The sequence below is a fragment of the Sphingosinicella sp. SM1-17 genome, assembly GCF_056821765.1.
The window spans coordinates 1,909,011-2,014,717 of the sequence record NZ_JBPDIO010000001.1; the positions used below are offsets into that span (position 1 = coordinate 1,909,011).

The window sequence follows — 105,707 nt, forward strand, 5'->3', positions numbered from 1 at the left end:
GGCCCTGATGCAGTCATGTTGCGCCTTGATCCCGCCCATCATGCCCTGCCTCCACCAGTTGCGGATGACACCTTCGCTGACCGTCGCTCCGGGCCGGTTGAAGCCGTAGAAGGGGCCGGTCGGGATATCGAGATAGAATTGGGCGCGGTTGGCGGCGAGCGCCGCCCGGAAGCCGTCAAAGACCTCGATCGGCAGTCCGTCCGGGTTGGAGTCCTTGCGGACCATGACCGGCGGAACCGCTCCGATCAGAACGGCCCTGGCGACCCGGCCGGGTTCGGCCCGGGCGACATAATGGGCGACTTCGCCGCCGCCCGTCGAATGGCCGACATGGACCACGGCCCGGAGATCCAAGGCGGCGACGAGCTCGGCGACGTCGGCGGCATAAGTGTCCATCTCATTGCCCGAGTCGGTCTGGCTCGACCGGCCGTGCCCGCGCCGGTCATGGGCGATGACCCGATAGCCCTGGCCCAGGAAGAACAGCATCTGATTGTCCCAGTCGTCGGCGCTGAGCGGCCAGCCATGATGGAACATGACCGGCTGAGCGTCCTTCGGACCCCAGTCCTTGAAGAAGATCTGGGTGCCGTCGGTGGTGGTGATCGCGGGCATTGAGCTCTCCCGTGCAAGAGGCGTCCGGCCGGCAGGACCGGTGCTGGTCTCGTGAAGGGGCCGAAAGGCGGGCACGGACGCCGCCCGTCGAACTCGATCGACTCGCTCGCGCGACGATCCGAAGCCTAGCAGGGATGATGTTGCCTGGCGATGACAGCGCGAGCGCGAGGTCATCCGGAGCGACCGCCGCCTTGCCAGGGACGGGTCGGCCAAACGAGCTTTTCCACCATCCGGTGGCACAAGGCGCATCGAGGAGGGTTTCGAAGAGGACGGCTCCGAGCGGCACTTTTGCCGAAGGCGCAAGGAGGAACGGCGATGGCGGGCGAGTTGCACGTTGGATCGAACGTCCAATGGAATTGGGGCCCCGGCGTGGGCGAAGGCAGGATCGAGGAGCGGTTCGAACGGCGGGTACAGAGAACGATCAAGGGCACGCGGGTCGTCAAGAACGGATCGGCCGACAATCCCGCCTTCCTGATCCGTCAGTCCGACGGCGACCAGGTCCTGAAGCTGGCGAGTGAGCTCGAGCCGGCCAAATAGGAACCCGGGATGGGCGACCGCCAGCAGGACTATCTTCTCGACCAGCCGCCGGCGAGCCGGGCAGGGGCCTTCCAGCTTCTGAACGTCGGCCGGATCTATCTGGAGCCGGCGGTCGAGGATTTTCCGCGCGGCCGCGAAATACTTGCCCGCTTCCCCGATGCGGAGCGGATCGAGGTCGCCTCGCACTGGAAGATACCGGAGCTTCACGGCAATGCCGGCCTTGCCGAGGACTGGCTCCGGATCAAGCGGGACACGCTCGTGCTGGGGGTCAAGAAGGGGCTGGGAATGCGGCCCAACGGGCGATCCGCGGATTTCATCGCGCCTTCCACTTCCAACGGCTGCGCCATGGCCTGCGCCTATTGCTACGTTCCGCGGCGGAAGGGCTATGCCAATCCGATCAGCGTGTTCGTCAACATCGAGGAGATCGGCCGGGCGATTGCCCGCCATGCCGGTCGGCAGCCGCCGAAAGCGCCCAACCAGGTCGATCCCGAGCGCTGGGTCTATGATCTCGGCGAGAATGGCGACCTTTCGGCCGATGCCCTGATCTCCGACAATGTCCGCGATCTCGTCGCCCTATTCAGGAGCCTTCCCAACGCCAAGGGCAGCTTCGCCACCAAGTTCGTCAATCCGGACCTGCTTTCCTACCGTCCGGAGGGCGCCACCCGGATCCGGATGTCGCTGATGCCGGCGCGGGTGGCGAAGATCGTCGACGTCAGGACCTCACCGATCGCGGACCGGATCGCCTTCATCGATGAACTGGTCGGCGCAGGCTACGAGGTCCATGTCAATTTTTCCCCGGTCATCGTTCATGACGGCTGGGAAGAGGAGTGGGGGCAACTGTTCGAGCAGCTGGCCCGAAGCCTCTCGGCCGCGGCCAGGCGGCAGCTGAAGGCGGAGGTGATCTTCCTCACCCACAATGCGCAGCTGCACGAAGTCAATCTGAGCTGGCATCCCAGGGCCGAGGAACTGCTCTGGCGGCCGGACCTGCAGGAGCGGAAATGGTCGCAGAGCGGACAGCGGAACGTCCGCTACCGATCGGCGAGCAAGCGGGCCTATCTGGAACGGTTCAAGGAAGCGCTCCGGAATCACCTGCCCGAATGCGAGATCCGCTACGCCTTCTAGGCGCCGCGGCCGATCATTAGGAACAGGACCGCGACGAGGATGGCCGCGGTCTGAAGCATGACGCGCTGGCGCATCAGCGACTGCGAACGGCTGCCGTCGAAAGCCTTGCCCTGGGCCATTCCGATCACGCCTTTCACGAGCACGTAAAGGGTGGCGATCGCGAGAAGAAGAATGAGGATGAGGAGGAAGCTTTGCATGATCCGAAGATAGGCATCTGTATCCTGATTTTCATCTGGGAGAGGCCGTAAAAAGCGAGCGAAGACAGATATTTATTGATCCGATGAAGTCACCGCCCGGATCAGCTTTTCAAGGGTGGCGGAGGAGGATTCGCCATCGGTCCGGACGATCAGGTCGCTGAAGGCGCGGCGGTCGTAGCCCTGGGCCAGCATCTCGCGGATCCTCCGCTTTTCCCAAGGCGTGAACGCGCGGCCGCGCGCGGAATCGACCGTTGCCTCATAGCTCGCGGCGAGGGTGACGAAAGTCGTCGCTACCCCTCGATCCGAAAGGTGGCGGCGATAATAGATCCATTCGAAACAGCGCAGCGGATAGGAGACGACGACCAGATCCCGCCGCTCCAGCTTCGCAAGCGTTTCGGCCAGAGTCCCTCGGCAGGTGGAAAGCGCCGTCGCATACCAGGGCCGGGGCGGCCGCTGATGATCGTCGCCTTCGACATGAAGGCCGCCGAGCGCGCCGGCCAGCGCCCTTCCGATCGTGCTCTTGCCGGCGCCGATCGCTCCGGAAAGGAAGATGACGCGCTTGGGGGAGCGGATCGCGCTGTTGCCGGCTTCGGTCTGCAACGAAAAGGTGGATCCTCAGCTGCGGATCAGCCCTTCTAACACGGGCCTGCGGCAGGCGCGAGCGGATGGCGGGAGAGCGTACGTCGAGGAGTCGGCGCCGGCGGTGCCGGCGCCGACTCCGATCGCTCAGAAGCGCAGGCCGAGGCCGGCCACCACCTGGTTGGTGGTCGCATCGCCATAGGAGCCGTCGCCGACGTCCTTGTAGCGGGAGCGGCGATATTCGACTCGTCCTTCGAGCGGCCCGGGGAGCTGAACTTGAAGGCCGCCGCCGAAGCGGATGCCGCCGGCATTCTCCTCGAGCTCGTCGAGCGAGCCGGAGGACGTGAAGGCGGTGGTGCTCAGCGACGTGTAGCCGATCTTGCCATAAGCGGCGATTCCAGGGGTCAGGGCCACGCCGGCCCGGGCACCGACATAATATTGGCCATCGGCCTCGAGGCTTTCGCGCGCTCCGGAGAAGCTGTCGGGAAAGCGGGTCGAGCCGCCGCTGGTCGACAGCTCGCCCTCGACTCCGACAAAGGCATTGCCGAGGCTGAGATCGTAGCCGGCATTGACGCCGTAGACCGCCGAACTGGCGTCGGCCCGGACCGAACCGTCCGAGGATTCGACCTTGATGCCTTCGTAGCCGGCGATCGCTCCGACATGGAAACCGCTTTGCGCCAGGGCCGGGGTCGCGGCGGTGCCGGCGAAAAGGCCGGCAAGGATGATCAACTTCTTCATTGGAAAGCCTTCCTCTGGTGGATGCGCCCGCAAGTCCCCGCTCCCGGCTTGCCGCAACATGAACCGGGAGGCGAAGCGAGGGGCGGACGCGACGACTGGCCGGGTCGCCGCGATGGTCTGCCGCTGCACTCGAACCGACAATTGGTTGGCAAGCTCCGGCACCAGCCGGAGCGCAAGGCCAGCTCGCCTGATGAGACTATCGAACAAGCGGCACTCGGGAGCGGGCGCACGCCTTCGCGCCCGCTCCCTTCGTGGCAACCTCCGGTCAGCCGCGGCGGCGGTTGCCGTCCCGGCGCTCGAAACGGAGCTGATGGCGAACCGCATTCACCTGCCTCTCGAGCTGCGCGACCTCGGCGCGATCGAGCCCATTGCGGCTGTAACGGTTCAGCGACCGCTGCAGGTTGAGCGTGCTCCGGCGAAGCTTCGAAGCCTCCCGCTGCGAGATCGCCCGCCGCTGGGCGGAGCGCTGGATCTGATTTTCGAGCTGGCTGATATCGTTCTGGATCTGGCGCTGGACGGAAGCGGAACCGCGCCAGTTCTGGGCCGTGGCCGGGGCTGCAACCAGGGTGACGGCGGCCAGCGAAACGATGAGGGTCTTGATACGCATGTTACGCTCCTTCTCTGTGGGCAAGAGTAGACCTATCGCAGCCGTGATTTTACGGGGCTGAATGCCGCAGTCAGCCGATCGACAAGGTTGTATCGACTTGTCGCGCGGTTCCGGAGGGGAGGAGGGGGAAAGGAAGCGAAGCCCGAAGGCTCGGGCTGACGGGTCAGCGGGTTGGATCTGCGGTCGGGCCGGACCGCAGTCCGCCGCGCAAAACGTCAGCGTTTCAACCGCTTGAACTCCGCTTCCCGGTTGTTCGTCCTATATTGGGACTCGTGAGGGAACATTTTGCCGAGCCGACAGTCTTGGCTTCGCCAACCGGGAGACGACGATGGAATTGAGGCTTGTCGTTGCTTATGGTCTGATCGTTCTGCTGGCGATCTTGGCAGGCGTCTTCACCGCCGTGGTCGTTCGCAGGCGCCGTATCCACCGGCTTCGGATGAGTGGACGCGGGCGCTACAAGCGGCCGCCGATCGCCGGAATGCCGCCGGCTTGAGATCGGATCGGCTGATCGGCCCGAGTGTCGAGCTCGTCCTTCTTCGCTAACATTGGCGGGCGAGCCCGCTGACGCCCTCGGATGGCAGCCGGTCGCGGCCTGATCCCATGGACCGGCTGAGCGAGGCGCGGAGCAGATCAACCACTAGCAGATGGATCGATGGCGGCTGGCGTGGCCTCGCCGCGGCGCCTGAACCAGGGCTCGCCGGTGCGTTCCATCACCGTCAGTTCATCCGGAAAGCATCGGCCCTGGAACGCCACGACGTCGTCGAGCGTGCCTCGGAGCCACAGCTCATATTCCTCTTCGTGGAGAAGGACAGGCATCCGGTCGTGGACCGGCCGGATCACTTCGTTGCAGTCGGTCATCAGCCCGGAATAGACCGGCCCCCATTCATCCGAAGCCTTCCACATTCCCGCCCAGGCGAAGATCGGCCGGTCGCGGACGCTGAACCAGGTCCGGGTCTTGGATCCCTTCTCGCCTTCCGCCTCGCAGAAGCCGGTGAGCGGAATGATGCAGCGATGCTCCGGCTTTCCCGCGATGAACCGCCACATGAAGCTGGAAAGATCGGCGATATTGTTGACCGGCTTGGGCTTGGTTCCCGGCTTCATCGACTTGAGCCTGAGCGGAAATCCCCAGGTCATCGACTGGAGGATCCGCTCGCCGCCCTCCTCGCGAACGACCATGCCCTGGCCGCCGGGATAGACCTCGCCCGGGCCGGCATTGAAGTTGAGCGGCATCTGGGCCCGGAAATGGGCCGCAATCTCGGCAGCGCTCTTCCGCGTCGTGTAGAGGTTGCACATGCCGTCAGGATAGCAGGTGCATCAGGCCGGCCAAGTCGGTGTCGGCAGCGCCGCCTTCCCGCGATGCTGACGGCAGCGGCAGTTCGGGGGTCGGCGCGGGCCTTTTCGAGCGCTTTCCCGCCGAGGTCTTGAATGTCGCCGCCAAAGCAGGGAGAGTGAGGCTGTGCCACGACTGCGCGCCCGGCGTTTCCGAAGGCTGCCGATCGCTATCCTGTTTTGCGGAATGGCGGCGGGCACGTTGCTGGCCGTTCCGATCGCCCGGACCATCGACCAGTCGATCGCGCGGAAGGGGCTCTCGCCTCGCCCCTATCAGCCGCAAGCGCCCGGATCGGAGGACGAGAGAGCGATCGGCTTTGCCGTTTCCGCCGCCATGGGCGTGCGTGATCGCGGTGATTGCCAGTCCCTCTCGCCTCGTCACCGACAGGCTTGCTGGTCCTATGTCGAATGGCGGCACCGGGACGAGGCTCTGGCGAAGTAGGAGATCTACGGCAATCGGCGGTGTTCATGCCGCAGGTGGATCGGGATGGCGTCGAGGCAGAGATTCGGGATGGCGTCGGAGCAGAGATCAGGCGCCCCATATCTCGCGGGCGACCCGGACGAAGTTGAGCCCCATGACCTTCTCAATCCGAGATTGAGCGTAGCCGCGCGCCTCCAGCAGGCGGATGAGCATCCGGAACTGGTCCGGTCCGGTGAGGCCCTGAACGAAAGGCAAAGTCCCGGGATTCTCGCCCGCTGCGCCGATGCCGGCTGCTCGGCGACGTTCGATTTCCTGGGCGATCCGGGCGCGGTAGGCGGGCAGGTCGTCGATCTCGGTGGTTCCGCCGTCGGTTCCGATCCCGACATGATCTTCGCCGCAAATCCTGACGGCATGGTCGACATGCGCGACGACGTCCTCAGGCTCGGCGACGCTGTCCGGACTGAGGAAGGGCATGAAATAGATTCCGACGAAGCCGCCGCGCTCCGCCACCAGACGAAGCTCCCTGTCACTCTTGTTCCTTGGAAGGTCGGCGAGCGCCCGGCAGCCGGTATGGGTGATGGCTACCGGCTGGCTCGAGTGGGTCGTGGCCTCCAGGCAGGTGCGCTCGCCGCTATGGGACAGGTCGATCATCACTCGGTTGCGATTGAGCGCTTCGACGACTTCGCGTCCGAAGGCGCTGAGGCCCTGGTTTCGTGGCGACATCGCGCCGTCGCCGATCTGGTTCGGCCCGTTATAGGTGAGCTGGATGATCCGGACGCCGAGGTCCGCGAAGATATCCGCCCGGGTCGGATCGTCACCCATCATCGCGCCATTCTGGAAGCCGTAGATCACGCCGATCCGGCGCTCGTCCCGAGCGCGGAGAATGTCTCCGGCAGTGAGCACCTTCAACAGGTCGGACGAATGGTGGCGGAGCCGAGAGTCCCATCGGGCAATGTCGCGCACGCTGTGCTCGAACGGGTCGCTGTCGCCGGCGACATAGCCGAGTGTGACGTTGACCGCGTCCATCCCGGAGGCCCTGGCGTCCGCAATCAAGCGGGCTTCGAGAGTCCGGCTGGCGGCGCCCGCTCCCCGCGGGGCGTTGGGGTCGAGGAATCCACCCAGCGCGTTGACGATCAGCATGTCGCGCCCAGCCCGCTGCGACGGGGCCAGTGTCGCCGCGCCCGTTATCGCGGCACCGGCCAGGGACAGGAAATCGCGCCGGCCGACGCGGAAACGGTCACTCATGGGGCGAAGCCTCTTCACTGGCGGAGGGGCGGTAATCGGATCGATCGAAGCGGCGGCCGCGCTTGACGGTGAACAGGACACTTCGAACGTTGGCGATATCGGCAGCCGGATCGCGTTCCAGCACCAGCAGATTGGCGGCGAAACCAGGCGCCACCACGCCCATCGTTTCGCCTTGCCCAAGGCTCATCGCGCCGACCTGGGTAGCCGACCGGATCGCCTCGATCGGAGACAGGCCGGCGCGGGTGACGAGCAGCTCAAGTTCGTCGAACAGGGCGGGAAAGTCGGAATCCACCGGAGTCTCGCCATCCGAACCTGCCGCAACGAGGACGCCCTCGCGAAAGGCCTGGCCGGTCAGCCGTGCGGCGAGATCGAACGTACAATCCGCGCTCCGGCTCGCCGCGACGGCATTGCGCTCGGCAGCCCTGGCAACGAACAGGGTTGCATCCAGGACGATCCCCCGGCGCCGCATCTCCCGAAACAGCTCGGCAAGGATCGGATGGTCGCCGCCGAGGAAGAAGGAGGGATCGATGGGGACGCGTTCGCCGTGCCGCTGCGGCCGTCTCTCCAGCGCCTGATAGGCGAGGTAGCAGCTGTGCGAAATCGAGTTCGGATCGGCCGAGACCACGTCCGCGGGCGGGGTCGGGAAGACCATGCCGTGGGCCCAGACTCCCAGTCCCTGGCGCCTCGCCTCCGAGGAGAGCTGCCGTACCAGGTGCGGCGGAAGGTCCGAATAGATTTTGAGAGCGGTTGCGCCCGTGCTTCGGGCCCTGGCGATCGCCGCCGGAATGTCGGTCGATTCGTCGATCGCCTGTGCCCAGGGCGCCTCGCCGGGTCTCCAGCCCGCGCTGGCCGCCCGCACACGCGGGTCGTCGAAGAAGCTCGGTCCGGCGACGACAGCCGCGAAATGGAGGTCGGGCCCGGCAATCTCCCCCGCCCGAGCGGCTCGGTCCAGTTCCGCGACAATTCGGGCATCGCCCGCCATGATTCGTGTCGCGACGATTCCGCTATACAGCTGACGACGGAGCAATTGCTCCGCTCGGCTTCGATCCGCTGGCGGCTGGAAGTGCTGGTGGCTGTCGATCAGGCCGGGAAGCAGGAAACGTCCAGAAAGGTCGACGACCTGCGCACCTTCCAGGCTTGCTGGAGCCAGTTGCGAGTCCGGCAGCACGGCTTCGATCCGCTCGCCCCGGGTGATGACGGCCATGTCCGGCTGCGGCGCTGTGCCGGATCCGTCGATAAGCGTGGCCCCACGATAGACGATCCGGTCGGCTTGGAGTTCGGAAGAAGCCATCGCCCCGACATCAACGGTCAGAGCGAGCCAGCAGATCAGAAGCACTCGGCCCAGCTGCAGCATCAGCCCAGATTATCACAGGCGGCCGCGGTCACAAAGGCTGCGCGGTGGAGGATCACAGCCGTGTCGCCGGCGACAGCTGCGGCGATCGGCGGCCAGCTGGCCCGATCAGGCAGCGGCGCTTCGACTGCGCAGGGCGAGGTGGATGCGTTCGTCGAGGCTCAGCGCTTCAGGATCGTGAGAAGGCCGCCGGCCGCGGAGCCGAGCGCGAGCCCGATTCCGATGCCAAGCGCGAGATTGTCGATCGCCACGCCGATCGCAGTTCCAACCCCCACGCCAATCGGAAGACCAAGAGCTACGTAGTTCGCGGACGGCGCCCCGTCGCTGTCCGGTCTGGATGATCGATCCGTCACTGATCTTCTCCTGGTCCTGTGAAAGTCGCGGCCCGCTCCGGTTGCGGACAGGGCAAGTCCGGCCATTCAGTGCACAGGAGTTTGGAACGAATGTTTGCCGGTTGCCAGCCCAGGCCGGCGGTGAGATACAAAAAAGGGGCGGAGTCCGCCTGGCCTGGACATGGGGGTCCGGGACCATCCCGGGGGGAGGGGTGCCAATGCGAGCCGGGACGCGTTCGTTGCCGATCGTAGGGGGAGCAGCGCGATGAGCCGCCTGCGCCAGACGACCTTGTGCGTTCCGCTCGAGGTCAAGCCCGAAAGCTGCAGCCGGCTTTCCGCGCTCATCACCGAACTCCGGCTCGAGGTGGAGGAAAGCGGCGAAGGCTATCGAATGATCTCCACCCAGGTGCCGACGCTTCACTTCATGTCGATGAGCGTCTTCCCGCACCAGGAATATGACCCGATCTTCATCCTGGAGGCCAATTTCGACGGGGCCCCGGGCGTATTCTGGGGGCAGATGGAGGCTGCGTTCGGCGAGTCGCTCCGGGCGATGCTGCGCTGCTGCAAGCGGCCGCTCGACGGGGACGGGCCGCTTTACGACTCCGTCACCGAACCCGACAGCCGATCACCGGTGGCGCCTTATCTGGAGGCGCGAACCCAGCGGCCGAGCGTGTTCCATCACGGCAATCGCGGGCTGGACCGCGACCGGATCCTCGCCGACTGGCAATTGTTCAAGTCGATCCGGGACGAGCTCGATCCGGCGCAAGGGCCGAGCCCCTATCGCGGCATTCCCGCCGAGCAGGCCAGGCGCAAGCTGCGCGACCACCTGATCGGCGCCTATCCCTGGCTGGCGGAAAAGAAGCCGCGCCGCATCGGGCTCGGCGAAGGGCTTGCCGACATCGCCAAGCTGCTGCTGTTTATCGCCGTTGCCGTGCTTGCGCTTTCGCTGCCCGGCCTGCTGCTTTCCGCCTTGCTTCCGGACCGGAGCTATTTCCTGCTGATGGCAGGATTGACACTGCTCTCGCTGCTGCTCGTCTGGCGGGTGAGGCGCGGCCTTCCGGGAACCGAAGTGGAAGGCAGCAAGCTGCCCCGAATCCGGCTGGCCTATATCCTGATCCTGCTGGCCGGGATCGCAGTCTACGGCCTGCTCGCCACCGCGCTGCTGCTGCCGATCGCGGTCGGCGGGAGCCTCGTCCTCGACTGGATCGGCGCCGGCGAGTCGACCAGCTTCGCCGAGGCGTGGCGACCGGTCGCCCGAACGGTCATGTTCGGGCTTGCCGGCCTGCTCGTCACCGTTCCGTTGCTGCTGCTCTGGATCCGTTATCTCGAGCGGCGCGATTCTTCCAGCGAGGCCCCGCATGTCGACGAACGGGTGCTTCGCGAAATGGTCCGGCGCGAGGACTGGATCGCGCAGAATCACATGGGCTCGATCGTCCTGATCAAGCCGGGCGTGCTTCGCTCCATCGTCATTCGTGCCGGCCATCTCGGGCTCGGCCTGCTGCTCCGGGTGAAGGCGCGCGACGGCTATCTCGGGAGCATGCGCACCGTCCATTTCGCCCATTGGGCGTTTCTCAACAATGGCAGCCGGCTGCTCTTCTTCAGCAATTTCGACCATAGCTGGGATTCCTATCTCGACGACTTCATCGAAAAGGCCGCCAAGGGGCTGACGATCGCCTGGGGCTGCGGAGTCGGCTTCCCGCCGGCGCGATTCCTGCTGCTCGACGGCGCCGCCCATGGCCGCCAGTTCAAGAATTGGGCGCTGGCGTCCCGAACGGTCACGCGGTTCTGGTACAGCGCCTATCGCGAGCTCACCGTCGACCAGATCGAGCGCAACCACCGGATCGCCAACGGGCTGCGCCCGCAGCGGCTCAGTGAAAGCCAGGCGCGCGCCTGGATGAGGGATCTTTGACCATGGCGGAAGGCAAGGGAAGCTGGAAGCTGGCGCCGGCAATCGCCGAGCAGACCCAGGGGATCGTCGTCACCGGCTTCGGCACCCTTCCCACCGGGCGGGCCCTGTTCATCGAACTGGGCGGCCCGGGCGGCGACTGGCTGAAGAGCCTGAGCGAAGTCGCGCCGATCACCCATGCCGTGCCGCCGCGGCAGGGCGAACGCCAGGACCGGGCGGCGGCGATCGCCTTCACCTGGACGGGGCTCGAGCGGATGGGCCTCAGCGAGACGGCGCTCGCCTCCTTCGCCCGCCCGTTCCGGGAAGGGATGATGCAGGAGGATCGCCTTCGCCGGCTCGGCGACCGGCGCAAGGGCGAGTGGCTGCAAACGGTGATCGCAGGTGGGCCGCGCTGGAGCGCCAACACGCCGCCGGCCGAGGAGCGCTCGGCGCCGGGTCGGATCGGCGCCTTTGACGTTCCGGTCGGCGATCCGGGCCTTCCGCCCGAACCCACGCCGATCACGGTCCACGCCTTGCTGCTCCTCTACGCCCGGGACGAAGCGGATGCGGAGATTTGGTGCAAAGAGGTGGATACCGTGCTCGGCCGGCACGGCGCCGGGGTGGTTCACCGACTGCCGCTGGTGCTCGATCCCAATCATCTCGGAATCAGCAACGAGCATTTCGGCTTTGCCGACGGGCTTTCGCAGCCCGAACCCCATGACCCGCAAGCCGTCACCCTGGGAGGTGCGCCGGCGCCCCGGGATCCGGTCCAGGGGGTGCCGCTTGGCGAGTTCCTGTTCGGCTATGTCAACGGGCACCGTGAACCCGCGCCCGGACCGGTCGTTCCCGGCGAGGATCCGCGGTCGATTGCCGCCGGGCTTACGCCCCACCGCTCCGCCGAGGGCTTCTTCGACCTCGGGCTCAACGGCAGCTATCTGGTAGTGCGGGAGCTCAAGCAGGACGTCGCCGCCTTCTGGAATTCGATGGACGCCAATGCGGCAAGGATTCGCGAGCAGGACCCCGATCATTCGGCGCATGTGACGGCCGAATGGCTCGCCGAGCGCGTCGTCGGGCGAAGCCGCGAGGGGCACCTGCTCTGTCCGGGCGGCTATAGGGCGGCGGCGGCCGATGGCCTTCCCGACAATCGGTTCCTGTTCAGCGCGGACGATCCGCACGGCGTCGGCTGCCCGGCGGGGTCGCACGTCCGTCGTGCCAATCCGCGCGATGCGCTCGCGCCAATTCCCGACGGGCGCGACGGATTCCCGGACCCTTCCAGGGTGACACAGGACGCTCGACAGACCCTCCTCGACTCCGCGAACAATCACCGGATCCTGCGGCGCGGGCGCAAATATGGGGAGAAGATCGCCGACGAACGGAGGGACGATGGCGAAGATCGCGGCCTCCTGTTCATGTGCCTCAACACCGACATTGCCCGCCAGTTCGAGTTCGTCCAGCAGACTTGGCTGTTCAATTCCAACTTCGCGACCCTGTTGGACGAGACCGACCCGCTGATCGGCCCGGCTGGGCGGATGACGATCCGCGAGGAGCCGCTTCGCCGAACCGTCCACGTCGAAACCTTCGTCCGACTGGTCGGGGGCGATTATTTCTTCGTCCCGAGCCTTCCGGCCCTGAATTATCTGGGGATGCTGTGAGCGAGCCCGAACGCCCGCCGGTGCTTCGCGAAACGCCGGCGGCGAAGAAGTGGATCAGGCAGCGGATCATGGCGCTGATGCCGGCCGGATTCCGACTGCTGCGCCGATTCAGGCCGATCCTTCGGATCGGATCCACCTATGTGGTCACCCTTCATGACGACGTGCGCGAAGTCTTCCGCAACGACTCCGCCTTCGCCGTGCCCTATTGGGGCAAGCTCCAGGTCATCACCGCCGGCGAGCCCTTCTTCCTGGGCATGGGCGACACGCCGGACTATCGCGCCGGGCTCGACGCCATGCTTCGGGTGTTCCGGCCGGACGACCTGCTTGCTCTGGCCGAACGCTCGGAAAGCCTCGCCGAGGAACAGGTTCGAAGGGCAGGGGGCAGAATCGAGGTCGTCCAGATGGTGCGCGACGTCACCTTCCGGATGATCGGCGACTATCTCGGAATCCCCGAGCCGGCCGATGGCGATCTCCAGATCTGGGCGACCCGGCTGTTCGAATTCCAGTTCGCCGATCCCAAGGACGATCCGGCGCTTCGGGCGGAGGTGGACGCGATCGTCCCGTCGCTCCATGCCCATGTCGATTCCGAGATTGCCCGTCGCAAGTCGGCGGGCGAGGCGAAGGACGACGTGCTGGGCCGCTGCCTCGAACTGCAGTCGGCCGGAGTGCCGGGCTATGGCGATGTCGAGATCCGGACCGCTTTGGTCTGCATGATCGTGGGCGGGCCGCCGCAGCCGCCGATGGTGGTTCCGCAGGCGCTCGAGCAGCTGTTGAGGCGGCCGGAAGCGCTGGCGATCGCCCGATCGGCGGCCCGAACGGGAGATGACGGGCGGCTCCATGACGTCGTGATGGAGGCGATGCGCTTCGATCCGCTTGCCCCCGGCCTGCCGCGGATCGCGCTGAGGGACGCGGTCATCGCCAGGGGAACCAAGCGCGAAACCGCGGTTGCGAAGGGCAGCATTGTGATTGCCGCCTTCGCCTCGGCGATGATGGACAAGCGCCGTCTGCGCGACCCCGAACGGTTCGATTCGAGCCGGCGACCACACGAATATGTCCATTTCGGCCATGGCCTGCACCAATGTTTCGGCCGGCACATCAACCATGCCACTCTTCACCGAATGCTGAAGCCGCTTCTCCGACAGGATGGCCTGAGGCGAGCGTCCGGACGCGCCGGGCGACTGACCAAGAACGGCCCATTTGCGGAGCGGCTCTGGGTGTGTGTCGGGCCGACCGCTTGAGCGTCGGGACGCTGAGCACAGCTGCCGCGACGCGCGAGAATCCTGCGCGTCTCGCCGGAGCCTCACGTGCGGATGAAGGTCGCTACTGAAACGGCGAGACGAGGGCGCGGCGCCGATCGGGAGCCAGGCGTCGCTGGCCGCGAAGGTTTCCGCGTTCAGCCTGAGGAGATGAAGGATCAGGCCGGCGGCCATAACCCGGTAGATCCGCGACAGACGAACAGGTCATAGGCGAGCGCGACGATGAGCCGGGCAAGGATCAGCGGCTGCCAGATCAGGGCGTTGTCGAACGAGAAGCGCGACCAGGCGACCGACGCCGACCACGGCGATCGAGTAGGTTGCGATCAGCATCGCTCGCTTGTGCAGGTCAGGCCGCTTTCGACGGATTAGTGCCAGCAAGAGAAACGCGGCGAAGAACAGCATGTCGACGAGCGGGAACAGGACAAAGGCCGCGCCGGCGTCGGGATCATCCATTCGCTCCCCGAAGCGTTGGGCGAGGAAGCCTGCGGCATAGACACCGAAAGCGGCGGTCGCAAAGCCGAACCGGCAAGCCAGGGACCCATCCTGAAGTGCAGGGCTGCGTGACCGGTCATGACCAGGCCTGCTTGAGCGATGTAGAAGAGGAGCCAAAGCATGAACAAGGCGGCGTGGAGGTGAATCAGCCAGAAGCGGGTTGACGGATCAGGCGCTGCGCCGGTCACTGCCACGAAATATTGCGGCCAGAAGCCCGCAACGGCGAGCGCGAGTAGAGCCAGACCGAGGAGAGTATAAAACGGCGATCGACGAAGTCGGCGGCGAAGTCCTGAAGGCTTAACGGAACGCACTGCAATCGTGCTCATCAGCCCTCCATGTCCGACATAGCAGGGTTCGACCCGAGAACCCAGCACAGCATCGGCCAGTCGAGTCAATCTTTTCGTAATCTCCTGATCTTAATGCTCGATGCGGGGAATAAGGGAGGGGGCATGCTGAGGCGGATTTCGCGCCACGAGCTGAAGCTCGGAATGTTCATCCACAGCTTCGATTCCTCATGGCTCGACCATCCCTTCTGGCGCGGCAAGTTCCTGCTCACCGACCCCGCCGATCTTCAGGCGCTTCGAGAGAGCCGGGTTCAGATCGTCCTAATCGACGATGAAAAGGGGATCGGACCCGACGAGACAAGCGAGGTGACTGTAGCTCCCGCTGAACCACAACCCGAGGCACATCTTGTCCAGCCGCTTCGAGCGGTTCCGGGGGATCGGCCGGTTCGTCCAGAGCCTCCATCCCGGCTCGCCCCGAACTCGCGCGAGAAGCAGCCGTTCGAGCGTTCGGCGCAGACCTTGAAGGCGCTGCGACGGCCGATGCTGCAGTTGCTTGACGACGTTCGCCTGGGTCGTGCGATCGACATGAACGGCGTGGTCCCGATGGTGGAGGAAGTCTCGAGCGCCCTCGACCAAAGCTCGGACGCGCTGATCAGCCTCAGTAGAATTCGAAGCAAGGACCAATATACCTATATTCATTCGGTCGCCGTCTGCGCGCTGCTGATCAACCTCGGCCGACAGATGAACCTCGATGAGCGGGAGGTGCGCGACCTCGGTACGGCGGGCCTGCTTCACGATGTCGGCAAGGTGTTCATGCCGGACCAGGTGCTGAAAAAGCCGAGCCGGCTCAGCGAAGTCGAGATTGCCCTGATGCGAACGCACACAAGGCGTGGCCATGAGGCGCTGAAGGCCACTCCAGGAATACCGGACATCGCGCTCGATGTCTGCCTCCACCATCATGAGAAGATGGACGGCACCGGCTATCCTTATGGTTTGAAAGGCGGCGAAATCAGCCTTCACGCACGGATGGGTGCCGTATGCGACGTCTACGACGCGATCACCTCCAATCGCCCGTACAAGTCTGCGGCGGGACCGGCGGAAACGATCGCGGACATGTATCGCTGGCAGGGGCATTTCGACGAGGCGGTGATCGGCGCATTCGTCAAGAGCGTCGGCATCTTTCCGGTGGGAAGCCTCGTCAGGCTCGCCTCCGACCGGCTCGGATTGGTCATCGGTCAGAACCACGCGGACCTTACCCGGCCGATCGTGCGGATCTTCTACTCGATCCTCGACCGGCGCAGGCTCACAGCCGTCGATCTGGACCTGTTGAAGGCGGCAGGCGACCAGATCCTGTCACGCGAAGACCCGCGCAAATGGGGCTTCACGGACTGGGACGAACATTGGGTCAAGCTGATCAGGCAACCCTCACGAACCGCAGAGCGCGACGAGATGGCGGCCTGAGTCACGGCCCACGAAAGGGGTTTCGCCCGGCGCCCCGCCTGTTCGCTCTCGACCTTCAATAAACGGCGGCCGTCTCGCTGACGACGAGCTGGGCGTGCTCGGATCGGCACCAAGCGTCCAGTTCTTCGCGAAGCACCGGCCACAGCTCGGTGCTCAGTGAGGCGCCTTGCGCCGCCACGCTTCCTCAGTCGGAAGTAAGGCGGTGAGCACCCCCATCGCCAGCTCGAGCTTGAACGAGCCGCCGGGGCCGGTCACCACAAACTCTTCCTTCCACTGCGGTCGAAAACTGAACATCGCCCTCGCTTTCTTGCGGGCTCCCCAAGCTGGAGCAAGCCGGCCGCTGGCAGGCCGGCGGCCAATCTACACCAACTAGTGAATTGAGGCACGATCGAGGCTGAGGAAAGCTGGTCCGGACAAGCCCTCGTTCCGGAGCTGCCCATGCGCGCAATCCTTATTTTCCTCGCCTTCCTCCCGCTCCCGGCGGCTGCCCAGCCGGAGGCATCCGACCGAGCCACCGTGGTGGTCGAATGGGGACACCGTTCACGCGATCATGTCATTGCCAACCGGTCGATCTGGCCGTGCCGGGACAATGTCTGTTCCGGACGTTTGGCTGACCGGCCCCAGGCGCGCCAGCGCGCTTGCCGCGAAATCCGGCGCTTTGCTCATCGGGTGGTGAGCCTGGAAACCGCCTCGGGCCGGATGGAGGCGGAAGAGCTGGCGCGCTGCAACCGCTGAACGGCGGAGATCAGGCCGCCCGGCGAGGCCGCTCCGCGGTGGCCAGCATTGGCCTGGGCGCCGAAAGCAGCGATCGCGCTGCCGCTGCCGCCGCCTCGGCATAAGCGGGATTCCGGTGAACGAGGATCTGGGCGATGGCGCCGTCGAGCAGCACCATCAGCGCCTGTGCCAGGACCGTGCTGTCGGGGCGCTGTTCGGCGTCGAGCAGATCCCTGAACCAGCGTTCGAAGGCGGCCTTGTGCCGGCGGGCGGCGACGGCGGCGGGATGGCCGGGCAGGGCGGCGAGTTCGCAGGCCGCCCGAAGAAAGCCGCAACCGCGCCAGGCGCGGTCGAGCGCGGATTCGCCGAGGCGCAGCATCATTCGCTCGATCCGGTCGGCAACCGTGCCGCTTTCCCCGGCCCAGGTTCGGTAGCGTTCCATTACCGGGCCGTGGCGGGCGTCGAGATAGGCGCCCATCAGGTCGTCCTTCGACCGGAAATGGTAGTAGAGCGTCTTCTTGGTCACGCCGGCGGCTTCGGCGATCCGCTCCATGCTGACCGCGCTGAAGCTTTCGGCGTAGAAGAGTTGGTCGGCTGCGGCGATGATCCTTTCGCGGGTGGCGGCGGCGCTTCGAGTCACGGTTTCGGCTCCTCCAGCGGATGGATCCGAACAGTGCGGCCTGGAATCCGGCGTGTAAACTCACCGTTCAGTGTAGTTTCGGCGATATCGGCGTCGTCGCCCTGGCAAGCCAATCGACTGGCAATCGGAAGGGGAGCGGCTCGCCGCCGGCGCAACCGCTCTCCGACCTGTGGCAGTCAGCGCGTGCCGGCCCGGCTGCGCTCCAGGCATTCGTGGACCCGTTCGGCGACCCGTTCGCTGCTGCCGCCGCGGCTTTGCGCCTGCGTTCGACAGACCGCTTCGGGCGAGCTGGCCTGCGCCGTGCGCCAGGTGTCGAGCAGAGCGCCGAAGCGGGAAGAAAGGCGAGTGCGTCCGTCCGCGGTCTGGAACGGTACGGCGAGCGAGGTGCGCGCCGCCAGTTCCCGTCCTGCCGGGATCCGGGCTCGGCTGCCGGTGATGAACCCGGCGAAGACTCCGACCGCGATGATCCCGCCGACGGTCGCGAGCGTATTGCCTTCGCCTTCCTGATAATATTCGCCCTCGATCGGGATCCGGGTTCCGTCGAGATCGAGATAGCGAAGCGCGATCCGCATCTTGCCGGACTTGCCGAAGGCGCCCCGGCCGGTGCGCCAGGTCACTTCGCCGACCGCCCGAGTTCCCCGGGGGATGACGACATGGTCGCCAATCCGCGTATCCGTCGCGGTCGACAAAGTGAAAGTGTCGCCCGCCCGCTGCGTGGTACTGGTGATCTCCGTATTCATCGAAAGCAGGATTTCGGTGTTCGCCGGAAGTTCGGTCTCCAGCACTGCCGGCAAGGCTGGTGGCGCGATCTCGGCCTGTAGCGATGCCGGCGACATATTTTCCTGGGCCGCGCCGGGCTCCTGAGCGAAGACAGGCGAAGTAACGAGCACGGCGATAATCGCCGCACCGACGGTCCTTGTCATGTTTTGATCCCCCCCTTTTGTACGGGGGCAAGGCTATCCTACTTCAATCCCTAGTCAAGCGATTGAATAATCAGGTGCATCGAATTGAAACGAAGATGCGCTTGTTCTGCTGCTTTCCGGACTCCGGCCGGCTTAGTCGAGCGCCTTCTGGATCCGCTCGCGAACGGCGGCGATACGCTCGGCGGCCTCGGTGAAGGTCTGGACCTCGGAGCGCCGGTTATTGCCCCGGGCCTCCTTCGCAGCCTCGACATAGCCTTCATGATCGGCGTCGAGGGCGTCGACGATGATCTCCGCTTCGTCTTCGGTGAGGTCGATCTTGATTGTTCTAGCCATCTTTGCGCCCTGGAGTTGTTGGTCTCGAATGAAGTCTAACGCCATTTCGGGGCTGACGATCAATCCCGCGGCGCGACGAGCGGCTCCAACTTCCCGTTCGCCGGCGCGGGTTACCCCTTCTGCGCCAGCCCGCCCCGGAACGGAACCGGGTCGAGGTCCCTTGCCGATGGAAGGGTAGGTGAACGGACCTCCGGGCTCCCGGCCCGTACCGCCGGGAGAGCCGGAGGCCCGGCGTTCCTCAGACGGCCTGAAGCGCGACTGCGCTGGTCTTGCCGCGGCGATCCTGCTCCAGCTCGTAGGAGATTCGCTGATCCTGGTTGAGCGTCGCCATGCCCGCCCGCTCGACCGCACTGATGTGGACGAAGGCGTCGTTGCCGCCATCTTCCGGCTGGATAAAGCCATAGCCCTTCTGGGCGTTGAAGAATTTCACTTTGCCGATGGGCATTTCACTTTTTCCTTTCTGGGGGCCGGAACGTCCATTCGCGCCGGCGGTGCTAGGAGTAGCGGAGAAGGAAAAAGGAGCCGCAAAGCGCCCAGAACCGTCAGTTTGCGACTAGTAGCGAAGCGTTTCTAATCGGCGGCGGGGCGGAATGCAAACCGCCAAGGCCCAGCCGGTGCGCGTCGATGCTCGGCCGCGGGCAAGTCCAGCCGGTCCGAGCCAAGCAGGGCCGGGCAGGAGACGACGCGTGACGAGCTCGATCACGCCCGAAACGGATGTGCCGATCCTTTCAGGCTCCTTCATCCACGACCGGCCGGCCGCGCCTGACGCGTTCCGCCCGAGCCTGCCTGGCCTCTCGTCGGCGAAACGCCGCGACCGCCAGAAGTGCGACCAGCCCACCCGCAAAAAGGAGACCGATGAGGCCGATCAGAACCAGTTGGCCAAACATTGCGGAATGCCCCCAGCGTTGCCGCTATAGCCGAGGCTGGTGAAGCTCGGACTTGAGGCCAATGGCTGCCAAACGCCGGCGACGCTGGACATCGATGATCGCCCGATAATGTTCGGCAAGCCCGAGATGGGCCGCGCGGGCGCGATCGCAATCCGCCTGGTCGGCGCGCATCCGTTCGATCTGCTCGCGCTGGAGGAGATAGTTGAGGTCCATGAATGTTCCCTTTCGAAGCCCATGCAAGCGGGAGCACTCGGCGACGGCGGAGCCGTCATTCGGCGGGGGCAAGCTCCCGCTCGTCTCTCAGGCGCCGGCAGGCTCGCTGCGCGACAGCCGACGATGATCAGACCCTAACACGACATCGTCGCGGCACCTAATCGCGTTCGATGTTTCGGGGCGATGCCGCGACCGGTGGAGGCTCGCTCCGGGAAACACCGATACAGGTTCCCGAAACCGTCTCTCCAGCAGGTGCCGGGCGTGGACGGGACGGACTCGGTCGATGTTCAAAAGCGACTCGCCGCATTCCGACCGGATTAACTCCAGCCCGAGAGAGAATCTTAACCCTTTGCGCGCAGGGCCGAACAACGCATCGTGTGCAAGGTCAGTTATGATGAGCTTTCTAGCGAAGCCGCGAGTGCTTGCGGCGGATGAGCGTGGCAACATGCTCATGCTGGGAGCCGCCTCGCTCCCACTGATCATCGGAGCGGCGGCGCTTGCCGTCGACGCCATTCAGCTGACTCTCGCCCGTCGTCAGCTCCAGAGAGCGGCCGATTCGGCGGCCATTGCCGGGGCTCATGCCCGGGTGCAGAATGCTTCGGCCAATGCCGCCGCCACGGCGGACCTGCAACTCAACAACCCCGTCGCCTTGAGCGGTCCGGCCGTGGTCGAGAACGCCCCCACGAGCGGACCCTATGCCGGCAATCCGCGCGCCGTTCGAGTGACACTCACGGCGGCGCGGACGACTCCGTTCATGGCCTTCTTCACCAGCGCGACTCCGACGATCGAGGTACAGGCGACGGCAGCGGCCGTCTTTACCGGACAATATTGCATGGTCGCGCTTGAGAACGGGACGACCACCGGAATCACCTTTACCGGCAGCACAAGCGTCAATCTCGGCTGCGGAATTGCGACCAACTCGCGCTCCGGTTCCGCCGTCGTCGCTGCCGGCAACGCATCCGTCGTGGCCTCGCCGGTGGCCGCCGTCGGGGGCGTTCCCGAGAGTCGCGGCTATGTCCAGCCCACGACGCTCCTGCCTTATTCCCCGACTCAGTCGGATCCTTATTCGCGATTGCCGGATCCCGCCCCGACCGGATGCCAGGGACCGGTGAACGTGCAGCCCAACCGAACCGAGACGATCCGCCCGGGCTGCTATCGAGGCATGGATTTGAAGGGCAATGTGACTTTCGAGCCCGGAACCTATTTTATCGACGGTTCCGAACTGCATTTCGCAGCGACCGCAGAAGTCACCGGCAACGGCGTGACCTTCGTCCTCACCAGCCGAACCGCGGCCACCGATCCTTCCTCGATCGCGACGCTTCGGATGAACGGCAATGCCGTGCTCGATCTCACTTCGCCAAGCAGCGGCCCCTATGCCGGGATTCTCTTCTATCAGGACCGTCGAGCCGAGGCGGGGACCGAAACCATCATCAACGGCAATTCCGCGTCGAGCTTCCAAGGCGGCTTCTACTTTCCCACCGGCGACATGACCTTCAACGGCAATACCGGGCTTCGAACCGAGTGCCTCCAGCTCGTCGCCCGGCGGATCACCTTCTCCGGCAACAGCCGGGTCCAGAACAGCTGCCCCGCCCATGGCGGCGCCCGGGCCTTCGACGCCATCTTCGTTCGGCTGGTGGAGTGACGATGCGGAGGAGGCTCATCCTCCGACGTCTTCGGCCGGACGAGCGGGGCGTGAGCGTGGTCGAACTCGCGCTGATCGCGCCGTTCATCACCTTGATGATCGTCGGCGTCATCGACCTGGCAATGGCCTTTGCGACCAAGCTCAATCTCGAGCAGGGCGCCCAGCGAGCGCTCGAGAAGGTCGCCGTCGGAAGCGTTCAGACGGACTACAGCTTCCTTCGCCCCGAAGCGGCGAGCGGCGCCAATGTTCCGGAAAGCGCCGTCACCATCACGACCTGGCTGGAGTGCAATGGCGTTCGCCAGCCGGCGTTCGACGGAACCTGTCCGAACGGTCAGATCATCACGCGCTATGTGCAGGTTGCGATCAGTTCCAGCTACCAACCCATCTTTCCGCTCGGAATTTTCCGAACCGGCTCGACCGATCGTTCCGATGGATCGGTGCCCCTTTCGGTGAGCCGCGCACTGAGGATCCAGTGATGAGGCTACGCCGGACCCTTGGACGCAATGAAAAAGGCGCAAGCGCGATTGAATTCGCTCTGGCCGCACCCGTCATCATTCTCGCTCTGGTCGGGCTGTCGCAGCTCGGGCTGCTCTTCTATGCCAATGCCGGCCTCAGAAACGCGCTTGGAGAGGGCGCTCGCCTGGCCACCATCCATCCTCGACCGACGACGGCGGAAATCCAGCAGCGAATGGCCGATCGTCGTTTCGGTCTGGATCCGGCACGCCTGTCCACCCCGACCATCGTCTCCGGCCAGTCCGGCGGCGCCAATTATCTCGATATCGAGATCCGCTACTCGATTCCCTTGAACTTCCTGGTCTTCCAGGAAACGATCACCCTTCGTCAGTCGCGAAGGGTATTCGTTCATCCCCAAGCCTAGACCGCTCCCACTGCAGCTGGGGCGACTTCGGAACTGCCCGGGCTGCCGGCTCAGCGCCGCTGGGAAACAGGTTGGTCGAGCACCTGCCTGACCTTGGCGGCCAATTGATTGTAGGTGAACGGCTTCGGCAGGAGCGCGACGCCCGGATCGAGGCGGCCGTTGTGAACGATGGCGTTGCGCGTATAGCCGGTCGTGAACAGGACCTTCACGTCCGGAGCGAGACTTTGCACCCGCTCGGCGACTTCGCGCCCGTTCATTCCGTCCGGAAGCACGACGTCGGTGAAGAGGAGGTGCGGTCGGGTTCCCGACCGGACGAGGTCGATCGCGGCAGGTCCGCTGGCGGCTTCGTAGACGACATAGCCAAGCTCCCGAAGCACGCCGGTGGCGAAGGCTCTCAGATCGTCATGATCCTCGATCACCAGGATGATCTCGTTGCCGCCCTCCGGCTTCGTCGTGCCCGCGCCCGCAGCGAGATTGGTCGGTGAGGCTCGACCGGCGGCCCTCGGCAGATAGAGCTTGACGGTCGTGCCTTCACCGAGCTCGGAATAGATGCGCACATGGCCGCCCGACTGGCGGACGAAACCGTAAACCTGGCTGAGTCCAAGCCCGGTGCCCTTGCCCGCTTCCTTGGTCGTGAAGAAGGGCTCGAACACCCGGTCGACCGTCTGCGGATCCATACCGGTTCCGGTGTCGGTGACGGCGATCATCACATATTGTCCCGGTGGAACCGGCTCGGGGAGTTGCTCGACATAATCTTCGTCGAACGAGACATTGCCGGTTTCGATGGTGAGTCGGCCACCGCCAGGCATGGCATCGCGGGAATTCACGGCGAGATTGACGATCGCCCGTTCGAGCTCGACGGGATCGGCCTGGGCCGGCCAGAGACCCGCGGCGGCGACGATTTCGAGTGCGATCGACTCCTCAAGGGTGCGATGGAGCATATCGGACAGTCCGGCGATCAGCTGGTTGACGTCGATCGGCCTGGGATCGAGCGGCTGCCGGCGGGAGAAGGCCAGCAATCTGGCGGTGAGCGTCGCTGCTCGCTCCGCGCCCTGCTGCGCCATGTTGCACAGGCGGCGGATCCGCCGAGTGTCGCGATTGTCCTCGGCCGAGTCGAGGTGGCGAACGAGATTGTCGAGGCTTCCGATGATCACGGTCAGGAGGTTGTTGAAGTCGTGCGCCACTCCGCCGGTAAGCTGGCCGATCGCTTCCATCTTCTGTGCCTGGCGGAGCGCATCCTCGGCGCGCAGCCGCTCCGCAACCTCTGCGGCGACTCGCGCTTCCAGTTCGCGGTTGAGCTTCTCCAGTTCCGCGGCCGTCGCTTCGGCCGTTCGGCGCGCCTCGAGCAGCTCCTGCTCGTAACGCCGGCGGTCGCTTGCGTTGAAGAGAGTAATCAGATTGGCGACGGGATCACCCTTCTCGTCCCGTCGCTGAACCGTGTTGACGATGGCCGGCAGCCTTTCGCCTCCGTCGCAGACGATATCGAAGGCGATCTCGCGCACTTCGCCCTGCATCCGGAGCAGCGGGGCGAAGTGGGTCTCATGGTAGATCTGGCCGGGGATCGTCAGCAGCGTCTGGAAGCGGCGGCCACGAAGCTGCTCCGCCGAATAGCCGGTCCACTTCAGGAAGGTGCGGTTTGCACGGACGATGGTGCCGTCGGGCAAGGCGGTGAGATAGGCGCAGGGTGCGTCTTCCCAAAGAGCCACGGCTTCCTGTTCGAGCGTCAGCACGAGTCCAGGTACGGGGGCCTTCAGAGCCAGGCCCTGATCGCCGCGATCGTCTCGTCGGGCGCGCTCAGATTGGGGCAGTGCCCGGTCGCCTGCATCTGGACGAAGCGGCTGCCCGGGATGCGCGAATGGACAAAGCGGCCGACGGCATCCGGAGCGATGACATCATCGGAACATTGAAGGACCAGGACATCGGCCTGCACCCCTTCGAGGTCCGACCTGTTGTCGGAAAGAAAGGTCACCCGGGCGAAATGCTTAGCGATCGCGGGATCGGTCTGGCAGAAGCTGTTGGTCAGCTCCTCCGCCAGCTCGGGCCGGTCGGCATTGCCCATGATCTGCGGCGCGAGCGCGCTCGACCAGCCGAGATAATTGGCGTCCATGAAGTCGAGAAGTTCCTCGATCGAAGTCCGGTCGAACCCTCCGGTATAGGTTTCATCGTTGAGATAGCAGGGCGAGGGGCCGACCAGGACGAGCCGGGTGAACATTCCCGGCGAACGCTTCGCCGCCATGATCCCGATCATCGAGCTGACCGAATGGCCGACGAAGATGGCGTCGCGCAGGCCCAGAGCCTCGCCGATTTCGACCACGTCGTCCGCATAGCCTTCGAGCGAGGCATATCTTTCGGGATCCCAGGCCGACAGGTCCGATCCTCCGGAGCCGACATGGTCGAACAATATGACCCGATGAGTCTCTTCAAACGCCGGAGCGACATAGCGCCACATATTCTGGTCGCAGCCATAGCCGTGGGCGAACAGCATGGCCGGACCGTCAATGCCCGAAACATGGACGTTGTTGCGTTTCAGCGGATCCAATTGAAGCTCCCTTGGAGGTGGAGTTCTGCGGCTCTATCGATTCCGACGCTAAGTGTCACCGAACATTCGGGTATCGGATGATCGACCGGCCGGTTCCCTCCAGTCGGGGCGAACCAAGGCAGGCTTGCTGCGATCCTACAGAGTCGGACACCCGTCTTCGGCGGTGCCGGAACGAAGCGCTGCCAGGCTCGCGGCAAGCTCGTGCTGGCGGAACGGCTTGGACAGCCGCGCCAGATCGGGCGAAATGCCGTCAATGTCGGCATAGCCGGAGATGATCAGCGTTCGAACCTCCGGGTGCCGCTCCCCTATCATGTGAGCGAGTTCGGTTCCGGTGATTCCCGGCATCAGATGATCGGTAACGACGAAGTCGGGCTGGCTAACTTCCAGCCGTTGAAGGGCGGCCGCTGCATCTCCGGCTTCCTCCACCTCGAAGCCGAGTTCGCGAAGCATCTCGGCGGTGCTGGCCCTGACCGGGGCCTCGTCCTCGACCAGCAGGACCCGGCCGGCGCCGACCGCCAGGACCCGCTGCTCAGCGGCTCGTTGCGAGCGAACCGGAGAGCGCGGCTCGGCCAGCGGAAGATGAAGGTCGATCGTCGTGCCAAGGCCAAGCTGGGACCTGATGGTGAGGCCACCGCCGAGCTGAAGCGCAAGTCCGTGCACCATCGAAAGGCCGAGCCCGGTCCCGCGCCCGATGCCCTTGGTCGAGAAGAAGGGCTCGATCGCCCGAGCCGCGGTTTCCTCGCTCATTCCGGTCCCCGTGTCGGAGACGGAAAGCTTGAGATAGGCCCCGGGTTGCACGCCCGATACATGATCCGGCCCGACATCTTCGGGCTCCGCCCGGATCGAAAGCGTGCCTCCGTCCGGCATGGCGTCGCGAGCGTTCACGCACAGATTCAGAATGGCCATTTCCAGCTGATTCCGGTCGGCAAGCGCCAGCGGCAGACCTTCGCCAAGATCCGTCACCACCTTGACCCGCGGACCCGAAGTGCTTGCGACCAGGTCGGCCATTCCGGTCACCACCTCCGACACATTGACCGGGCCCGGTTGGAGCGGCTGGCGACGAGCGAAGGCCAGCAGCCGCTGAACGAGCGTCTTGGCGCGTTCGGCGCTGTCGAGGGCGGCGCCGATCAGCCTCTGATCCCGTTCGCCGGCCTGTGGTCTTCGGCTCAGCAGGTCGAGGCTGCCGATGATCGGAGTCAGCAGATTGTTGAAATCATGGGCGACGCCGCCGGTGAGCTGGCCCATGGCTTCGAGTTTCTGCGACTGGCGAAGCTGCTCGTGCACGCGCTCGAGCTCCGCCGTGCGCTGCCGGACTCGCTCCTCAAGGCCCTCGTTGAGCCGCTTCATCTCGTCTTCGAGCTGCTTGCGATCGGTGATGTCGATCTTGATCCCGTCCCAGATGACGGTTCCGTCGGGCTGCGGCCTGGGCGCGGAGATGATTCGGGCCCAGCGTATCTCGCCGTCCGACCGGCGAAAGCGCGCCTCCGCGTCGAAAGCTTTCACCGTTCGAATCGCCTCCTGCTCGGCCGAGGCAAGGGCCGGCAGGTCCTCGGGAAGGATCGTCCGGTACGGAAGCAGCGGATCTTCCTTCACCTTCTCCGCCGAATAGCCGGTCAGCTTCTCGAAGCTCTGCGAAACGTAGAGGAATCGACGATCGCTGCCGTCGCTGCCAGTGCAGATCTGGTAGACCATCCCACCGGGCAGGTTGTCGGTGATCGCCCGCAATCGCGCCTCATTCTCGCGGACCGCTTCTTCCGCGGCGCGACGATCGGTCACGTCGATGCTGACGGCGAGCACGCCATAAGGATCGCCGCCCGGTTTTCTGATGACCGACACGGAATTGTTCACCCAGACGTTCGATCCGTCCGGGCGGACATATCTCTTCTCGTGAACATAGGGCGTTCCGTCGGCCACGGCCCGTTCGAACAGCGGGACATTGCGCAACAGGTCTTCGGGATGGGTGATGTCCTGCATCCTGAGCGCCAGCAGCTCTTCGCGCGAGCGGCCCGCAATTTCGCAGAACCGGTCGTTGACGAGGGTGAAGCGGCCGGTGAGGTCAACCTGGGCGAAGCCGGCGGTCGACTGGGCAATGAAGGCGGAAAGTTGTTCCTGCCGCTCGCGCAATTCCGCCTGGGCGCGAAGCTCATCGGTGACGTCGTTGCCCTGGACGAAGATTCCGGTGACCTTACCTTCGGAGTCCTTGATCGGCTGGTAGACGAAGTCCAGGAAGCGCAGTTGAGCCGCACCCTCGACTTCGATTTCGACGGGAGTCGCCTTGCCGACGAAGGCTTCGCCCGATTCGAAGACCTGGTCGAGAAGGGCGATAAGGCCCTGCAGTGTCGCTTCGGGGAAAACCTCGTTCACCGTCCTGCCGAGAATCTCCCGACGGCCGATCAGCCGGTAATATGCCTCGTTCGCCAGCCGGAAACGATGCTCGGGCCCGCTCAGCATCGCAACGAAGCCGGGCGCCTGTTCGAACATCTGGCGGAGGCGTTCATGCTCCTGGCTGAGCTGCCGCTCGGCCCGAACCTTTTCGCTCGTCTCGACGACGATGGCGATCACACCGATCGGCTTTCCCCGTTCATCGAAGATCGGCGAATAGTCCAGGTTCATCCAGACCTGTTCAAGCTTGCCCGAGCGGCGGAGGGTGAGCTCCTGATCGCGGTAGGAGAGCGTCCCACCGGAAAGGCCGACCCGCATGACATGGTCGTTGAAGTCCGCGACTTCGGGCCAGCCTTCGCGAACCTTGCAGCCGAGCAGGGCAGGGTGGCGCTCGGCCGCGAAGACGGAATAGACGTCATTGTAGATCATGACGCCTTCCTCACCCCACAGGGTGACGATCGGAACGGGCGAGCGGAGGATCAGCGCAACCGTCGTCCTCAGCGTCGAATGCCACTCGGCGATCGGGCCAAGGCTGGTTTCTTCCCAGGGATAGTCCGCGATGATCCGAGCGACCTCCGACCCGCCCGGAAGGAAATCGGTCGATCCCAGTCGTTCTTCCGTCCCGTTGGTCATCGAAGGAGAATCAGCCTGCCGCAAGAACTTATGCCGGTCGTGGGTACCGTCGGGACGAAGGCATTGGAAGCCCACGGGGGCCTTGCTCAAACGAACGAGCCGAAAGAAGGATCATCGAACCCTTCCAACTGGAACGCGACCCCGAAACGTTCGCGCGTTGACTCTGCCGCCCACGGCCTTAGCTCCGCTCAGGATCTCCCGTCAGAATCAGCGGAAAGGCGCGCAATGCTTTCACCGTCGGCCGACCCGAATGCGTTCGAGCCCCTGCGGCAACTGGCCGCGGAGATCGGGAGCACGGTGCTTCAGGAAGACCGTTCGAGCGTCGACGTCGAGGGCCGCTGGCCGGAACGCGGCATGCGTGCCCTTGCCCACGCGGGGCTGATGGGCCTTCACATTCCCGAGCATCTGGGCGGACACGGCCAGGGCCTGGTTGCGCTGGCGGCGATCACCGAAGAACTCGGCCGCCATTGCAGCTCCACCGCCATGTGCTTCGGGATGCACAGCGTGGCCGCCAAGGTGCTCGCCGCCAAGGCGACCTCCTATCACGAGGAGCGTTTCCTTCGGCCCATCGCGGAGGGGCGGCACATCACCTCGCTCGCCCTCAGCGAGCCGGGAACGGGAACCCATTTCTTTCTTCCAAGGGCCCAGTTCCGCCGCGAGGCGGACGCGATCGTGCTGGAAGGCGAGAAGAGCTTCGTCACCAGCGGCAGCCACGCCGATTCCTACGTGATGTCGGCCGTGACTCCCGGCGAGGAGATGGACCCGGGCGCTTTCAGCTGCTTCGCCGTCGAGGACGGATCGCCTGGAATGGAATGGCAGAATGACTGGCAGGGCTTCGGAATGCGCGGCAACAGCTCGCGCGGAGTCCGGCTGAACCAGGTACGGATCCCGCACGAGAACCTGCTCGGCGCCGAAGGCGACGAAATCTGGTACGTGTTCGAGGTCGTTGCCCCCTATTTCGTCATCGCCATGTCCGGCGTCTATCTCGGCATCGCCCAGGCGGCGCTCGACTCGGCGATCGCCCATCTCAAGGGGCGCCGCCACGCCCATAGCGGCGAGGCGCTCAGCGACGTGCCCGTGCTGTGGCATGACGTTGCCGAAATGTGGACGGCTGTCCAGCGCACCCGGCAGCTGATCCAGCATGCCGCAAGGCTGGGCGATGCGGGTGACCCCGCAACTCCGCTCGCCTTGTTCGCCGCCAAGGCGGACGTCGCCGAAATGGCCGCCTCGGTCACCCAGCGGGCGATGACTCTCAGCGGCGGCCGAGGCTATGCCCAGAACAGCCGGATTGCGATGTTGATGCGCGATGCCCAGGCCGCCCATGTGATGGCCCCGACAACGCATCTGCTCAAGACCTGGCTCGGACGTTCCCTGCTCGATCTGCCGCTTCTCTAGGAACCGAACATGCCCGAACAAGGCAGGTACCGAGTGATGATCGTCGGCACGGAAGGCGACCGGGCGCGCCTTCAGGCCGCGCTTGGGCCGGCGGCCGACCGGTTCGTGATCGAATTCGACCAGCCCGACGCCGCCGGGCAGTTGCCGCCAATGGATTCCGGCGCTGAGGCGCCCGACGTGGCGGTGATCGGGGGAATGGTCGAACGCCCGCTCCCGGTCGCCCAGCAGCTTCGCTCCGTCTCGCCGAAATCGCAGATCGTGTTCCTGCTCCCGCCGGAGCGGCTCGATCGCTTCCGGGCCGGACTGCCCTTCGTTCCCAATCTCGCCTCCGCCTGGACCGCGAGCAGCTCCGCCGAGGCGACGAGCCTTGCGGACCTGATCGGAGAGGCCGCTCGAGCCGCACGGGAGAAATCCGCGACCGCCGCGGTCTATGGCCGGATCAACCAGCAGCTCGCCGCCCGAAAGGCGGCCCCGGACCAGTTGCGGCGATCCCAGCTGGCCCTGTCGGAACGCTATCTCGCCACCATCCTGACCCAGTCGCCCGATGCCTTCATCGCCGTCGATCCGGAGGGGCGGGTGGTCGCCTATAATGATGCCGCATCGAGCCTGTTCGGAACAGCGCTCGAGCGGGGATCGCAGGGGCGGGTGACGGACCTGTTTCCCGACGAGGAGCGAGCGCGGCTGAGCGAGCTTCTCGCCAAGGCCGGTGCCGGGGAGATTCTTTCCGGGATCGAGGTCCGGCTGGAAGCCGGTGACCAGGGACGCAGCCATGCCGAACTGTCGCTCGCGCCCGTCCACGACGAATCGGGAGCGATCGCAAGCCTGTCGATCACCGCTCGTGACATCAGCGAGCGCAAGCGGGCCGAGGATCGCCAGCGGCTGCTGATCAACGAACTCAACCACCGAGTGAAGAATACCTTGGCGATCGTCCAGGCGCTCGCCCATCAGTCCTTCAGGGGGCGGGCGTCGCCGGCGGAGGAACGGGCGGCCTTTGAGGCCCGGCTCGCAACCCTTGCGGCCGCTCACAACCTGCTGACCCAGCAGACCTGGAAGTCGGTCAGGATCGGGCAGATCGTCAGTGCGGCCGCGGGCGCGGCGTGCGGCGCCGACCGTAGCCGGCACAGGGTGGAGGGACCGGACGTCGAACTCGCACCGCAGACGGCCGTCTCCCTGGCCATGGCGATCCACGAGCTGTGCACCAATGCGATCAAATATGGCGCGCTTTCGAACGACAGCGGAACCGTCACGACGCGCTGGAAGACCTATGGCGAGAATGGCGAAAAGAGATTGCGGCTGGAGTGGATCGAGCAGGGCGGTCCGGCCGTTGAGCCGCCGCAGAAGCGCGGATTCGGAACGCGCATGATCGAGCGCGGACTTGCCTCGGAACTCAACGGGGAGGTCCAGCTGGAATTTCGACGGGAGGGCCTCATGTGTGTGATCGATGCGCCGCTTCCGCGGGTGGAGGGCTGAACCTGGCAACACGGCGGATCCTGATCGTCGAGGACGAGCCGGTGATCGGCCTCGCACTCGAAGACATGCTCGAAAGCCTTGGCTGGGAGGCTGCGGGGATCGCCTCGCGGGTTCCGCAGGCGCTCGACCTGATCGGCCGGGCCGACCCGGACGCCGCCATCCTGGACGTCAACCTGCACGGCGAGAACAGCTATCCGGTGGCTGACGCTCTGGCTGCACGGGGCGTGCCCTTCGTCTTCGCCACCGGCTATGGCGATACGGAGCATCCCGATCGGCACCGGCAGGTGCCGACCATCACCAAGCCCTATTCGCTGGACGACGTTCGAAACGCACTGGCGAAGGTCGTCTGAGGAACCACGCCCGACCCGATCTATCGGCCGGCGACCGCCGACAGGCCGGGAGCTGCCTGCAAGATTCGCCTCGGCCCGAATCCGATTCGCACTGCCGACAGGACCGGAACGAAGGATTCCGCGCCTCTTTCACCTTCGATTCTTCTGTCAGGGAAGATCGACTTGCGGGCAGCCAAACTCTCATCGAGCCTGATCAGCCGGATAGTGTATGACGACCGGACGGCGCAGCTCCGGGTCTGCTTCCGCGATGGCCCGGCATACGTCTATTTCGACGTTCCGCCGCAGGCATTCGAGGCCTTGAAAGCGGCTGGATCGCCCGGCCGACACTATAATCGCTTCATCAAGGGCCAGTATCGCTGCCGCTTCGATCCCGAGCGCAGGCGCTACGGGCCGCGCGCGGCCTGATGATTGAACCCGGGCCAGCCGCGCCGTCGCCCGGAGCCGGAGAAGGATGGACGCGATGCGCTAGCCGTGCGCGGGCCAGGGGAAGGCGAAGGCGAGCACCAGAAGAATGGCGATGGCCAGGAAGGTGGCGATGATGGCCGCCTTCGGCACGCCGCGGATCCGCGGCTCCGCCGGCGGACGGTCGTTCGGGTTCCTCATTCATTTCCTCCATTTTTCAAGGACAAGAATGGAAGGCGACGGGGATCGATCCCGCTTGGGCAGAAAAATCCCATGCCGGATCGGGAAAGGGCAGCTTGCCCGCATGGAACCGGGGCGCCCGGCGAGCGATTCCGATGCGTGACCGGTCTCGCCCACCGCCTCGGACTCGGCTTCATCGAGCCGATGAAGGCCAGCCTGGTCGATCGGGCGCCGTACGGCGACGATTGGCTGCACGAAATCAAGCATGACGGCTATCGCACCGAAATCGTGATCGATCGCGGCGAGGTTCGCGTCTTCACCCGAACCGGACTGGACTGGACGGAAAAGTATCGATCGATCGCCGGGTTCGCCCGATGTCTCGAATGCGGCGGGGCGATCATCGACGGCGAGATCATCGTCCAGAGCCCGAGCGGACTTTCCGATTTCCGGGCGCTGAGGACCGAACTGGCGCGAAAGACGCCGAAGGGACTCGTCTTCGTCGCCTTCGACCTGCTCCACTTGGACGGGCGCGATCTCAGGCGCGAGCCGATCGAGGATCGGCGCGAGCGGCTCCGCCAACTGCTCGGGGAGAATCGCCCGGACTCGCCGATCCAGTTCAGCGACCATGTGGTGGGCGGCGGGCCCGATTTCTTCCAAGCGGCCGAGCGGCTGGGAACGGAAGGGATCGTCTCCAAGCGGCTCGGCAGCCGCTATCGAAGCGGGCCTTCCCGATCCTGGCTCAAGACCAAGGCGTTCATCGAAGAGGAATTGGTCGTCATCGGAACGTCCAGGGGCGAGCTCGCCCCGGTGGCGCTGCTCGCCCGCGAAACCGAAGATCATCGCCTGGAATATGCGGGGGCCGCGATGGTCACCTTTTCCGAGGCCGAACGGGAGCGCTTCTGGCGCGCCAACGAACGGCTCAAGGCGGACAGGCCCGCTCTTGCGCTGGAGCCGCGGCCGGAGACGAGCTGGCTCAGGCCCGAAATGCGGGTGAGGGTTCGCCACCTTCGCGGCGAGGAAAGCCTTCGCCATGCGACGGTGAAGTCGATCGCCTATCTTCCCGAGCCGCCGAACGGGAAGCCCTCGACCCCGCGGAAGCAAGGAAAGGAGCCGGCGCACCTGGTCGAAGCGGGGGCGGTGCCGGATCGCGAAGCGCTGATCGCCTACTACCGGAAGATGGCGTCGCTGATCCTGCCGCACCTGAAGCGTCGGCCGCTCAACCTGCTGCGCTGCCACGGCCGCCACTGCTTCTTCCAGCGCAACCGGAATCATCCCCGGACGCAGCAGGACTTCGACCCGCCGATCCGAAGGGTCGCGGTGCTCCAGAAGAACGGGCGGACCGAGGATTATCTCTATGTCGAGGACGTGGAAGGTCTCATCGCCTGCGTCGAGGCCGACTCGATCGAGTTTCACGCCTGGGGCTCGCGAGTGCCCGATCATGAACGGCCGGACCGGATCGCCTTCGACCTCGATCCGGGCGAGGGCGTCGAGTTCGAGGCGGTGAAGGAGGCGGCCTTCCAGATGCGTCGATCGCTCGAGGCCGTCGGACTCCGATCCTGGCCGATGCTCACCGGCGGCAAGGGCGTGCACGTGATCCTTCCCTTCACCCCCGAAGCGCGCTGGCCGGAGGTTCGCGCCTTCGCCCGCCGATTCTGTGCCGCTCTGGCCGAGGCGGTGCCCCATCTCTACACGGTGGCGCTGCCCAAGGCGAAGCGCCGGGGAAGGATCTTCCTCGACTATCTGCGCAACCAGCGAACCGCGACGGCCATCATGCCCTACAGCCTTCGCGCGCGAGCGCGTTCGCCCATTGCGGCGCCGGTGAGCTGGGAGGAACTGGAGGATATCCAAACGGCGTCTGCGTTCAGGCTGGACGATCTCGACGGTCTGACCGGCAAGTCGAGGATTGGGGCGCTGAGCGGCTGGGGATCGAGCGACCAGCGCCTGAACGGACCTTGATACGGACCTCTCAGGACGAGGGCCCATGCGCAGGTTCGGGAACCTCGCTCATGCCCCGCGCCTTGATGCATTCAGGAGGAAGGGCAGGGCCATGAACCAAGCGCAACCGACCGCCGGGCGGATTGGGAGGGCGCGAGCGTGAGCCTGCCCTTTGCGCGGGTTCGCGCCGGCTGGGACGAGATGCGGTCGAGCCTCTGGCTGCTGCCCGGCCTGTTCTTCGTTGCCGGGGCGGTGCTCGGGCCGCTGATGGTCGAAATCGACCGCGGTTTCGGCGCGGAAGACCAGATGCACCGCTGGTGGCTGACGAGCGGCGGCGGCGAGGATGCGGCCAATCTCCTTTCGACGCTGCTGACCTCGATCATCGCCATGGCCAGCATGGCCTTTTCGATCACGGTGGTGGCGCTGTCGCTGGCCGCCAATTCCTACGGCCCGCGACTGATCCGAGTCTTCCGGGCGGACTTTCGAACCCAGGCCGTGCTGGGCTTCTTCATCCTGACGATCGTCTACCTGCTGATCGTGCTTCGTTCGATCCGGCGCGACATGGAAATGGCCGACGTTCCGCATCTTTCGGTCACGGCCGGAGTCCTTCTGTCGCTGATGTGCGTCCTCGCGCTTCTCGCCTTCATTCAGCAGGTCGCCCGATCGATCGTTGCCGACGAGGTCGTGCGCAAGGTCCGGGAAGAATTCGACGCTTCGGTGAGGCAGCTTCCGGACATGAGCGAAGGCGATCCGGAAGCGGCGGCACTTCCCGACGATTTCGAGGACAGAGCCTGCCGGATCCCTCTTCCGAGTGAAGGCTATGTCCAGTCGCTCGAACTCCAGGGGCTGATCGACTGGGCCGAAGCGAACGACCGGCTGATCCGGCTGGACTTCCGGCCCGGCGACTTCGTCGTGGAGGGTGACCGCAAGGTCCTGATCTATCCACCCCCCGACGATGTCGAACAAGCGCGGCGCGAGATCGACCGGTTCATCACCAGCGGCGAGGAGCGAACGCCGACGCAGGATCTGGAATTCTCGATCCGGCACCTCGTGGAGGTGGCGGTTCGGGCGCTTTCGCCGGGGATCAACGATCCCTTCACCGCGATCGCCGTGATCGACCGGCTGCGAGGTGGCCTGGCGCGGCTCGCCCAGAAGCAGCTTCCGCCGCCGGCCTTGTTCGACCGCTCGGGCAGGCTTCGGGTCGTCCGCCGGGTGACTGGCTATTCCGGAGCGGCGGATGCCGCTCTGAACCAGATCCGCCAGGCGGGATCGGCCAAGCCTTCCGTCCTCATCCGGATGGCGGAAGCGATCGGAGCCGTGGCCGAGCATCTTCGAACGGTGGAGCAGGAAGCGGCACTTCGCCGCCATCTCGAGCTGATCCTTTCGGCGGCGCGAAGGGACGTGACGGAACCGGCCGACCTCGAGGATGTCGAAAAGGCCGTGGCACGGGCTTTCGATGCACTGGCGACGCGCCGCTGAACGCTCGGCCGGCAAAGCCCGCCACAAGGCCAAAGCGTGCTGGCGAGAGCGGGGCTTGCCGGTTAACCAGTCGAGATGGTGGAGATCCGGACGAAAAGGCTCCTGCTCAGGCCGGCCCGGGAAGCGGACCTGGAACCGATCCATGCGATCCTCAGCGACCGCCGAGCCATGGCCTTTTGGTCCACTTTACCCCACAGCCAACTGGAGCAGACGCGCGAATGGCTGAACGCGATGATCGGGTGCGATCCCGCGCTTGGCGAGGACTTCGTCGTCGAGCTGGAAGGACGGGTGATCGGAAAGGCCGGGCTCTATCGCTTCCCCGACATCGGCTACATCTTTCACCCGGACCGCTGGGGTCTTGGCTATGCCACGGAAGCGCTCCGGCCGATCATCGAGCGCGCCTTCACCGTCCACCGGCTGCCGTCGATCGAGGCTGATGTTGATCCCCGGAACATCGCCTCGCTGAAACTGCTCGAGCGGCTGGGCTTCGTCGAGGTCGGGCGGGCGAAACGCACCTGGCTGATCGGCGGCGAATATTGCGACAGCGTGTACCTCCGGCTCGAACCGGCAGGGTGGGCGGCTGAGCGATAGCGCCGCAGGCACCGCGCGCGGCAGGGCAGGACTTTTCAGCGCAGCCGCTCCGCGATGTTCTGGCGGAGTTGACGACGAGCCAGTCCGACCAGACGTGCGGTATCGACAGGCCCGGGATCGCTCCAGAGACCGCTCTTCCAGATCGCCGGCGAGTCGGCGCCAGCCTGCCTTTCCAGGTCTTCGAACAGCTGGAGCGAGACCGCATGGCGTGGAGGCGCGGCCGGTGCCTTGGCGAAGCTACATGTCGAAGTCGGTGATCCGGCCGTCGCTTCGGAAGCTGCACTGGAAGTTGCGGCTCCCATAGTTGGAACCGACGATCCCGTAGACCCGGAGCGAGTTGCTGCTTTCCTGGCGCACGTCCTGGATCTGCACCTGGCCATATTGCGAGGCATGGTTGCCGCAGGCCGAGACCGCCGCCTGCTGGAAACTCTGGCCCGAAGCCTGGCCGGCGCCGAGCACCGAGCCGATGACGGATTCAAGGGGACCGCCCATCCCGCCGAGGGGGCTGGTGGCACATCCGCCGAGCGCGAGGGCACCGGCGACGACAATGACTGAAATTGATTTACGCATCGAGCTACTCCGTCGTTACTGCCCGGCCGCTCATTGCCGCGAAGAACCCCCGGCTGCGCCTCGATGTTCCGAGCCCCACCGGCCGAAGCTCATATTCCCTTTCGGACGCGCGCGTCGGCAGGCGAGACAGAAGCCGCCGCTTCGATGACCGGTCGCGACATTCCGGCCGCTGGCTAGTCGGCGGAAGCGGCAGGCGACCCCGAGATGTGGCTGGAGAGGGCTTCCAGTGTCGAGTCGAGCGAGACCTGGATCGCCGAATGGCCGCCGGGGAGCGTCAATATGCGCGCGTCGGGCTTCAGCCTGGCGAAGGCGGCGTTGAAACGGGCGTGGACGGGGGCTGTGCCCGACCCGGCAATATAGAGGATCGGCTTGTCGAAGAGCGAAAGCCTTTGGGGATCGTCGCGGTGGGTGACAACCGCATGGACGCCGCGAAGCGAGCGGCGATAGCGGAGCCGGTCGCTCCACCAGGGGAGCTGGCGCGCCTCGGCAAGGCTCGGTGCCGGACATCCGCCGACCGCGCAGAGGAAGTTCCACAGATCCTGCTCGCTGATTTCCGGCTTGTGAAGGCCGCTGATCGTCGAGGCCCAGGCCTGGACATCGGGCTGAGCACGCTCGTTGGAGTCAAGAAGCCAGGCCGCCGGAGGCTCGGACAAGGTCAGGGTCCGGATCCGTTCGGGATGGTGCAGGGCGAAGTCGAGCGCGACGAGAGCGCCGAGCGAATGCCCCACCAGATCGACCGGCTGGCGGAGCCCGAGCTGGTCCAGAGCCGAGCGGAGCGCGCAGCTTTCCATTCGGATCGAATAATCCGCGGGAAGCGGCCGGTCGCGCAGTCCGAAATCCACGGCCATGTTCTGAAGCCGGATGACCTGTCGCCATTCGCGAAGCCGGCGCGAATGGATCGCCCAATTCTCGTTTCCGACGAGCCCTCCACCGATCATGACGACGGGTGGGCCGCGGCCTTCGATCGTCGGCTCGAGCGGAGCGACCCGGCTGAGAGAAGGGGAAACGGCGCAGACGTCGGCAACAGCGTTCGTCCGGGGCGTTGCCGTGCTGGCGCAGGAAGCGGCCAGGACCCCGATCAGCGGCGCGACGAGAGCATGCCTTGGCATTGGCATGATCCTCCTGACGCGAGGAAGCCTCCGAAACGGCCCGCTGTCAACGCCCCGCAGCCAAGTTGCGACGGCCGGTCGATCGTCGTCGGTGGGACCAAGCTCAGGCGTCGAGATCCATCTGCATGAAAACGAGCCAGTCGCGCAGATGGGGGGCGAGCGGATAATAAGGAGCGGTGTCCCTGAAGCCGAGCCTTCGATAGAGGCCTTGCGCTTCGTGCTGGGCGGGGCCGGTGTCCAGCATCATCCGTCGATAGCCCAGGCGACGGGCCTCGTCGACGATCGCGCGCCCGAGCAGCATTCCGATACCTTTGCCGTGAAATCCGCTGTGGACGAACATTCGCTTCATTTCACAGACGCCGTCTTCAAGGCGGCGGAGAGCGACACAGCCCACGACCGCTCCTTCATGTTCGGCGACAAGCAGCGCCCCGGCCGGAGGTGCAAACTCGCCGGGCAGATTGCTCAGCTCGGAGGCGAACTTGTGGGGATCGAAATAGCTGTCGATGATGTGACGGTCGGAGGCGTGTCGTTGATAATGCCATTCGACGAAGGCGTGCATCAGTTGCGCGACAGCCCCGAAGTCGCGGGTCGACTCGGCCGGACGGACGATCATCCCGCAGGTCTCAGCCATACCGAGTGCGGGCGCAACCTCAATCTGCGGCCTTCATTCGTGATGGCGAAGGTCGAGCTTCGGTGCCGTCAGCCGGCCGGGCGGAAGCCGGCGCCGATTTCCTCCCATAGGTGGCGAAGCGCCAGAAGGCTTCCGCAGGTCCCTGATCGTGCCTCCCTAGCCACCATCGGGAGAGGAGCAACTGGCACGCGAAGATCAGCAGCGCGACTGCGTAGAAGGACAGGGGACGCATCGTCCCGGCAAGGCCGAAACCAATGCCGTAGAAGACGATCAGTCCGATCACCGAATGAGCGAGATAGTTCGTCAGAGCCATTCGTCCGACCGGCACGAAATGCCGCAGGACGAAGCGAGCGCGGGGCCAGGCGAGAACGAAGGCCGATGCATAAGCAAGGGCCAGAGGCACCGTACCGATCAGTGAGGGCCAGCTCGACTGGCCCTGGTTCGGCAGCCAAGCATAAGCGAGGCTGGCCGGAAGTCCGACGACAAGCCCTGCCACCAGCACCTGACGGAGCAGCCGCCTATTGTCGATCAATGCTCCGGAGGCGAGCCTTCGCCCGACGATCAGCCCGAGCAGCATGATTCCGAGCACCTTCGGAATGCGCCAGGTTTCCAGCCGATGGCCCCAGGAGAAAGGCGGTCCGCTCATGGCCCAGGAGAGCCAGCCCGCAAAATCGTCGCGGCGGAACCAGTCCAGCGCCTTTTCGGGCGCTGTGTCGGCCCCCAGGCTTTCGGCGATCGAGAAGCTCAACGCGTAAAGCTGCTGGTGCGGAGCCCAGCCGAACCGATCGAAGATCCAGGTACCCACCATCGGGACGACAAAGATCAGAATGGCGGAAGCGACCAGCAGGCTGCGTTCGCGCCAGCCGTAGAAGAGCGGCAGGATCAGCCCGAGAAGAGCGTAAAGGGTGAGGATGTCGCCGTCCCAGATCAGCCAGGAGTGGACGAGACCGATGGCGAGCAGAACAAGCACTCGGCGGCGATAGATTCGAAGCCCCGCGAGGCCGCGAGCGCTCAAGCGAGCGATCTGAAGCGCGAAGCCGGCCCCGAAAAGGAGCGAAAAGATCGTGTAAAATTTGCCGTCCACGAGAAGGTGGTGGAACCGATATTGCCAGGTCACCGGCTCGGCGCCCGCCAAGGCCAGTCGCTGTTCAGTCGTCATGAAGGTCCAGCCGGACCAATAGAGCATGTTGGCGAGAAGGATCCCAAGCAGCGCAAATCCGCGAAGCGCATCGAGCAGCTCGATCCGCTCCGCCCGCCCCGTTGCGACTCCCATTCCGGCACCCTCCTGCCAGCCCCGGCGCCGAGCCTATCAGTTCGGGCGAGCCGCCCCAACCTGATCTTTCGGTCGAAAGGTTTGGCAAAAAAGGCCTGCCAGGGGCGCCCGCCGATCTGCCGAGCCAGAAGGCGTGGACGAGCGGCGCGCATCAGCCGATTGCGATCGGGGGAAGCGGCAAGAAACGGCTTGACTCGTAACGCGGCTTGAGGTAATAGAGCCACACTCGCTAGAGTTGTGAGTGGCGCAAATAGAGTCACTCAGGCGAGAAACCGGAGGCCGCCACGAGCGGCCTTTTTCATTTCGGCCGCCGGCGACCCATCGACCGCGCCGGCCGAACTCCCGCCCGACCCACATCCCGAACGCCCATCGGACGCCTATGCTGCTCAAGGCGGTCGGCTCTGCGCGCGTCGGGCGGGACCCAATTTCGCAGACGCCAAGGCGTTCGCTCGGCTCTTCGTCTTCGGGGGTGCCGAGGCGATGCGTTCGGCGTCTCCCGTCCCACGGACGGTCCGGACGCCGCCGGTGGGGAACGGCGACGGCGGCTAAACTGCCGGGCGCCGGCCGGTGCAAGAGGCGGCGCTCGAGGCGCGACATCGAAAGGCGGAGGTGCATGGCCCAGGAGCAAAAGCCGGGCGCGGTGCGTCCCCGAACCCGAGCCCCAGCCCGCAGCGGCCGAGGGGCGGCGCCCGCAGCACCGGCTTCCTTGCCGCCGATCAAGGACATGATCCTGGCCGCGCTCGATCAAGCGGGCGGAGTCGATTATCTCGTTCGCCAGGCGCAGGAGGATCCGGCCCGCTTCATGGCGCTGGTCGCCAAGATCCTCCCGCTCCAGGTGGAGGCGGAGCATGAGCTCGGCAAAGGTCTGGCAAGGGCCCTGACTTGGAAGCCGCCGACCTGATCGAGAGCCCCTATGCGCCGCGCCGCCAGTTCATGGCGCTTCACACCCGGACGGCACGCTGGGCGATCGCGGTCGCGCACCGGCGGGCGGGAAAGACGGTCGCCTGCGTGAACGAGCTCATCAAGCGAGCGGCGACGTGCGAGAAGGACAGTCCCCGCTTCGCCTATATCGCGCCGCAACTGAACCAGGCCAAGGATATCGCCTGGTCCTACCTCAAGGATTATAGCGACTGCTTCGGGCCGGAGCGGAAGGTCAACGCCACCGAATTGTGGGTGGAGCTTCCCAGCAATGGCGCCCGGATCCGGATCTACGGCGCCGACAATCCCGACCGGCTCCGCGGCCTCTACCTCGACGGCGCCGTGCTCGACGAGTTCGGCGACATGGACCCGACGGTCTGGACGCAGGTGCTTCGGCCGGCCCTTTCCGATCGCAAGGGCTGGGCGATCTTCATCGGCACGCCGAAGGGACGCAACGCCTTCCACCGGCTCTGGACCGCGGCCGAGGACGATCCCGACTGGTACCGATTGCGCCTGAAGGCGTCGGAGACGGGCCTGATCGACGGCGCCGAACTGGCCGATGCCGCGAAAATGATGAGCGCCGACGAATATGCGCAGGAATATGAGTGCAGCTTCGAGGCCGCGGTGCGGGGCGCCTATTACGGGCGGGAGATGAACCAGGCCGAAGCGGACGGGCGGATCGGCCCCGTTCCCCACGATCCGAGGCTTCCGGTCCACACCGCCTGGGACCTTGGAATGGCCGACAGCACCGTGATCTGGTTCATCCAGACGCATGGTCCCGAAACCCGAGTGATCGACGTGATCAAGGGCGAGGGGGTGGGCCTCGACTGGTACGCCAGGCGACTTCAGGAACGCGACTATCTGTGGGGCAGCCACTATCTGCCCCATGACGCGCAGGTTCGCGAGCTCGGTACCGGTCGAAGCCGGGTGGAGATGCTTGCCGGACTTGGGATCCGGGCGACGATCTGCCCGAACCTCCCGGTCGAGGACGGGATCCATGCGGTTCGGCTTCGGCTGGCCACCTGCTGGTTCGACCGCGACCGATGCAGGGCGGGGATCGAAGCGCTTCGAATGTATCGGCGCGAATATGACGACCGAAGCCAGGAATTCCGGGCTCGGCCGCTTCACGACTGGACGAGCCATTATGCCGACGCCTTCCGCTATTTCGCGGTGGGCCATCGGGAGAGCATGCCGGCGAGGCCGGCCAAGCGAGACACGAGGTGGGTGGTATGACGAGAGCCAGGCGAATTCCCGATCCCGTCCCCGGCGACAATGGCGAAGCGCTGGCGCGGATCGCCGAATTCTTCCGCACCACCTGTCCGGAGGCTTGGGAAAGGCTTCGGCTTTGTCCGCTCCAGCATGGTCTCGAGGCGATGGCCGAGCTTCTGAAGGCGCGCCGCTGAGATGGCGGATTCTGCGATCCTGCCGCCGCCGGACGAAGGCGCCGAGCGGCCGGGCACGCAAGCGGGCGGAATGGACGAAGGCGAATTGGCGTCGCTGCTGGCGGCGCACGAGGCGCGTGCCGTCGGCTACTATAACAGCGAGATTGCCGACGAGCAGGCACGGGCGATCAACTATTATTACGGACGGATGGACGACCTGCCGGCGCTCGACGGCTGCTCGTCGGTCGTTGATCACAGCGTCGCGGTAATGGTCGACAATGCGCTGGCGGCGGTCCTCAAGCCGTTCGTCTCGGCCGACGAGGTGGTCTCGTTCCAGCCGCGCGGCCCCGAGGACGTCGAGCAGGCCGAGCAGGCCGGCGAATATGTGAACTATGTGATCAACAGCGACAATCCCGGTTTCCTGATCCTCCACAACTGGTTCAAGGACGCGCTTCTGACCAAGATCGGCGTCGTGAAGGTCTGGTGGGAGGACAAGAGCCGGGTGGAGGAGCGCCTGGTCGGCGCCGATGCGGGGCAGCTGCTCGAGCTGCGGGCGAGCGACGCCTATGCCGGGGAGCAGGACAAGGGCGAGGGAACCTTCGCGGTCCGGCTGCACGAGCTGATCGCGGACGGGCGGGTGAGGATCGAGAACGTCCCCCCTGAGGAATTCCTGATCTCCCCCTTCGCGCGGTCGATCGAGGAAGCGGCCTATGTCGCCCACCGGCCGTCAAACTATACGCGGTCGGACCTGATCGAGCTGGGGGTCGAGCCTGAAATTGCCGACAGCCTTCCCGCTTCTGATCAGGGGCAGAAGGAGGAATCGCGGGTACAGGCGCGCTATCGCGACGAGGACTGGTATTCGGCCACGCGCGAAGCGATCGGCAACGACAGGAGCCGGGACGTCGTCGCCGTGATCGACGAGTATGTCCGCTGCGATTTCGACGGCGACGGAATGGCCGAATTGCGGCGGGTGATCCGGGTCGGCGACGTCATCCTTTTCAACGAGCCGGTCGAGGACAAGCCGTTCGCCTTGCTCTGCCCTGTGCCGATGCCGCACAAGGTCTATGGCCGGGCCCTGGCCGACCAGGCGGTGGAGGGGCAGAAGGTATCGACGGCGGTGCTCCGCCAGACGCTCGACAATCTCTACAAGACCAACAACCCGCGTGCCGAAGTGCCCGACACGGCGCTCAACGAGCGAACGATGGACGATCTGTGCGACAGCGCTCCGGGGGCGATCATCAGCACCAAGGTGCCGGGCCAGCTGGCCTATCACACGGTTCCGTTCACCGCGCAGCACAGCTTCGCGATGCTGGAATATGTTGCGCAGCAAACCGAGGAGCGGACCGGGATCCAGCGCAAGGGCAATGGCTTCAACGCCGAGGCGATCCGTAAGAACAGCCCCGACACCGCCACCCAGGCCGCGATCGACGAGAATAGCCGCAACGAGCGGGCGGAAATGATCGCCCGGATCTTCGCCGAAACCGGCGTGAAGCGGCTGTTCAGACTGGTCCTGAAGCTGCTCGTCCAGCACCAGCCGAGCGAACGGGTGATTCGGCTTCGCAACAAATGGGTGCCGATGGATCCGAGCGGCTGGGATCCGGAAATGGACGTGACGATCTCCGTGGGACTGGGGCTCGGCAACAAGGTGGAGCAGATCGGCCAGGCGCAGGCGGTGCTTCGGTTCATGGCCGAGCTTCAGTCGTCGCCCTTTGCCTGGCTGATCGACGCCGGTCATGTCCACAAGGCGGCAAAGCGGCTGCTCACCGCCTCGGGAATCAGGAATGTCGACGATTTCATTGGCGATCCGGCGCAGCGCCAGCCGCCGGAGCCGAAGCCGGATCCCGGGTTGGCGCAGGCGCAGGCGCGGCTGCAGATCGAGCAGGCGCGAGCGCAGGCGCGGATTCAGGTCGAGGCGGCGGAGCAGCAGCGCAAGGCGGCCGAGACCGAGGCGAAGCTCCGGATCGAGCAGGCGCAGGCCGAGTTCCGGGTCGAGCTGGAGCGCCAGAAGGCGCAGTTCGAAGCCGAGCTGGCGCTGATGGAAAGCCGGTTCGAGATGGAGATGGAACGCGAGCGGATCGCCGCCCGGCGCGAGTCCGCGGAGCGAGGGGCGGAGGAGGGGGCGGTGGAACTCGACCGCAACCGTCCGGGCGGGAAGCTGGACGAATGACGAGCGAGCAGCGCGCGCTTCGCGCCGTTGCCGTTCGCGCCCTTCTGGACGATCCCAATGTCCGAGACGCGTTCGCCGCGATCGAGGCCGACCTGACCGCTGAATGGAAGCGAAGTTTCGAGCCCGCCGAGCGGGAGAATCTGTGGCGGGCGGTGAACATAATGGAGCGGCTGAAGAGCTGGCTCCATTCGGCGGCGAGCCACGATCTCGCGGCGCTGAAGCGGTCGAAGTGAGACTGTCGGAATCCCTGCCGCCGTCTCGGGCGGAGTCGATCGGGGTTCAGTCGATATGCTCGACCTCGTCGCCGAGGATGGCGACCCAGTCATGCTTGCGCGCCTCCCAAACGGAAAAGCGGGGAGAAAGCGAATATGGATCGTCGAAGGCGCCGAGGGGAATCGCGACGAGCCCGTCGAACTTGCCGACGATCCGGTAATGAACCGTCGAACCGCATTCCGGGCAGAAATGATGGGTGATCTGGTTGCCGCTGTCCGCGTGGTGGACCCAGGCCCTGGATTCGCCTTCGATCCTGACCCGGTCTTCCGGCCAGCGTGCCTGGGCGGAAAAGGCGCTGCCCGTGCGCTTCTGGCAATCGAGGCAGTGGCAGGCGGACACCCTGACCGGGTCGCCGGCGGCGATCGCCCGGAGCTGTCCGCAGCGGCAGGCGGCGGTTCGGGTCGCGGCTTGCTTCAGCATTGCCAGGCCATGCTTGGTTTCATCCCCGGACTCAACGGCCGTCGAAGGCGGCCGATGCCGGGACGGGCGCTTCAGCGCAGCTTTGCGATCTTGATGCCGTCGGCTTTCGCCCGATCCTGAACCGATTCCTCGCTTCGGGTCAGAGCCTTCGCCACCGCCTTCAGGCCCATGCCCTTCGCGGCGAGGGTTCGAAGCTTGGCGATTTCCTCCGGCTTCCACGGCTGCCGGTGTCGGACGAAATGCTCCGCCATCAGCTTCTCGCCGGCGTGCCCTTGGTGGAGGGATTGGCCGCAATGGTCTTCTTGACCACCTTTTTCGGCTTTCGAGCTTCCTTGTTACCTTTCACCTGACCCTTGGCCATGTCGACTTCTCCGTCCTGATCCGCGCCTGTCGAAAGTCCCATCGCAGCAAATCGATCCCATTGCGAGCAAGATCGGGAGGGCTTCGCAGGCGAGCGAGGGGCGGGGCCGCTCCGGAGCGGAAAGGATTGGGAGCGCGGAACCTTCAGCCGCGGCAGGCCTTGGCAGGCCGGAGGCGAGTGATGGACTCATCGCGGCTGAATCGATCGGGCCTGCTGCTGGGCTTCGCGCTCGGCGGGTTCTTCGACGGCATCCTGCTCCACCAGATCCTGCAATGGCACCATCTGCTCAGTCTCGTTCCGGGCGTCGGAGACATTGGCCGCCAGGTGCTGTTCGATGGGCTGTTCCACGCGCTGATGTACCTGATCGCAGCGATCGGGCTCGTCATGCTGGCGCGAAGCCGGGCGGCGCTGGAGCAGAGCGGGGCGGGGCGCCGGCTGCTGGCTCATGCGCTGATCGGCTTCGGTGCCTGGCACATCGTTGACGGCATCGCTTCGCACTGGGTGCTCGGGATCCACCGGATCAAGCTGGACAGCGACAATCCCTTGTTCTGGGACCTCCTCTGGCTGATCCTGTTCGGGCTTGCGCCGCTGATTGCCGGCTGGCTGATCCGCCGTGGCGGCGGACCGGATCGGCTCGGCCGTGCCGCAGCGACCGGAGCGGCGGCCCTGGTGCTGATCGGCGGCGCCTGGGCGGCGCAACCGCCAGGGGATATGAACAGCGCCGTCGTGGTCTTTCGGCCGGGAATGAGCGAGGGCGAGTCGGTCAATGCCGTCGCCCGGTCAGGAGGGCAGTTGCTCTGGCACTCTCGCGGCGTGTGGGCAGTGCGATGGCCCGACGGGACGCAAGCGGGCGGCCTCTATCGCGAAGGGGCGCTGATCGTCAGCCGATCCCTTGCCGGGGCGGGCTGCCTCGCCTGGACCAAGCTGCGGGGTTCATGAAGGGCCGCAGCTGAGCCTTCGGCGCCTATTCCGGATCGGTGGCGTTTTCCCATTCATGGGGCGCGGGCGGCGGAGGGCCGCCCTTCCAGTCTTCCAGATCCCGGCCGATCCAATCTTCGAGCGCCCGGCAGATGCGCGGATCGCAGGTCGGCAAGGCGCTTTCCAGAGCGTCGCGCGCGCCCTGGAGATAGGCCCGGCGAAGCTCGGGACTGTCATAGTTCATGACGATTCGCTCATAACCGTTCGGCCGCTCCTGCGCCTTTACCTGCATCACTCGCAACCCGCGACGAACGGACCGGGTCAGTGCCTTGTCCGCATTCGGGACGACGACCGTGCAGACGACGAGGCTGGCCGATCCAGGCCGCGCGTGCCGCAACCGAAGTTCATTCAAGGGAGAAGAGGATGGCATTTTTCTCAGGCCTTCAGCGCGGCGTTCAACGAGCGATCGATCCGATGCGGCTTGCGATGGCGCAGGCGCTGGCGGAGGGGAACGAAGAGGCCGCGCTGGCTCTGGCGCAGCGCTTCGGCGGGATTGGCGGCGAGGACCGGCACACAGCCCCAAGTGCCGGTGCCGGTCTCATGCCGCTTCCTGTGGCGGCGCAGGAGGGGTTCGATCGCCGGCAGGAGCATGAGATTGCCCGCCGGCGCGCGCAGCAGACCGGCCGGGATTATCGGGACGTGCTGCGGGAGATGAGGGGGCTGCCGCCGGTCACCCGGCCGCAGGCGCAACCGCCGAGGCCGCAGCCGCCGCGAACTGCGCCAACAGCGACCTCACCGCGAAGGCGGGCCGGGACACAAAGTGGGAACGTCGCACAGGAGATATTGGATGAGAAGATCCGGCGACACGGCGTCAACGGCCTCGGCTATGTCCCAGCCCCGCGCGACCCGCATGAGCTCGCGAGACTGATCTACGCGGAATCGCTGGGTATCCCCAAGGATTTCGAGGCCATTGGCTGGTCGATCGTCAATCGCGTCAACCGGCAGGGCTTCCGACCGACATTGCCGGCGGTGATCCATCAGCCAGGTCAGTTTGAGACCGTGCCGGAAGGCAACAGCAGAGGGGTCGCCCACCGGAACTATTCAGCCACGGAGCGCCCGGAAAGTCTGGGCCCTGAGGAGAGCCGTCAGTGGAAGCATGCGCTCGACACTGCGCACGGCATATTGAGCGGCCGGATTCCGGACCCGACCGGCGGAGCTACCTTTTTCTTCTCGGACGAGGATTTCAATCCGGAATGGCCGCACACCGCACCCGGCACCTTCTTTCCAGAGAGCCTCGAATCCGGTCGGCTTCGCCCGTCCAAGTACGAGTCCAGAACGCAGCAGCGCAGGCGCAATCACATACTTATCGACAATGAAAACCCGAGGCCGATCAGACGCTAAGGGCGGGCCTTACCCGATCGTGCTGCCCGGCTCCTCGACATCGATCTGGAGCCTGGTTCTCCGCCGGGAAAGCGCAGGGTGGGGCTGGTAGACCTCACCTTCGATCCTCCATTCTCCGTCGATCTCGACGCCGCCCCCAGGTGGCGCATCGGACCGGTAATCGAGATTTGCCCCTGCGTTCGTGCCAACCGCGTGGCCGATGAGAAAGCGGCCGCGCTCATCCAGACCTCGAGCGGAATATTTGTAGACGGTGAGATAGTGGTGGGTCGCGCCCGTGCCACGACCATCGGAGTGTTGATGGAGAAGATAGGGTTCACCGCGGCGATCAACCAGGATTTCCGCATTGCCCAGCCCGTAGGCCGAGCAATAGCTCCGGACATGGCTCTCTCGACGGTCCTCAAGCAGGATGAGCTTCATCCCGTCGCGGCTGTTGCTGCAATGTGCCCGGTTATCCGGATCAGACTGGACGACGGCCGTCCAGCGGCCGACGCGGCTTTCGCGGCGCTCCAGTTCTGGCGCGATCGCCGGCGTTGCCCCGCCGGCCGGAGGCTCACCGGGTGCCGCCTCTCCGTCACTGCAGCCAGCGAACGGGAGCGTCAAAGCAAAGAGAGAAAGAAGACGTTCACGAAGGAAACCGGTGCCCATGGGCCGCTCCGTCGATCTGGCGGCTGAGGTTCATCGAGCGGCCATTGCCGCCGATCGGCGCGCCCGGCCAATACCGTACACGATGTTGAAGCAGTCGAGAACAGAAAAAGAACAAAGCGGCGCTACGCTGAGAGCCTCGGTCCTTAGTGGTCTGGCCGGCGAGAATCCGCAACGTCGATCTCAATATGAGTTGCGCGGCGCAAATGAGCGGGGTGGGGCCAGCGGCGTTCCTCCTCGAATAGCCATCGACCGCCAATCACGATCCCCCCGCCACCTGGCCTGGAGACCCGATAGTCCCAGCCCGCCCATTCGCTGAGGTTGAACACGTGACTGATGACGAACCGGCTGCGTTCGTGGAGTCGGCCCCCTGAAAATCTGTAGACGGTGAGGTAATGGGCGGTTGCACCCGTGCCATGCCCTTCGCCATGCCGGCGCAACAGATACAGTTCGCCGCGCACGTCCTCGACCAGCTGTACGTTACCCGTTGCGTAGGCCGAGCAGTAATTCCCAGAATATATCTCACGGCCGCCATGGCCTAGGAACAAGGTCATTCCGTCCCGATCGTCACTGCATTGCGCCCGATTGCTGCGATCGAATTCCGTGCGCGCCGTCCACTGGCCGGCTCGACTGACGTCCTCGCGCAACGGCGCGACGCCGCCCGCCCGATGTCGATCCGGACCATCAATTTGAAAGGTCATCCCACGGGATGGCGAGGCCGTTGCGGGCGGGGGCACTTCGCCGTCGCCATGCCAGCGACCGCCGATCACGAGGCCGCCATCGCTCCGCGCAACAGCGCGATACTGCCATCGTGATGAGGAGCCTCCAGCGAGCGGCGCGCGAGTGACGAAGCGCCCGCGCTCGTCCAAGCCGCGCGCCGCGTATCTGTAGACGGTAAGATAGTGAAGGCTTCCAGCGGAGCCGTTTCGTTCCGCATGCTCACGTAACAGGTAGATGTCGCCCCGCCCGTTGGTGAGAAACCGCACCTCGCCCTCTCGATCCATCGAGCAAAAGCTCGCGGAGTCCGTCTCACGATCACCTTCGAGAATGCGCAACCTCCTAGCGTCGGCCGCCGGCTCGCAGCGCATCCAGTTAACCGGATTGGTGGTGAGGACCGCCCGCAAACGCCCGAACCGCACCTCCCGAAGGACTTGGGGCGGCCGAGCGGATGAGGTTTCATCCTGCGCGACCGGCCTGTCGAGGCTCTGTTCGTCCCGCTCGTCGCCGAGTACCTCCGCCTGCGCGAGCTGCTGATTGGCCGCGCGCGGAGTCCATCTGCCCTCCCGCGGCTCGCAGCCGGCGAGCGGGATGGTCAAGCCAAAGATAAAAAGCAGGCGTTCACGAAAAGAATCCGTGCCCATCGGCCTCTCCGTCGATCAGGGGCGGCTGGAGCCAGATCGGGCGCCGCTGCCGCCGGCCGGCCACCCGATTCAACGATCCTCCATCAGTCCGATGAAGATGGAACGGAACAGAGGTCCTGACGGATGATCAAGGCGGATCAGGCGCCGAACGCGATCATCATCGGCTGGCGCCTTGTGGCCGTTGAACATCGATTGCCAGCGTCGTCAGGTGTCGACGTGGAGGATTGGCCGGATCCGACAATTCGCCTTGGATCCGCCAGGGACCGCTGATCACGAGGCCCCCGCCAGGCGGCGTATAAGGCCGATAGTCGAAGACCGAGTCCGCATTGAAATCGACGGGCTCGTCGATGATGAACCGTGCCCGTTCATCCAGCTCTTCCGACGATAATTTGAAGACCGTCAGATAGGTCGTCATTGCGCGGGTACCATGTCCCTCGCCATGCCAGCGCAGAAGATAGACCTGCCCCAAGGCGTCGACGATCAGCCGGGCATGTTCGGTTGCATAAGCGGAGCAATATCGCTCCTGAAGCAGTTGGCGATCGCCCTGCCGCAGGGTGAGGCTCAGGGCATCGGATGGTAGATCGCAATCCGCGCGATTGCGCAGATCAAGCTGAGTCACGGCGGTCCAAGGACCGGCCCGGCTCTCCCACCGCGAGAGGGTGGGGTATTCGTGGTCGATGAAGCGCGGCTCGCTGGAACCGTCAGCCCTCGAGCGCTCGTCGAGTGCGGCATGCGATTCACCGGACCGAGTCACGTCGATCTCAAGGCGTGTGTCCTGCCTGAATGAGGCAGGATCGGGCCGGAAAACAGGACCTTCGATGCGCCAGGGGCCGCGGATCACGATGCCGCCGCCCTCGGGCGTCTCCATCCGATATTCAAAGTTGGAAGTCGCGGCCGGGCCGACCCGTTCCCGCGCGATCACCCGGCCGCGCTCGTCCAGCCGATTCGACAAGACCTTGTAGACGGTAAGGTACTGTGTTCCTCCGTGCTGGCCGCGGCCCGAGGCATGTTCATGGAGGAGGAAGGCCTCTCCCTGCGCATCCTCCAGCATCCGAACCGATGCATGCGCATGAACCGAACAATATTCGAGCCGATCGACCTCGCGTTCGCCCTCCAGTACGGCGACGAACATCGGTTCGTCGCCATGGTGCTGGCAGTTTGCGAGACCGGCAGGATCTCGCCCGGTGCGAGCCGTCCAGCGGCCGGATCGGCTCTCGATCCAACCTTGCTCCGGCGCTGGCTTGTCGAGCTGTCCGCCCAACTGGGCTTCCTGACCATTGGCCGGAACGTCAATCGAGCCAGCCTTGCCGGCCTCGCATCCGATCAACGGCAGGGCAATGGCGCAAAGACAAAGAAAGCGGTTACGAAAAGAACCCGTGCCCATCGGCCTCTCCGTCGATCAGGGGCGGCTGGAGCCAGTTCGGGCGCCGCTGCCGCCGGCCGGCCACCCGATTCCCGATGCTACACGAGATTAACGAACCGGTGAACAGAAAAAGAACAAACAATGATCTCGCCGGGGAACAAACCATGCTTCGCCGGCGCCGCCGGCAGCCGAAATCTGGAAGGAAGAGACATGATCGATGGCGTGCAGTCCCCTGCCACGAGCCAAGGCGAAGGCCTGTCGACCGCCGACGCGCTGGCGTCCGCGGCGGACGCGTTCAAGGTTAGGCTCGGCCAGGCCGAGCCCGACCGGCCCAGGGACGGAAGAGGCCGGTTCGCGCCCGGCGGCGGCGAGCCGTCGGCCGAGGAAGAGATCGAAGCGGAAGCCGAGGCCCCCGGGGCCGAGGACGAAGCCGAGAGCAGGAGCAGGGAGACTGCGGAGGAGGCGGAGGAAGCAGCCGAAGAGGCCCAGCCATCCGAGCCGCCGCTGCCCAACTCCTGGCCCGCGGAACAGGCGGAGCTGTGGAAGTCGCTGCCACCCGAAGCCCAGGCGTTCATCGCCGAACGCGAGGGACAGAGGGACCGAGCCGTCAACGCCAAATTCCAGGAAGCCGCCAACGTGCTGAAGGCCAACGAGGCCATCGTCACCGAGGCAGAAAGCAACCGCCAGCTTTATGCCGAGGCGGCGGACCTGGTGTTGAGCCTGGTGCAGCCGCAGCGGCCGCCGCTGTCGATGCTCGATCACAATAGCGACGATTATGACCCGGACAGCTATCACCTGATGGAGCGCCAATATCAGGAATCGCTCGCCGTCCTCGACCAGCACCGCCACCAGCTCGCCCAGCTTCGTGCCCAGGAGCAGAGCCAGAGGTTCCATGCGATCAACGAGGCCAGCCGGTCGGCCTTCGTCGAGGCCGTTCCGGACGCGGCCGACCGGGCGAAAGGCCCGGCCGTGTTCCAGGAACTGATCGACTATGCGCTTGCCCAGGGCGCCCCGGCCGACCTGTTCCAATCGCCGACCACGGCGCTGGAATGGCACATGATCTGGAAGGCGCGCGAATATGACCGGCTGCAATCGGCCAAGGCGAAGCTGAGGGAAAGCCCGAAGCCCGAGCCGAAAAGGGCGCCGCCGGCGGTGAGACCGGGCGTAACCACGTCGCGAAGCGCGATCGAGCATCAACGAAAGGGGCAGGCGCTGGATCGGCTGCGCCAATCGGGCAGCGTCGCGGACGGCGCCGCCGCCCTCAAGCATCTGTTGAAAGGACAACTCAGCTAATGGCGAAAGTCACCAATGCCGTCGCCTCCTATGACGTGGCGACCAACCGCGAGGATCTCGCGGATGCGATCTACCGGATCTCGCCCGTGGATACGCCGTTCATGTCGGCCGTGCCGCGCGCCAAGGCGTCGGCCGTGCTCCACGAATGGTCGACCGATTCGATCGACAGCACCAACACGTCCAACGCCCGCCTGGAAGGCGATGCGTTGAGCCGAGCCGCTTCCACCAGCCCGGCGCGCAAGCAGAATTACTGCCAGATCAGCTCGCGCGATGCGACCGTCACCGGAACCGAACGGGCGGTCAACCCGGCCGGGATCGACGACATGATGGCCTATCAGATGTCCAAGAAGAGCCTGGCGCTGCGCAAGGACATGGAGGCGATCCTGCTCGGCAACCAGGGCCAGGTGGCGGGCGACACGACCACGGCGCGAAAGCTGCGCTCGTTCAATGCCTGGATCAGCGGCAACGGATCGCGCGGCTCCAATGGCGCCGATTCGACCGCCGCAACGGCGGCGGCCACGGACGGGACTGCCGGCGACCTTCGAACCCTCACCGAGGACATGCTGAAGGATGCGGTGAAGGATGCGTTCGACGATGGCGGCGAGCCCACGCTCGTCCTGGTCGGATCGTTCAACAAGCAGAAGATTTCGGCCTTTCCCGGCCGGGCTTCCCAGCAGACGATCGTGGCCAACAAGGCGATCCTGGGCGCCGCCTCGCTCTACATGAGCGATTTCGGCGACCTCAAGGTCGTTCCGAACCGGACCCAGCGCGGCCGCGACCTGTTCGTGGTCGATAGCGACAAGGTGGCGGTGGCGTTCCTTCGCGCCTTCGAGCCGCAGGAGCTTGGGCGGGTCGGCGATGCCGTCACCCGCGACATCATCTCGGAATATACGCTCGAGATGCGGCACCCGGACGCCCATGCGATCGTCGCGGACCTGGCGACCGCGTGAGGCCGAGGCGGGGAGGGGGCTTCGGCTTCCTCCCCGGTTCCGGGGCGGATCTCCAAGGGGTAGGCTGGGAGCAGCGACAGCAACCAGTCTGCTGGGATTATCTGCGCCGTACATCTCGGTAGCGCGACGCCGTGCCGTCCCGAAGCGATTTCGGGCTGGATCCCGTCCAGCGCTTGAAGGCGCGCGAAAAGGAAGCCGGATCCGAAAATCCCACCCGATAAGCGATTTCCTTCACGGACAATTCGCGGTCACGCACCAGCGAAAGCGCCTGTCGGCGGCGCATTTCGTCGACAAGCTGCTCGAACGTCCGGCCTTCGGCCTTGAGACGGCGGTAGAGCGTCTGACGGCTGCAACCCAGATTGCGGGCCACCTGCTCCATTCGCACGGAGCCTGAGTCGAGCAGCGAAGCAATCTGCTGCTCTACCCGGCGATGGAAGGCGGGCCTGCGCGACCTCCTCAACGAGCGGACCGCTCCGGCGAAGCCTTTCAGCGACTGACGCAGGATCTCCTTCCGAAGCCCCGGGGCGGTCCCGTTTGCCGTCGGCTGCTGCGAGACTGGCCGAAGCGCAAGCAGGAACCGGGCGAACATCGCCCGCGTGCAATCTCCGCCTCGGGACCGAGCCGTGCAGGCCCTGTCGGCACAAGTCGCGCTGCAACCAACGGTCATGGAAAAGTCCCCTCGGGCAATGGCCAGGCCGTCTTATGCGCATAATACAGCCGGGGTCACCAAAGCTCAAGGGAAGGTTCAATGACTCCGATCATGCTCGTCCATGTCGCAAGCGGCGCCATAGCCTTGCTCTCAGGTGCAGCGGCGCTCCTCCTGCGCAAGGGCTCTCGCCGACACCGGAGTGCCGGGACATTGTTCTTCTTCTCGATGCTGTCGATGGCCTTCACCGGCGCGGTGATCGCGATGCAGCAGGCAGCTTATGGAGTCGCGGTCATCGGAGTCCTGACCGTCTATCTGGTCACGACATCATGGGCGGCAGCCAAGCTTCGGGACGGCAAGCCGGGGCCGATCGAGCGCGGAGCGCCGATCGTCGCGCTTGGCTGCGCCTCGGCCATGCTCCTGTTCGGATTCTGGGGCATGGAGGCTCCGGGCGGAATGTTCCGGCGCCTGCCTTACCTCGTCTATTTCCAGTTCGCAGCGATTGCGGCCGTCGCGGCGGCGCTCGACCTGAACTATATCCTGCGCAGCCCGGTGTCGGGCGTTCAGCGGATCGGCCGCCACCTGTGGCGCATGTGTCTTGCGCTCTTCATAGCGGCAAGCTCCTTCTTCCGTGGCCAGCGCGACGAGTTCCCGGATCTGCTTCGCGATCTTCCCATATGGGATCTGCCGCCGCTCGCGGTGCTGGCGGCGATGATCTTCTGGAGCTTGCGGGTCCGATTCACAAAGGCCTACCGGAACTGGCCGCCCCGAGCCGCGAGGAGAAGGACTGTCGCGAACGAGGTCGTGGAGCCGGTCGCGTGAGCCATCGGGGCCGCATCGACCATTGCGCACATTCGCGGTGGCGGCGATGAGATCAGCCTCGGTTCAAGGTAGACAGAGGATTTGGCGATGCCGGCGATCCCCGCTCACAAGATGGTGATCGAACGAGTCGAGGCGGATGGGCCCTGCGGCCCTTCGGAAACTCGCTGGATCAGCGAAGCCGGTGGCTTGACCCAGTTCGGGGCCTTCATCGAGCTTCTGCCGCCGGGCTCGCGCTCCTCGCTCAAGCATTGGCACAGTGCCGAGGACGAAATGATGCTCGTACTTGAGGGCGAAGTGACACTGCACGAAGGGGACGAGGTGACGATCTTGCGGGCAGGAGACGCGGCGGCCTTCCCGGCCGGGCAGCCGAACGGACATTTTCTGGAGAATGCGGGAAGCCGTCTCTGCCGCTACCTGATTGTCGGCACCCGCGCAGCCACCGACGTGATCACCTATCCGGATCACAACCGGATCTGCGTTCGAGTCCGCTCGCTTTCGGATGACCTATGGATCGACGGCAGCGGGCAACCCGCGAGCAGCCCCTACGCCGGCTAGACAAGGGCAGCGACATGGATCCGGTTCAGCTTCATGGATTCCGTTACAGCGTCTACAACCGGATCGCCCGGCTCGCCTTGCTGTCCAAAGGCGTCGAGCATGAGAGGATCGAGGTCGATCCTTTCGCCGAGCTGCCCGAAGGCTATTCGGCGCTTCATCCGTTCGGCCGGGTTCCGGTGCTGACGCACGGGGCGTTCAGACTGTTCGAGACGAGCGCGATCACGCGCTATGTGGATCGCGCGTTCGACGGGCGGGCGCTTCAGCCGGAGGGAGCCGCCGCGCTGGCCCGAATGGACCAGGTGATCGCGGCGATCGATTCCTACGGCTACTGGCCGATGGTCCGGCAAGTCGCCTCCCACGGCTTCTTCCGGCCATTGTTCGGGGAGGCTTCGAGCCGCGAGGAGATCGACAAGGGGCTGCAGGCCTCGGAGACGGTCCTGGGCTTCCTCGACGGCGTCGCAAGCGAGGGAATGGTCCTGAACGGCCAGGATTTCACCCTGGCCGACTGCCACCTTGCGCCGATGCTGGATTATCTCGTGCGCACGCATGAGGGCAGGGCCGCCCTTTCCCTTCACCCGGCCTTGCAGCGATGGTGGGACAAGGTGTCGACCATCGAGGCGATGAAGGCCACCGATCCGTTCGCCTCCGAGTGATCGGATCACGGCGTCGGAGGCTTGCGAACATGCTTCGAATGCGCTCGGAGCGACTCCATCGCTTGCGTGACTCGAGCGTTTCTGGTGAAGCGGGCCGATGAGATGGAACAAGCGTCCGAAGGTCGAACGGCCTGAATATCCGAAGCTGATCCCGGTTGCGGGAACGGTGGAGGAAGCCAGCCAGTTGCTGTCGCAGATCCAGGCGCACGACCCGGAGGCGGCGATCCTGGACGGTGGCGAGCGCGGCGCCTTCCTGAAGGTCCATAACGAGGCGGCCGAGGCCGCAGCCACGGCAGAGGAACGCAAGTTCCCGCTGGCTTGAGCGGGCGGGTTGCCCACGCCGACATGGCGGGAGCCTTTCGAGCCCGCCGACGCCCAGGGCAGGGCCTCGACGCTCTGCCCAAGGCCGCAGATGATCGATCAAAGGCTCGCTTCGGCGGGCCTTTTCCTTTTGGGAGGCGCGAATGGCCGGGTTTCACGCTTGCCGGGCGGATCTGCCATGAGCAAATCCGCTCTCCTCGACCTCGTCCCCGAGGCGCGGCGCAAGCTGATCTATCACGAGCAGGACGGCCAGACCTTCATCGAGACGCGGCAGGACGTGGAGCCGATCATCGCGGCGGCGAAGCTCGTGGCCGACGAGGTTCCGGGCAAGGATTTCCGCCATGCCGCCTTCATCCCTGACGTGGTGATGGAGCAGGCGTTCCGCGAAGGCTGGTTCCACGACAAGGCGAAGTGGCGGCAGTGGGCGAACGATCCCGCCAACGACTGCTTCAGGACATGGAAGGGTCGCCTTTGAAAGTCGCTGTTTGCATCCCGGTCTATGGCCACACTCACGCCAAGTTCACCCAGAGCCTGGCGAACATGCTGGTCCATTCGCTTGGGGCCACCGTTGTCGATCCCAAGGGCGAGCCGGTGAAGCTGGAGATCGAGACCTTCATGGTCTCCAGCTCCATGTTGACGGAATCCCGCCACCGTCTCGTGGCCGAGGCTTTGGCCTGGGAAGCGGATTACATGCTCTGCCTCGATGCGGACCATGTGTTTCCGCCCGACGCGCTGCTTCGGCTGCTTGCGCACAACCTGCCGGTCGTAGGCTGCAACTATCCCCGGCGCTTCACCCCGACGGCACCGACCGCGGCGATCGAGGGGCGGGACGATGACGATCCCCGAACGCTGCTTTACACGACCCGCGAGGATGCGGAGCGCGGGCTGGTCGAGCCCTGCGCCCATCTCGGCTTCGGGGTGCTGCTGATCGACATGCGCGTGTTCGACGCGCTCCAGGCCCATGCCGAGGCGAATGGCGACGGCAACTTCCTTCCCCTGTTCAAGTTCGAGCCCACCCCCGACAAGGTGGGAATGATCGGGGAGGACGTGTTCTTCTTCCGAAAGCTCGCCGAGGCCGGGATTCGCCCGTTCGTCGATCATCGGCTGTCCTGGGAAGTCGGGCATCTGTTCGAGGTGATCCTGACCAACGGCCATGCGATCGCCCAGAAGGACAAGTGGGCCGAGCATATGAAGAAGCGGGCCAGGAAGTTCGCCGACAAGGCGGCGGAGATCGAGCAGCGCGCCGAGGAGGAATTGGCCAATGGCTGAAGATCCCGAAACCTGGGCCGAACTCAAGACATGCCTGGCGGAATGGCTGAACCGCGACGACCTCACCTCGAAAGTCCCCGAGTTCATCGCGCTGGCCGAGCGCAAGTTCAACCGGGTGCTTCGAGTGCCGGAGATGGAAGCGACGACGACGATTACGCTCGACGCGGCGACCGAGAGCCTGCCGGCGGACTTCCTCGAGCTGCGGGCCATCCATATCGACAGCGACCCGAAGGTGGTGCTGGAGCAGATGAGCCTTGCCGAGCTTCGCAACGCCCATTCCGCTGCCACGACCGGCAAGCCGCAGAACTTCGCGATCCAGTCCGGAAGCACCCTCGTCTTCGGCCCCACACCCGACGCCAGCTATTCGCTCATCATCAACTATTTCCAGAAGATCCCGGCGCTCAACGCAAGCACCGCCGACAACTGGCTGCTCCTGGCCCACCCCGACATCTATCTTTGGGGCTCGCTGCTGATGGCCGAGGCGTACCTCGTCAATGACGAGCGCCTGGCGATCTGGAAGGCCTCCCTCGAGGAAGCCCTGGAAGAACTGCGCCGGCAGGGACAGCGAAAGGCCAATTCGGCCGCGCCGCAACGCATCCGTTCCGCCTGCGCCGTCTGAGCGGGAGAAACCGATGAAGATCGTCATTCCGTCAGTGCAGGTGCTCGCCGGAACCTCGGCGGATATCGAAGATCGGAGCGCCTGAGTGGCGCTGTTCAGGCCCTCCGGGGCGCCGCCATGGCTGACCGAGGTCCTGCGCTCGATCGAGCGGGCGCTGCGCGAGATCTGGCCTTCGCCGTTCCGCCCGCAGCAGCTCGCCGCCGCGGAGCTTCCTCCAGCGGCGAAGCACAAGGGCGGGATCGTCTACGACCTCACTCTCGACAAGGCGAGATATTCGAACGGCAGTGCCTGGCTGACCCTGGTCGACAGCGCCGGCGCCGCCTTCGCCGGAAACGTGACCGGCCCAAGCGGAACCTTGGGGGGAGTGAGCTTTCCAGGAACCCATATCGCTTCCCAGGTTCAGATACGCGGCGGTTCTTCCGACCATGGCTATATCGAATTCTATCCCCGCGCCGCCAATCCGAACCTGCGCGGCGCCTATCTGGGCTTTCCGAGCGCCGGCACGACGCAACTGGCGATCGCGAACGAGCTTGGCGGAAACATCCTGTTCTACATTGGCGGGGTTGCGCAGCTGACCGTCCAGCCCGGGGCGATTCTCGTCGCCGGCAATTTCTGGGGCGCCCATGCTTCGGGCTTCTCGGTCGGCCACAGCCCCGCCTTGGCGATGCGAATCTTCGGCGCGTCGTCGAAGATCGATTTCGTCGTCAGCAGTACCGTCATGGCCGAATTCCATTCGGCGGGGGTGAATTTCAACGGCACCCGAATCCAGTTCCTGGCGAACGGAAGCTTCATCGAAAGCACGGGCGGCGGTTCCAGCCATATCTACTTCAACATCCGGGCCTCGGCCGGGAAGGGCGGCTATCTGCTGTTCACCGAAGATGGCGTAGCCGATCGCTGGACCGTCGGCTTCAGCAGCGGATCGAGCGCATTGATATTCGCCCGGGGCAATGGCTTCGCGACTCCGCTGATGACCCTCACCCCCGCGGGCCTGGACGTTGCCGGCGAGCTCCGCGGCGACAGCCTGCGGATCGACTCCACTCCCTCGGCCTCGGCCGCCACCGCGACCCACAAGCTGGCCGTCAACCTGAACGGAACCACTTATTATCTGCTGTTGAGCAACGCCTGAGCCCCTCCGGTCCGGCCCGGAATCGGCGCCTAGTTGGGAAGGCGGCCAGCCGTCCGATCCTGCATGGTGCCGGCCGTTCGCCAGATCTTGTGCCTCACCCGAACCATGGGAGCTTCGCAATACCGGCACTGGCTCACGATCTGGTGACCATTGTGCCTGGCATGCCCTTTCGAGCGGACATGGCGACCGAAGAGGCAGAGTATCCTGTTGAGCGCGCGACCCGATTTCGACTGTGTCATACCGGACCGGGTGTAAGCCGCAGAAGCTTGCGGCGGCCTAAAGAGCGGAAGCGTATTTTCGCGAACGGATTTTGCCGACAGGAGCAACTTGCCCCGAGCCAGCGCGTGGCGCAGTGTCGCGGCCATGAAAGTGGCCATCTGCACGCCGACGACTGGCAGCGTAAAAACGGGTTATGTTCAGTCTCTCTTCGGACTTCTCGCAACTACGAGAGGCCATGCGATCGCCTATTACACAGATAACTCCTCCGTCCTTCCATTAAGCCGCTATCATTTGGCGTGGACGGCGCTGCGGGATGGATGCGAGGCGATCCTGTGGATCGATGCGGATCAAACGTTTCCGCCTGACGCATTAAACCGACTGGCAGCACGAGGCATTCCCGTCATTGGCTGCAATATTCCAATGAGGCAGCCGCCACACCTTCCCACTGCTACCGTGGAGAGAGGCGGCAAACACTGGCCGGTGCGCACCACCGAGTCGAACAAGGATGTCGAGGCGGTTGATCATATTGGTCTGGGGTTCACCCTAGTTATGGCCGAGGTGTTTCGGAAACTGCCGGAGCCGTGGTTCGCAATTCCGACGGATGGACGGACCATGCTCGGCGAGGACTGGTACTTCTGTAGGCTCCTTAGCGAGCACGGTTTCCGCCCATACGTTGATCATGCCCTTTCATGGGAAATTGGACACATCGGTGATCACGTCGTCACCCACAGGGACGCCAATAAGGTGGGAGAAGAGAATGCGAGTACCGTTCTCCCCGCCGCCGGGGCTAAATAGCGACGACACCACCTTCGCGGCACAAGGGCGCTGGGCTGACGGTAACAATGTGAGATTCCGCCTCGGCAGGCCCCAGGTCATCGGCGGGTGGCGGCAATATAATTCCGCCAATGGTTCTAACGATCGGTTCAGTGGGATCTCCCGTAAGCTCTACTTCCATACAGCGAGCAACGGCTTTCACTGGTTGATGGTGGCGACATCATCTCACCTTTATGCCGCCAGGGTTACGATCAACGCCGGCACAATCTCAGGCGCCTTCTCATCCACAAACTCTTTAACGACTGCGGGAACGATCGACGGCTTCAGCGGTCGAGTTTGGTCATTGGCGATGTTCGGCGACACGCTGCTTGCAAATGGGTATTATGCTGCCGGTTCGGGTGTCTATCAGAACTCGCTCTGGGCGGCCACGTACACAACCACCAGCTACAACGATGTCACATCCGTCACTCAGGCCCCCGCCCAGATTGCCTGGATAATCGTCACTCCACAGCGGCAAGTTTTGGCTCTGGGGTGCAACGAAGAAGCGAGTTCCAAATTCAACCCTCGGTGCATCCGTGGTTGCGATCTGGAAGACTATACGGACTGGACCACATCCGCCTCGAATAATGCCTTCGAGCATATCTTGGACGGCGCTGGTGTCATCATGCGCGGCGAGTGCATCGGCGGATATGTGGGCGTCTGGACCGACCGTGATCTGTGGATGGGGCAATATATCGGAGATCCGTCGCAGACATATCGCTTCGACCGGGTGGCCGATAACTGCGGCCTCTCTAATGTGGCTTGCTTGGTCGTGGTGGACAGCACTGCGTACTGGATGGGGATCGACGGCAATTTGCGCTCGTGGAGACCTGGCGGTCAGGTAGAGGTCATCTCGTCACCGATCGCACTAGACTACCAGGCGAACGGAGGAGGGGCCTACGCGCCACAGAACGGGATTCACCAGAGCCAGTTTTTCATCGGCTACAACCCGATCTTCAGCGAGATCTGGTACTTCTATGCAGACAGGCGGGATGGATCGAGTGATTGCGCCACCCGCTATGTCGCACTGTCACTAAAGGAGGGGACGTGGTTCAGGGGGAGCATGAGGCGGCACGCATGGCTTTCTCAATGCCCTCAAACGCCGCTTGCCGCCGCTGACTCTGGTTACATCTATCTGCATGAGCAGGGTACGTCGGCGCATTCGACCTTCGTCCTGCCGAACTCCGGCTCCGCCATCTCCTGGCATCTCCAGAGCGCCGACTTCTATGTCGATGAAGGCGATCGGGAGGTGGAGCTGCAGCGGTTCATTCCCGACTTCGAGGACCAGACCGGAAGCGTCAACCTGACCATCAACGTCCGGATGCGTCCGCAGGATTCGGCCACGGCCAAGGGGCCTTACACGCTCGCCACCAGCGACACGAAAAAGGACTTCCGGATCAGCGGCAAGCTCTTCTCCGTCAAGCTGGAGGATGCCGACGCCACGAACTCCTACATGCGGCTGGGAAAGCCGGTCTTCGAGGCGGTGCTGAAGGGCAAGCGCAGTTGACCGACTATCAGCGGTTTCGGCCGCTGTTCGCCCAGGCGATGGACCCCCGCCTCTACACGATCGACTATCTCGACACGCTCGTCCTCTCGATGCGGGCGCAGATCTGGTTCTCCGGCAACGCGGCGATCGTCACCGAAATCAAGGGATATCCGACCGGGGCGCAGGCGATCCACGGCCTCGTCGCCGCGGGGGATCTTCAGGAGATTGTCGAAACACTGATCCCGCGCGCCGAAGAATGGGGCCGGACGATCGGCTGCACGCTTGCGGTGATCGAATCCCGTCCCGGCTGGGCGCGGGAAATGAAGAAGCATGGATACGCGCCGTTCCAGACGGCCATTGCGAAGGAACTTTAGGATGGGTCTTTCCACCTCCAAGTCGAAAACCACGACCAACCAGACCCAGACCCAGAACAGCAACACGTCCGGCTACCAGATGCCGGTCGCGCCGGAATGGCTGTCGGGCGGGCTCCAGGACTATTTCAGCCGGGTCGGGCAGTTCGGCCAGATCGATCCGGCCTCGCTGGTCGCCGGGGCCTCGCCGCTCCAGCAGCAGGCGTTCCAGTCTGCCCGGCAGCTCGGGCAGGGTGGGAACCCGCTCGCCGCCAATGCCGCGTCGATCGCCGAGGGCGTGGCCGGGGCGGGCGCCAACATGATGGGGCAGGCTTCGACCTACAATCCGTCGCTGGCCAGTGCGACCGGCTACGACCTGCCGACGCTCGGCAATGCCGCCCAGGTACAGGCGCCGACCGCCAATCTGTCCAACGCCAGCCTGACCGAGGCCGATCGGACCCGGATCGCCGACAGCCTTGGCGATTTCATGTCGCCTTATACGCGCGACGTGGTGGATTCGACGCTGGCCGATTTCGACGCGGATGCGGGACGGCGGCAGGCGGCGCTTGCGGCTGCGGGCGCAAGATCCGGGGCGTTCGGCGGTTCGCGCTTCGGGATCGCCGAAGGGACGCTTCAGGGCGAGCTTGCGCGCGGGCGAGCAACGACCGCCGCAACGCTCCGCGACCGGGGCTTCCAGACCGCGCTCGGCGGCGCCGTCTCACAGGCCGGGCTCGACCAGCAGCGCAACCTCTTCAACGCCGGCTCGGCCAATGATCTGAGCCAGTTCAACGCGAACAGCGCCAACAACATGTCGCAGTTCAATGCCGGGATGGGGATGCAGGCGGGGCTGGCCAACCAGAATGCCCTGAACCAGTTCGCTTTGACGAACTTCGGGGCCGGGGTGGATCAGGCCCGCTATGGAGCCGATGCCGCCAACCAGTTCGCGCTCGCCAACCAGTCCGCCCAGAACCAGGCGGGGCAGTTCAATACCAACAGCCTGAACGAAGCGGCCCGGTTCAATGCCGGGCAGCAGGACACGGCTTCGCAGCGGGCGCTGGCCGCGGCCCAGCTGCTCGGCGGCTTCGCCAATGACGAGGCGAACAACCGCCGTGCCGACCTGGGCGTCCAGGCGACATTGGGCGAGCAGCAGCGGCAGATCGCCCAGGCCCAGCAACTCGCCCCGCTCGCCCAGCTCGAAGCGATGGGGGCGCTGTACGGGAACGTGCCCTATGACGCGCTGGTCGGGCGCTACGTGCAGGGAACGGAGAACAGCACCGGCACAATGCAGGGCACGTCGACGACAAGATCGACGCCAAGCATGTTCAACTCGTTCCTCGCGCTGGCGAGCATGATCAACCCGATGTCGTTCGGAGGGGGCAAATAATCCCCGACGTCATCGCGGGCGGCTTCAAACAAGATAGTGAAGAACCCGCCATGCCGGCTCCGGCCGCGGCAAGCTCATTCCGGAAAGGAACGCATCATGCGTGTGAACGGGTGCGCCGATGGGCGCGGCTGAGCTGCTGGGCCTGGCCGGGCAGTTCGGCCCGCTCGGGCTCTTCGTCGGCTATCTGATCTGGGACAAGACCCAGGAACGCAAGCTCGCCAAGGAGCGGATCGAGACCGATCTCGAGCTCGCCCGGTCGATGACCCTGCTCGCCGCCCGGATCGACGGGATGAAAAGCTGATGTGCCCGCGCCAGCAGGCCCTTCGCGAGGTGCGATCGGCGGCGTCCCGCCTGTCCCATGCCTGCCTGGTCGATCTTCTGAAGATCGACACGACGGGGTTCCTGCCGGCCGCCGCCGAGGATTTTGCGGCGATTCTGGCCGAGCTGGACCGGCGAACCCGCGGCCGCTGATCCGCGGCCTGGCCGCCGGCCGAAGCCGACCGCCAAAGCCGCGACCCTTTCCATTCACGGGAGACCCAAGCCATGAAGCCGATCGACAATGCGCGCCTGTGGTGGCGCTTCTGGTCCGTTCGCCTGGCGGCGATCGGATCGGCGCTCCAGGCCCTGTTCACCGGGTGGCCCGACGCGGGGCTCGCCTTGTGGAATTCGATGCCGGTCGAAGTGAAGGCGCTGCTTTCCGCCGAGGCGGTGACGGCGCTGCCGCTGATCTTCTTCCTCGCCGCCATCCTTGCCCGCCTCGTCAAGCAGCCGAGCCTCCACCATGCCGAAACCCGCGACCCGCGCGCCTCGGCCTGATCCGAGGGGACGGCTGGCGGCGATCGTCGGCCTTCCCGCGGCCGCTCTGCTGATGGCCACCGTCGCGCTGTGGGAGGGCAAGGAGAACAATGCTTATCGCGACGTCGCCGGGATCTGGACCATCTGCTACGGCGACACGGCCAACGTCCGCCCCGGTCAACGGGCAACCGACGCCGAATGTGTCGATCGGCTGGAGCGTCAGCTACTCAAGCACGCCGAGCCCGTCCTTCGCTGCGTCCCCACCTTGAGGGGCAGGGACGACCAGCTCGCCGCGGCTTCGAGCCTCGCCTACAATATCGGCGTCAACGCCTTCTGCAATTCGACGGCTGCCAGGAGATTCCGCGCGAGCGACTTCCGGGGCGGCTGCGATGCCATGCTCGCATGGAACAAGGCTCGGCTGAACGGGCGGCTGGTACCGGTCCGGGGCCTCACCAACCGGCGCCGGCACGAGCGGGAGATCTGCCTGAGGGGGTTGTGAGGGTTTTCCAGGCCGGCGGCGCGGAACGCGCCGGTCCGATCGAACCGCTTGCCGCCAGAAGCGTTGGCCCGCTGGATGCCCCGCTTCTTCTTCCATGTTCGCGGCGGTCCAGTCGAGGCCGACGACCCCGAGGGGCTCGATCTTCCGGACCTGGAGGCGGCGCGCCGAAAGGCCGCCGAATATGCTCGGGACCTGCTGGCCGCCGCCGTCCTGGAGGGGCGGCTTGCCCTCCAGGATTGGATCATCGTGTGCGACAGCGAAGGCCGGGAAGTGGCGGCGGTATCGTTCGGCCAGTCGGTCGGGCTGCCGGAATAGATCAGGCGGCTTCCTGCGCCGCAACCGGTCCGACCAGCAGATAGGTTTCGTCGAACTCCGCAGCGTCGCTCAAGCCCTGCCAATCGTCGATGTGAACGGTTCGGTGCTCCATCCTTGCCAGCCCGCCGGAGCGCAGCGATTGCAAAGTCCGGTTGACGTGAACGGCCGTGAGGCCGAGCGCATCCGAAAGCTGTTCCTGGGTCGCGTTCAGCGGGTAGCAAATGCGGCTTACGAGGCCCGCTTGCTCCATCCGGATGCCGAGTTCGCAGAACAGGTGCGCCATTCGCGAGCGGGCGTCCCTGCGACCGAGATTGCCGAGCCATTTCGCCAGGATGGAGGCGTCGGCGATCGTATCCCGCCACAGGGCCAGGGCAATGGCCGGCCTGGCAGCGGCGAGCGCGCGGATTTCGGCATGAGGGACGTGAAGCACCGTGGTGGTGGTCAGAGCCTCAATCCCCCAGCCGGCAATCGGAACGACGGTGGAGTGGAGGTCGCACATATCCCCCGGCAAATGGAGCGCGGTCACCTGCCTTCGTCCATCTCTCATCTGGTCGAACCGGGCGGCGAGGCCATCGACGACCAGGGTGGCGTGGCAAATCCCCTCGCCCGGCCTGACGATGTCGCGGCGGGCGGCGACCTGGTGAGCGTGGCTCTTGAGGTTCAGCACGGCCTGCCGATCGGCTTCGCAGAGCGGGGAGCGGCGCAGGAGCCGGTCCAGGAAACGCGACATGGGTTTGAGATTGGAGGTCGCCACGGCGCATCCCTTCGGTTTCAAGCGGGAGCGCGATGTTTTGTCTCTCAGCCACCGGCGCTTGAGGCAGAAACCGGTGATAGGGCGGTTATAACACAGATCATGCAGATCGCAAAACAGGGCAGTTTTCGTCTCTGCGGAACTGCGGCGGCAAGTGACTGAAAAACACGAGGTTTTCGCGGAAGGCCGAATCGCAGCTGGACTGAAGCCGGTCGACGATCAGGACGCGCTATTTTCGTCCATGTTGCGCTGGATCGCCTCCAGCTCGTCGATCCGGTGCTGGATGACCCGGGCAAGGCAGAGCGGGAAGTCGCCCGAAGCGCCCTGCGATCCGAAGTCGTTCAGCAGGTAGAAGCGACAGGCACCGTCCTTGAAGCGGATCCAGATGCGCTGCTCCTCGACCAGGCGCTGGCGCGGTTCGCCGTCTAAATAGCCGCTCAGGCGCCGCCACTGATCGTTGAGGCGGGCATCGAGCCGACCCAGCAAAGCGTCGCCGCAGGCGCGAACCTCCGCCGTCGTGCGGGTGGAGTCGATGCATTGCCGATAGGAAGCATCGATTCCGGAGGAGGTGGGGGCGCCTTCCTGCGCCACGGCCGGCGCGGACAAGGCAAGGCAGCCCATCACGAAGAAACCGCCAACTGCCCTCATCGTGCGCCTTCGAAGGTCCAGGAAGTCCGAGCGAAGCTGAAGCAGGGCCAGGATCAAGTCAAGCCGAGGCGGAAGTTCGTCGCGGCCGAACGACGATGAGCATCCAACCTGAACGATGGAGTCACCCATGTCGGCGATTTCCGGGCGCTTGTGGCCGCATCTCCTGATCCTTGCCGGGCTCGCGATCGGAATCTGGTTCCTCGACCATCGTGGTTATCAGCGCGCCCGGCAGGAACAGGCGCTGGCCGGCGCCCGCGCCGCCGCCCAGACCGCCGAGCTTCGCCGGGTCACCGAGCAGGCGCTTGCCGAGCGGCTGAACGAGATGGACGGCCGCCTCTCGGCGCGGCTGAACGCCGTCGACCGTCGTCACGGGACGATCGTCACCCCCATCATCGAACGGGAAATCCGAAATGATCCGCGTTATTCCAATCCTGCTGCCGGCCTTCCTGACAGCGTGCGCAGAGCGCTCAATTCCGCCCGCCGCGGTGACGATCCCGCCGCTTCCGACCAGCCTGGCCGAACCCTGTCCGCGCCCGGCCGAGCTTGCCGACGCAAGCCTGGCCGAGCTGGTCCGCCAGGATGCCGAGCTGGCCCGGCTTTACCATCGCTGCCGCGAGAAGCACCGCGCCGCGGTCGAGGCTTATGAAGCGCTAAGACGAAGCGTTCGGCCGGAACCCTAACGCGAGTCGCTCGTTACAGCAACCGAAGCCCCCCCGCTTCATCCCACAAAGAGAGCGCCCGGGTCCCCTCCCGGGCGCTCTTTTTTCGTGCCCAGCTCCGCCGGATGAATTCCCGGGGTTTCCCGCCAGCCTCGCCCTCGCCGGCACCAGCCGGTCCGCCCTCCTCCTGCTCTTCGAAGCGATCCAGATTCGCTGGCGTTCCCCAAAAGGGGGAAGGGCGGCGGTGCGGGCTCCGCGGGCACTCAGGCGGGCACGGCACCTGCTTTGTCGCTCCCGGGCGCCGAGCTCGTCGTGATACTCGCGGCCGCCGCCTTGGCCGCGATCCGCATTTGCCGGCCGGACCGCTGGAGCCTATCACCGCAGCATGGCTCAACCGTCCGCCGACCTGCTTGCCCGGCTTGAATCGCTGCTTGGGCCGAAGGGCTTCACTCGCGAGATCGAGGCGATGGCGCCGTGGCTGACCGACTGGCGCGGGCGCTATCGAGGCTCCGCGGCCGCCCTGCTTTCCCCCGCCAACCGGGAGGAGGCCCGGGAGATCGTTCGGCTTTGTGCGGCGGAAAGGGCGGCGCTGGTGCCGCAGGGCGGCAATACGTCGATGGTGGGCGGAGCAACGCCCGATTCTTCGGGCGAGGCGCTGATCGTTTCGATGCGGCGGATGAACCGGATCCGATCGATCGATCCGGAATCGGGCCTTGCCCAGTGCGAGGCCGGAGTGATCCTGGCGGAGCTTCACGAGGCGGCGCTCGCCGCCGGGCGGCGATTCCCGCTGACGCTCGGAGCGCGAGGCTCGGCGACGATCGGCGGCCTCGTTTCGACCAATGCCGGCGGAACCCAGGTGCTTCGCTTCGGAACGATGCGTGCCCTCGTCCAGGGGGTGGAGGCGGTGCTTCCCGACGGCAGCCTGTTCGACGGGCTGACGGCGCTCAAAAAGGACAATCGCGGCTACGACCTGACCCAGCTCTTGATCGGCGCCGAGGGAACTCTGGGGCTGGTCACCGCGGCGAGCCTGAGGCTGGTGCCGGCGATCGGCGAGCGGGTGGTCGCATGGCTCGGACTCGAAAGCGCCCAATCGGCGCTTCGGCTGCTTCGCCATCTCGAGGGCGAGATCGGCCCGGCGCTGGAAAGTTTCGAGCTGGTCCCGGCCGTGGCGCTCGATCTCGTGCTCCGGCATGTTCCGGCAAGCCGGGCTCCGCTCGGTCAGCGCCACCAATGGAACGTCCTGGTGGAAGCGGTCTCCCCGGCAGGGGCGCCGGGACCGGAAAAGGCGCTGTTCGAGGCGCTTCGAACCGCGCTCGAAGCCGATCTCCTCGCCGATGCGACGATTGCCGCCAGCGAAGGGCGAGCCCAGGAGCTTTGGCGGCTGCGCGACAGCATTTCGGAAGCGGAAAAGAAGGACGGTCCCGCCGCCAAGCACGACATTTCGGTGCCGGTCGCCGACATGCCGCGATTCCTCGTCGAGGCAGCGGGCGCGGTGGAACAGCGCTTCCCCGGAACCCGGGTAATCGCCTTCGGCCATCTCGGCGACGGCAACATCCATTTCAACGTTCGGGCGCCGGACGGGGCGGGGACCGACTGGGTCGATGGCCCCGGATCCGAGGTTTCCGCCTTCGTCCATGACCTGGTTACCGCCGCCGGCGGTTCGATCTCGGCCGAGCATGGAATCGGACAGATGAAGCTGGCCGAGCTGGCCCGGCTCGGCGGCGAGGCCCGGCTGGGCGCCCTTCGAGCGATCAAGCGGGCGCTCGATCCGAACGGGATCATGAACCCGGGAAAGCTGGTTCCGGCCGGGGATGCCGCTCAGGACAGGCTTGCGCGTCAACCGGCGAATCCATAGACCGGGCGCCGGAAGTGGCCGCGGTCCACCGCATTGCCGGCCACCTCCAAAACACCCCGATGGGAGAATGCTCATGGCGACCCAGCCGCCACCCGGCCTGCCGATCTTCTACAACAATATTCAGCCGCTCTCGAGCTCGCTTCACGCCAATTATCGCGCGCGAAGCAGCGACCGCGCGCCTTATTTCGCCAAGGCCCATGCCATTCCGCTGACGATCGACGAGTTCGTTCATGCCCAGCGTTTCACGCCGATCGTCTTTTCGGCCGGCGAGAATCCGGTGCCGCTGGCGCTGATGGGCCTCAACGAAGGCGTCAACGTCTTCGTCGACGAAGAGGGCCGGCCTCTCAATCCCTTCTACATTCCCGCTTATGTCCGCCGTTACCCGTACATGCTGGCTCGGATGGACGCGAATTCGCAGGAGCTTTCGCTCTGCTTCGATCCCAGCAGCGACCTGATCGGCGCCTTCGACGAGGGCGATCCCCTGTTCGACGGCGACAAGCCGAGCGAGCGGCTCAACGGCATTCTCAAATTCTGCGAGGATTTCGAGATTGCCGCCCAGCGCACCCAGGCCTTCATGAAGGAACTTGAAGAGCTCGACCTGCTGATCGACGGCGAAGTCGCGATCCAGCCGGAGGGCAGCCAGCAGCCCTTCATCTATCGCGGCTTCAAGATGGTTGCCGAGGACAAGTTCCGGGACATGCACGGCGACCAGCTGCGCAAGATCAACCAGAACGGTATCCTGCCGCTGATCATGGCCCATCTCTTCTCGCTGTCGCTGGTTCGCGACATTTTCGGCCGGCAGATGCAGCTCGGGCTCGTGCCCCAGTCGGCACCTCAGATGGCGGGCGCCAACGGCTGATTTCAAAGGGGAAACCGGCCGAAGCGCCAGGCTCTTGAAAGGACGTTGCCGGTCCTTATCTTGGGATCAGCGCCGCCGTATTCCCCCTTTACGACGGCGTGATGCGCCCCCTCCTGGGGTGGCGCTTCCTCCCTGAACCTGGCCGCCTCACGGACTTCCGTGAGGCGGTCATTTTCGTTTGGGGCCCCTGTCGCTTCCAATCCTCGGGAGCCGGGGAGATGGGGAGCCGGAGAGATGGGGCGAGGAGGCGCTGAGGCGCTCGAGAATAGAGCCTCCCTTGCCGAGGACGCTCATCCAGGGGATCGGCGGCAGCTAATCAGAAATTGCGGTCGCTTCGCCGATCGGAACCAGATGGACAAGGCTGTCCTGTCACCTCTGCCGCTTAGAGAGGGCGACCTGCACCCGGAACCGGTCGCTGCCGGTTCGGGAAAGGGCTCCGCAACGCCGGCGCTCGAATCCAGCGAGCGTTGGGACCGAGAGGAACGGACACCCGCCCTGATCCATCGAAAGACGCAATTGGGCTCTGCTCCTGGGTCCAGTCTGAGCGGCGGGATGATGAGGCTTACAAATCGTGGTTCGCATCAGAGAGCTGACGTTTCGATCTGACCAAATGACCGATCAATAACGTGACCATGAAGACGGCAAGAAGCACGCCTTCGAATAGACTGAATGTCAATGACTCCTCACGATATAGCCCGATACCCACCTTTGCAGCCAAATAGGTGAAGAAAACTACAATGAAACTCTTGAGGATCCTCATGTAAGTCCAATTCCAACTAGATCGGTTATTTTGGCGCTCCTAAATTGGAAATAAGCATCCGCATCAAGATCCGAGTCGCTCCGGGCTGTGCTAACGTAATCGGAATGGTGAAGCATCCTTCGACGAAACAGGAATAATCCTCATCCGGCACGGTTTCAAGCGATCAGGTCGCGATGCACCTGCTGATCGCTGAGGTCACTCACGAAACTATTCGAGACGCTGTTGGTACGAACCTCCTTTTGTCAGGAATAGAAGCGAGGCGGAAACCTGAACCCGCGACTGCTCTCGGCCGTGGTGGCGAGCTACGCTCGGGCTTCCCGGACCCTCGAACAGCGCAGTATGCCGATCCGTCGCGTCGCGCGGGTTGGTTACTCCGCCGCTAGCGCCTGGCCGGAATCGAGCAGCCGGATTTCGAGCGCTTCGACCAGAGCGGCGATCAGTCGGCAGGTGGCGGCGAAGCCCGGTCCGGGCGAGCGCAGCTCCACGTCCAGATAGGCCGAACGGTCGATTTCCAGCTGCAGCGCATGGATATGCTCGTCGGGCCGGCCGTGGCGGGCGACGACATGGCCACCGGCATAGGGGCTGTTGCAGGCGGTCCGATAGCCCAGGGCCTGGGCCGTCTCGATTGCCGCCGCGGTGAGATCCGACGTGGCGGTGGTTCCGAAGCGATCGCCGAACACCAGCGACGCCTCGGCCTCGGCCCCGGACCCGCCGTTCGGCCGCGGCGGCATGGAATGGCAATCGAGCAGCATCGCCACCCCGAATCGGTCGCGCGCCTGCCTCAGCGCCGATTCGAGCGCCTGATGATAGGGGCGGTGGATCTGATGGATCCGCCGGGCGAGTTCGGACTGAGTCACCCTGTCCTTCCAGATCGCTCCGGCGCCGGTGATCCGGGTCGGGATCAGGCCGATGCCGCCGCGCGATCGCATCGATTGGACGGCATGGCCGGGCGGCAAGGGCGGGGCGATCAGGGCGGGATCGAGCTCGCGCTCGTCGCGATTGAGGTCGATTTCGGCGCGGGGGGCGCGGGCGATGATGGCGGTCGCTCCGGCCGCCACGGCCTGCCAGACCAGCCTGTCGACAAGCCGATCCTCAAGCGATTCCAGAACGTGGCGCGGGACCCGCGCCGCCTTCAGGAGCGTCGGGCTGTAGTCGCGCCCGGCATGGGGAACGGACAGGATGACGGGCGAGGCGGGCCGATCGGGACCGATCCGGATGAAGGGCGGCGCGGGTGACTCGTCGGTCATCTCGTCCGTGAAGTAGAGCCGCGATGGCACAGGCGCAAATCAAAGCGGTCGCGGCGGCTGGAAAAAATTAAGTGGTTCGCCCATAATCCCGCGCGATGATTGCGACGCGCCCCGACGGAAACAGCGTATGCTGAGGATCCTTCTCGCCGAAGACGACGAGTCGATGCGCGTCTATCTGGCGCGGGCGCTGGAGCGCGTCGGCTATCACGTGACCAGCGTCGACCGCGGCACCGCCGCCGTGCCGCTGCTCGAAAACGAGCCGTTCGACCTGCTCCTGACCGACATCGTCATGCCGGAAATGGACGGGATCGAGCTGGCGCAGAAGGCCGCCACCATCGCTCCGGACATCCGAGTCATGTTCATCACCGGCTTTGCGGCGGTGGCGCTGAAGGCCGGCCGAAAGGCCCCGGACGCCAAGGTCCTGTCCAAGCCGTTCCACCTCAAGGACCTGGTCGCCGAAGTCGAGCGGATGTTCCAGTCCGAGGACCAGCACGGGCGCCTCTAACGTCCGGGGCCTGGCCGGGGCCGTCAGACGATCGTCGACCGGGCCGCCTCGGCGATCAGCGCATCCAGCCGCTCGATCTCGCGCCGGAGCCGGCTTCTCGGCGCCGAGCCGCCAAGCGAGATCCGCAGCGCCTGAAGGTCCGATCCGCCGCCGACATTGAAGGCGGAGCTCGCCACCGCGGGAAGGCCGACGGCAACGGCCTTGAGCGCAATCTCGTCCGCCGCAACGCCGTCGTCCAGCGGCAGCCAGAGATGATAGCCGTCGGGGTGGAATTTCGGGCGTCGGTGTCGAAGCAGGTCGACCGAGTCCTTCAGCCTCGCCTGAGCCTCGGCGCGAACCGAAGCGAGCAGCCGGAGGAAGGTGCCGTCGTCGATCCAGCGGCTGACCAGAGTGGCATTGATCGGCGGAGCCATGCCGCAGGTTTCGTGGCTCGCGGCGGCCAAGGCGAGCGAATCGCGGACGCTTGGCGCCCGGACGAAGCCGATCCGGAGCGACGGCGAGACCAGCTTCGAAGCGGTGGCGATGTGCCAGCTGAGCTCGGGCGCGAGGGCGGCAATCGGCGCGATCGGCCGTTCGGGCAATCGCCCATAGGCATCGTCCTCGATGATGAGGAAGCCGTGCTTTCGGGCGAGGGCGGCGATCCGCTTGCGGCGCGCCAGGGGCATGGTCGCGGTGGTCGGATTGTCGTTGGTGGGAACGACATAAAGGGCCTTGATCCCGCCCTGGCGGAGCGCGGCTTCGAGCGCGTCGGGATCGATGCCTTCGAAGTCCATGGGAAGCGCCACCAGCTCGAGGCCGAGCCGGCGGGCCGCGCCGATGAAGCCGGGATAGGCGAAGCAGCCCACCGCAACGCGATCGCCGCGGCGGGCCAGGATGGAGAGCAGGGCGAACAAGGCCGGCTGGCTTCCGCCGGTCAAGACGCATTGATCCGGCGCGGTGTCCGGTATGGCCTGGGACAGGAACAAGGCGGCGGAACGCCGCTGGGCCGCCGTTCCTCCGGCGCCTTGATAATGGAGCGGGGCGGAGCGCTGCCGAAGGAGGTCGGCGACGCCTTCCGCGATCCGCCGACGAAGCGATCCGTCTTCCGGATCGGGCGGCATGTTCATCCCGCTCGAAGCCTCCTCGGCCGGATGGTCGCCGGCGGGCGATCCGGCATCGGCGCGAACGAAGGTGCCGCGCCGGCCCTCGCTGACGATCAACCCTTCGGAGGCGGCCTGGGCGAAGGCTCGGGTCACCGTCGTCAGATCGACGCCGAGCCGCCGGGCCAGCTCCCGCTGCGGCGGCAGCTTGTCGCCGGGCTGCACCTTGCCGGCGGCCAGGTCCGAGGCGAGCCTTTGCGCGATCGCCCGGTAGATCGGGCCTTTCGAGTCCGACAGATCGGGGCTCCAGTCCATCAGCGGATCCTTGAAGTTCGACGACAATGCTCATATATGCATGCCATACAAAACGTCAAATGTATGGAGTGGCGGTTTGGCCACCCGGAGGCCTTGTGCAGGAACGTGACGATCTCCGCTTCGTGGATAGCAGCGGCAGGCGGTGGCCGAAGCTGGAGCCCCACAAGACCGGTCCGCTTGGCCGCTGCCCGAGATGCGGTCAGGGACGGATCTTCGACGGCTTCCTGAAGCTTCGCGGCGAGTGCGAGGTTTGCGGCCTGGACTATTCCTATGCCGATCCCGCGGACGGGCCGGCTTTCTTCGTCCAGATGTTCACCTGCGTCCCCGCCGTCATCTTCACTTTGGTTCTGGAGATCGTCGCCAGCCCGCCTTTGTGGGTGCATCTGGTGACGAGCCTTCCGCTCCTGCTTCTGACCACCATTCTCCCGCTCCGGCCGCTGAAGGGCTGGCTGGTGGCCAGCCAGTTCTTCTTCAAGGCGCGCGAAGGGCGGCTGGTCAGCGACTAGTCCGCTTCGCCGTTGCTCCCCGAGCCGCGGATCAGGCGGCGAGCGCCAGTTCGGCCTGCTCCCCGCCGCCCGCGGCCTGGACCCTTTCCTGTTCCGCCGGCTTCGGCAGGGCCGGATTGGGAACGATCAGGCGCGACAGCCCGACCAGCACGCCGGCCGCGGCATAGCCGCCGACCGCGGCCAGCGGATTGACGAACAGGACCAAGGCCAGGCCGATCCGAAGATATTGCGGGTTGAAGCCGAAATCCTCGCCGATTCCTTCGCACACGCCGAAAAAGGTGTCCTCGCGGTCGAGCACGGCGGGCTGATAATTCTGCATCGGACCTACTCCCTTGGCAAAGCGGGCCAAGTCCCGCTCGAATGCCAAGGCTTCAGCATGAGCCGTGCCAAATGGACGGGGAGGTTGCTTTTCAGTCACTTGGCCGACCTGGTGAGGGGCCGGGTGCGGAGCGGCGAGGCAGGAGTTGCCAAGAGTTGGCGGACGACGCCAACCGCTTGCGGTGCCGGTGCGATGATTCTGTTCCACCAGGCCGCGCCGCTGGCCGTTCATCCCGGATCGGGCTCGTCCTGCAGATCCGCCCTGGCGGCCGCCGCTCCAGCCGTGGATCCTGCGCCGGTGCGGTTCGCGCAATCCAGAGTTTCGGCCGAGGCACGGCGCGAGCGGTTGCCTGCGGCTTGTCCGACGGAGAAACCGTCTTAGATTCAAAGTCCTGACGCGTTCGGTCAGGATCGAGATCCAAGGGAGTTCCCTCGAATGAGCAAGATCTTCGCCGCCGCCGCGGCCGCTGCGATCGCGCTTTCGGCGGCCGGAACGGCGGTCCAGGCTGCCACTGCGGATCAGCCGCTGACCGGCGTCTGGCGCAATCCCAAGAACTCGGTTCATGTCCGCATCCAGCCGTGCGGATCGAACGTCTGCGGAGCCGTCGTCTGGGCCAATGAACGGGCCAAGATGAAGTCCCGGCGGGCGGGAACCGACCGGCTGGTCGGACGCCAGCTGTTCCAGCAGTTCCGTCAGACCGGCCCCGGCGCCTGGAGCGGGCGGGTCTTCGTTCCCGATCTCGGCCGGAGTGTTTCCGGCACCCTGCGTTCGTCCGGGCCGAACCGCGTGATCGCGAGCGGCTGCCTGGTCGGCCGGATCCTGTGCAAGTCGCAGACCTGGGTTCGCGTTTCCTGAGTCGACGCCCGCGGCTCCGCGGCTTGGCGGGCATTGCAGCAGCGGCGCGCAGGCCGGAAGGGGCCAATGACGGGGGCTGAAATGTCAGGGGCGCGCGACAGGACTTGCGCCCGCCGCGGGGCATGTCTACATCGCGCTTCCCGGGCGGCCCATGACCTCGGCCGCCGGTCGATGCCCGGCATCGATCTGGTCTCGGTGGGCGTGTAGCTCAGTGGTAGAGCACTGTGTTGACATCGCAGGGGTCGCAAGTTCAATCCTTGCCACGCCCACCATTTCCCTCTCCTCATCACGATCGCGCACTCGCTCGGATCGCGAGGCAGCGCAGAAGCTTGGGCTCACTTGTTGCATCCGGCTGGAGCCGTCGGGTTCACGCTGCCCCTCTGGCAATTGTGGCGGCCCGGCTGTGCGGGCATGAATCGGATCGGCGAAAGCGTTGCTTAGCGGAAAAGCCGGTTCAGAAGGGCGACGAGCTCGGATTCCCGCCGTACATGAACCTTCAGGAAGATGTTCTTGAGCTGGTAATTCACCGTCTGGGTGGAGGTGCCGCGATCCTGGGCGACCGCCTCGCGGGAACGTCCGTCCGCTATGGCCAGAGCGATGGAAGCCTCGGCCGCGGTCAGGCCGAACCTGTCCTGCAGCAGGCGCCGCTCGGAATCACCAAAGGTGCCGGCAGAGCGCACCACGACGACGATGCACGGTTCGAACCCGAACGACCAACGCCGTCGCGGCAGAGCGAAGATCTCGCAAAGCCGGGATTGCGGAACGTCCTGCGTGTCCGTGATCCAGAGCCGGGCGACCAGTCCGGTACTCGAACTCTCCCTCGCCTTGAGAAGGTCCCGCTGCAGGGCGTCGTTCTCGTCGCGGCGGAGGGCGGACAATTCCCTATTGATCAGTCGCAAGCCGGTCGGACCAGCAAGATGATGCTGGGCGGCAGGAGTCACCGCGCGAACTCGGCCGCGCGCGTCGCAGATGAAGGCCGAAGCCGACATTGCCTCGTAGGTGCCCGCAACCAGTTCAACCGCCTGGTTCTCGAGGGCATATTGAAGGCGGATGGCGGCCAATGCCGACGGCGCGGCTCGAGCGAAGAGCTCCCGATCCTCGGCACTGGTCTGGCCATCGGCCTCAGTCCTCAGAGTCGCGAGGCCGAAGAAGATGCCTTGGCCCGAATACAGCGTCGTCTGGCAGCCGTGGAACATGTCGTAGTGGCGGGCGAAATCGTCATAGACGTCGCTCTTCATCGTCCGCCGGATCTGGGCGTAGCTGTCTTCGGCAACGACCGCCAACGGCTCCCTTGTGCTTCTGATCCGCCAGTTGACCTTGCTGCTCGCACCGCCGATGCCGAGAAACTCCTCCTCCCACGTCGAAGAGGGAATGTCGGTCAGGCAGTTGAAGGCGAGTTCCCGCTCACCGCCGATAGCCAGCAATTGCGCGCGAGCCGAGTTGGTTCGCGTGGCGAGTTCGGCAAGCGCCGCTTCCCAGCCGCCGACCGACAGCGGGGCCGCGAGAAACGCGTTCTGGAGATCGGCTACCTCGTCGACCAACGGTCCGTCTCCTGTACCGGCTCCGGCGCGCCTTCATCCCTGCTTCAATCGTGAGCGGCTTCTGGTGAGGGCTGTTGGAAGGATGGCAGCCTGTCCACGCGGCGGCATCCCCAGAACTTGGGATCGCGCAGAATCCGGCCGAAAGCCGATCAAGTCCCGGCGTCAACCGCTTCCCGGGTGAAGGTCTGGGCAACCGCGCCCGGGCGCGGTCCGTCCTCCCACCAGTCTCCGAGCGCGTCGATGATCGGCATCAGCGCTCGTCCCCAGTCGGTGAGCGCATATTCGACCCGCGGCGGCACTTCGGGGTAAATGGCGCGGCTGACCACGCCAGCTTCCTCGAGCGCGCGCAACTCCCGGGTCAGCATCTGCTGGGAAATCGGCCCGAGATCGCGCTTCAGCGCGTTGAAGCGTCGGGTTCCCTGGTCGAGATAATAGAGGATGAGCGCGCGCCAGCGTCCGCTCAGGAGCACCATGGCGCCCTCGATCGGGCAATCGGACTGCGGCGGAATCATCGACTTCGCTCCTTCGAGGCGGTCACTCGGAAGTGACCAGGACAGAAATTTTTGCGTTCTTGGAGCTCTTTCAAGGCGCTTCTATCTGGCGGGTCCCACCGACACAGAAGGGACTGACAGATGGAACCGATCCTTGTCTACGGCCATCCGCTCGGTAGCTCCATGGGCCTGGTCGCGGCCCTGGAATGGCTCGATCAACCTTATCGGCTGACGCGCGTCGACATGCTCGGCGAGATGCGCGAGCCGGCCTACCGGCGCCTGAACCCTCGGGTCGAGACTCCGGTGCTCGTCCTGGGCGAAGGCGTCGTGACGGAGACGATGGCCATCGCGGCATGGATCCAGCAGCGCGACGTCGATCGCCGCCTTTCCTTCGAACCGGGCACGTTCGACTCCCTGCGGATGCTCCAATACATGGCCTTTCTGAATAGCGGCTTCACCGCCGCTTTCGGTCCGTACTGGATGGCCCTGGAGGATGAGTCGCTTGCGTCCGAGGAACGCGAAGCGCTTCGGGCGCGAGGCCGCGAAAGCGTCCGCGAGCGCCACGACCGGCTCGAGGAGATGATCGGCGGGGCACCCTATCTGCTCGGCGAGCGGCCGACGCTTGCCGATGCGTTGTTCATCGGCGTGGCCCGCTGGGCGCTGTTCCACCAGGCGATCGATCCTGCCGACTATCCCCGGATCACCTCGGTCCGGGAGCGGCTCGAGCAGGACCCCGCCGTCCGCTTCGCCGCAGCAATCGAGGCCGGCGAAGACGCCACCGGCACCGGCGCCTTCAAGGGCCATGTTCCCTTGGCCGAGCTCCTCGCCAAGGAGCAGGATCTCAAGGTCGCCTGATCGAAGTGACCTGCCGTCGCAGCGGCCCTCAGGATCGGCCACATCGAGAGGTGCGCCTCCAGGCCGGGCGGGCGGTTCGGGAGGACGATCCGGCAGCGCAGGGACCGAAGCCGGCCGAGCGCCTCAAAGCCGTTCCAATTTGAGGTGCTCGGCAAGGAAGTTCGTGAACAGGCGAGTCCTGGCTGGAGTGAAGCGGGTTTCGGGACGGACGATCCGGATCGGCACCCGAGGTGCCTCATATTCCTCCAGAAGAACCTCCACCCTTCCGGAATCGACCAGGTCGAGTATCTGCCACAGCGGGGTGAATCCGATTCCCAGGCCCTCGGCGACGGCAGCATAGGTTGTTGCCGCATCATCGGCTCGGAACCGCCCGCTGACCCGCATTTCCCTCAAGCTCCCGTCGATGAGGAACGGCCAGCGGTCACCATTCCCGCCGATGCTCCTGACGACGCATTGGTGGTGTGAGAGCTCGTTCGGATGACCGGGCCTTCCATGCCTTTCCAGATAGGCTGGGGCCGCGAAGACGACACGACGCAGGTCACCAATTATCCGTCCCCTGAGCGAGGAGTCCGGAAGCTGTCCGATCCGGACGGCGAGATCCAGATCTTCTCCTGCGAGATCGACGAAGCGGTTCGAAAGCGTCATCTCGACTTCGATCTCGGGATACTGCTTCATGAAGGCCGAGACGATTGGAACGAGGTAGACCGGGGCGAAGAGAACCGAGGCCCCGATCCGCAACACACCCTTTGGCCGGGTACTCAGATTGGCCGCCTCCAGCCGAGCCTCGGCGAGCTCCTGGAGCACCGGCCTGATCCGGCGGTAGAAGTCGTGGCCCGCATCCGTCGGGCTGCAGCGACGCGTCGTGCGTTGGACAAGCGCTACGCCCAAGCCTTGCTCAAGCGAGGCCAGGGACCGGCTGACCGCCTGAAGTGACCGGCGCAGGCGTCGTGCTGCGGCCGTAAGGCTCCCCTCCTCCACGATCGCGAGGAAGGCTTCGAGATCCTCTATGCGTTCCATCGATTATCTCGCAAGTCGAGAGAGTAACTACACGATAACAGCCATTCTCAACATTTCTAGAGCCGCGTATCCGCGTCTCCACCTGGTGGTGCCAAGGCCGCCGGAGATCGGGAGGTCGGCCGATGGCATGCAACGGCCGACTCAATCTCCGAGCCGACTTTCGATCACCGGACCCAACCTCCAGCCCAAAATGGAGCCGCCATGACTACATCCACTCCGATAAAGCCTCGTCAGCGCCGCAAATTGCCCAGCCGCTATGCGGCCATCCTGACGCCGCTGATCGTCTCAACCCTGATGTCGTGCATCGTTTCGGCGGTATCGACCGCCAAGGGCCTGGGATTGTCGGCCGACTTTGTCTCGCACTGGATCAGCGCGTGGGGCGCCTCCTGGTTGGTGGCCTTTCCCGCACTGCTCGTGATCCTTCCGTTCGTCCGCCGGATCGTCGGTGTCCTCGTCGCTCCGGCTGATCGGTGAGTCCGTGGCTTGCCGGGCCTGCAGCGCCGGCAGGGAGCCGCTGCGCGCGAAGTCGATCAGCATCCGCAAACAGCCGGAAAACATGCGCGTCGAAACACGGGTGCCGTCCTCACCGAGATCGAATTCGGTGAGACCGTGTTCGGCCTGAGGACATAGGACAAGGGTGATCGGGCGGCTCTCACGGGCGAGTGCTTCGAGTCTCCGGACCGTTTCTCCGCTCGGCGCGTCAATCAGTTGTGAGTGACAAATCTGGTGCGATTTCCAGCCGCCGGGCATCCCATCCGGCAACGCGGCTCAGTCATGATGATCAGGCACCCGCGTCGGTGGGTGCCGTTCCCGGCCGAAGATAGGCGAACATGTGCGGCACCAGGTCGGTCTTGCCCAGATCGACCCCCTGGTTGCGAAGGATGGCATAGGCGATGATCAGGTGGAAATAGAATTGGGGGAGCAACCAGTCGCGCACATATTGCCGACCGGTCATGTCGAAGATCATGCCGTTCGGAAGCTCCAATGCGATCGGCTGATCGTCCGAGGCTCTCTCGCTTTCGGCCGCACCGTCGAGGAATGCCAGGGTCTTGGCGAGGCAACACTGCGCCTCTTCGAGTGAGGCCGGGCGCTCGCCGCCGGCCCATCCGTCAGCCCTGATCTGAAGCGCGTCAATCGGAACCGGCTCCGAACGCAACCGATGAACGCCCTCTCGCGCCTGGAAGCAGGCGAACCGGATCTGGGACGAAAGCGGGAACATGTCGGGGGCAAGGCGCCGCGCCAGGAGGGCTTCCGGATCCTCGTCGCGATCGACACAATGGGCGGCCGCCTTTTCCAGCCAGGCGGACAGGGCGCGAAGCATCTGGGCGAAGGAGGGGAGGAGGAGGTTGTCGACGAGCATGAGTTTCTCCGGTGGTTGGAGCAGGAGATCAATTGGCGGGAACCATTTGAAGGTCCCTCGCCGGCAGCCTTTCAGGGTAGATTTTCGGTCATTCGAAAATCCGGACGGCTGGGTCGATCAATCATAAGGAAGCCCTGACGGAACGATTCTCCCTCCGAGACCATTTCGCATCAGGCACGACCGAGCCAAGCCGAGAGGACAAGCCATATGGGCAGGATCGCACTTCCGACGATCGTCGTCATCGCCCTCATCGTCATTGCGGTGCTCTACTTCTTCTGAGCCCGGCTCCCTCGCGCCTTCGGTCTCGGCGATGAACACGGCCCTGTACGCGGTCGTGATTGCTGAAAGAACCGGAGTTCGGCCGAACAGGCAGGCTGAATCGGCGTGCGCCGGCTCGCCGGCAGTGGAGAGCCGGTGGCGGCGGTTCCGTCCGGCTTCGATCCGCCGTGGCGGTGCTTTCGCGCGAGGAGGGGAGGATCATGACCAAGCATCGAATCTATTCGGTCAGCGTGGCGAGCGTTTATCCTCATTATGTTGCCAAGGCCGAAAAGAAGGGCCGAACCAGGGCAGAAGTCGACGAGATCATCTGCTGGCTCACCGGATACAGCCGGGAAATGCTTGAAGACGAGCTGGCGAAGCGGACGAGCTTCGAGGACTTCTTCGCCGAGGCGCCCCGACTGAACCCCTCGCGCTCGCTGATCACCGGAACCGTCTGCGGGGTTCGGGTCGAAGAGGTCGAGCAGGGCACGATGCGCGAGATCCGCTATCTCGACAAGCTGGTCGACGAACTGGCGAAGGGAAAGCCGATGGAGAAGATCCTCCGAAGTTGAGGCGCGTTTCCGACCGGGAACGCCCTCGACCTTTCAGCGCGATCTCCCGGCGACACGGTCCGGATTTCCGCGCCGGGGCGGGCGAGGGCGCGATAGGGCCTTGTTCAGGATCCGGCGGAAAGTCGGACATTCCATGTGGCTCGGTGCCGGACAGGCCGCCGCATGTCTCAGACCGTCGCGCATCGCGCTCAGCCTCCGGATCGTGGTGTCGAGATCGTCGGCCTTGGCAGCGAGCAGATCGCGATCGATCCGCGGCGGTTCGTCGGCAGCGAACATCCGGCCGATCTCGTCCAGCGAGAATCCCGCCATCCGGCCCAGCTGAATCAGCGCCAGCCGATCGACCACGCCCGGGTCGAACAGCCGCTTCAAGCCATGTCGTCCGATCGAGACGATCAGCCCCTTTTCCTCATAATAGCGAAGCGTCGAGGCGGGCAGCCCCGATCGCCGTGCAACCTCCGCAATATCGAGATCACGCACCCTCTTGACCTCAAGTCGACTTGAAGTGGCACAGTGCCGCCTCCGCCTTACGAAGGCAAGCGGACAGGAGGTGCAGATGACCACGGAAAACTCAGCGGCAATCGATCAGGCGGCGCTTTGGAACGGGCCTGCCGGAACGGTCTGGGTCGAGGAACAGCAACTTGTCGACCGGCTGTTCAAGCCGATCGAGGAAAGGCTGGCCGAGACGGTGCGGACCGCCGGTGTTCGGCATGTGCTCGATATCGGCTGCGGGACCGGGAGCACGACCCTGGCGGCAGCCCGCCAGCTCGCCGGTCCGGGCGAATGCGTCGGCATCGATCTTTCGGAGAAGATGATCGCGGCGGCCCGGGCGCGAGCGGAGGAGACGGGGCTTCCCGCCCGCTTCATCGCCGCCGACGCTCAGGTCCATCCGTTCGATCCGCAGGGTTTCGACCTGCTGATTTCGCGCTTCGGCGTCATGTTCTTCGACGACCCCGTTGCCGCGTTCCGAAACCTTCGCGCCGCGGCCAGACGTTCGGCCCAGCTCTGCCTCTTCGCGTGGCGAAGCCCGGCCGAGAATCCGTTCATGATAGCGGCCGAGCGAGCCGCCGCCCCGTTCGTTCCGGCGCTGCCGGAGCGTCGACCCGATGCTCCGGGACAATTCGCCTTTGCCGACGCCGATCGGGTCAAGGCCTTGCTCGAATCGGCCGGGTGGAAGGACGTCCGGATCGGCCGGTTCGACTTCCAAGCGCGGTTTCCGGAGAGTCTTCTGGAACACTATTTCACCCGCTTCGGACCGCTCGGGCTGGTGCTCGCCGAAGTGGATCCGACGGAACGGCGGCAGATCGTCGAGACCGTCCGGCGCGCCTTCGATCCTTTCGTCCAGGCCGGGGAGGTAGGCTTCACCGCCGCCTGCTGGGAAATCCGGGCATCGGCGGTTCAGGGTTTGGCCGGATAGTGCAGTCCATCGGGCGACGGCCGGGCCGCCGGGGTCATCCGGGCCGGCTCGGCCCGGCCGGCGCCCATCAGGTGGAAGACCTCGCGGCCCGCCTCCAGGAGATAGTCGGCAACAATCCGGCGATGGCATCGCCACCAAACGGCTTCCGCGCACATGATCGCCGTCCGCCGTTCGCTCGAAAGATCGAGCAGGCGATCCAGACCGCGACGAAATTCGTCCGACAAAGCGTGGTCGGCATAATTGTGAAAGCTGCGGTTGCGCCAGAAGGCGTTCACCTCGTCCGGCACCTCAGGGCTGGCATTGCGCCGGCCGCCCAGCTCGGGAAGATAGGCATGCGCGATCTGCCAGCGGGAAAGCTCGTCAGGAAGCCGGTCGAGATTGTAGTCGGGGTTGGTTCGCGATCTTGGGATGCTCCGGATGTCGACGATCATCGACACCCCCACAGCTTGCAGAAGTTTGGCGAATTCGCCGATCGAACGTGTCGAATGACCGATCGTGTATACGGCCGGCAGCGCTTCCTCCGAAAGATGCGTCGACACGCCCACGGCGTCTTTCATGCGCTCCACCTCACTTCCGAATCCACGCGAAAGAGGATTGTCGTAACGCTCCTCGCGCGAGTCCGACTCATCAGGCAGGACTGCGCCGGGTTCCGGTTCAGACAGCATCGGCCCGCAGGCATCCTCGGCTTCGAACATTCTCCCGATAGGACCGGGCGCGAGCATCGCGTAGGAACGGCGGATGGACCTTGGACAGTTCGACGTCTCCATCAGGCTCTTCGCCATCGCGGTCATCCTTCAGCTCGCCTGGCTGCTGTTCCGTCGGCGCGAGGATCTGGGGGTTCCCGCCTGGCTTTTTGCGCCCATGGCGATCTGCCTGTCCGGCTTTCTCATCGGCAACACGCCCGATCCCTCGCTTCGCCTGTCCGGTACACCGGCGGCGGTGGCGGGACTGGCGAGCGGCTGCGCGGTCGTCTTCCTGTGGTGGTTCTGCCTGAGCTGCTTCGACCGGCGTTTCAGGCCCCGCGGCGCCGTCCTCGCCACGGGGTTGATCTGGATCCTGCTTGCCGGCGCCGATCGTCTGACCGGCCAGTCGGGTCCGGCGCTTTCACCGGTGCTCGTCGGGCTCGGATTCGCCATCGTCGCCCACCTCGTCTGGAGGCTCTGGTCGGAGCGCGAGGGCGACCTGATCCAGCAACGCCACGACGCCAGGGCGATGGTGGCCCTGCTGCTCGGCGGACTCCTCCTCGTCGATCTGCTGGTCGACCTCATTCTCGGCTTCGCCTGGCGCCCGCAGCCGTTCGCCATGGCTCAGAACGCAACGCTTCTCGGCTTCTCGCTGTGGCTGTCGGGCAGGGTGTTGCGGGCCCGCCCGGATGTGCTCAGCTTCGCCCAGGAGCGCGGCCGCGCCGATCCCGCGGCTGACTCCGGTTCGCGTGCCGATGAGCCGCTGATCGACGTGGGGCTTCGGCGCCGTCTCGCGGCGTTGATTGAGCAGGACCGGGTCCATCTCGATCCCGACCTGACCTTCGCCGCCTTCGTCGCGCAGATGAATGCTCCGGAGCGTTCGGTCCGCAAGCTGGTGAATCACGAGCTCGGCTTCGACCATTTCCGCGCCTTTCTCAATCATCATCGACTGATCGAAGCACGGCGGCTGCTGGCCGATCGCCGGCGGTCCGGGGACAAGCTGATCGCGATCGCCCTCGACAGCGGTTTCGCCTCGCTGCCGAGTTTCAATCGGGTCTTCAGGGCCGCCGAAGGCTGCTCTCCCGGCCAGTACAAGGACAGGGCGCTCGCGGCCGCAAGCCGCGCCGAACAAGGGCAAGAGGCCGGCGAAACCGCCCTTGAGCCGAGTTTCGAGCAACGATCCGCCGCCTTTTGAGACGCGGCCGGAGGCAATCCGGTCCATGGCCGCGCTCTTCAACAAGGCGAGAACGAAATCGTGAACGGACTCATTGCCCTTTGCGGAATCCTGTTCCTCTTCCTGCTGGCGGGAGGCCTGATCGGACTGACCGATCGCGAGCGCTTCGCGAGGCGCTGGCTGGCGGTCGCCGCCTTGCTCGTGGTCGTGAACGACGTTCTTCTCACCGGGGGCTACGGAACCTTGCCAGACCTGTTTCCGGGCGCCGAGCGCAACTGGCAGGGGAAGCTGCTCGCCTTGGCGCTGAGCCTGGCCATTGCCGCGCTTCCAGTCTTCGGGTGGCGCCGGGTCGGCCTGACGATCGCCCAATCGACGGGAAGCCTGAAATCGGCCCTGCCCGTCCTGGCGCTCTACTGCGCCATCTTCGTGGCGCTCGCCCTGATCTTTCCCAACGGCGAAACGAGCGGCGAGGACCTCGCCTTCCAGCTTAGCCTTCCGGGCCTGGAGGAGGAGCTTTTCTATCGCGGGATCCTGCTGTTCGCGCTCGACCGGGCCTTCACCGGTCGGTGGCGGTTCCTGGGCGTCGATTGGGGCTGGGGGGCCGTCCTGTCATGCCTTCTCTTCGGTCTTGCCCACGCCTTCGGCTATTCCGGCGGCGCCTTCAGCTTCGATCCGCTGGCGATGGCGTTGACCGCACTGCCCGCCTTCATCGCTGTGTGGCTGAGACTGCGGACCGGCAGCCTGGTGCTTCCGATCCTGATGCACAATTTCGGCAATGCGATCATGATTTCAGTCTGATCGCGCGCCTTCCGGTTCAACGCCTCGGCTTCCCGGGCGAGAACCGCCGTGGCGCGGTCTCTCCTTCAACGGGAATATCGAATGGGCGACCGCCTGGAGGATCTGCTCGCGCGTGAAGGGCTTCGCGACCACCGCGGCGCCCGATGCCATTCGGGGCAGATGCTCGGCACCATAGCCGCTCACGAAAACGAAGGGGATCCCGACTTCTTCCAGAGCGCCGGCAACCTCGTCGACCAGTTCGCCGTGGAGATTGCCGTCGAGCAGGGCGCCATCCACGGCGGCGTCGGCGATCAGGTCGAGCGCCTGGCGTGAGGTCGTCGCCGGGCCCGCTATCTTCGCCCCCGCATCCTCGAGAATGGCCGTCAGCTCCAGTGCCACGAGCGGCTCGTCCTCGACGACCAGGAGCCGCTTTCCCGCAAGGTCAGGCAGGGGTGCCTCGTCGCCGCGGTGAGGCTCGACCGCGGTCGCCGCCCGTTCACGTTGACGCTCGGTGACCTGGTCCGCCCGAAGCGGAAGCTCGATCACCCAGCGCAGGCCGTGGCTTCGCCATTCGGCGCCGGCTACCCCGCCTTCCGCTTTCAGGCTTCTCTCGATCAGCTTCGTTCCGAAGCCCCGTTGCTTGGGCGGCGATACGGGAGGTCCGCCATTCTCCTCCCAAACGAAGCGGAGGAGGTTCCCGGCTGCCGACCAGTCGATCAGGACCGATCCGTCGGGGTTCGAAAGGGCGCCATATTTGTTCGCGTTGGTCCCGAGCTCGTGAAGGATCAGCGCCAGGTGAAGCGCCACTTGCGGCGAAAGCTGCACATCGGGGCCGCTGGCGACGACCCGTGAGGAGTCCAAGGTGCCGATCTGGAACTGATCGTCGACGAGCTCGGTCAGGCTTGCGCTTCGCCAGGTGGCACTGCTCAGGAGCGAATGGGCTCGTGCAAGAGCCTGGATCCGTCCGGTGAACTTGGCCGTGAACTCCTTCGGCTCGGAGGAATGGCGAAGCGTCTGCTGCGCGATCGCCTGAACCGAAGCCAGGCTGTTCTTCACCCGGTGGTTGAGTTCGCCGATCAGGAGCTGCTGAGTATCCTCGGCCCGCTTGCGCTCGGAAACGTCGAGGATCTGGGCATGGACGGAGGGGAGCGTGCCCTTCGAGTCGACGATTGCGGAGATATACCATTCGCAGGTGAGGACCTGGCCGTCATTGCGCCGAACCCGGCAGGTGAGGGTCGATCGCGAAGCCGCTCCCGACACCAGCTGGTCGAACAGCAACGAGAAGGCGCCTCGGTCCTGTTCGTCGATCCAGTCGAGGGCGAAGGCCGAGCGGCCGATCATGGCATTTTCGGGCCAGCCGAACATCCGCTCGGCGCCCCTCGACCAGGAGATGAGCCGCGCGTCCGAGCTGAATTCGACGATGGCGAGCGGGGAATTGTCGATATGGGCATTCAGCCGTCCGAGCGCGCGGCTGAGCTGCCGGGCCGTCGACTTCAGCTCGTCGCGCTGCTTCACCAGCTCGCGGCCGCGCTTGCTGACTTCAAAGAAGACGTCCGCCTTGCTTCGAAGGATCTGCGGATCGACCGGCTTCAGCAGATAGTCGACCGCCCCGGCCTCGTAGCCCCGAAAGCGGCGCCGGTCGTCGGTGGCGACGGCAGTGAGGAAGATGATTGGAATGGACCGGGTCCGCTCCACTCCGCGCATCAGCTCGGCCAGCTCGAAACCGTCCATCTCCGGCATCTGGACATCGAGCAGAGCGAGCGCGACGTCGTGGACGAGCATCATCTCGAGCGCCTCCGGGCCAGAGGTCGCCTTGAGGAGTTCCAGCCCGTCGCGCTTCAGCAGCGCTTCGAGTGCGACGAGATTCTCGGGAACGTCGTCGACAATCAGGAACTTGATCGTCTCGGCCTCAGGCCGCGGCATGACGAAGGTCCTTCCTTTCGAACTGCATCGAGCGCCGGTAGATTCGCTGTTCCCGGTCGAACAGGTTGAAGGCTTCCGAATGCCTGGAGAAATGCAGCGTTTCCTTTGCCCCCAGCCCGAGGAAGCCGCCATGGACCAGGGAGTCGCGGAACAGCTCGATCGCCCGATCCTGGAGATCGCGCCCGAAATAGATCAGGACGTTCCGGCTCGAGACCAGATGGCATTCGCTGAAGACCGAATCCGCGGCGAGATTGTGCTGCGAGAAGACCGCTCGTCCTTTAAGGCTCTTGTCGAACGCGGCGGCGCCATAAGCGGCCGTGTAATAGTCCGAAAGCGAGGTCCTGGCGCCCGAGGCCCGGTGATTGGCCGTGAAGCCGGCGATCCGGTCGAGGCCGAAGATCCCGCGTTCCGCCTGGCGAAGCGCCCCCGGGTCGATGTCGGTAACGTAGAATTGCGTCCTCGGCTCGAGCCCCTCCTCTCGAAAAAGAATGGCGAGCGACCAGAATTCCTCTCCGGTCGCGCATCCAGCAATCCACACCTTCAGCGAAGGAAAGGTCCGAAGATGCGGGATCACATGCTCGCGAAGCGCCCGGAAATAGGACGGGTCGCGAAACATGTCGCTGACCTTGACGGCCAGTATCCCGAGCAGGCTGGCGAAGGCGCCGGGATCGTGAAGGACCAGATCCTGCAGCGCCGAGTTGGTCGAGCATCGGAAGTGCTGGCGCGCCCGCTCGAGCCGCCTGAGAATCGAGCCGCGCGAATAGCCGCGAAAATCGTAATGGTAGCGCCGCCAGATGCCTTCGAGCAGAAGGTCCGTTTCGAGTTCCTCGATCGGGCTTGCGCTGACGGTTTCGCTCATCGCGGCATCCAGACTCGGACGAGGGAAAGGAGCTTCTCGACGTCGAGCGGCTTGGCCAGATAGTCGTTGGCGCCGGCGGCGATGCATTGTTCATGATCCTGGAGCATCGCCTTGGCGGTGAGCGCGATGATCGGCAGCTCCTTCCAGTCCGAACGCTTGCGGATTTCGCGGATTGCCGTCAGCCCGTCCATTTCGGGCATCATGATGTCCATCAGCACCAGATCGATGGACCTTCCACCGGGAAGCGCCGCTTTCTCCAGGACCTCGAGCGCCTCGCGGCCGTTGCGGGCGATGCTGACGGTGGCGCCATGAGGCTCGAGCAGGCTGGTGACCGCATAAACGTTCCTGATGTCGTCCTCGACGACCAGGATGTGCCGCTCCTCGATTGCGGAATCCCGGTTGAGGGCCCTGGCAATCAGCCGCTGCTGCTGCTCGGGCAGGTCGGAAACGACCTGGTGGAGGAAGAGCGAGACTTCGTCCAGAAGCCGTTCGGGCGACTTGGCACCCTTGACGATGATCGACTTGGAATAGCGACGAAGCCGAAGCTCCTCGTCGGCCGTCAGGTCTCGGCCGGTATAGACGATCACCGGCGGGAAGGAGAGATTCTCGTCCTTGCTGAGCTGGTCGAGCAGGTCGAAGCCCGAAGTGTCGGGAAGATTGAGGTCGAGCACCATGCAATCGAACGTGATCTCGCCAAGCCGCTGCTGGCATTCGGCGCCGGTTCGCGCCGCCACGGTTTCGACGTCGCGCGACGCGAGCAGGGCGCGAAGCCCGTCGAGCTGACCGACATCGTCCTCGACGACGAGCACCCGGCGAACCCTTTGCGCCAGCCGTGCCTCGAGTCCGGCAAGAACCTCCATCAGTTCCTCGCGCCGGATCGGCTTCATTGCAAATCCGATCGCCCCCTGATGAAGCGCCGCTTCGGTATAATCGTTGACCGAAACCACATGGACCGGGATGTGGCGAGTGCGCGTATCATGCTTCAGTCGGTCGAGCACGGACAGGCCGCTATGGTCGGGAAGACCGACGTCGAGGATGATGGCCTGCGGAAGATATTGGCGCGCCATCAGGATGGCGTCTTCGGCATTGCCGGCGATCAGGCACTGGAACCCGGCCTCGTGGGTGAGATCGTAGAGCACCTTCGCAAAGGAAGGGTCATCCTCGACGACGAGGATCGTCCTCGTATCGCCGGCAAGCCTTTCCCGATCGTCTCCGACGATCACGCCCCGCCCTGAGCCGGGCGGCGCCTTGGCCTCTTCCGCTGGCCGATAGAGCAGAGCGGGCGAGGCGGAAGTGCCGGACTCGCGGGCAGGGACGGCCGAGACGGCCACGAAGGCCGGTTGGGAAGCCGTTGCCGACACATCCAGGCTGGGTGGCAGGACCAGGGTGAAGGTGCTGCCCGCACCGGGCGCGCTTTCCACCCGGATGTCGCCGCCGAGCAGGTGCGCCAGGTCACGCGAGATGGACAGGCCGAGGCCGGTGCCCCCGAACTTGCGGCTGATTGAGCCGTCCGCCTGGCGGAAAGCCTCGAAAATCGCCTGCTGCTGATCGCTGGGGATGCCGATCCCGGTGTCACTGACGGCAAAGGCGATCCGACCGTCTTCTGCCCCGACTTTGAGGAGGACCTCACCTTCGTCCGTGAACTTGACGGCGTTGGACACGAAATTGCGAAGCACCTGCTCGAGCCGCTGGGGATCGGTTTCGAGCTGCCGGGGCGCGCCCGAAGCGAGTTCGGCGCGAAGGGAAATACCCTTTTCGGTCGCGGCAGCGTCGAAGGCGCTTCGAACCTTCTCGATCAGGGGCTCGATCCGGACCCTTCGGACCTGAATCTCCAGCCGTCCCGCTTCGATCTTGGAGATGTCGAGAATGTCGTTGATCAGGGTGAGCAGGTCGTTGCCCGAAGTTTCGATCGTGCGGGCGTAATTGACCTGGTCGGCGGTCAGGTTGCCGTCGCGATTGTCCGAAAGAATCCGGGCCATGATCAGCAGCGAGTTGAGCGGCGTTCGAAGCTCGTGCGACATGTTGGCCAGGAACTCGGACTTGTAGCGGCTGGCCTGTTCCAGTTCCCGGGCCTGGGCCTGGAGCGCCGACTGAGCTCGGCTGAGGTCGTCGCGCTGAACTTCGAGCAGTTGCGTCTGCTCCTCCAGCTGAGCGTTGGTCTGCTCCAGCTCCGCCTGCTGGGTTTCGAGCCGGGCCTGCGATTCCTGGAGCGAGCGGCTCTGCTGTTCCAGCTCTTCGTTGGTGGAGCGAAGCTCCTCGCTCTGAACCTGCAGTTCTTCCGCCTGTTGCTGGGTTTCTTCCAGAAGCTCCTGGAGCCGGGCGCGATACTTGGCCGACCGGATCGCGATGGCGAGCGACTCGCCGGTGCGTTCCAGCAACTCCTGAGCCCCGTCCGGAATCCCGTCGAGGAAGCCGAGCTCGACGACGGCGAGGACCTCGCCGTCGGAAAGGGCCGGAGCGATCACGACCGCGGACGGCTTGCCCTGGCCGAGGCTGGATCCGAGATAGAGATAATTTTCGGGCACGTCGTCCAAAGTGAAGGCTCGGCGTTCGGACGCTGCCTGGCCGAGCAGGCCTTCATCCGGTCCGATCCTCTTGGGAACCGGAGAGTCCGCCGGTACTCCAACAAGGGCGCATTGCGCATAGCCGCCCTCGTCGCGAACGAAGATCGCGCCCGCTCTTGCCCCCAGATATTGGGCCAGAAAGGAAAGGATGTTGCGGCCAAGTTCGGCAACGGTCTGCTCGCCCGACATGGCGGCGCTCAGGCCGACCTGACCGTTCTGGAGCCAGGTCTGGTGGCGGACTGCCAGTCGGCCGCGAATGAAAAGATAGCCGATCGTCCCGATCACCCAGGCGGTGACCGCGCCGAGCGTTCGGTTCGTCTGGGCGATGTCGGGATCGACACCGGGCTGGGCGAACAGGAAGCCTACTGACATGAGCAAAGTCGCCACCGCGGCGAGGACCGGCGGAAGGCGCGGCTCGCGCGAAAGGAAGGACAGGGCGATCGGGAAGAGGTAGATCACCCACACGGCCGTCCCGAGCGGGAGCAGGAGATCGGCAGCGCAGGGGACGAGGATGAGCGCCAGCAGGCCGACGCGCAGCCAAAATTCCTGGTTCTTGTTGGACGCAGCGGGCATTGAGAGGATCCTGATGCGCCCCCCCACGGAGCCCATAGCCAAAGGGCTCTCCTGATCGCAACCCGAAGCTCCTGCCTGCCTGGCCGGCTCAACAGGGTCCCGCACCGGCGCACCCTTTCTTAACCTGCATTGGTTAGTGAAGAGGCGGGATTGAGCTGGGGGGCTCGATGGGGAAGTTTCGAACGGCTTCGGCCGAACGGCCGCTTCTGGTCGGAGGCGGGATCGGCTTGATCGGCCGGGCGCCGCGAATTTCGGCCGGCGTGCGTCCGATCGCCATGGGGTGGTGCGGCAATGCCTGAAATGGCCCGGCTTCTCCCGCAATATGTCGAGCGCGAGCCACGATCGTCCGCCGATCTGCCGGCGCTGATCCTCTGCGCGGACGGCGCAGAGATTTCGGCCCGGGTTCGCAACCTGTCCAGCAACGGCTGCTTCGCGGAGGTGGCTCAACCGATCATGATCGGAAGCCAGATCGCCATCCTTCTCGGGGAAACCGGCCGGCGCGAGGGCCAGGTGCGCTGGGCGCTCGGCCACCGCGTCGGGATCCTGTTCGCGCCGGAATAGGTCGTACCTCGCGACTCTTCGGTCCGCTCGAATCGTTTCGGATCGATTGCGGCTTTTGCGTAGTTGAACCTCGGCGGGTGCGTTCCTTTCTAACGGGCGAACCTGAGGGCAGGCGCAGTTGCGGCCCGCCTCATGCGGCCGAGAGGGACGATCATGACCAGAGATCCGGAAACGGCAGGATTCACCCTGAACCAGACGATGCTTCGGGTCCGCGATCCGGAGGCGTCGCTGGACTTCTACACCCGCGTGCTGGGAATGACTCTGCTCCAGCGCCTCGATTTCGCGGAGATGCGCTTCTCCCTGTACTTTCTCGCCTTCCTGAACGAGGGCGAAGAGGTTCCGGCCGACCCGGCCGAGCGGGCCCGCTTCGTCTTCTCCCGCGAAACCACGATAGAGCTGACCCACAATTGGGGGACGGAAAGCGATCCCGACTTTGCCGGCTATCATAGCGGCAACAGCGAGCCGCGCGGGTTCGGCCATCTCGGCATCAGCGTTCCGGACGTGGACGCCGCCTGCCGGCGCTTCGAGACGCTTGGCGTCCCCTTCGTCAAGCGTCCGCAGGACGGCAAGATGAAGGGCATCGCCTTCATCACCGATCCGGACGGCTACTGGATCGAAATCCTCTCGCCGGAGGGGATGGCGCGTCTCCTCGACGCACCCCCGGCCTGAACCTCAAGAACATCGCTGGAGTCTGTCAGTCGTGAATCCTGTCGCCACGGCCTTCATTGGCATTGGCCGCCAATTGCTTCCGCCGCAGGCGGAGGTAGGCGCCGCCGAACGCTCGCGCGCCGTTACCAACCTGTTGGTCGATGCGGCCGCCGGGACGGCGATCGGCGCCCTCAACAGCGGCGTCGTCCTGCTTGCCCTGGCGCTTCATATCGGCGCTTCGAACGTCCAGATCGGACTCCTCGCCGCCATTCCGCTGCTCACCCAGATCCTTCAGGCGCCGACGGTCAGCCTCGTCGAATCCCTGCGCATGCGGCGGCTGATCTCCGTCACTTCGCTCTTTCTCGCCCGGCTGGCGCTGCCCGTCTATGCGCTCGTCCCTTTCATTCCCGATCGCGACATGGCGGTGAGCGTCCTGCTCGTGGCGGCGCTCGTTCATTACGGCCTCAACGCCGTCGCGGCCTGCAGCTGGAACAGCTGGATCAGGGACCTGATTCCCGGCGAGACGCTCGGCCGATTCTCGTCACGGCGGGGGCTGGTCGGAACCGGGGTCAGTGCCGTCGCAACGATCGGAGCGGCGGTGGCGCTTCACCTCGCCAGCGGGTCGGAATCGACCGGGAATCTCGTCTTCAGCGGCCTTTATCTGGTCGGCTTCCTGTGCGGCATCGTCAGCATCGCCGCTCTCGCCCGGGTTCCCGAGCCGGTGATGCCGGCGCGCGAAGCGACGACTCCGCTTCGCAAGCTGCTGTGGCAGCCGCTTCGCGACCGCAATTACCGGAACATGCTTCGCTACCTTGCGAGCTGGCAGTTCGCGGTGAATCTCGCGACGCCCTTCTTCACCGTCTACATGGTGCGCGAGCTCGGCTTCAGCATGTCCTTCGTGCTTGGACTGACCCTTGCCAGCCAGGTCGCCAACATGGCCGTGGTCCGCGGCTGGGGTCGGCTCAGCGACCGCTACACCAACAAGACGGTTCTCGTCGCCTCCACTCCGCTCTTCATCCTGTGCATCGCCGGAATGGCCTTTGCGAGCGAGCTTGCCACCGATACGGCGAGGGCCGCCTATCTGATCGCCCTTCACGTCGTGATGGGCGCGGCGGGCGCCGGCGTCGGCCTGGCTTCGGGCAATATCGTCATGAAGCTCAGCCCCTCCGGAACTTCCACCAGCTACATGGCGACGAACGCCCTCGTCGGCGCGCTGGCGGCGGGCGTCGCCCCGGTCTTCGGCGGCTGGGCCGCGGACTTCTTCGCCAGCCGACGGCTCGAGCTCCGGCTCGACTGGGCGAGCCCCGGAGGCGTCGACCAGCTGCTCGGCCTCGCTTTCACCCATTGGGAGTTCTTCTTCCTCCTGTCGGCCCTGATGGGGCTCTACACCCTGCATCGCCTCTCAGCCGTCGACGAGCCGGGAACGGTGGCGCCGCGCGAGCTGGCTCAGCAGGCCTGGTCCTCCGCTCGCCGGACGCTCCGCAACGCCTCCTCCGTGGCCGGGCTCCGACTCGCTGTCAGCTTCCCGGCCGGCGACCTGATCAAATCGCGCCAGCGCCGGCGGCTGCTGCTCGAGCCGGTCTATGAAGGCACGGCCGATCCCCAGGATCGCGACCGCGCGGTCGTCGGCACCCTGCTTCGATCGGCCTTTCAACAGGCCGGCGAGACAACGGATCTCGACGAGGTGCTCGGCCGGATCGATTCCACCTCGCAAAATCGGGCCGCTTCCCGGAGCGCCTTCGGCTTTGCCGGACCGGAGCAGCGACGGAGCGATGGCGGCCGAACGGAAGCCGATCTCGTCGCCACGGACGAGCCGGATCGGCGGCGGAGCTGATCGGTGCCGACTACGGCCTGACCCGGCCGGCGCGCCGGCGGAAGGCGCCGCCTATTCGGCGGCCTCGACGATCGGCATGGGGGCGATCGGCCGGGTTCGGCGCCGACCGCTCCTGCCGAACCAGAAGCTCCAGGTCGCCAGGGTTCCGAGAAGGGTCAGCGCCAGTCCCGAAAAGGTGAGGAGCAGCTTCCAGATCAGTCCGCCGACCTTGGCGGAATGGACCGGATAGAATTTCTCGACGACGCTGGCGGCCGGATCGGCGAGTGCAGGATCATCGCTGCCCAGCACCCGGGCCGTTGCGGGATCGAGATGGACGTAGGTGCGCCCGTTCGGAGTCCATTCGAACGGCTGGCGGAGGCGAAGAACGACCGGTTCCCGGGCCGCTCGGGGAAAGGTCAGTCGACGCGGAACGGCGGTGGGGAAAGCGGCTTGGGCGTTGGTCATCATCTGCCGCCAGTCCGTCTCGCTAGTCACTCCGCCCGCCGTTGCGGTGCGTGACGGAACGGCAGCGGCCGGATCGTGCCAGGGCGCCAGGAGGGTCTTGGGAAGCGCGGGAAAGACCATGAACGCTCCGGTCAAAGCCGACAGGATCAGCAGTGGCGAGGCCAGCGCTCCGATGTCGCGATGCTGGCGGATGATCGCGCTCCGGGTCATCCTTGCCGGCCAGAGTCGAAGATTGAACGTTCGACGGACCCGCCACCACAGGATCAGTCCGGTGACGGCGAAGGCGAGGAGCAGGAGGCCGAGGATTCCGGTCAGATTTTTGCCGGTCTCGCCGAGGAACAGGTAATGGTGAAGATCGAACAGCCACAGCTCCGGCCGACCCCAGAGGCTTTCCCAGCGATCGACGATCTGCCCTGACTGGTCGAGATAGGCGCCGCTGCCGTCGGCAAAGATCGCCTGGTGAAGCCCGAGCGACGGGTCGGCAAAGGTGATCCGGTCGAGCGCCGGGTCGATCGCCAGGGCCGCTTCCACCGCCGCTCCGAAGGCTGCCGGATCGGCCCTCAGCGGATCGTCGGCGCCGGGAAGGGCAATCCAGGAGTCTTCCCACAGAAGAATCGTGCCGCTGAGCCCGATCACGGCGAGCAGAAGCCCCGCAATCGCGCCGGTCCAGCGATGGAGAAGGGAAAGCCAGCGATTCATCCGAAGCGATAATCCCCCCGCCAGCCTGATCGTCCGCCTCTCCGCTATAGTCACTAATGCAACTCACTCGCAACAGGCTGTTCCGCGGCGATACCGCGTCGGGGCGCGCTCCGATCACACCATATCCCGTCCCAGCTTCGAGAACAGGAACATAGGGAAAGGGGAGGGGTTTGCCTCGGCAACCATTACGCGAAATGGAGGAGGCGGTTGCGACATGGACGACGAACGGATCAAGGATTTCGAGCGTGACCTCTGGATTGGCGGCGAGGACGTGTACCGGCGCTGCATGGCGGAGGACTGCCTGATGGTCGTTCCGGAAGCGCCGTTCGTCCTGAGCGGCGAGGAGGCGATCGAAGCGGTGTCGCAGACGCCTCGCTGGTCCAGCGTCGATTTCGACGATTTCCGGGTGAGCCGCCCGGAAGAGGGACTGATCGTGATCGCCTACAAGGCGAGGGCAGCCCGCGGCGAACAGGCCTATGAAGCCTATTGCACCTCGACCTACCGACGGCTCGGCCACGACGACTGGAAGGTGATCCAGCACCAGCAGACGGTGGCACCGGCCCGGGGCGGCTGACCGGAGGCCGCGCTTGGTCGACCCGCCTCCCCGCTCGGACAGCGCATCGGGCGACCTGCGCCGCCGGATCGGCGACGCCTTCCTGGCGGCATTCGAAGCCTTCGATCCGGACCAGCCGATCGCTCTGCTGGGACATTTCGACGCGGACGGCCTTTCCTCGCTCGCCATTCTCGGCCGACTGCTCGACCGGGCCGGTCGGCGGCGAAGGTTCAGGCTGGTCGGCAAGGGCGAAAACCCCTGGTCGGAGGCGATCGCCCGGGAACTGGAAGGCGAAGCGCTTGGCGGGTTGATCGTCGCCGATCTCGGGGTCGGCGCCACCGAGATCGTGCCAGGCTGCCCCACCATCGTGATCGACCATCATGTCCGCCGCGGCGATCCGGCCAACATGACGGTGATCAGCGGCAACGGCATGGAGCCGGAGCCGACCACCTCGCTTCTCGCTTACTGGTGCGCTCAGGCCGTCGCTCCGGTCGACGACCTGCTGTGGCTCGCGGCGCTCGGCCTGATCGGCGACATGGCCGAGCAGGCCGGCTTTGCGGAAATGGAGGAGGCCCAGCAACGGTTCGGCAAGACCGCGCTCCGGAACGCCGTTTCCTTGATCAACGCGCCGCGGCGATCGTCCAGCGCCGATGCCTCGCCGGCGCTGCAACTGCTGATGAAGTGCGACGGCCCGAAATCGCTCCTTTCGGGGATCCATCCCGAAACGGCGGCTCTGCTCGAGGCGAAGGCCGAGGTGCAGAGCGAGCTTCAATCGGCAAGGAAGACGGCGCCCCGGATCCGCGGCGACGTGGCCCTGATCCGGTTCTCCTCACCCTGCCAGATCCATCCGCTGATTGCCCAGCAATGGCGGTCGCGGCTTCGCGACAAGGTCGTTCTGGCGGCGAACACGGGCTACCGGCCGGGCTGGGTGCATTTTGCCGCTCGGTCGGCCTCCGGACGGGATCTCATCCGCTTTCTCGAGCAGCACAAGCCGCCCGGAGCGGACGAGCTTTATGGCGGCGGCCACAGGCAGGCGACCGGCGGCGCGCTTCGTCACCAGGACTGGAACTGGCTGGTCGCGGAATTGGGTTTCCCTGAGGAGCGGATCGGATGACGACGAACGACAGGCCCCTTCGGCTCGGCTTTCCGGTCAAGGTGATGGGACGGCCGGACCTCAAGAGCAACGATACAAGGCGGTGGCAGAACCACCCCCACCTCAAGACTTCGCTCGAATATGTCGACCGAATCCTCGACTATCTGGAGGAGGTCCGGATCGACATGTACCGGCTGAGTTCCGACCTTGCCCCCTATGCGACCCATCCCGACATGCCGCAGTTCCACGCCATGCTTGCGGAAAGCGATTCGGAGCTCGCCGCCTTCGGCGCCAAGGCGCGTCGGCTCGACATCCGGCTGTCCTTCCATCCGTCCCAATATGTGCTTCTCAACAGCCCGGATCCGCAGATCACCCGCAAGAGCATCTGGGACTTCTCTTCCCAAGCGGAGATGCTCGACCGGATGGGCCTGGGCCCGGAGGCGGTGATGGTCACCCATGTCGGCGGAGTTTATGGCCAGCATGAGGAAAGCCGGGCGCGCTGGATCGAAGGCTGGAACCAGTGTCCGGAGCATGTCCGCCGCCGGCTCGTCCTCGAAAATGACGACATTCGCTTTTCCGCTGCCGACGTCCTGTGGATCCACGAGCGGACCGGCGTCCGGCTGGTCTTCGACTATCAGCATTTCTGGTGCCTCAATCCGGAGCGGCTCGAACTGCGTCCCACCCTGGAAAAGTTCCTGGCCACCTGGCCCGAAGGGGTTCGACCCAAGATCCACTTCTCCTCGCCCCGGACCGAGATGCGCGAGATCAAGCGCAAGGTTTCCAATGCCGAGCGGGCCGCGGCCGGCCGCGGCCGGGCAGCGAAGGGACAGGTTACCCGCGGCGCCGTAAAGGCGACGTCGCGGATCAAGACGGTCCTGGTTCCGCCGATCTGGACCGGCCATGCCGATTTCACCAATCCGTTCGAGTTCGCGACCTTCATGCGGATGGCCGAAGGCCTGGAATTCGACGTCATGCTGGAAGGCAAGTCCAAGGACGTCAGCCTGTTGAAGCTCCGCCCGGACCTGCTTCGTTTTGCTCCCGACGTCGCGGCGCGGTTCGGGATTTTCGAGTCCGAGCAATCCGCTCTGGCCGAGATGGAGCGAAGGCTCGAGGAAGGCGTCGCCACCGATAGCGAGCCGGACGTCGACGAGGGAAGCTATGCGCCGCTTCCGGAGGAGGAGCCGGTCTAGCCTGAAGGCGTCGAGGCGATCGGCTTCGCCCTTGTTCCCGGGGTGCCGGCCGTGCTGAGATGGCGCAGCCCAAATCCGGAGGAACGCACGTGAAGAGACGAACTTTCCTGACCGCCGCCCCGATCGCCGCGCTCGGGATCGCCTCCGCCCGATCCGCTTTCGCCCAGACGGCGTCGTCTGCGCCGCCGCTTTCGCCCGCTCTCCCCGCCACCCAATTCTTTCCGGACGTGGAGGCCGGCGACCGGCCCGTGGGCGCCAGCTTCGCGACGCGCTCGGAAGTGTTCGGACGCAACGGCGCCGCCGCCACTGCCCATCCGCTCGGGACCCTCGCCGGGATCGAGATCCTCAAGAAAGGCGGGTCGGCGGTCGACGCGGCGATCGCGATCAACGCCGCGCTCGGTTTTCTCGAACCGACCGCCAACGGCATTGGCGGCGATCTCTATGCCATGCTTTGGGATCCCTCCGCCTCGCGGGTGGTCGGAATTGCCGGCTCCGGACGCTCGCCGCGCGGATTGAGCCTCGCCACCGTTCGCTCGCGCGCTCGAAACGGCATCCTCCCACCTTACGGAGCCGTGACCGTCACCGTTCCCGGAACCGTCGATGCCTGGTGGCAGCTTCACCAGCGTTACGGGCGGCTCCGCTGGGCCGAACTGTTCGAACCGGCCATCGCTTATGCCGAAGGGGGCGTGCCGCTTTCGCCGGTGGTCGCTTATTACATGAACCGGGCGATGGCCAATTACGCCCGGCCCGAGCACGGCATCGAGGAGATTGCCAATGCTCAGGCCACCTATCCCTCGGGCGATCGAGCGCGCGCCGGGGAGATTTTCCGCAATCCCGACCTTGCCCGAACCTACCGGATGATCGCCGAGGGCGGCCGCGACGTCTTCTACGAGGGCGAGATTGCGCGAACGATCGAGACCTATTTCCGACGGATCGGCGGCTGGATGGACCGGGCCGATCTCGCCGCCCACCGGAGCGAATGGACCGAGCCGCTGTCGACGACCTATCGCGGCGTGACCGTTCATGCGATCGGTGCCAATACCCAGGGCATCGCCACCCTGCAGATGCTGAACATGCTGGAGCGGTTCGACATGCGCGAAGCGGGGTTCCAGACGCCGCTGTCAATCCATCTCCAGGCCGAAGCCAAGCGCCTCGCTTATGAGGATCGGGCGCGTTATTATGGCGACCCGGATTTCTCCCGGATTCCCGCCGAATGGCTGGTTTCCAAGGATTATGCCGCCGAGCGGGCCCGGCTGATCCGGCCCGACCGGATCAATCCGAACGTCGCTCCGGGGCAGGCGCCCTCCCGGGGCGATACCACCTATTTCAGCGTCGCCGACCGCAACGGCATGATGGTCTCGCTGATCCAGTCCAACTTCCGCGGCATGGGATCGGGGCTGGTCCCGGATGGGCTCGGCTTCATGCTCCACGACCGCGGCCAGCTCTTCACCCTGCGCGACCGCCATCCCAATGTCTATGCGCCCGGCAAGCGGCCGTTCCAGACGATCATCCCCGGCTTCGCCACTCGGGACGGGCAGCCCTGGCTCTCCTTCGGAGTGATGGGCGGCGACATGCAGCCGCAGGGACAGGTCCAGATCATCCTCAACCGCGTCGACTACGGCCTCGATGGTCAGGCGGCCGGCGACTCGCCGCGCTGGCACCATGAAGGCTCGTCGGAGCAGATGGGCGAGGACGACAAGAGCATCGGCGGCACCGGCCTGCTCCGACTCGAAACCGGGGTTCCCGACCGAACCGTCCGGACCCTTGCCGAAATGGGCTGGCGGATCGGACCTTCGGACGGCGGCTTCGGCCGCTATTCGTCGGTCGAGCGTCGCACCAGCGGCGGCGAACAGGTCTACGCCGCCGCTTCGGACGTGCGAGCGGACGGCATCGGACTGGCCTATTGATCGATCAGCCCGCGGCCTAAGCGCTCGGACGCATCGCTATCGTTTCGGCCTTGTCGCGGATGTCGTCGAGGACTCGACGCATGTTCTGGCGAAGCGCCCAGCGCGCGATCGGCTCCCAGTAGAGGACGGGATCGATGCGCAGCAGGTGGGAAGCCCGCACGGTCAGACGGGTGCGACCCTGCGCAAGCGCGTCCAATTCGAAGCGCGTCTCCCCGGTTGCGAAATAGCCGTGGAGGTGAGGCGCATGCACCTGCCGATATGGACTCATTTCCTCCATGGCTGCCGGCTGGCTCAGCACTTCGAACCCCAGACGGCGACCAGGCTCCCATTCGGTGAGGCGCTCCCGAGCCACCCCCGTGGAGAAGAAGCCGAGCCGCTCGGCACCGGCTCCAGTCCCGAGAAGCCGCCCCCGGAGCGGGTACGCCAATCCGGCCCGGGCGACCAGACCAGGAGGAGAAGCAATCGGTTCGTCGCTCGTGATTGCTCCCCAAACCTGTGCCGGCGGGGCGGATATCTCGATACTTTCTTCGCTGACGATGAAGACGCTGGGCGGCATTGCCGCCTCGAGAGCGAATGCCGCCGGCAACAGAGCGATCGTGAAGAAGGGCCGGCCCCGCCGATGGCCAGCAAGGGCCACGGCATGGCCGATCAATGCGCCGGTGACGGCAGCAAGGGCACCCAAGGGGGCGGCCATGACGATACAGGCGAGCCCCTCAAGCGCGAACATGACAAGGGCGAGGCTCCCCACCGCGGCCGCTGACAGGACCAGACTGATCGTGCGACCGATCCCCAGGTCGGAATCCCTGTTGGTGATGTAGGCTGTCGTGATGCCCACAGTCAGGGGCGTGAGGAGGAAAAGGCCCCAGCCGTATGCGCCGAAGCTTATCGCCGAAACCAGCACTGCCAGGACAATGATGGCAACGCCGGCGAGTACGCCCTGCAGCTTGTGAGCGAGCTGAATGCGCTCTTGTGGATCGGGCGAAGCAGCGACCCTACGCCGAGGTGCGAAGGCTAGCATTGCGATAACCAGGATCTGGACGCCGGGAACGACGGCCAATGAAGCCAACGGATACCAGCGGTCGGCATGAACGGCCCGCCTGAACGACAGGATCGCAAGGATCGACGCGATTGCGAGACTGACGGTGAAAGCGAGCGCTGCTTCGCTGGGCCTGATCCCGGGCAGCGCCGCGAGACGGCCGATGGGCATCAACCAGAAAGGCTGGTCGTAGGCGAGAGGCTGATGATGGAGGCGGAAATAGCCGGCGACGAAAGCATGTTGCGAAAGGATGATCAGCGGCGCCAGAACCGCATAGGCGACCGGTGAAATGGGTGAGGTCATCGAGAGCCAGCGCAACATCATCAACCTCGCGCCGGAACACGAACCGCGGTTCCGGCGGCGTCACCAACGGCCACTCGGCGCAAGGCAGGCCGAGGTGGCAGATCGTCGGGCGTTGCGATGTTCCACGCCAGCCTCAGCGACCGCAAGGTGCAGAGTAGCCACCATCCCGGGTCAACCTGGCCGGGCCGGAGCCCCAGCTTAGCGGAGCCGGGGAAAGCGTGATGGTTGTTGTGCCAGCTCTCGCCCATGCTGATCAAACCGGCGATCTTCACATCGAAACCTTGAACGCAGGCCCCTTCGACAATCCAGGTCTGCCCGCCTTCGCGATGGGCATAATGGCCGACCAGCCAGTGACCGGTGACGCAGATCGCCACGCGCGCGCAGATGCCCCATACGAGCCAAGGCATTCCGCCAATGGCGAAGAACAGGATCGCCCATGGGATTTGCTGCGCCATCCAATAGCGCTCCAAGAAGAAATAGACGCGGTCATTGGCCATCCGGGGTTCGAGACGGAAGGTGGGCGGTCGGTCGAGCCGCAGTTCGCAATGGAGCTGATGCCATGCATCGCGCCAGAAGCCGGCACGGTGAGCGAAGAAATCGTGACAATCCGGCTGCCGCTGGGCCCAGTCCCGCATGTCGTGAATCCGAGTCATTCCGATCGGCCCGGCCATGCCGACCAGCACCCCAAGATAGACGCAGGCATGTTCGAGCCAGAGCGGACATTCGAAGCTGTTGTGGATCAGCCGTCGATGCATCCCCACCGAATGGCCCGCACAGAGCGTCACGGCGCTGGTCGCAAGGAAGAGAAGGAAGGCACTCCAGGTGAAGGTCATCGGGCCGAGGACGAGGGCCGAGGCGGTCATGGAGCCGATCCAGATCGACTTTCCTGACGACCATCGCACCTGTCCGTACACGGGATCCGAAAAAGCGTCGGCGACGATCCGATTCGATCCCGGCACCAGCTGCATGGCGCTCCCCTACTTCTTCTGTTTTGCCTGATCCGGTTCACGCCTCCGGCGGAGCTCGGCGCTTTCCCGCTTCAGCGGCGTGGACACAGGGCAGATTTTCTGGACGAAGCCGTTCAACGTGTTGACGACGCTCTCGCGAACGAGCGAATAGTGAACGAACTGGCCGCGTTTCTCGCTCGTCACCAGGCCGGCATTTTCGAGGATCTGCAAATGCTTGGAGATTGCGGGTTTGCTCATGTCGAAACGCGCCGCAATTTCTCCGGCGGTGAGGTCGACCTCCGCCAGATAGGCGAGGATCTTGCGCCGGGCAGTGGAGGCAAGAGCCTCAAAGACCTTGTCCATCTTGGCAGTCATTTAACTAAAAAGTTAAATTACTCATCGGTCGGTTGTCAAGTGTCCATTGCCTTTTGTGAAGCTGGAGTCGGGCCATTCCTGTCGTGCCGATGAGAGCTGCGGCCCGAGCGCCCCTGCTCGCAACGGCGGTCGCAGCGATCATGACCGGCTGCGCGCCGGCCGCTGATCAGGCTGGCGCTTCCGGCGGAGAGGGGAGCGCGGCATCCCCAGGCGTTGCGACCGGATCCTCGCCCGAGGCGCCGTCGGAAGCGGTCGTCACCTCCCTCGCCGCGATTGCCGGCCCTTGGGATATCGAAAGCTTCGCCGGCTACCGGCCGGGGCGGCTGGGTGCGGATGGTCTTCGTCGAGCGTTCGTCAATGTCGGTCCCCAAGGCCTCTCCTACACGCTCGAATGCAATTATTCCGGCAATCCCGCCTCGATCGACCGCCAGGGCATTCTCCACAACGACAGCAACGAGCCGGGCATCATGACCCAGATGAGCTGCGGGCCGGCGATCGACGCACGCGACAGCCGCTTCTTCGGCTTCTTCTCAAGCCGGCCGCACGTGACCCGGCTGGCGGATGGGCGGATCCGGATGGCCAGCGGCGGAACCGAGCTGATCCTCCAGCGGCCGGATCAGAGGCGGCTCGCCTTTGTCCCTCCACTGGCGGAGATTGCCGGGCGCTGGGTCCCGCAGATGGCATCGCGCACGGAAGGCGGCGGCCATACCGGTTGGGGATTCCAGGAGGAAAGCGTGGTCACCATCACCGCCGACCGGCTGAGCTGGTCGGGATGCGGGGGAATGGCGATCTGGTTCCGCTATAGCGGCGAGGGCCGGATGGAAAAGCTGGGCGAGCAGGGCCGTCCCGCCTGCACCGACAATCCCGGCTCCATTTTCGTCCAGGTCCTGAGGGCAGGGCCGCTGGTCGAGCGCACGGCCGGCGGCGGACTGTCGCTGACCGCCGGCGATCTCGTGATCGGCCTAAAGCGCCCGGAGCCGCGTCCCCGTACCGGTGGAATCGTGCCGGGAATGACGGTTCCGGTCGCCCCGCCGCCTCCTGATCGGGAAAATGGCCGCCGGCGATAGATCGCCAGCCTAGTCGGTCATCGTCACGTCCGCACGGCGAGTCTCGGGGCGGCACGGGCGGATGAATCCGCCCGTGCCGGCTCCTCTTAGCGCTCGGAGCGGCGGACGCCCATTTCCTCGAGCAGATGATGGGCGCCGTCCACCCGGTCCATGACCCACAGCATGTAGCGGCTGTCGACATGGATGGTCCGGTTAACCGACGGCTCGTAGAACCAGTCGGCGATCACTCCGTCCAGGGTTCCGTCGAAGGCGAGCCCGACCAGCTCGCCGCGGGCGTTGAGCGTCGCCGATCCGGAATTGCCGTTGGTGATGTCCACCGTCGACAGATAGTTGACCGGCAGAGTTCCCAGCGCGGGCGAGGCATAGCTTCCATAGTCGCGTGCGCGAACGGCCTCGACGGCCCGGTCCGGGGCGTCGAATTCGCCGGTTCCGGTATGCTTGGCGGCCATGCCTTCGGCGGTGGTGAAGGCCGTCCAGATCTGGCCGTCCTGCTGGCGTCCGGTCACCCGACCATAGGTGAAGCGAAGGCTTCCATTGGCATCGGGATAGATGGGCCGCCCCGTCGCCTGCGCATAAGCGAGCATGCCCTGCATGTAGCGCGACCGCGCGGACTGGAGTCTGCCCGCCAGGTCCTTGGACCTTTGTTCGCGGGCAAGGTCGCCCGGCGAGAGGGCGACGGCGAGCTGGATGAAGGGATCGTCGGACGAACGGAAATCCCCGGCCGGCCGGTCGAGCCAGGCGATCCGGGTGGCGGTGTCGCCAAGCTGGGTTGCGGCATAAAGCCGGTCGAGCCCGATCTGTTCGAGCCGCGCCTCGAAAGCGGAATCCCGGGATTCCGGAGCAAGCTGGCGATATTCGACCAGCGCCGCCTCGAACAGACCGCGATCGACCTGCGGCAGGAAGCGCCGCTCGATCTGGCGAAGCCGTTCGACGATCAGTTGCCGGTCACGGTCCTGATAGCCGGGCTCCCGCTGGGCATCGGGCTTCGATTGCTCCTGAGCCCAGCGATAGAGAAGCCGGGCGGCGCTCAGCAACTGTGCGCGGTTGAGCAGGCCGGAGCGAAGCTCGGCGAGCGCCGCAGCGTTGCTCTCCGCCGTCAGCCGGTCGAGCTCGGCCGCCGCTTCGCCATATTGCCGTTGGCGCTGCGGATCGGCCTGGATCCAGCTGCGATAGGCCTGTTCCTGCTCGCGCTTGCGTTCGGACAGCCGAACGCGCTCGGCGCCGGCCATCTGGCCGATCAGCTTCTTCTTGTAATTGTCGGCGCTCTGCCGGATCGAGGCGTAGCGGATCCGCGCATTGTCGTCGCTCTGGGTGAGACGGCCGATCTGTTCGGAATATTCGGCGAGCAGGCGCTGCTGTAGCGGATAGAATTGGGAATAGTAGAATTCGGCTTCCGATGCGGTCCGAAGCCGGTCCGTCACTCCGGGGAAGCCGGCGAGCATGATGAAGTCCCCTTCGTTGACGCCCTGCTCGGCAATGCGCAGGAAGGCTCGCGGCCGGTAGGGGACATTTTCAGGCGAATAAGTGGCGGAGCTTCCGTCCGGGGCGACATAGGCGCGGTAGAAACCGAAATCGCCGGTGTGACGTGGCCACTGCCAATTGTCGGTCTCGCCGCCGAAATTGCCGACCCCGGCAGCGGGCGCGTAGACGAGCCGGACATCGCGGATCTCAAGCTGCTGCTGAAGCCAATATTCGGCGCCGCCATAATAAGCGCGAACATCGCAGCGCCGGTTCGGCTGGCGCTCGCATTGGGCGATCAACCGGGTGCGGTTGGCTTCCAGCCGGCGCTGGCGATCAAGCCCGCTGAGCCGATCGGTGACACCCTGATTCATGTCGCGGGTGACGTTGCGAAGGTCCTCGATCACGAAGATCCGGCTTCCCGGCGCTGCCTGGACCTCGTCGGCTCGGGTCCGGGCGAGAAAGCCGTCGGTCAGATAGTCGCGGCCAGGCGCGCTGTTATACTGGATCGATCCGACGACGCAGTGATGGTTGGTGGCGACGAGCCCTTCCGGGCTGACGAAGGCGGCGGAGCAGCCGCCGAGCGAAAC

Annotated in this window: 119 protein-coding genes and 1 tRNA gene (2 of these 120 cut by a window edge); 68 read left to right on the forward strand and 52 right to left on the reverse strand. The window is 65.3% G+C overall.

The features are described 5' to 3' along the window. Positions 1 to 606 carry the 5' portion of an alpha/beta fold hydrolase gene (locus ACRYLT_RS09495; RefSeq protein ID WP_482663847.1) on the reverse strand. It extends 285 nt beyond the left edge of the window, so the window shows 606 of its 891 coding nt (coding positions 1-606); the start codon lies at positions 604 to 606; its stop codon lies beyond the left edge, outside the window. 315 nt (positions 607 to 921) lie between these two features. Here ACRYLT_RS09495 and ACRYLT_RS09500 point away from each other — a divergent pair, with 315 nt between their 5' ends. Both ACRYLT_RS09500 and ACRYLT_RS09505 read left to right on the forward strand, forming a co-directional pair. Next, positions 922 to 1,143 carry a hypervirulence associated TUDOR domain-containing protein gene (locus tag ACRYLT_RS09500; protein ID WP_482663848.1) on the forward strand — a complete coding sequence of 74 codons (222 nt, stop codon included), beginning with the start codon at positions 922 to 924 and terminating at the stop codon, positions 1,141 to 1,143. A gap of 9 nt (positions 1,144 to 1,152) precedes the next feature. Further along, the gene (locus tag ACRYLT_RS09505; RefSeq protein ID WP_482663849.1) at positions 1,153 to 2,265 is read left to right on the forward strand and encodes a spore photoproduct lyase family protein; all 1,113 of its coding nucleotides are present in this window, start codon (positions 1,153 to 1,155) and stop codon (positions 2,263 to 2,265) included. Here the strand turns inward: ACRYLT_RS09505 and ACRYLT_RS09510 are convergent. From ACRYLT_RS09510 to ACRYLT_RS09525, 4 genes are all read right to left on the reverse strand, one after another. Next, positions 2,262 to 2,462: an HIG1 domain-containing protein gene (locus ACRYLT_RS09510; RefSeq protein ID WP_482663850.1), complete on the reverse strand. Its 201-nt coding sequence runs from the start codon at positions 2,460 to 2,462 to the stop codon at positions 2,262 to 2,264. The two genes, ACRYLT_RS09505 and ACRYLT_RS09510, sit on opposite strands and share 4 nt — an antisense overlap. Positions 2,463 to 2,534: 72 nt before the next feature. Continuing rightward, positions 2,535 to 3,062: a hypothetical protein gene (locus ACRYLT_RS09515; RefSeq protein ID WP_482663851.1), complete on the reverse strand. Its 528-nt coding sequence runs from the start codon at positions 3,060 to 3,062 to the stop codon at positions 2,535 to 2,537. Positions 3,063 to 3,188: 126 nt separating this feature from the next. Beyond that, on the reverse strand, positions 3,189 to 3,779 hold the full coding sequence (locus ACRYLT_RS09520) for an outer membrane protein (RefSeq protein WP_482663852.1): 591 nt from the start codon (positions 3,777 to 3,779) through the stop codon (positions 3,189 to 3,191). A gap of 265 nt (positions 3,780 to 4,044) precedes the next feature. Beyond that, entirely contained in the window at positions 4,045 to 4,386 is a 342-nt protein-coding gene (locus ACRYLT_RS09525; protein ID WP_482663853.1) for a hypothetical protein, read from the reverse strand. Between the two features lie 328 nt (positions 4,387 to 4,714). Between ACRYLT_RS09525 and ACRYLT_RS09530 the strand changes: the two genes are divergently transcribed. Continuing rightward, entirely contained in the window at positions 4,715 to 4,879 is a 165-nt protein-coding gene (locus ACRYLT_RS09530) for a hypothetical protein (protein WP_482663854.1), read from the forward strand. A 137-nt stretch (positions 4,880 to 5,016) separates the two neighbouring features. On the opposite strand, the gene ACRYLT_RS09535 is transcribed toward ACRYLT_RS09530, so the two are convergent. Further along, on the reverse strand, positions 5,017 to 5,679 hold the full coding sequence (locus ACRYLT_RS09535; protein WP_482663855.1) for an SOS response-associated peptidase: 663 nt from the start codon (positions 5,677 to 5,679) through the stop codon (positions 5,017 to 5,019). Between the two features lie 163 nt (positions 5,680 to 5,842). On the opposite strand from ACRYLT_RS09535, the gene ACRYLT_RS09540 reads away from it, so the two are divergent. Further along, positions 5,843 to 6,157, forward strand: a complete 315-nt coding sequence (locus ACRYLT_RS09540; protein WP_482663856.1) for a hypothetical protein — start codon at positions 5,843 to 5,845, stop codon at positions 6,155 to 6,157. An 87-nt stretch (positions 6,158 to 6,244) separates the two neighbouring features. Here ACRYLT_RS09540 and ACRYLT_RS09545 read toward each other — a convergent pair whose 3' ends face one another. From ACRYLT_RS09545 to ACRYLT_RS09555, 3 genes are all read right to left on the reverse strand, one after another. Next, positions 6,245 to 7,381: a dipeptidase gene (locus ACRYLT_RS09545; protein ID WP_482663857.1), complete on the reverse strand. Its 1,137-nt coding sequence runs from the start codon at positions 7,379 to 7,381 to the stop codon at positions 6,245 to 6,247. Further along, the gene (locus ACRYLT_RS09550; protein WP_482663858.1) at positions 7,374 to 8,735 is read right to left on the reverse strand and encodes an amidohydrolase family protein; all 1,362 of its coding nucleotides are present in this window, start codon (positions 8,733 to 8,735) and stop codon (positions 7,374 to 7,376) included. Before ACRYLT_RS09550 ends, ACRYLT_RS09545 begins: the two co-directional genes overlap by 8 nt. 158 nt (positions 8,736 to 8,893) lie before the next feature. After that, a complete protein-coding gene (locus tag ACRYLT_RS09555) occupies positions 8,894 to 9,085 on the reverse strand; it encodes a glycine zipper domain-containing protein (protein WP_482663859.1) in 192 nt (63 codons plus the stop codon). Between the two features lie 244 nt (positions 9,086 to 9,329). Here ACRYLT_RS09555 and ACRYLT_RS09560 point away from each other — a divergent pair, with 244 nt between their 5' ends. The 3 genes from ACRYLT_RS09560 to ACRYLT_RS09570 are packed head-to-tail and all read left to right on the forward strand — an operon-like array spanning position 9,330 to position 13,839. Continuing rightward, positions 9,330 to 10,973, forward strand: a complete 1,644-nt coding sequence (locus ACRYLT_RS09560) for a hypothetical protein (RefSeq protein WP_482663860.1) — start codon at positions 9,330 to 9,332, stop codon at positions 10,971 to 10,973. 2 nt (positions 10,974 to 10,975) lie between these two features. After that, the gene (locus tag ACRYLT_RS09565) at positions 10,976 to 12,601 is read left to right on the forward strand and encodes a Dyp-type peroxidase (protein WP_482663861.1); all 1,626 of its coding nucleotides are present in this window, start codon (positions 10,976 to 10,978) and stop codon (positions 12,599 to 12,601) included. Continuing rightward, complete coding sequence (locus ACRYLT_RS09570; RefSeq protein WP_482663862.1) at positions 12,598 to 13,839, forward strand: cytochrome P450; 1,242 nt, start codon at positions 12,598 to 12,600, stop codon at positions 13,837 to 13,839. Before ACRYLT_RS09565 ends, ACRYLT_RS09570 begins: the two co-directional genes overlap by 4 nt. 222 nt (positions 13,840 to 14,061) lie before the next feature. Here the strand turns inward: ACRYLT_RS09570 and ACRYLT_RS09575 are convergent, their stop codons facing one another. Next, a complete protein-coding gene (locus tag ACRYLT_RS09575) occupies positions 14,062 to 14,310 on the reverse strand; it encodes a hypothetical protein (protein WP_482663863.1) in 249 nt (82 codons plus the stop codon). 488 nt (positions 14,311 to 14,798) lie between these two features. Between ACRYLT_RS09575 and ACRYLT_RS09580 the strand changes: the two genes are divergently transcribed. Continuing rightward, positions 14,799 to 16,094 carry a cyclic di-GMP phosphodiesterase gene (locus tag ACRYLT_RS09580; protein WP_482663864.1) on the forward strand — a complete coding sequence of 432 codons (1,296 nt, stop codon included), beginning with the start codon at positions 14,799 to 14,801 and terminating at the stop codon, positions 16,092 to 16,094. Between the two features lie 153 nt (positions 16,095 to 16,247). Here ACRYLT_RS09580 and ACRYLT_RS09585 read toward each other — a convergent pair whose 3' ends face one another. Beyond that, positions 16,248 to 16,388 carry a hypothetical protein gene (locus ACRYLT_RS09585; RefSeq protein ID WP_482663865.1) on the reverse strand — a complete coding sequence of 47 codons (141 nt, stop codon included), beginning with the start codon at positions 16,386 to 16,388 and terminating at the stop codon, positions 16,248 to 16,250. Positions 16,389 to 16,532: 144 nt separating this feature from the next. Between ACRYLT_RS09585 and ACRYLT_RS09590 the strand changes: the two genes are divergently transcribed. Further along, a complete protein-coding gene (locus ACRYLT_RS09590) occupies positions 16,533 to 16,829 on the forward strand; it encodes a DUF8200 family protein (RefSeq protein WP_482663866.1) in 297 nt (98 codons plus the stop codon). Positions 16,830 to 16,839: 10 nt separating this feature from the next. Here the strand turns inward: ACRYLT_RS09590 and ACRYLT_RS09595 are convergent, their stop codons facing one another. The 4 genes from ACRYLT_RS09595 to ACRYLT_RS09610 form a co-directional block, all read right to left on the reverse strand. After that, positions 16,840 to 17,448 (reverse strand): TetR/AcrR family transcriptional regulator, encoded by a 609-nt coding sequence (locus tag ACRYLT_RS09595; protein ID WP_482663867.1) that lies wholly within the window; start codon positions 17,446 to 17,448, stop codon positions 16,840 to 16,842. A gap of 176 nt (positions 17,449 to 17,624) precedes the next feature. Next, entirely contained in the window at positions 17,625 to 18,371 is a 747-nt protein-coding gene (locus tag ACRYLT_RS09600) for a hypothetical protein (RefSeq protein WP_482663868.1), read from the reverse strand. A gap of 132 nt (positions 18,372 to 18,503) precedes the next feature. Further along, on the reverse strand, positions 18,504 to 18,704 hold the full coding sequence (locus ACRYLT_RS09605; RefSeq protein WP_482663869.1) for a hypothetical protein: 201 nt from the start codon (positions 18,702 to 18,704) through the stop codon (positions 18,504 to 18,506). A gap of 238 nt (positions 18,705 to 18,942) precedes the next feature. Then, the gene (locus ACRYLT_RS09610) at positions 18,943 to 19,149 is read right to left on the reverse strand and encodes a cold-shock protein (RefSeq protein WP_482663870.1); all 207 of its coding nucleotides are present in this window, start codon (positions 19,147 to 19,149) and stop codon (positions 18,943 to 18,945) included. Between the two features lie 241 nt (positions 19,150 to 19,390). Between ACRYLT_RS09610 and ACRYLT_RS09615 the strand changes: the two genes are divergently transcribed. Further along, positions 19,391 to 19,621 (forward strand): hypothetical protein, encoded by a 231-nt coding sequence (locus ACRYLT_RS09615; RefSeq protein WP_482663871.1) that lies wholly within the window; start codon positions 19,391 to 19,393, stop codon positions 19,619 to 19,621. Here ACRYLT_RS09615 and ACRYLT_RS09620 read toward each other — a convergent pair. Beyond that, a complete protein-coding gene (locus ACRYLT_RS09620) occupies positions 19,616 to 19,804 on the reverse strand; it encodes a hypothetical protein (RefSeq protein ID WP_482663872.1) in 189 nt (62 codons plus the stop codon). The two genes, ACRYLT_RS09615 and ACRYLT_RS09620, sit on opposite strands and share 6 nt — an antisense overlap. A 445-nt stretch (positions 19,805 to 20,249) precedes the next feature. Between ACRYLT_RS09620 and ACRYLT_RS09625 the strand changes: the two genes are divergently transcribed. Genes ACRYLT_RS09625 through ACRYLT_RS09635 form a run of 3 tightly spaced genes read left to right on the forward strand, consistent with a single transcriptional unit; the run spans position 20,250 to position 22,323 of the window. Beyond that, positions 20,250 to 21,446, forward strand: a complete 1,197-nt coding sequence (locus ACRYLT_RS09625; RefSeq protein ID WP_482663873.1) for a pilus assembly protein TadG-related protein — start codon at positions 20,250 to 20,252, stop codon at positions 21,444 to 21,446. Positions 21,447 to 21,448: 2 nt separating this feature from the next. Further along, positions 21,449 to 21,922, forward strand: coding sequence for a TadE/TadG family type IV pilus assembly protein (locus ACRYLT_RS09630; RefSeq protein WP_482663874.1), 474 nt, complete (start codon positions 21,449 to 21,451; stop codon positions 21,920 to 21,922). Next, positions 21,922 to 22,323, forward strand: coding sequence for a TadE/TadG family type IV pilus assembly protein (locus tag ACRYLT_RS09635; RefSeq protein ID WP_482663875.1), 402 nt, complete (start codon positions 21,922 to 21,924; stop codon positions 22,321 to 22,323). Before ACRYLT_RS09630 ends, ACRYLT_RS09635 begins: the two co-directional genes overlap by 1 nt. A 50-nt stretch (positions 22,324 to 22,373) precedes the next feature. On the opposite strand, the gene ACRYLT_RS09640 is transcribed toward ACRYLT_RS09635, so the two are convergent. From ACRYLT_RS09640 to ACRYLT_RS09650, 3 genes are all read right to left on the reverse strand, one after another. Next, positions 22,374 to 24,053, reverse strand: a complete 1,680-nt coding sequence (locus tag ACRYLT_RS09640; RefSeq protein WP_482663876.1) for an ATP-binding protein — start codon at positions 24,051 to 24,053, stop codon at positions 22,374 to 22,376. Positions 24,054 to 24,073: 20 nt separating this feature from the next. Continuing rightward, positions 24,074 to 24,862: an alpha/beta fold hydrolase gene (locus tag ACRYLT_RS09645; RefSeq protein ID WP_482663877.1), complete on the reverse strand. Its 789-nt coding sequence runs from the start codon at positions 24,860 to 24,862 to the stop codon at positions 24,074 to 24,076. Positions 24,863 to 24,997: 135 nt separating this feature from the next. Then, the gene (locus ACRYLT_RS09650; protein WP_482663878.1) at positions 24,998 to 27,877 is read right to left on the reverse strand and encodes a hybrid sensor histidine kinase/response regulator; all 2,880 of its coding nucleotides are present in this window, start codon (positions 27,875 to 27,877) and stop codon (positions 24,998 to 25,000) included. A gap of 225 nt (positions 27,878 to 28,102) precedes the next feature. Here ACRYLT_RS09650 and ACRYLT_RS09655 point away from each other — a divergent pair, with 225 nt between their 5' ends. The 4 genes from ACRYLT_RS09655 (at position 28,103) to ACRYLT_RS09670 (ending at position 31,497) form a co-directional block, all read left to right on the forward strand. Next, positions 28,103 to 29,272 (forward strand): acyl-CoA dehydrogenase family protein, encoded by a 1,170-nt coding sequence (locus ACRYLT_RS09655; RefSeq protein WP_482663879.1) that lies wholly within the window; start codon positions 28,103 to 28,105, stop codon positions 29,270 to 29,272. Between the two features lie 9 nt (positions 29,273 to 29,281). Beyond that, a complete protein-coding gene (locus ACRYLT_RS09660) occupies positions 29,282 to 30,742 on the forward strand; it encodes a sensor histidine kinase (RefSeq protein ID WP_482663880.1) in 1,461 nt (486 codons plus the stop codon). Beyond that, positions 30,703 to 31,092: a response regulator gene (locus ACRYLT_RS09665; protein WP_482663881.1), complete on the forward strand. Its 390-nt coding sequence runs from the start codon at positions 30,703 to 30,705 to the stop codon at positions 31,090 to 31,092. Before ACRYLT_RS09660 ends, ACRYLT_RS09665 begins: the two co-directional genes overlap by 40 nt. Before the next feature lie 162 nt (positions 31,093 to 31,254). Continuing rightward, the gene (locus ACRYLT_RS09670) at positions 31,255 to 31,497 is read left to right on the forward strand and encodes a KTSC domain-containing protein (protein ID WP_482663882.1); all 243 of its coding nucleotides are present in this window, start codon (positions 31,255 to 31,257) and stop codon (positions 31,495 to 31,497) included. Positions 31,498 to 31,557: 60 nt separating this feature from the next. Here ACRYLT_RS09670 and ACRYLT_RS09675 read toward each other — a convergent pair whose 3' ends face one another. Further along, positions 31,558 to 31,695, reverse strand: a complete 138-nt coding sequence (locus tag ACRYLT_RS09675; protein ID WP_482663883.1) for a hypothetical protein — start codon at positions 31,693 to 31,695, stop codon at positions 31,558 to 31,560. Positions 31,696 to 31,833: 138 nt separating this feature from the next. Between ACRYLT_RS09675 and ligD the strand changes: the two genes are divergently transcribed. From ligD to ACRYLT_RS09690, 3 genes are all read left to right on the forward strand, one after another. Further along, positions 31,834 to 33,630, forward strand: coding sequence for a DNA ligase D (gene ligD / locus ACRYLT_RS09680; RefSeq protein WP_482663884.1), 1,797 nt, complete (start codon positions 31,834 to 31,836; stop codon positions 33,628 to 33,630). A gap of 138 nt (positions 33,631 to 33,768) precedes the next feature. Further along, positions 33,769 to 35,088, forward strand: coding sequence for a DUF2254 domain-containing protein (locus ACRYLT_RS09685; protein ID WP_482663885.1), 1,320 nt, complete (start codon positions 33,769 to 33,771; stop codon positions 35,086 to 35,088). Positions 35,089 to 35,163: 75 nt separating this feature from the next. After that, entirely contained in the window at positions 35,164 to 35,679 is a 516-nt protein-coding gene (locus ACRYLT_RS09690) for a GNAT family N-acetyltransferase (protein WP_482663886.1), read from the forward strand. A gap of 237 nt (positions 35,680 to 35,916) precedes the next feature. Here ACRYLT_RS09690 and ACRYLT_RS09695 read toward each other — a convergent pair whose 3' ends face one another. The 4 genes from ACRYLT_RS09695 to ACRYLT_RS09710 all read right to left on the reverse strand — a co-directional run bounded on the left by ACRYLT_RS09695 (position 35,917) and on the right by ACRYLT_RS09710 (position 39,262). After that, on the reverse strand, positions 35,917 to 36,249 hold the full coding sequence (locus ACRYLT_RS09695) for a hypothetical protein (protein WP_482663887.1): 333 nt from the start codon (positions 36,247 to 36,249) through the stop codon (positions 35,917 to 35,919). 173 nt (positions 36,250 to 36,422) lie between these two features. After that, on the reverse strand, positions 36,423 to 37,358 hold the full coding sequence (locus ACRYLT_RS09700) for an alpha/beta fold hydrolase (protein WP_482663888.1): 936 nt from the start codon (positions 37,356 to 37,358) through the stop codon (positions 36,423 to 36,425). Positions 37,359 to 37,461: 103 nt separating this feature from the next. Further along, positions 37,462 to 37,971, reverse strand: a complete 510-nt coding sequence (locus tag ACRYLT_RS09705; protein ID WP_482663889.1) for a GNAT family N-acetyltransferase — start codon at positions 37,969 to 37,971, stop codon at positions 37,462 to 37,464. Between the two features lie 37 nt (positions 37,972 to 38,008). Continuing rightward, positions 38,009 to 39,262, reverse strand: a complete 1,254-nt coding sequence (locus tag ACRYLT_RS09710; RefSeq protein ID WP_482663890.1) for a DUF418 domain-containing protein — start codon at positions 39,260 to 39,262, stop codon at positions 38,009 to 38,011. Between the two features lie 613 nt (positions 39,263 to 39,875). On the opposite strand from ACRYLT_RS09710, the gene ACRYLT_RS09715 reads away from it, so the two are divergent. Genes ACRYLT_RS09715 through ACRYLT_RS09735 form a run of 5 tightly spaced genes read left to right on the forward strand, consistent with a single transcriptional unit; the run spans position 39,876 to position 43,962 of the window. Further along, complete coding sequence (locus ACRYLT_RS09715) at positions 39,876 to 40,163, forward strand: hypothetical protein (protein WP_482663891.1); 288 nt, start codon at positions 39,876 to 39,878, stop codon at positions 40,161 to 40,163. Beyond that, the gene (locus ACRYLT_RS09720) at positions 40,145 to 41,413 is read left to right on the forward strand and encodes a terminase large subunit domain-containing protein (RefSeq protein ID WP_482663892.1); all 1,269 of its coding nucleotides are present in this window, start codon (positions 40,145 to 40,147) and stop codon (positions 41,411 to 41,413) included. The genes ACRYLT_RS09715 and ACRYLT_RS09720 overlap by 19 nt, the downstream gene beginning before the upstream one ends. Then, positions 41,410 to 41,583: a hypothetical protein gene (locus ACRYLT_RS09725; RefSeq protein WP_482663893.1), complete on the forward strand. Its 174-nt coding sequence runs from the start codon at positions 41,410 to 41,412 to the stop codon at positions 41,581 to 41,583. Before ACRYLT_RS09720 ends, ACRYLT_RS09725 begins: the two co-directional genes overlap by 4 nt. A gap of 1 nt (position 41,584) precedes the next feature. Further along, entirely contained in the window at positions 41,585 to 43,729 is a 2,145-nt protein-coding gene (locus ACRYLT_RS09730; protein ID WP_482663894.1) for a portal protein, read from the forward strand. Continuing rightward, positions 43,726 to 43,962, forward strand: a complete 237-nt coding sequence (locus ACRYLT_RS09735) for a hypothetical protein (protein ID WP_482663895.1) — start codon at positions 43,726 to 43,728, stop codon at positions 43,960 to 43,962. The genes ACRYLT_RS09730 and ACRYLT_RS09735 overlap by 4 nt, the downstream gene beginning before the upstream one ends. Positions 43,963 to 44,008: 46 nt before the next feature. Here the strand turns inward: ACRYLT_RS09735 and ACRYLT_RS09740 are convergent, their stop codons facing one another. From ACRYLT_RS09740 to ACRYLT_RS09750, 3 genes are all read right to left on the reverse strand, one after another. Continuing rightward, a complete protein-coding gene (locus tag ACRYLT_RS09740; protein WP_482663896.1) occupies positions 44,009 to 44,422 on the reverse strand; it encodes a GFA family protein in 414 nt (137 codons plus the stop codon). Positions 44,423 to 44,493: 71 nt separating this feature from the next. Further along, on the reverse strand, positions 44,494 to 44,673 hold the full coding sequence (locus tag ACRYLT_RS09745) for a hypothetical protein (RefSeq protein ID WP_482663897.1): 180 nt from the start codon (positions 44,671 to 44,673) through the stop codon (positions 44,494 to 44,496). After that, a complete protein-coding gene (locus ACRYLT_RS09750) occupies positions 44,673 to 44,825 on the reverse strand; it encodes a hypothetical protein (protein ID WP_482663898.1) in 153 nt (50 codons plus the stop codon). Before ACRYLT_RS09750 ends, ACRYLT_RS09745 begins: the two co-directional genes overlap by 1 nt. Positions 44,826 to 44,963: 138 nt before the next feature. Here ACRYLT_RS09750 and ACRYLT_RS09755 point away from each other — a divergent pair, with 138 nt between their 5' ends. Beyond that, the gene (locus ACRYLT_RS09755; protein ID WP_482663899.1) at positions 44,964 to 45,722 is read left to right on the forward strand and encodes a DUF2243 domain-containing protein; all 759 of its coding nucleotides are present in this window, start codon (positions 44,964 to 44,966) and stop codon (positions 45,720 to 45,722) included. Between the two features lie 25 nt (positions 45,723 to 45,747). Here ACRYLT_RS09755 and ACRYLT_RS09760 read toward each other — a convergent pair whose 3' ends face one another. Continuing rightward, on the reverse strand, positions 45,748 to 46,098 hold the full coding sequence (locus ACRYLT_RS09760) for a hypothetical protein (RefSeq protein WP_482663900.1): 351 nt from the start codon (positions 46,096 to 46,098) through the stop codon (positions 45,748 to 45,750). 26 nt (positions 46,099 to 46,124) lie between these two features. Between ACRYLT_RS09760 and ACRYLT_RS09765 the strand changes: the two genes are divergently transcribed. After that, a complete protein-coding gene (locus tag ACRYLT_RS09765; protein WP_482663901.1) occupies positions 46,125 to 47,102 on the forward strand; it encodes a cell wall hydrolase in 978 nt (325 codons plus the stop codon). A gap of 9 nt (positions 47,103 to 47,111) precedes the next feature. Here ACRYLT_RS09765 and ACRYLT_RS09770 read toward each other — a convergent pair whose 3' ends face one another. From ACRYLT_RS09770 to ACRYLT_RS09780, 3 genes are all read right to left on the reverse strand, one after another. Next, entirely contained in the window at positions 47,112 to 47,747 is a 636-nt protein-coding gene (locus ACRYLT_RS09770) for a hypothetical protein (protein WP_482663902.1), read from the reverse strand. 143 nt (positions 47,748 to 47,890) lie between these two features. Beyond that, positions 47,891 to 49,105: a hypothetical protein gene (locus ACRYLT_RS09775; RefSeq protein WP_482663903.1), complete on the reverse strand. Its 1,215-nt coding sequence runs from the start codon at positions 49,103 to 49,105 to the stop codon at positions 47,891 to 47,893. A 157-nt stretch (positions 49,106 to 49,262) separates the two neighbouring features. Next, on the reverse strand, positions 49,263 to 50,489 hold the full coding sequence (locus tag ACRYLT_RS09780) for a hypothetical protein (protein ID WP_482663904.1): 1,227 nt from the start codon (positions 50,487 to 50,489) through the stop codon (positions 49,263 to 49,265). 189 nt (positions 50,490 to 50,678) lie between these two features. On the opposite strand from ACRYLT_RS09780, the gene ACRYLT_RS09785 reads away from it, so the two are divergent. Beyond that, positions 50,679 to 51,761 carry a hypothetical protein gene (locus ACRYLT_RS09785; RefSeq protein WP_482663905.1) on the forward strand — a complete coding sequence of 361 codons (1,083 nt, stop codon included), beginning with the start codon at positions 50,679 to 50,681 and terminating at the stop codon, positions 51,759 to 51,761. After that, positions 51,761 to 52,711: a DUF5309 domain-containing protein gene (locus tag ACRYLT_RS09790; protein ID WP_482663906.1), complete on the forward strand. Its 951-nt coding sequence runs from the start codon at positions 51,761 to 51,763 to the stop codon at positions 52,709 to 52,711. The genes ACRYLT_RS09785 and ACRYLT_RS09790 overlap by 1 nt, the downstream gene beginning before the upstream one ends. Before the next feature lie 97 nt (positions 52,712 to 52,808). Here the strand turns inward: ACRYLT_RS09790 and ACRYLT_RS09795 are convergent, their stop codons facing one another. Beyond that, the gene (locus tag ACRYLT_RS09795; protein ID WP_482663907.1) at positions 52,809 to 53,300 is read right to left on the reverse strand and encodes a helix-turn-helix transcriptional regulator; all 492 of its coding nucleotides are present in this window, start codon (positions 53,298 to 53,300) and stop codon (positions 52,809 to 52,811) included. Positions 53,301 to 53,459: 159 nt separating this feature from the next. On the opposite strand from ACRYLT_RS09795, the gene ACRYLT_RS09800 reads away from it, so the two are divergent. From ACRYLT_RS09800 to ACRYLT_RS09880, 17 genes are all read left to right on the forward strand, one after another. Continuing rightward, the gene (locus tag ACRYLT_RS09800) at positions 53,460 to 54,179 is read left to right on the forward strand and encodes a DUF2306 domain-containing protein (protein WP_482663908.1); all 720 of its coding nucleotides are present in this window, start codon (positions 53,460 to 53,462) and stop codon (positions 54,177 to 54,179) included. A gap of 87 nt (positions 54,180 to 54,266) precedes the next feature. Further along, complete coding sequence (locus tag ACRYLT_RS09805; protein WP_482663909.1) at positions 54,267 to 54,734, forward strand: cupin domain-containing protein; 468 nt, start codon at positions 54,267 to 54,269, stop codon at positions 54,732 to 54,734. A gap of 14 nt (positions 54,735 to 54,748) precedes the next feature. Beyond that, positions 54,749 to 55,387: a glutathione S-transferase family protein gene (locus ACRYLT_RS09810; RefSeq protein ID WP_482663910.1), complete on the forward strand. Its 639-nt coding sequence runs from the start codon at positions 54,749 to 54,751 to the stop codon at positions 55,385 to 55,387. Positions 55,388 to 55,484: 97 nt separating this feature from the next. Next, a complete protein-coding gene (locus tag ACRYLT_RS09815; protein ID WP_482663911.1) occupies positions 55,485 to 55,709 on the forward strand; it encodes a hypothetical protein in 225 nt (74 codons plus the stop codon). A 177-nt stretch (positions 55,710 to 55,886) separates the two neighbouring features. Continuing rightward, on the forward strand, positions 55,887 to 56,183 hold the full coding sequence (locus tag ACRYLT_RS09820) for a hypothetical protein (RefSeq protein ID WP_482663912.1): 297 nt from the start codon (positions 55,887 to 55,889) through the stop codon (positions 56,181 to 56,183). Beyond that, positions 56,180 to 56,977 (forward strand): hypothetical protein, encoded by a 798-nt coding sequence (locus ACRYLT_RS09825; RefSeq protein ID WP_482663913.1) that lies wholly within the window; start codon positions 56,180 to 56,182, stop codon positions 56,975 to 56,977. The genes ACRYLT_RS09820 and ACRYLT_RS09825 overlap by 4 nt, the downstream gene beginning before the upstream one ends. Continuing rightward, positions 56,970 to 57,596, forward strand: a complete 627-nt coding sequence (locus ACRYLT_RS09830; RefSeq protein WP_482663914.1) for a phage adaptor protein — start codon at positions 56,970 to 56,972, stop codon at positions 57,594 to 57,596. The genes ACRYLT_RS09825 and ACRYLT_RS09830 overlap by 8 nt, the downstream gene beginning before the upstream one ends. An 85-nt stretch (positions 57,597 to 57,681) precedes the next feature. Beyond that, the gene (locus tag ACRYLT_RS09835) at positions 57,682 to 58,722 is read left to right on the forward strand and encodes a hypothetical protein (protein WP_482663915.1); all 1,041 of its coding nucleotides are present in this window, start codon (positions 57,682 to 57,684) and stop codon (positions 58,720 to 58,722) included. 363 nt (positions 58,723 to 59,085) lie between these two features. Beyond that, complete coding sequence (locus ACRYLT_RS09840) at positions 59,086 to 59,736, forward strand: hypothetical protein (protein WP_482663916.1); 651 nt, start codon at positions 59,086 to 59,088, stop codon at positions 59,734 to 59,736. Beyond that, positions 59,699 to 61,261, forward strand: coding sequence for a hypothetical protein (locus ACRYLT_RS09845; protein ID WP_482663917.1), 1,563 nt, complete (start codon positions 59,699 to 59,701; stop codon positions 61,259 to 61,261). The genes ACRYLT_RS09840 and ACRYLT_RS09845 overlap by 38 nt, the downstream gene beginning before the upstream one ends. Next, on the forward strand, positions 61,258 to 61,614 hold the full coding sequence (locus ACRYLT_RS09850; protein ID WP_482663918.1) for a hypothetical protein: 357 nt from the start codon (positions 61,258 to 61,260) through the stop codon (positions 61,612 to 61,614). The genes ACRYLT_RS09845 and ACRYLT_RS09850 overlap by 4 nt, the downstream gene beginning before the upstream one ends. A 1-nt stretch (position 61,615) precedes the next feature. Continuing rightward, positions 61,616 to 62,974 (forward strand): hypothetical protein, encoded by a 1,359-nt coding sequence (locus ACRYLT_RS09855; protein ID WP_482663919.1) that lies wholly within the window; start codon positions 61,616 to 61,618, stop codon positions 62,972 to 62,974. Positions 62,975 to 63,092: 118 nt separating this feature from the next. Next, entirely contained in the window at positions 63,093 to 63,275 is a 183-nt protein-coding gene (locus ACRYLT_RS09860; protein ID WP_482663920.1) for a hypothetical protein, read from the forward strand. Next, complete coding sequence (locus tag ACRYLT_RS09865; protein WP_482663921.1) at positions 63,275 to 63,445, forward strand: hypothetical protein; 171 nt, start codon at positions 63,275 to 63,277, stop codon at positions 63,443 to 63,445. The genes ACRYLT_RS09860 and ACRYLT_RS09865 overlap by 1 nt, the downstream gene beginning before the upstream one ends. 72 nt (positions 63,446 to 63,517) lie before the next feature. Next, the gene (locus tag ACRYLT_RS09870) at positions 63,518 to 63,790 is read left to right on the forward strand and encodes a DUF7940 domain-containing protein (protein WP_482663922.1); all 273 of its coding nucleotides are present in this window, start codon (positions 63,518 to 63,520) and stop codon (positions 63,788 to 63,790) included. Continuing rightward, positions 63,756 to 64,268, forward strand: a complete 513-nt coding sequence (locus ACRYLT_RS09875; RefSeq protein ID WP_482663923.1) for a lysozyme — start codon at positions 63,756 to 63,758, stop codon at positions 64,266 to 64,268. The genes ACRYLT_RS09870 and ACRYLT_RS09875 overlap by 35 nt, the downstream gene beginning before the upstream one ends. A 75-nt stretch (positions 64,269 to 64,343) precedes the next feature. After that, positions 64,344 to 64,583, forward strand: a complete 240-nt coding sequence (locus ACRYLT_RS09880) for a DUF6894 family protein (RefSeq protein WP_482663924.1) — start codon at positions 64,344 to 64,346, stop codon at positions 64,581 to 64,583. Between the two features lies 1 nt (position 64,584). On the opposite strand, the gene ACRYLT_RS09885 is transcribed toward ACRYLT_RS09880, so the two are convergent. The 3 genes from ACRYLT_RS09885 to ACRYLT_RS09895 form a co-directional block, all read right to left on the reverse strand. Next, positions 64,585 to 65,337 (reverse strand): Crp/Fnr family transcriptional regulator, encoded by a 753-nt coding sequence (locus ACRYLT_RS09885; protein WP_482663925.1) that lies wholly within the window; start codon positions 65,335 to 65,337, stop codon positions 64,585 to 64,587. A 216-nt stretch (positions 65,338 to 65,553) separates the two neighbouring features. Then, complete coding sequence (locus ACRYLT_RS09890; RefSeq protein ID WP_482663926.1) at positions 65,554 to 65,982, reverse strand: lysozyme inhibitor LprI family protein; 429 nt, start codon at positions 65,980 to 65,982, stop codon at positions 65,554 to 65,556. Positions 65,983 to 66,103: 121 nt separating this feature from the next. Beyond that, on the reverse strand, positions 66,104 to 66,352 hold the full coding sequence (locus ACRYLT_RS09895; RefSeq protein WP_482663927.1) for a hypothetical protein: 249 nt from the start codon (positions 66,350 to 66,352) through the stop codon (positions 66,104 to 66,106). A gap of 40 nt (positions 66,353 to 66,392) precedes the next feature. Between ACRYLT_RS09895 and lysC the strand changes: the two genes are divergently transcribed. From lysC to ACRYLT_RS09910, 3 genes are all read left to right on the forward strand, one after another. Next, positions 66,393 to 66,662: an Rz1-like lysis system protein LysC gene (lysC, locus tag ACRYLT_RS09900; protein ID WP_482663928.1), complete on the forward strand. Its 270-nt coding sequence runs from the start codon at positions 66,393 to 66,395 to the stop codon at positions 66,660 to 66,662. A 364-nt stretch (positions 66,663 to 67,026) separates the two neighbouring features. Then, the gene (locus tag ACRYLT_RS09905; protein WP_482663929.1) at positions 67,027 to 68,496 is read left to right on the forward strand and encodes an FAD-binding oxidoreductase; all 1,470 of its coding nucleotides are present in this window, start codon (positions 67,027 to 67,029) and stop codon (positions 68,494 to 68,496) included. Between the two features lie 73 nt (positions 68,497 to 68,569). Then, a complete protein-coding gene (locus ACRYLT_RS09910; RefSeq protein WP_482663930.1) occupies positions 68,570 to 69,355 on the forward strand; it encodes a SapC family protein in 786 nt (261 codons plus the stop codon). Between the two features lie 1,128 nt (positions 69,356 to 70,483). Here ACRYLT_RS09910 and ACRYLT_RS09915 read toward each other — a convergent pair. Beyond that, complete coding sequence (locus tag ACRYLT_RS09915) at positions 70,484 to 71,362, reverse strand: N-formylglutamate amidohydrolase (RefSeq protein WP_482663931.1); 879 nt, start codon at positions 71,360 to 71,362, stop codon at positions 70,484 to 70,486. A 127-nt stretch (positions 71,363 to 71,489) separates the two neighbouring features. On the opposite strand from ACRYLT_RS09915, the gene cpdR reads away from it, so the two are divergent. Further along, on the forward strand, positions 71,490 to 71,867 hold the full coding sequence (cpdR, locus tag ACRYLT_RS09920; protein WP_482663932.1) for a cell cycle two-component system response regulator CpdR: 378 nt from the start codon (positions 71,490 to 71,492) through the stop codon (positions 71,865 to 71,867). Between the two features lie 23 nt (positions 71,868 to 71,890). Here the strand turns inward: cpdR and ACRYLT_RS09925 are convergent, their stop codons facing one another. Continuing rightward, the gene (locus ACRYLT_RS09925) at positions 71,891 to 73,261 is read right to left on the reverse strand and encodes an aminotransferase-like domain-containing protein (protein WP_482663933.1); all 1,371 of its coding nucleotides are present in this window, start codon (positions 73,259 to 73,261) and stop codon (positions 71,891 to 71,893) included. 95 nt (positions 73,262 to 73,356) lie between these two features. On the opposite strand from ACRYLT_RS09925, the gene ACRYLT_RS09930 reads away from it, so the two are divergent. After that, positions 73,357 to 73,767 carry a DUF983 domain-containing protein gene (locus ACRYLT_RS09930; RefSeq protein ID WP_482663934.1) on the forward strand — a complete coding sequence of 137 codons (411 nt, stop codon included), beginning with the start codon at positions 73,357 to 73,359 and terminating at the stop codon, positions 73,765 to 73,767. 31 nt (positions 73,768 to 73,798) lie between these two features. Here the strand turns inward: ACRYLT_RS09930 and ACRYLT_RS09935 are convergent, their stop codons facing one another. Next, positions 73,799 to 74,086: a PspC domain-containing protein gene (locus ACRYLT_RS09935; protein ID WP_482663935.1), complete on the reverse strand. Its 288-nt coding sequence runs from the start codon at positions 74,084 to 74,086 to the stop codon at positions 73,799 to 73,801. 435 nt (positions 74,087 to 74,521) lie between these two features. On the opposite strand from ACRYLT_RS09935, the gene ACRYLT_RS09940 reads away from it, so the two are divergent. Together ACRYLT_RS09940 and ACRYLT_RS09945 are read left to right on the forward strand one after the other, a co-directional pair. Continuing rightward, positions 74,522 to 74,941, forward strand: coding sequence for a DUF2147 domain-containing protein (locus ACRYLT_RS09940; protein WP_482663936.1), 420 nt, complete (start codon positions 74,522 to 74,524; stop codon positions 74,939 to 74,941). 197 nt (positions 74,942 to 75,138) lie between these two features. Then, positions 75,139 to 75,213: transfer RNA gene (locus ACRYLT_RS09945), tRNA-Val, on the forward strand. A 165-nt stretch (positions 75,214 to 75,378) separates the two neighbouring features. Here the strand turns inward: ACRYLT_RS09945 and ACRYLT_RS09950 are convergent. Together ACRYLT_RS09950 and ACRYLT_RS09955 are read right to left on the reverse strand one after the other, a co-directional pair. Next, positions 75,379 to 76,482 carry a helix-turn-helix transcriptional regulator gene (locus ACRYLT_RS09950; RefSeq protein ID WP_482663937.1) on the reverse strand — a complete coding sequence of 368 codons (1,104 nt, stop codon included), beginning with the start codon at positions 76,480 to 76,482 and terminating at the stop codon, positions 75,379 to 75,381. 149 nt (positions 76,483 to 76,631) lie between these two features. Then, entirely contained in the window at positions 76,632 to 76,994 is a 363-nt protein-coding gene (locus ACRYLT_RS09955; RefSeq protein ID WP_482663938.1) for a winged helix-turn-helix transcriptional regulator, read from the reverse strand. A gap of 120 nt (positions 76,995 to 77,114) precedes the next feature. Here ACRYLT_RS09955 and ACRYLT_RS09960 point away from each other — a divergent pair, with 120 nt between their 5' ends. Beyond that, positions 77,115 to 77,828 (forward strand): glutathione S-transferase family protein, encoded by a 714-nt coding sequence (locus ACRYLT_RS09960; protein ID WP_482663939.1) that lies wholly within the window; start codon positions 77,115 to 77,117, stop codon positions 77,826 to 77,828. Positions 77,829 to 77,951: 123 nt separating this feature from the next. Here the strand turns inward: ACRYLT_RS09960 and ACRYLT_RS09965 are convergent, their stop codons facing one another. Continuing rightward, positions 77,952 to 78,845: a LysR family transcriptional regulator gene (locus tag ACRYLT_RS09965; protein ID WP_482663940.1), complete on the reverse strand. Its 894-nt coding sequence runs from the start codon at positions 78,843 to 78,845 to the stop codon at positions 77,952 to 77,954. Between the two features lie 201 nt (positions 78,846 to 79,046). Between ACRYLT_RS09965 and ACRYLT_RS09970 the strand changes: the two genes are divergently transcribed. Then, complete coding sequence (locus ACRYLT_RS09970; protein ID WP_482663941.1) at positions 79,047 to 79,319, forward strand: DUF2798 domain-containing protein; 273 nt, start codon at positions 79,047 to 79,049, stop codon at positions 79,317 to 79,319. 307 nt (positions 79,320 to 79,626) lie between these two features. Here ACRYLT_RS09970 and ACRYLT_RS09975 read toward each other — a convergent pair whose 3' ends face one another. Next, positions 79,627 to 80,205, reverse strand: coding sequence for a DUF1993 domain-containing protein (locus ACRYLT_RS09975; RefSeq protein WP_482663942.1), 579 nt, complete (start codon positions 80,203 to 80,205; stop codon positions 79,627 to 79,629). A gap of 479 nt (positions 80,206 to 80,684) precedes the next feature. Between ACRYLT_RS09975 and ACRYLT_RS09980 the strand changes: the two genes are divergently transcribed. Continuing rightward, positions 80,685 to 81,035, forward strand: coding sequence for a DUF2200 domain-containing protein (locus ACRYLT_RS09980; RefSeq protein WP_482663943.1), 351 nt, complete (start codon positions 80,685 to 80,687; stop codon positions 81,033 to 81,035). Positions 81,036 to 81,068: 33 nt separating this feature from the next. Here ACRYLT_RS09980 and ACRYLT_RS09985 read toward each other — a convergent pair whose 3' ends face one another. After that, positions 81,069 to 81,512 (reverse strand): helix-turn-helix domain-containing protein, encoded by a 444-nt coding sequence (locus ACRYLT_RS09985; RefSeq protein WP_482663944.1) that lies wholly within the window; start codon positions 81,510 to 81,512, stop codon positions 81,069 to 81,071. Between the two features lie 76 nt (positions 81,513 to 81,588). On the opposite strand from ACRYLT_RS09985, the gene ACRYLT_RS09990 reads away from it, so the two are divergent. Further along, positions 81,589 to 82,449, forward strand: coding sequence for a class I SAM-dependent methyltransferase (locus ACRYLT_RS09990; protein WP_482663945.1), 861 nt, complete (start codon positions 81,589 to 81,591; stop codon positions 82,447 to 82,449). Here ACRYLT_RS09990 and ACRYLT_RS09995 read toward each other — a convergent pair. Beyond that, the gene (locus ACRYLT_RS09995) at positions 82,431 to 83,006 is read right to left on the reverse strand and encodes a DUF488 domain-containing protein (protein ID WP_482663946.1); all 576 of its coding nucleotides are present in this window, start codon (positions 83,004 to 83,006) and stop codon (positions 82,431 to 82,433) included. The two genes, ACRYLT_RS09990 and ACRYLT_RS09995, sit on opposite strands and share 19 nt — an antisense overlap. A 181-nt stretch (positions 83,007 to 83,187) precedes the next feature. On the opposite strand from ACRYLT_RS09995, the gene ACRYLT_RS10000 reads away from it, so the two are divergent. Beyond that, entirely contained in the window at positions 83,188 to 84,327 is a 1,140-nt protein-coding gene (locus tag ACRYLT_RS10000) for an AraC family transcriptional regulator (protein ID WP_482663947.1), read from the forward strand. Positions 84,328 to 84,387: 60 nt separating this feature from the next. Next, positions 84,388 to 85,104: a CPBP family intramembrane glutamic endopeptidase, BDIM_20840 family gene (locus ACRYLT_RS10005; protein ID WP_482663948.1), complete on the forward strand. Its 717-nt coding sequence runs from the start codon at positions 84,388 to 84,390 to the stop codon at positions 85,102 to 85,104. Here the strand turns inward: ACRYLT_RS10005 and ACRYLT_RS10010 are convergent. Genes ACRYLT_RS10010 through ACRYLT_RS10020 form a run of 3 tightly spaced genes read right to left on the reverse strand, consistent with a single transcriptional unit; the run spans position 85,096 to position 91,002 of the window. Then, complete coding sequence (locus ACRYLT_RS10010) at positions 85,096 to 87,006, reverse strand: response regulator (protein WP_482663949.1); 1,911 nt, start codon at positions 87,004 to 87,006, stop codon at positions 85,096 to 85,098. The two genes, ACRYLT_RS10005 and ACRYLT_RS10010, sit on opposite strands and share 9 nt — an antisense overlap. Further along, positions 86,993 to 87,865, reverse strand: a complete 873-nt coding sequence (locus ACRYLT_RS10015) for a CheR family methyltransferase (RefSeq protein WP_482663950.1) — start codon at positions 87,863 to 87,865, stop codon at positions 86,993 to 86,995. The genes ACRYLT_RS10010 and ACRYLT_RS10015 overlap by 14 nt, the downstream gene beginning before the upstream one ends. Then, positions 87,862 to 91,002: a response regulator gene (locus ACRYLT_RS10020; RefSeq protein WP_482663951.1), complete on the reverse strand. Its 3,141-nt coding sequence runs from the start codon at positions 91,000 to 91,002 to the stop codon at positions 87,862 to 87,864. Before ACRYLT_RS10020 ends, ACRYLT_RS10015 begins: the two co-directional genes overlap by 4 nt. 167 nt (positions 91,003 to 91,169) lie before the next feature. Between ACRYLT_RS10020 and ACRYLT_RS10025 the strand changes: the two genes are divergently transcribed. The 4 genes from ACRYLT_RS10025 (at position 91,170) to ACRYLT_RS10040 (ending at position 94,045) form a co-directional block, all read left to right on the forward strand. Next, positions 91,170 to 91,301: a hypothetical protein gene (locus ACRYLT_RS10025; protein ID WP_482663952.1), complete on the forward strand. Its 132-nt coding sequence runs from the start codon at positions 91,170 to 91,172 to the stop codon at positions 91,299 to 91,301. Further along, positions 91,294 to 91,563 (forward strand): PilZ domain-containing protein, encoded by a 270-nt coding sequence (locus ACRYLT_RS10030; protein ID WP_482663953.1) that lies wholly within the window; start codon positions 91,294 to 91,296, stop codon positions 91,561 to 91,563. The genes ACRYLT_RS10025 and ACRYLT_RS10030 overlap by 8 nt, the downstream gene beginning before the upstream one ends. A 153-nt stretch (positions 91,564 to 91,716) precedes the next feature. Next, complete coding sequence (gloA, locus tag ACRYLT_RS10035) at positions 91,717 to 92,232, forward strand: lactoylglutathione lyase (RefSeq protein ID WP_482663954.1); 516 nt, start codon at positions 91,717 to 91,719, stop codon at positions 92,230 to 92,232. Positions 92,233 to 92,263: 31 nt separating this feature from the next. Then, entirely contained in the window at positions 92,264 to 94,045 is a 1,782-nt protein-coding gene (locus ACRYLT_RS10040; RefSeq protein ID WP_482663955.1) for an MFS transporter, read from the forward strand. A gap of 51 nt (positions 94,046 to 94,096) precedes the next feature. Here ACRYLT_RS10040 and ACRYLT_RS10045 read toward each other — a convergent pair whose 3' ends face one another. Continuing rightward, entirely contained in the window at positions 94,097 to 95,188 is a 1,092-nt protein-coding gene (locus tag ACRYLT_RS10045; protein WP_482663956.1) for a PepSY-associated TM helix domain-containing protein, read from the reverse strand. A 214-nt stretch (positions 95,189 to 95,402) separates the two neighbouring features. On the opposite strand from ACRYLT_RS10045, the gene ACRYLT_RS10050 reads away from it, so the two are divergent. The 4 genes from ACRYLT_RS10050 (at position 95,403) to ACRYLT_RS10065 (ending at position 99,931) form a co-directional block, all read left to right on the forward strand. Continuing rightward, entirely contained in the window at positions 95,403 to 95,762 is a 360-nt protein-coding gene (locus tag ACRYLT_RS10050; RefSeq protein WP_482663957.1) for a DUF4440 domain-containing protein, read from the forward strand. Between the two features lie 13 nt (positions 95,763 to 95,775). Further along, a complete protein-coding gene (locus tag ACRYLT_RS10055; RefSeq protein ID WP_482663958.1) occupies positions 95,776 to 96,855 on the forward strand; it encodes a single-stranded-DNA-specific exonuclease RecJ in 1,080 nt (359 codons plus the stop codon). Continuing rightward, complete coding sequence (gene uvsE, locus ACRYLT_RS10060; protein WP_482663959.1) at positions 96,852 to 98,024, forward strand: UV DNA damage repair endonuclease UvsE; 1,173 nt, start codon at positions 96,852 to 96,854, stop codon at positions 98,022 to 98,024. The genes ACRYLT_RS10055 and uvsE overlap by 4 nt, the downstream gene beginning before the upstream one ends. An 89-nt stretch (positions 98,025 to 98,113) precedes the next feature. Next, positions 98,114 to 99,931, forward strand: a complete 1,818-nt coding sequence (locus ACRYLT_RS10065) for a gamma-glutamyltransferase family protein (protein WP_482663960.1) — start codon at positions 98,114 to 98,116, stop codon at positions 99,929 to 99,931. Positions 99,932 to 99,947: 16 nt separating this feature from the next. Here ACRYLT_RS10065 and ACRYLT_RS10070 read toward each other — a convergent pair whose 3' ends face one another. Genes ACRYLT_RS10070 through ACRYLT_RS10080 form a run of 3 tightly spaced genes read right to left on the reverse strand, consistent with a single transcriptional unit; the run spans position 99,948 to position 102,580 of the window. After that, complete coding sequence (locus ACRYLT_RS10070; RefSeq protein ID WP_482663961.1) at positions 99,948 to 101,291, reverse strand: SRPBCC family protein; 1,344 nt, start codon at positions 101,289 to 101,291, stop codon at positions 99,948 to 99,950. Then, the gene (locus tag ACRYLT_RS10075) at positions 101,291 to 102,238 is read right to left on the reverse strand and encodes an acyl-CoA desaturase (RefSeq protein ID WP_482663962.1); all 948 of its coding nucleotides are present in this window, start codon (positions 102,236 to 102,238) and stop codon (positions 101,291 to 101,293) included. Before ACRYLT_RS10075 ends, ACRYLT_RS10070 begins: the two co-directional genes overlap by 1 nt. 9 nt (positions 102,239 to 102,247) lie before the next feature. Then, entirely contained in the window at positions 102,248 to 102,580 is a 333-nt protein-coding gene (locus ACRYLT_RS10080; protein WP_482663963.1) for a metalloregulator ArsR/SmtB family transcription factor, read from the reverse strand. Positions 102,581 to 102,681: 101 nt separating this feature from the next. Between ACRYLT_RS10080 and ACRYLT_RS10085 the strand changes: the two genes are divergently transcribed. After that, positions 102,682 to 103,659, forward strand: coding sequence for a hypothetical protein (locus ACRYLT_RS10085; protein ID WP_482663964.1), 978 nt, complete (start codon positions 102,682 to 102,684; stop codon positions 103,657 to 103,659). Positions 103,660 to 103,745: 86 nt separating this feature from the next. Here ACRYLT_RS10085 and ACRYLT_RS10090 read toward each other — a convergent pair whose 3' ends face one another. Then, positions 103,746 to 105,707, reverse strand: the 3' portion of a protein-coding gene (locus ACRYLT_RS10090; protein ID WP_482663965.1) for a S46 family peptidase. The gene runs 183 nt beyond the window's last position; only the last 1,962 of its 2,145 coding nucleotides appear in the window; its start codon lies off the right edge, out of view; it ends in the stop codon at positions 103,746 to 103,748.

What these genes read in the sequence shown, in the direction of transcription:
- ACRYLT_RS09500 (WP_482663848.1), top strand. Translation starts at nt 922, where the DNA reads ATGGCGGGCGAGTTGCACGTTGGATCGAACGTCCAATGGAATTGGGGC.
- ACRYLT_RS09505 (WP_482663849.1), top strand. Translation starts at nt 1,153, where the DNA reads ATGGGCGACCGCCAGCAGGACTATCTTCTCGACCAGCCGCCGGCGAGC.
- ACRYLT_RS09510 (WP_482663850.1), bottom strand. Translation starts at nt 2,462, where the DNA reads ATGCAAAGCTTCCTCCTCATCCTCATTCTTCTTCTCGCGATCGCCACC.
- ACRYLT_RS09520 (WP_482663852.1), bottom strand. Translation starts at nt 3,779, where the DNA reads ATGAAGAAGTTGATCATCCTTGCCGGCCTTTTCGCCGGCACCGCCGCG.
- ACRYLT_RS09525 (WP_482663853.1), bottom strand. Translation starts at nt 4,386, where the DNA reads ATGCGTATCAAGACCCTCATCGTTTCGCTGGCCGCCGTCACCCTGGTT.
- ACRYLT_RS09530 (WP_482663854.1), top strand. Translation starts at nt 4,715, where the DNA reads ATGGAATTGAGGCTTGTCGTTGCTTATGGTCTGATCGTTCTGCTGGCG.
- ACRYLT_RS09535 (WP_482663855.1), bottom strand. Translation starts at nt 5,679, where the DNA reads ATGTGCAACCTCTACACGACGCGGAAGAGCGCTGCCGAGATTGCGGCC.
- ACRYLT_RS09545 (WP_482663857.1), bottom strand. Translation starts at nt 7,381, where the DNA reads ATGAGTGACCGTTTCCGCGTCGGCCGGCGCGATTTCCTGTCCCTGGCC.
- ACRYLT_RS09550 (WP_482663858.1), bottom strand. Translation starts at nt 8,735, where the DNA reads ATGCTGCAGCTGGGCCGAGTGCTTCTGATCTGCTGGCTCGCTCTGACC.
- ACRYLT_RS09560 (WP_482663860.1), top strand. Translation starts at nt 9,330, where the DNA reads ATGAGCCGCCTGCGCCAGACGACCTTGTGCGTTCCGCTCGAGGTCAAG.
- ACRYLT_RS09565 (WP_482663861.1), top strand. Translation starts at nt 10,976, where the DNA reads ATGGCGGAAGGCAAGGGAAGCTGGAAGCTGGCGCCGGCAATCGCCGAG.
- ACRYLT_RS09575 (WP_482663863.1), bottom strand. Translation starts at nt 14,310, where the DNA reads ATGGATGATCCCGACGCCGGCGCGGCCTTTGTCCTGTTCCCGCTCGTC.
- ACRYLT_RS09580 (WP_482663864.1), top strand. Translation starts at nt 14,799, where the DNA reads ATGCTGAGGCGGATTTCGCGCCACGAGCTGAAGCTCGGAATGTTCATC.
- ACRYLT_RS09585 (WP_482663865.1), bottom strand. Translation starts at nt 16,388, where the DNA reads ATGTTCAGTTTTCGACCGCAGTGGAAGGAAGAGTTTGTGGTGACCGGC.
- ACRYLT_RS09590 (WP_482663866.1), top strand. Translation starts at nt 16,533, where the DNA reads ATGCGCGCAATCCTTATTTTCCTCGCCTTCCTCCCGCTCCCGGCGGCT.
- ACRYLT_RS09600 (WP_482663868.1), bottom strand. Translation starts at nt 18,371, where the DNA reads ATGACAAGGACCGTCGGTGCGGCGATTATCGCCGTGCTCGTTACTTCG.
- ACRYLT_RS09605 (WP_482663869.1), bottom strand. Translation starts at nt 18,704, where the DNA reads ATGGCTAGAACAATCAAGATCGACCTCACCGAAGACGAAGCGGAGATC.
- ACRYLT_RS09610 (WP_482663870.1), bottom strand. Translation starts at nt 19,149, where the DNA reads ATGCCCATCGGCAAAGTGAAATTCTTCAACGCCCAGAAGGGCTATGGC.
- ACRYLT_RS09620 (WP_482663872.1), bottom strand. Translation starts at nt 19,804, where the DNA reads ATGGACCTCAACTATCTCCTCCAGCGCGAGCAGATCGAACGGATGCGC.
- ACRYLT_RS09625 (WP_482663873.1), top strand. Translation starts at nt 20,250, where the DNA reads ATGCTCATGCTGGGAGCCGCCTCGCTCCCACTGATCATCGGAGCGGCG.
- ACRYLT_RS09630 (WP_482663874.1), top strand. Translation starts at nt 21,449, where the DNA reads ATGCGGAGGAGGCTCATCCTCCGACGTCTTCGGCCGGACGAGCGGGGC.
- ACRYLT_RS09635 (WP_482663875.1), top strand. Translation starts at nt 21,922, where the DNA reads ATGAGGCTACGCCGGACCCTTGGACGCAATGAAAAAGGCGCAAGCGCG.
- ACRYLT_RS09650 (WP_482663878.1), bottom strand. Translation starts at nt 27,877, where the DNA reads ATGACCAACGGGACGGAAGAACGACTGGGATCGACCGATTTCCTTCCG.
- ACRYLT_RS09655 (WP_482663879.1), top strand. Translation starts at nt 28,103, where the DNA reads ATGCTTTCACCGTCGGCCGACCCGAATGCGTTCGAGCCCCTGCGGCAA.
- ACRYLT_RS09660 (WP_482663880.1), top strand. Translation starts at nt 29,282, where the DNA reads ATGCCCGAACAAGGCAGGTACCGAGTGATGATCGTCGGCACGGAAGGC.
- ACRYLT_RS09675 (WP_482663883.1), bottom strand. Translation starts at nt 31,695, where the DNA reads ATGAGGAACCCGAACGACCGTCCGCCGGCGGAGCCGCGGATCCGCGGC.
- ACRYLT_RS09690 (WP_482663886.1), top strand. Translation starts at nt 35,164, where the DNA reads ATGGTGGAGATCCGGACGAAAAGGCTCCTGCTCAGGCCGGCCCGGGAA.
- ACRYLT_RS09695 (WP_482663887.1), bottom strand. Translation starts at nt 36,249, where the DNA reads ATGCGTAAATCAATTTCAGTCATTGTCGTCGCCGGTGCCCTCGCGCTC.
- ACRYLT_RS09700 (WP_482663888.1), bottom strand. Translation starts at nt 37,358, where the DNA reads ATGCCAAGGCATGCTCTCGTCGCGCCGCTGATCGGGGTCCTGGCCGCT.
- ACRYLT_RS09705 (WP_482663889.1), bottom strand. Translation starts at nt 37,971, where the DNA reads ATGATCGTCCGTCCGGCCGAGTCGACCCGCGACTTCGGGGCTGTCGCG.
- ACRYLT_RS09710 (WP_482663890.1), bottom strand. Translation starts at nt 39,262, where the DNA reads ATGGGAGTCGCAACGGGGCGGGCGGAGCGGATCGAGCTGCTCGATGCG.
- ACRYLT_RS09715 (WP_482663891.1), top strand. Translation starts at nt 39,876, where the DNA reads ATGGCCCAGGAGCAAAAGCCGGGCGCGGTGCGTCCCCGAACCCGAGCC.
- ACRYLT_RS09725 (WP_482663893.1), top strand. Translation starts at nt 41,410, where the DNA reads ATGACGAGAGCCAGGCGAATTCCCGATCCCGTCCCCGGCGACAATGGC.
- ACRYLT_RS09730 (WP_482663894.1), top strand. Translation starts at nt 41,585, where the DNA reads ATGGCGGATTCTGCGATCCTGCCGCCGCCGGACGAAGGCGCCGAGCGG.
- ACRYLT_RS09735 (WP_482663895.1), top strand. Translation starts at nt 43,726, where the DNA reads ATGACGAGCGAGCAGCGCGCGCTTCGCGCCGTTGCCGTTCGCGCCCTT.
- ACRYLT_RS09740 (WP_482663896.1), bottom strand. Translation starts at nt 44,422, where the DNA reads ATGCTGAAGCAAGCCGCGACCCGAACCGCCGCCTGCCGCTGCGGACAG.
- ACRYLT_RS09745 (WP_482663897.1), bottom strand. Translation starts at nt 44,673, where the DNA reads ATGGCGGAGCATTTCGTCCGACACCGGCAGCCGTGGAAGCCGGAGGAA.
- ACRYLT_RS09750 (WP_482663898.1), bottom strand. Translation starts at nt 44,825, where the DNA reads ATGGGACTTTCGACAGGCGCGGATCAGGACGGAGAAGTCGACATGGCC.
- ACRYLT_RS09755 (WP_482663899.1), top strand. Translation starts at nt 44,964, where the DNA reads ATGGACTCATCGCGGCTGAATCGATCGGGCCTGCTGCTGGGCTTCGCG.
- ACRYLT_RS09765 (WP_482663901.1), top strand. Translation starts at nt 46,125, where the DNA reads ATGGCATTTTTCTCAGGCCTTCAGCGCGGCGTTCAACGAGCGATCGAT.
- ACRYLT_RS09770 (WP_482663902.1), bottom strand. Translation starts at nt 47,747, where the DNA reads ATGGGCACCGGTTTCCTTCGTGAACGTCTTCTTTCTCTCTTTGCTTTG.
- ACRYLT_RS09775 (WP_482663903.1), bottom strand. Translation starts at nt 49,105, where the DNA reads ATGGGCACGGATTCTTTTCGTGAACGCCTGCTTTTTATCTTTGGCTTG.
- ACRYLT_RS09780 (WP_482663904.1), bottom strand. Translation starts at nt 50,489, where the DNA reads ATGGGCACGGGTTCTTTTCGTAACCGCTTTCTTTGTCTTTGCGCCATT.
- ACRYLT_RS09785 (WP_482663905.1), top strand. Translation starts at nt 50,679, where the DNA reads ATGATCGATGGCGTGCAGTCCCCTGCCACGAGCCAAGGCGAAGGCCTG.
- ACRYLT_RS09790 (WP_482663906.1), top strand. Translation starts at nt 51,761, where the DNA reads ATGGCGAAAGTCACCAATGCCGTCGCCTCCTATGACGTGGCGACCAAC.
- ACRYLT_RS09795 (WP_482663907.1), bottom strand. Translation starts at nt 53,300, where the DNA reads ATGTTCGCCCGGTTCCTGCTTGCGCTTCGGCCAGTCTCGCAGCAGCCG.
- ACRYLT_RS09800 (WP_482663908.1), top strand. Translation starts at nt 53,460, where the DNA reads ATGACTCCGATCATGCTCGTCCATGTCGCAAGCGGCGCCATAGCCTTG.
- ACRYLT_RS09805 (WP_482663909.1), top strand. Translation starts at nt 54,267, where the DNA reads ATGCCGGCGATCCCCGCTCACAAGATGGTGATCGAACGAGTCGAGGCG.
- ACRYLT_RS09810 (WP_482663910.1), top strand. Translation starts at nt 54,749, where the DNA reads ATGGATCCGGTTCAGCTTCATGGATTCCGTTACAGCGTCTACAACCGG.
- ACRYLT_RS09815 (WP_482663911.1), top strand. Translation starts at nt 55,485, where the DNA reads ATGAGATGGAACAAGCGTCCGAAGGTCGAACGGCCTGAATATCCGAAG.
- ACRYLT_RS09820 (WP_482663912.1), top strand. Translation starts at nt 55,887, where the DNA reads ATGAGCAAATCCGCTCTCCTCGACCTCGTCCCCGAGGCGCGGCGCAAG.
- ACRYLT_RS09830 (WP_482663914.1), top strand. Translation starts at nt 56,970, where the DNA reads ATGGCTGAAGATCCCGAAACCTGGGCCGAACTCAAGACATGCCTGGCG.
- ACRYLT_RS09840 (WP_482663916.1), top strand. Translation starts at nt 59,086, where the DNA reads ATGAAAGTGGCCATCTGCACGCCGACGACTGGCAGCGTAAAAACGGGT.
- ACRYLT_RS09845 (WP_482663917.1), top strand. Translation starts at nt 59,699, where the DNA reads ATGCGAGTACCGTTCTCCCCGCCGCCGGGGCTAAATAGCGACGACACC.
- ACRYLT_RS09855 (WP_482663919.1), top strand. Translation starts at nt 61,616, where the DNA reads ATGGGTCTTTCCACCTCCAAGTCGAAAACCACGACCAACCAGACCCAG.
- ACRYLT_RS09860 (WP_482663920.1), top strand. Translation starts at nt 63,093, where the DNA reads ATGGGCGCGGCTGAGCTGCTGGGCCTGGCCGGGCAGTTCGGCCCGCTC.
- ACRYLT_RS09865 (WP_482663921.1), top strand. Translation starts at nt 63,275, where the DNA reads ATGTGCCCGCGCCAGCAGGCCCTTCGCGAGGTGCGATCGGCGGCGTCC.
- ACRYLT_RS09870 (WP_482663922.1), top strand. Translation starts at nt 63,518, where the DNA reads ATGAAGCCGATCGACAATGCGCGCCTGTGGTGGCGCTTCTGGTCCGTT.
- ACRYLT_RS09875 (WP_482663923.1), top strand. Translation starts at nt 63,756, where the DNA reads ATGCCGAAACCCGCGACCCGCGCGCCTCGGCCTGATCCGAGGGGACGG.
- ACRYLT_RS09880 (WP_482663924.1), top strand. Translation starts at nt 64,344, where the DNA reads ATGCCCCGCTTCTTCTTCCATGTTCGCGGCGGTCCAGTCGAGGCCGAC.
- ACRYLT_RS09890 (WP_482663926.1), bottom strand. Translation starts at nt 65,982, where the DNA reads ATGAGGGCAGTTGGCGGTTTCTTCGTGATGGGCTGCCTTGCCTTGTCC.
- lysC (WP_482663928.1), top strand. Translation starts at nt 66,393, where the DNA reads ATGATCCGCGTTATTCCAATCCTGCTGCCGGCCTTCCTGACAGCGTGC.
- ACRYLT_RS09905 (WP_482663929.1), top strand. Translation starts at nt 67,027, where the DNA reads ATGGCTCAACCGTCCGCCGACCTGCTTGCCCGGCTTGAATCGCTGCTT.
- ACRYLT_RS09910 (WP_482663930.1), top strand. Translation starts at nt 68,570, where the DNA reads ATGGCGACCCAGCCGCCACCCGGCCTGCCGATCTTCTACAACAATATT.
- ACRYLT_RS09915 (WP_482663931.1), bottom strand. Translation starts at nt 71,362, where the DNA reads ATGACCGACGAGTCACCCGCGCCGCCCTTCATCCGGATCGGTCCCGAT.
- cpdR (WP_482663932.1), top strand. Translation starts at nt 71,490, where the DNA reads ATGCTGAGGATCCTTCTCGCCGAAGACGACGAGTCGATGCGCGTCTAT.
- ACRYLT_RS09925 (WP_482663933.1), bottom strand. Translation starts at nt 73,261, where the DNA reads ATGGACTGGAGCCCCGATCTGTCGGACTCGAAAGGCCCGATCTACCGG.
- ACRYLT_RS09935 (WP_482663935.1), bottom strand. Translation starts at nt 74,086, where the DNA reads ATGCAGAATTATCAGCCCGCCGTGCTCGACCGCGAGGACACCTTTTTC.
- ACRYLT_RS09940 (WP_482663936.1), top strand. Translation starts at nt 74,522, where the DNA reads ATGAGCAAGATCTTCGCCGCCGCCGCGGCCGCTGCGATCGCGCTTTCG.
- ACRYLT_RS09955 (WP_482663938.1), bottom strand. Translation starts at nt 76,994, where the DNA reads ATGATTCCGCCGCAGTCCGATTGCCCGATCGAGGGCGCCATGGTGCTC.
- ACRYLT_RS09960 (WP_482663939.1), top strand. Translation starts at nt 77,115, where the DNA reads ATGGAACCGATCCTTGTCTACGGCCATCCGCTCGGTAGCTCCATGGGC.
- ACRYLT_RS09965 (WP_482663940.1), bottom strand. Translation starts at nt 78,845, where the DNA reads ATGGAACGCATAGAGGATCTCGAAGCCTTCCTCGCGATCGTGGAGGAG.
- ACRYLT_RS09970 (WP_482663941.1), top strand. Translation starts at nt 79,047, where the DNA reads ATGACTACATCCACTCCGATAAAGCCTCGTCAGCGCCGCAAATTGCCC.
- ACRYLT_RS09975 (WP_482663942.1), bottom strand. Translation starts at nt 80,205, where the DNA reads ATGCTCGTCGACAACCTCCTCCTCCCCTCCTTCGCCCAGATGCTTCGC.
- ACRYLT_RS09980 (WP_482663943.1), top strand. Translation starts at nt 80,685, where the DNA reads ATGACCAAGCATCGAATCTATTCGGTCAGCGTGGCGAGCGTTTATCCT.
- ACRYLT_RS09990 (WP_482663945.1), top strand. Translation starts at nt 81,589, where the DNA reads ATGACCACGGAAAACTCAGCGGCAATCGATCAGGCGGCGCTTTGGAAC.
- ACRYLT_RS09995 (WP_482663946.1), bottom strand. Translation starts at nt 83,006, where the DNA reads ATGAAAGACGCCGTGGGCGTGTCGACGCATCTTTCGGAGGAAGCGCTG.
- ACRYLT_RS10000 (WP_482663947.1), top strand. Translation starts at nt 83,188, where the DNA reads ATGGACCTTGGACAGTTCGACGTCTCCATCAGGCTCTTCGCCATCGCG.
- ACRYLT_RS10010 (WP_482663949.1), bottom strand. Translation starts at nt 87,006, where the DNA reads ATGCCGCGGCCTGAGGCCGAGACGATCAAGTTCCTGATTGTCGACGAC.
- ACRYLT_RS10015 (WP_482663950.1), bottom strand. Translation starts at nt 87,865, where the DNA reads ATGAGCGAAACCGTCAGCGCAAGCCCGATCGAGGAACTCGAAACGGAC.
- ACRYLT_RS10020 (WP_482663951.1), bottom strand. Translation starts at nt 91,002, where the DNA reads ATGCCCGCTGCGTCCAACAAGAACCAGGAATTTTGGCTGCGCGTCGGC.
- ACRYLT_RS10025 (WP_482663952.1), top strand. Translation starts at nt 91,170, where the DNA reads ATGGGGAAGTTTCGAACGGCTTCGGCCGAACGGCCGCTTCTGGTCGGA.
- ACRYLT_RS10030 (WP_482663953.1), top strand. Translation starts at nt 91,294, where the DNA reads ATGCCTGAAATGGCCCGGCTTCTCCCGCAATATGTCGAGCGCGAGCCA.
- gloA (WP_482663954.1), top strand. Translation starts at nt 91,717, where the DNA reads ATGACCAGAGATCCGGAAACGGCAGGATTCACCCTGAACCAGACGATG.
- ACRYLT_RS10045 (WP_482663956.1), bottom strand. Translation starts at nt 95,188, where the DNA reads ATGAATCGCTGGCTTTCCCTTCTCCATCGCTGGACCGGCGCGATTGCG.
- ACRYLT_RS10050 (WP_482663957.1), top strand. Translation starts at nt 95,403, where the DNA reads ATGGACGACGAACGGATCAAGGATTTCGAGCGTGACCTCTGGATTGGC.
- uvsE (WP_482663959.1), top strand. Translation starts at nt 96,852, where the DNA reads ATGACGACGAACGACAGGCCCCTTCGGCTCGGCTTTCCGGTCAAGGTG.
- ACRYLT_RS10070 (WP_482663961.1), bottom strand. Translation starts at nt 101,291, where the DNA reads ATGATGTTGCGCTGGCTCTCGATGACCTCACCCATTTCACCGGTCGCC.
- ACRYLT_RS10075 (WP_482663962.1), bottom strand. Translation starts at nt 102,238, where the DNA reads ATGCAGCTGGTGCCGGGATCGAATCGGATCGTCGCCGACGCTTTTTCG.
- ACRYLT_RS10080 (WP_482663963.1), bottom strand. Translation starts at nt 102,580, where the DNA reads ATGGACAAGGTCTTTGAGGCTCTTGCCTCCACTGCCCGGCGCAAGATC.
- ACRYLT_RS10085 (WP_482663964.1), top strand. Translation starts at nt 102,682, where the DNA reads ATGAGAGCTGCGGCCCGAGCGCCCCTGCTCGCAACGGCGGTCGCAGCG.